Raw genomic sequence first — 115,343 nt, 5'->3', positions numbered from 1 at the left:
CAATAAGGTGGCCAGCAGGAATAATTTACCAGTTAAAAAAAATCTTTTCATAGTTCATGATCTTACATGAAATTCAATCGAATGTTTATGTAAAGTAGGCCCGTTAGAAATTCAAAGATAATATTAATTCTAATTATATTATAATTTTATATTGCTTTATTATTATTATGTTGGTACTTTTATCTCTTATCTTTTGGGAGCTTCCCGTAAACCTTACATTATTTTAGGATGATTTTTTTAATGAAACTGCTCTTTTGGATTGCACTTTTCATAGTTGTTTACACTTTCGTTGGATATGGTGTGGTACTATTTGTGTTGACAAGATTAAAACGTCTCTTTTCAGGCAAAAGACAGGAAGTCAATATAATGGACAAAGCTGATTGGCCAGATATAACAGTATTAATTGCTGCCTACAACGAAAAAGATGATATCCTTGAAAAATTGGATAATACATTAGGGTTAGATTACCCAAAAAATAAACTCCATATTCTTTTTGTTACAGACGGATCTGATGATGGAACGCCTGAAATTCTTCAGTCTAGAGCAACCGAACAAATAATAATTGAGCACAGTCCGGAACGAAAAGGGAAAATTGCTGCTGTAGATAGAGTAATGTCTATTGTTCAAACTCCTATCGTTATTTATACAGATGCTAATACTTTTCTTAATAAAGATGCACTCAAAAATATGGTAAGGCATTTTGATGATGAAAATGTAGGTGCAGTAGCAGGAGAAAAAAGAATTGAACAGAATGATAGTGATCATGCCGCTGGTGCTGGCGAAGGCTTTTATTGGAAATATGAATCTCTTTTGAAAAAATGGGATGATGAGCTGGTCTCTGTTGTTGGTGCAGCTGGTGAATTATTTGCAATACGAACAAATCTATATAAACCAGTATCTCCTGATACCATAATTGAAGATTTTGTGATGACGGTTGGAATTTCATTAGCTGGAAACAGAGTAGCATATGAACCAAATGCCTACGCTACCGAAAGAAGTTCAGCAAATACAAAAGAAGAAAAGAAAAGAAAAGTAAGAATTGCTGCAGGAGGGATACAAGCAATAAGCCGAATGCCTGGCGCGTTTAATTTCTTTAAACACTTTTGGCTATCATTTGCATTTATCTCCCACCGAGTATTAAGATGGACTATAACACCTTTTGCATTGATCTTTGTGTTTTTTGCCAACCTCTATTTATGGTTTAATACTGATTCAACAATATATAGCCTATTAATGTACGGACAATTTGCTTTCTATCTATTAGCCTTAGTGGGCTGGGTATTTGAAAGCAGACAGATGAGAATTAAGATCTTTTTTGTACCCTATTATTTTTGTATGATGAACATTTCTGTTATCCAAGGAATCTTCAGACACTTAAAAGGATCTCAGTCTGTTGTTTGGGAAAGAGCTAAAAGAGCAGAAAAAGCAGTTTAATGGTCATACCATTGTTGATCAAATGTCTTTTTTACTTTGCATGGAGCTTTTAGGACAACAATAACCATATATATAATTCCTATATGGAGTAATAAAAAGACCAGATAAACAATTGGAAACGGAACATTAAATGCAATTAATCCTAAATAAAAGATCACTAACCCTGTGACACTACCAACTACATTATACATATACTTCATACTTATTTAACAAAATATGAAGAGTTATTGTTATTGCGATTTAACTATTACAGAGAAGATTCGAGTCCGATATTAATTAATAGAAGTAAACCGCCTCCAATAGTTTGACCAACCTTAGCTGCCCGTAACCTACTATTTTGATCTTCAAAATGCTTATGGGCTAACGAAACAAAAGAGGTGTCATATTTTTTATATTCTTGTTCGTCTTTCATAAAAGCCTCAAAGTCTTTAACCCTTAATACGGGAAGACTGAATTGCTCCGTTGTTTTTGTATTATCAAATTTACTACTTGTAAGGTGCTCTGGCATCCCACCAATTGCTACACCACAATTATTCCAGGCTTCATATTGAATAACAGATCTCGTAGTTGCAGATCTCGATTGAATGGTTTCAACATGAATATAACCTATTGTATCTGCCTCAAAAGGTATATTTTCATTTTGATTAAACACATAAACCAAATTAGGCTTTATAATGCATTTTTCATTATTAATAGGTTCATATGATGTAAAAACAAGGTCATTACTTACCGAGCATGACATCATCAGTGTGCAAAAAGATAGGGTAAATAGAAATCGAAACATGGTTTTGGTAATTTGGTGATAATATTATCTCAAATATTATGCCTAAATCGTTTCTTCCCCAGGCTCTAATTTTATAATAAACTGATCACCAGGTTTGAGTTGTGCACAAAGATCAAGGTCATTATCAACCACATTTGCAAAGCGAAGATACCCTCCAGTTGTTTGTGCATCAGCCAATAGTAATATCGGTATTCCTGTTTCTGTAATTTGAATTGTTCCTGGAACTACTCCGGATGAAATCATATTCTTTATTTCCCCAGGATTAAAATGAGCTTTTAGCCTAAGCCCCATCCTATTTGATTCATTAGAAACCTCATGTTCCATTTTAAAAAAATCATGAACCTGTTTTTTCTTAAACAAATGAAACTCCGGGCCGGGAGTTACATGAATTTCTATAGGGAATTTATATACCAAATTCTGCTTAATATTAGATTCATTTATTTTTAAGCGATCTGTATGACAAATCCTTAATAATGTGTCCTGTTTAATGATTGCCCAAGGAGTTACGATAGGTGCTATCAATGGAGCTGCAGAACTACTCCCCAGCCATTTCGGAATATCGAGCTTTCCTCCGAAAGCCAAATAAGCTCTACATCCGTATTTAACTTTCCCAATTTTTACGATATCTCCTGCTTTAAGGCTATTAATTTTTGCCATTTCAGCAGGCTCACCATTTATTAAAAACTCAGTTTCCGGTCCAGTCAAAACAATGTTTATTTCTCCCACCACAACGACAAACTCAGGCCCAATTAATGTAATTTCAATTAATGGGCTATCAATTTCCTTACCCAGAATTTTGTTTGCTAAATGAGCTGATCTTCTATCAAGAAACCCTCCTATTGGCACTCCGAATTTACGAAACCCCTCTCTTCCTCCATCCTGGATGGTTGAATACATTCCCCCTTTAGAAAATTTCAGACAACAATCACTCATTTTTATTCGCCCTTTTAAGAGTTAACACCATATTCAAACTCCTCTCTGGAAATGGGGACAAATTTTACTTTATCGCCACCATGAAATGGAAACTGATCTTTATGTGTAAGTTGTAAAGTCTGAACGGGAGTTCGCCCAATAATCTGCCACCCTCCAGGCGATTCAAACGGATAAATCCCTGTTTGAGAACCTGCCAACCCAACAGAACCGGTCATAACCTTTGTAGCCGGCACTTCCTTCCTTTTACATTTTAATTCTGATGGTAATTTCCCCAAATAAACAAACCCAGGTAAAAACCCTGTCATTAAAATAGTATATTCAACTGAGGTATGTAAATCAATAATTTCCTTTTGAGTCAACCCTGTTTGTTTAAGTACTTCCTTAATATCCGGAGCAAATTCTTCATCATAACAAACAGGTACTGAATGGACAACTACTGAATTCATCTCTTTTTCAATGGCATCAATGTTATTTTTAGCTAAAGCCTTTATAAATTCAGACAGAACAAAGTATGATATTTGGTTAGGATCAAACCCAACAGTAAGTGATGCAAAAGCAGGAATAAAAAATTTTATTCCATTCACATTTTTCTCTTTGATTAAGGTTTCAAGTAAGTAAACCTTCTTATTAGTTTTCAAGTCGATTTGTTGTCTGAACTCTACAACTAGTGCACTATTTCCTAACTGCTTAATTTTAAGCATGACTAAATGGTCTTACATTAACATCATTATTCTGAAATGATTCTTTCACATGAATCAAGATTTCTTTTGCAGCTGGATTATCTCCATGTATACAAAGTGTATCACATTCTATTTGGATAACCTCTTTATCCTGTATATCAACTTTACCATTCAACACGATTTCAAGAGCTTGTTTCGCAGCAATTTCCGGGTTTGTATGAACCGCCCCCGAAACATTTCTTGATAACAATTTACCTCCTTTATCATATGCCCGGTCGATAAATGCTTCAGAAATAAATTTTATATTTAATTCCTCTGCAATTTCCTGCATTTGACTTCCATACAGTCCAACCAGAATTAAAGAAGAATCGAGTTCTAACATAGCTTTACCAATTGTCCAAGCAATATTTCTATCAGATGCAGCAGCATTATACAAAGCACCATGTGGCTTTACATGTTTCAGTTTTGCCCCCAAACTATTACACATACCTGCAAGAGCAGAAATTTGATATTTTACTATTGCTTTTAGCTCCTCGGAATCAATTATCATTTTTCTCCTACCAAATCCTGATAAGTCAGGATAAGATGGGTGTGCTCCTATAGCTAATCCAAATTCCTTTGCTCTCAAAATTGTGTTTTCGATTGTTAGAGGGTCTCCACCATGAAAACCACATGCAACATTACAAGAAGAAATAAATGGCATTAACTCTAGGTCATTCCCTATTTTGAAATTGCCATAACTTTCACCCATGTCACAGTTTATATCGATACTTTTCATTATTGCAATTGTTGAAATACTCCGGATAATGAATTATAACCTAAATACAGAGAAATCAAAAACACTAGTCCTCCTAAAAGATTAGACCAAATGCCATTTTTAAAATCCCCTAAAATCTTACTACTATTCATAACCCAGAGTAAAAATCCTACAACTATAGGTAACAACAATCCATTTGCTGCTTGGGCAAAAAGGATCAAGCCTATTGAATCTATTCCTGAAATTGATAGCAGACAACCTATCACAAATACCATAATCCAAATTAGCCTGAACCTGGAAGAACGATTGTCATTGGGGAAATTGAAAATTTCACTGCCTGTATATGCTGCTGCCAATGGCGCGGTTACTGCAGAGGATAATCCAGCAAAAAAAAGTCCCAACCCTATGAAAGTTGATGAATATGATCCCAATAATGGCTCTAACTGAAGCCCAAGATCAATTGAAGACTTATCTAACAACTGATGCCCGGAAGCCTCATAAGCTACAGATGAAGTAATCACAATGGCAAAAGTTATAAGTCCACCGATCAATATCGATATCAGAGAATCCTTTCTTGCAGCAGAAAGATCCTCAGCGTTTTGCCATTTATTTTTTGATGAATTAGCATGTAAAAAGATGTTGTAAGGAACTACTGTTGTACCAATTAAGCCAACTACTATAGCCGTCGAACCTTCTTTAGCCTCTGGCATAAACATTCCTTTTAGTACTTGACCCCAATCCGGAGAAATAAAAATTGCAGTAGAAATAAATATTAGCCCCATCAACCCGACAAAAACTGTCATTACTTTTTCGATATATGAAATTCTACCAAAAAAGAGAAAGGAAAAGCCTATTACAACAGCCAATAAAAAGAAAAAATTTATTGTTAAACCTCCAATAGAGAAATTCCATGTACTAAACCCGATTGTGGCTCCTCTAAGGTTTCCGCCTTCATAGGCAGTATTCCCAACAATAATTGCTGAAAATATTAATGCTGAAGCAAGAACCTTGATAATCTTTCCACCTGATTTTTTTCTTATGGCTTGCCCTACGCCCAACTTGCCTACAATTCCTAGTCGGATAGCCATCTCCTGAACAGTTAAGGTTGCTATGATTGAAAAAACCAACGCCCACAAAAGAGTATATCCAAATGAGGCTCCGGCTACAGAAGCTGTAGTAACAGTACCAGGCCCAATAAAGGCTGCTGCAACTAAAGCTCCAGGTCCTGATCTCTTAAACCATTCTGATAAATAAGACATATCTATCCATAAATTAGAGAAAAGAACTATGAATAGAAAGGTCTGAGACTTATTTAACTATTTAGTTATTTAGCAAAAAGCTTAGATGGGTCCTTAAAAGCTTTAAACTCCAGTGCATTTCCTGCAGGATCATAAAAAAACATAGTAGCTTGTTCACCAGGCTTACCTTCAAACCGGATATAAGGTTCGATAACAAACTTAATATCATGAGATTTCAGTTTTGAAACCAGATTATGCCAATCATCCCATTCTAAGATAACCCCAAAATGAGGGACTGGAACATCATGACCATCTACTGAGTTTGAATGGTCGGTTTTTTCAGAGGTCGTTGGTGGCTTGTAATGTATAACTAGTTGATGACCAAAAAAATCAAAATCCACCCAATGCTCGTCACTTCGACCTTCATTACATCCCAATATTTCACCATAAAATTTCCTGTTCTTTTCTACATTATCTACAGGAATTGCCAAATGAAAAGGTGTCAATTTACTCATATGTTTATGTCGTTTTAAATAAATACCAGCCATCACCGAGGTCTTTGATCATAATAAATTCAGAAGGACTCATGATTGGAATATCAGTTTGACTTTTAACATACAAATATCCGACCGAATTACCTTCATTTCCACCTATAACGAAGAACATGCATGTTTCACAAAGATACCCACCGATAGTTAGGGAACTTATCCTCAATTTTGTTAAGTCTTTCCTGTATTGATCAGAAATATCCCTGGTTTTATCAACTGAATAAGAATTACTTCCAAAGCCACTAACAACAGAATCCCTAATCATCATAAATGAACTCTTATTTTCTTGGAAATACCTTTTTAAAACTTCATCAGAAGAAAGAATTAATTTACTGTTATCAATGTCAAAGTAAATATCATCAATTGTAATTTTATCTTGTTCACTCTTATTCAAATTAGCCTCTGTTACTAAACTATCTAACTGAGAATCATTTAACCCTTCGACCTGATCCAGAAATTCATAGTAAACTCCGGTTCCAGCCAGGGTTCTGAAAGCTTCCATCTTCCAGTAATCATCATACCTAAAATGTAAATAGGCATCAATCAGGAATTTCCCAGTGGAATCAGTCAAGTTCATTACCACAACAGCTGTTAATTCATTTTGATTCAAAAGTTCAAATTGTTTAACTACCCCTTTTGCAAGGTGAGTACCATTAGGCTTCCCTTTATATTCTCCATAAGTATATCTATCAATCCCATACACTCTATCCTCTCCAAAAATCTCCTTAGCTAAATCCAAAGGTGTATTTCTCTGAGCGCTTAGATCAATAAAAAGGCCAGCCAAAAACAGAGTGATTAAAAATACTTTTTTCATTTAGGATGGTTTTTGATTTTTGAATTCGCGGGGAGTCATTCCTGTATATTTCTTGAAGATTGCATTAAAACTGGATTTTGAATTAAACCCGGACTCAAGAGCTATCCCTAATATTGTTAAATGAGAATGGTTAGAATCATTAATTTTTCGTTTTACCTCCTCTACTCTGGCAGTATTGATAAAATCATAAAAGCTTGTATTCATTTTTTGATTCAATATTGTTGATAGCTTCTTACTGTGGATTCCTACCATTTCTGAAAGGCTGTCTAAAGTTAAATTTGGATCAAGGTAAGGCTTTTCTGTAACCATTATTTCTTCAAGCTTTTCAATCTCAACCTTTGCGTCATCTCTTTCCTCCTCAATTTCTTCAGTATTATCATTAACTGTGGTATTGATCTGCTCTAAAGGCCTTAAGATTGGGAAATGAGTCATTGTTAATTTCCTCAAGCCAAAATAATGAATGATTATGCCAATATAAATAAACACAAAATAATACGCTGACTGAGGCAAGGTAAACCCATAAATGATTAAATCAATTAGAGTCATAAAAAGAATCAGTAACCATCCCAGAAATAAAGCTATTAGCAGATTTATGAGCCATTGTAAGGTGATGTACTCAATATTTGAGTAATAATCTGTGATTGCTTTTTGATACCGGATTACTTTTTTCAAGCTTAGAATGCCATAAACTACTAAAGAAATCAACCCAAGTCCTTGTTCACAAAGTTGAAAAAATGATATAATACTTTGGTGAACTACGGAGTTACTAATCCAGGTATTGATAAAGATTACAATCTGGATAATGAGAAAAATTAATCCCGGTAATAAGTGAAGAAATAAGTTTTTCCCTGGAATTATTTTCTTACCTAATGTGGTCTTCACATAAAAATAAAGAAAAGGCCCCATCAAGAGGAAACAGGAAACTGGCAATATCAAAGCATGTCCCCATTCATTTTCTTTATATAAATCAATTATTAAATGTTTTCCTATCGAAAGAGATAAACTAAAAATAAGGCATGATAGAAATATTGTATTCATGTCTCCTTTTTTACGAAGAGAAAGCAATACAACTCCCAGGATTATCCCCTGGAACACTCCAAAAAAGATAAGTAAATTAAATAAGTTAAAATACACGGGTCATGCCTTTTGGTTATAAAGATAACAACCAAAATAGAAAAAGAAACGGACTAACCTTATTAGTCCATTTCTTTTATCCAGGCCTTAATCAATTCAACTCCTTCCTGGTGAATTAATGATCGGCCAAGCTCCGGCATCATAATTTCTGGCTTATCAGAATTCATTCTGAACAATACTATTGATTGCTCAGGTTTCCCTTTAACAATGTCATATAAAAGATTACCTGATGCCTTTCCTGCAGCAACAGGTTTTTTATCAATACCAAGTTTATGCGGATCCTTTTCAGTTAGAGTCAGATTTAATCCGGATGTTTTTGCCGAACCCCCAGGATTATGACAATGACCACAATTAATATCCAGATAGGCTCTTGCTCGCTCGCTTATTGAATATTCTGGGCTATCCCATTTTGCAATAACCGAAACATGCTCAAGACTTGGCATATCCTTTAAATTTCCATTTGATGCAAAGGCCACCAGTTGATTAACTTTTTCGCCCTTAATATTTACAATTTTATTTAGCTGTGCAGCAGTCGGACCAATAGGAGTTAAAACTTCATTTTTATTATGGCAATTTTGGCATTGATTAAGATCAGGAATCGAATACTTAATATCTAATTTCTTCCCTTCAGGTGAATAAAAACTAACTTGCTTTTTAGCTCCTACAATTTCAAGATATGCATCAGTCTGATCATTCTTCCAGATATATGTTAAAGGCTTCCAGTCATCCTCATTTCTAATCAAAAGCCTTGTTTCAATAATCTTATTGCCTTTGCTATTTAATTCTTCATAATAAAAATTTTTAATCAGAACTGTCCCTACAGGAAAATTCAATACATCATTTGAAACAAAATGCATTGAACTTCCTTCAGGGAGATAAATAAACCGCCTCTTTATAGCATAGTCAGAAAACAGTGGCGTGTTTATTTCATAAGAATATACATTCTCAGCAGGAATCAGCTCTTTTAAATCCCCACTAAAGAATCCATATTCAGACAACCAGGCATTACCCAACCCATACGTCTCTATTAGTTCAGGTTCAGGACTGAAATCCTCGGTTTTGGATCTATCGACAGCTTTCTTATCAGAACAGCCCCAAAAAAGAAAAATAGAGGTTAATATTATAGCAACGAAGTTTCGCATTGATACGAATTTATATCTTCATGAATTCCTTCAAAATCATTTTCTGCATCCAGATATAGAAATTTCACTTTCTCATTTTCATCCAGGCAAATTTTATAAAGATCATTGACCTGCCCATTATCAGCCAGATAGTTATCAGGTAAAATACCATCAATTACAATGTCAGGAGTTTTAAATCCTTTTTTGAAAAGCAATAATTTCCCGATATCTGAATTTAAATCCGGGATCCACTTATCATTATCATAATTATTGTTGTGTAAATAGATTCTGCCAGGATAAGGATCATAATTAACATCACTTGCATAATCCGAATTGAATGAAGCTACCCCTGCAGGTAAATCAGCATCTTCTGGCTTTTCACTATCCATCTCATCCATGGCCTTTATTAGTTCATAGCTTACTATCGAAATTCCGGCAGTTTTGTGATCAGTAATTGAATTGTTATAAACTTCAACATTACTTGTCGCCAGGATAATCATTCCGGTTCCAGCAGGCACGTATCCTACTATTGCTCCTGGTACACTAAAATTATTTCTATTGTTTGAGTAGACATTGTTATCATAAACTTTGATGTTTCGACCATATCTACTTAAGCCTGGTAGGTTAAAAACAAGTATTCCTCCAGTGTTATCATAAACCTCATTTCCGTAGATTTCAACATTATCAGAGTTTTCACTTTCAATGCCAGCGACATTTTGATAAACCTTATTATTTCTGATGACAACATTCTCAGATTGCCCTACGTACAACCCCGCATCACTAGAGCCCATTGATTCGCACTCTTCAATCAAAACACCACTACACATAACAGGGTAGAATCCATAAGCTCCATTATCTTCATCTATGGCACCTGTCCAGGCTACTTTCATTCTTCTGAATGCAATATTTTTGGTATCCATTACCTTGATATTATCCCCTGCAGCATCTTCAACAGTAAAGTCTTCAAGAGTAATATTTTCACAATTGGTAATTCTCAACCCTTCTGCACCATCAGTCTGGCCTTTAAAACTTAGTATGGTTTTATCAATACCTTTACCTTTGATTGTGATATGCTTTTTCCCCTCCATACTTAAGCTCTTATCAAAAAGAAAATGGCCTTCTGGCAGCTCTATTACTGAGCTATCTTTTGCAAGAATAAATTTCGCTGTAAGGTCTTTTTGTATATCACTATAACTTCTCTCCGGATCATAACTGGTGTCGGTTGAACACCCCCAAATAAAAATTAGGGTAGCAAAAAGTATCGAATAAGGTTTTTTCATAGTTAAGATTTTATTTCAACTTAACCCTATTTTATTTCTGAAACGTCTGAACTCTGGAATTCGGACATCAAAAAGAGCAAAAAAAAAGCGGCTTGAAAATTCAAACCGCTTAATCTATTAAAATTTTACTTTTACTTTCCCTTTATTACCTTTTCCCTTGTGGCCATTTCCTTTTCCACCGTGGCTTTTAATATGAACTTTACCACCTTTCCCTGACTTAAACTTTATAGAGTTGTTTCCTCTACCATTATTTCCTTTAATCCACTTTCTATGTCCCTTGCCAGGGTGAAATCCTTTAATCTTTAGGTCAACAACAAGTAAATCTAACCATGAGTTGTGTCTATGCTTAGCTCTAGAAATTGTTATCCCTTTATTTCCCGGGTGGAAAAAACCATGCTGCCCAGCTCTTAGTTTATGCTTATGTCCGTGACTATGTAAATGAACAATTCCGGTAACAACTTCTACATTAATATCCGTTTTTATTGAAACGACATTAAAAGATGTACCCTCAACTTCAACTTCACCATTTTCAGTTACCACTTTAAATCTAGTGTCGCCAGGAACAACATCAAAAAATGCTTCACCTTCAAGGTTGACAATTCTTTCTTCAAAGTCTTCATCATAGCTGATTTTACTATTGTGATTCAAATAAACTACTGAACTATCAGGAAGGGTTACAGCCTCAAAATTATCACCTGTTTCTACTGTTTCATCTCCACATGAAACTAAAAAAATCAAAAATGGTATTAGTATAAAAAATCTTTTCATAGAGCTGAATATTTATGAGGTTGCAAGATGATATTATTATAAATTCTAAAAAAATCAATATCCTTTCATTTCTAACATAAGGCATAAAAAAATAGGCCGCCTGGTAGGGCAACCTATTCTTAGTATTATTAAATATATTAATTAAAAGATATTCTCTGGAACTGCACTTAAAGCTAAATATTTAGGTGAACCTGCACTTTCAGTTAAGTTACTGATATATAATATTTCATTTGTAGCCATATCTATTTCTACAAAATACTGAAGTTTACTAATAAAGCTATATCCAATACCATACATTGTATCATTATATTTTACCATTGACATTAAAGTAAACTCAGATTCATCTATACCTGTAAATCCAACTAAAGACATATTGATAGATTCTGAAATTTCTCCATTCAGATTTGATACATGAATAATAGCATCATAATCACCTATCCAAAGCTCATTATTTGTATCACCAAACGAAACACCTATTCCACAGCAAGGGTCACCATTTGTAAAAGGAATAGTGTCATTTACAATTCCATCCTTACCCATTTTTACAATTGATTGAGTTGAGAATGGTGAATTAAAGTATCCAACAGCTAATAAGTCACTTCCATTTAAAAGAATTGATGCCATTGCATCCCAGGCGTTTTCACTATTACTATTTATAACAGAAACTTTTAGATCTGAAGAATTAGCTTTAAAAATTAATCCATCTGTAGGATTAGTTGTAGTAGTACCATAGAATTGGTTATTGCTTTTATCCAATACTATACTTCTTACACTTTTTAAAGTATCCCCTGATGTATAGGTAAATACTTTATCAGACATTGTCATTGTTCCATCCTCTGGATTAACACTATAGAATGCCCCAGTAGTTTTATCAACTATTACTAGTTCATCATTTACTTTTACCTCATCATCTCCACAAGCACTTAATAACATTGTAAGCATTAGGATAAACATCCCAGATAAAAAATTAGAATTCATTTTCATATTTGATTTTTTTAAAATAAAAAAGTAAGTCGCAATGTTAAGTATTAGGACTTAATTTATTTACAAAATACGATGAAAATCATTACATAGGTCGTCAATATTTTCAAGTCCCACAGATATCCTCAAAAGATTTTCCGGAGTTGAGCTATCAGGCCCTTCAACCGACTTCCTATGTTCAATTAAACTTTCAACTCCACCCAATGAAGTAGCAGTAGAAAACAGCTCAAGTTCATTTGAAAGCGCAATGGCCTCTTTACTTCCTCCTTTAACCAGGATCGAGAGCATTGCTCCGAAACCATTTGGCATTTGTTTTTTTGCTATTTCGTGTCCGGAATGCTCTTTTAGTCCCGGATAAAACACCTTGTCGATTGCACGGTGCCCGGATAAGAACTTAGCTAATTCAAAAGCAGAATCACATTGCTTTGTAACTCTTAGATGCATCGTTTGAATTCCTCGTGCTGTCAGCCATGAATCAAAAGGTGATAATACACCCCCTCCTAAATTTTGAATATTATGCAGTAATTCAGATAATTCTTTTTCTTCATTTATAATCACTACTCCTCCCAAAACATCTGAATGCCCTCCAAAGTATTTAGTAGTTGAATGAATGACTATATCTGCACCTAATTTTAATGGATTTTGTAATACCGGAGTAGGCCAGGTATTATCAACGGCAACCCAAATACCCTTTCCTTTAGCAATCTTAGCAATTTCACTGATATCCGAGATCTTTAATAGTGGGTTGGAAGGAGATTCCAGCCAAATCATTTTAGTATTCTTCTTGAGTGCACTCCGCACTTGATTTAAATCAGACATGTCAACCTGAGTAAACTCAAGTCCCCAACGAGAAAACACTTCCTTTAAGAGTTTAAATACTGCAAAATATGCATCATCAGGAATAATAACATGATCACCTGACTTCAGGCACTTAAACACAGCTTCAATTGCTGCCATCCCTGAAGAGAAGGCAAACCCCTCTTTACCACCTTCAAGTAAAGCGCATGCTTCTTCAAGCTTATTTCTGTTTGGGTTAGATGTCCTGCTATAAACAAAATCAGAGTTATAAGAGCCATCCTCATTTCTAAGGTAGGTTGTAGATAAATAGATTGGAGATGCAACTGGTGTAACCTTCTCACCTGAAGGTTCAACTGACTTTATCGCTCTTGTTTCAAAGGCATATTTATTATCTGACATGAAATGAAATACTATTTAGTAGTGAAGGTGTCCTTGAATTTAATAATCGTATCATTTTCACCTAAAACAATAAGTACATCGCCTTCTCCGACTATTTTTTCAGAGTGTGGATTAAAAATAAATCCTTCTTTATCATCTTTGAAAGCCAATATAGTTGTGCCACTTTTATTTCTAACATCTAATTCCCGAAGAGATTTATTCTGATATTGAGGCTTAAGCTGATCATGACTTACCTCTTCCAGCTTATACTTACTTTTATTAGATCCATTTAGTATAGTCAGAAACTCTATTACAAATGGCTTGGTTACTAGAGCTGCCATATAAGACCCACCAACCATATCAGGCATTACTACATGTGATGCACCTGCACGGATTAGCTTTTTCTCTGTATTTAGTTCAGTTGCCTTTGCAATAATATTTATCCTCGGATTGAGCTCCCTTGCAGTTAAGGTGATAAATACATTATCCGAATCACCAGGAAGAGCACAAATTATTGCTGAAGCTCGTTTAATACCGGCTTTAATTAAAGTGTCATCCATCGTAGCATCTTCGTTTAGAAATTTGAAGTTGTATCCTTCAGCAGACGAATCAATAACATGCTGATCTTTTTCTACAACAATAAATTCCTGCTCAGAATCAGCTAGTTCTCGGGCGGCCATTTCGCCATTCTTTCCAAATCCACAAACAATTACATGATTAGTCAACATTTTCAATGCCCTGTTATCTATATATTTCTGAAATACTTTTTTTAATTCACCCTCAAATATGAAAGAAGATAATACTGATACGCTATATGCAAAAACACCAAGGTTGAAAGCTATATAAATTGATGCGAATATCTTTCCATTTTCGCTTAAGGGATTTACTTCGTGAAAACCAACAGTCGAAAACGTCAAGACCGACATATATACTGCATCAATTGTAGAGTAATTTTCAATATAAATAAACCCGGCAGTTCCGACCATCATACTGATCAGAAATAAAATTGAAGCAAAAATCAACCTCCTAAGCGCTCTCTGCATGCTTAAACCTTCTTTTAATGATTAGCCCGATAATTAACAATGAATAAAGTTAAATAGCTAATTATTATTTTTTCTATTAACTTAAATAAAAAACATATCATGAAAAAACTATTACTCCCACTATTAATGGTTATTCCTGCATTACTCTTTTCACAAAGCTCTTTTCAAAAGGACCTTGCCGGAATGATTAAAGCCAACTCTGATAAAGTAATTTCACTTGCCGAAGCTATCCCTGCTCAAGATTATGGATGGAGACCTGCGGATGATATCAGATCTGTAAATGATGTTGTGTTGCATATTACCGGGGCAAATTATTTCTTCCCAACCTTTGCAGGAGTAGAGATACCGGCTGGAATTGATCCAAGAAACATGAACATAGTTGGAAAGGAAGCAAGTATAGAAGCTCTTAAAAAATCTTATGATCACATGATTAATAGTGTGATGTCAATACCTGAAGATAAACTGGATAATATGGTAGATGTTTTTGGAAGCCAAATGACTCTTAGGTCTGTTTTACTAATTGCTTTTGGTCATTGTGAAGAACATATGGGGCAGTTAATAGCTTATGCAAGATCAAATAATATTGCGCCACCATGGAGTGAAGGAAAATAAACAGAATCAAAAAAACCACATCTTCAGGATGTGGTTTTTTTTAACATGTTATTTATAATTAAGACTTAGTAAAAACATATGTTAAAGCGAGCTTAAAAATGTTCTGAGTTTTCATCTGATAGCCACTTGTTTTTTGGTACAATGGTAGCTTACTTTCAACTGAAAATCTAATACCCTTCATTCTACCTCCAGGGTTAATATTAAAACCCAAACCACCCAAAACTGTGGTTCCGCCCATATTATCAGGATTTGCAGTATAAACCATCATAGGGTTTAAATCAGGATCTTTCCCACTAATTTTAGATTGATTAGCAAAGTCAACTCTAAACGTAGTTATAAATACTTCACTCCAAATTCTTGAATACCAAGCTGTTGCTTTAAATAAATTACCGAAATTATAATCATTTGAATTATCATATAGTCGAAATTTATTCCTCATATCAAAACCCCAACCATACTTTTCATTTGTTACAAAATATGTTGTAGAAATTGTTGGATCAACAGTTCCACTTCCTATCTGCATTGGATATGGTAATTTCTGACCTTCTACATTCATTGGGGTTGCATCCGTTTCATCAATTGATCCGATAGGAATACTTAAACCTAAACTTCCTACTAACCTACCAGAGTTCTTTTCAAGGAGAGTGTACAGACCAGAGATTTGAAGGTCACCAAACCCCTTACTTTCGGTTGTGAATTTCATTCCATTCATCATTACCAGGTCCATTTCATTTTTATTGTAAGAAAACATGGACATCAAGGTAAACCGATCAGATGGTGCATACATTAAATGAAACATATGCATATCCATTTTCATTTGCTCCGGAGAAACCATATAATTCTCTAATACCGTTTCAGTGGTAACATCATCCATTCCACTGCGTGTATCTTTCATATTCATTTGCATATAATGATATGATAACATTACCTCTCCTTTAGAATGTGTATGGGGTACATCTAATAAGGCAACTTGCTTTATTCTGATTTTCATAAGTTCAGATAAACTAAGTATTTTAACTTCTTCTTCTGAATTTTTCTCCTGAGAAAATACATTGCCCACAAAGGAGACAGCAAATAATAAATAAAGAATATACTTCATGGTTATATATGTTAAAAAAATTCCTTTTCAGGTTAAACCCTTAATTAAGGGTATAAAAAGTCTAAAGTGGGATTAAGCTATATGAAGACTTTATTGTATGGGATCGTAAATAATCGATTTCTAAAAAAATGAAATCTAACCAATATAAAAAAAATCCTAGTAATTATAAATAATCATCAAAAAAAATATCCCAGCTCTAAAATAAAGCCACAATTATAATACATTCGATTCAATATTATTGATAAATATTTATTCCATGACAGTTTTTTTTTTAAAAAGCGAGAAAGTCATTTGCTTTTCATGTAAGACCTTTATGATTTGTTTTTAATAGACACAAGAGCTCATTTTCATCTCCCGTATGACCTATATAGTACTTATCTAGTATTCTGGAATAAAGAATGTAACAATGATATTTCATGGTGGTTTTGATTGATTTTGGTCAAAAAAAAAGCAACCTCTATTGAGATTGCTTTTGTGGGCATCTATCCCTGACATTTATCGTCATGGGCCTACTGGATTACTTGAAGTTATCCAGATACCCGGTCCTGCAAATAAAACCCAAAACTCAATAGCTTGGGTTTATATTTGATCCGGGTCTACTGGATTCGAACCAGTGACCCTCCCGACTTATTGGTCGGGATGCTATTAACCAACTAAGCTAAGAGCTTCTATCTTCTTACGGCTCTTCCATCCTTTTATTTCTCGCTCTCGGGCATAGGCATCTGTCTTAGTTTCGAACTCTTCGTGATATACTAATTCCCAATCCGACGCTCGCCCGGTAAATCCCTTGTGATTTGAATTGTGTTTTCGCAAATGCTCTGATAACTTATCCCCCGTATGGCCTACATAATACTTATCTAGTATTCTGGAATAAAGAATGTAACAATGATATTTCATGGTGGTTTTGGTTGATTTTGGTCAAAAAAACAGCAACCTCTATTGAGATTGCTTTTTGTGGGCCCTACTGGATTACTAGAAGTGATCCAGAAACCCGGTCCTGCAAATAAAACCCAAAGCTTAATAGCTTAGGTTTATATTTGATCCGGGTCTACTGGATTCGAACCAGTGACCCTCCCGACTTATTGGTCGGGATGCTATTAACCAACTGAGCTAAGAGCTTCTATCTTCTTACGACTCTTCCATCCTTTTATTTCTCGCTCAAGGGCATAGGCATCTGTCTTCGTTTCGAACTCTTCGTGATATACTAATTCCCAATCCAACGCTCACCCGGTAAATCCCTTGTGATTTGAATTGTGTTTCCTCAATCTTTCTGTTAATAGATCTCCAGTATGGCCTACATAGTACTTATCTAGTATTCTGGAATAAAGAATGTAACTATGATATTTCATGGTGGTTTTGGTTGATTTTGGTCAAAAAAAAAGCAACCTCTATTGAGATTGCTTTTTGTGGGCCCTACTGGATTCGAACCAGTGACCCTCCCGACTTATTGGTCGGGATGCTCTGAACCAACTGAGCTAAGAGCTTCTATCTTCTTACGACTCTTCCATCCTTTTATTTCTCGCTCTCGGGCATAGGCATCTGTCTTAGTTTCGAACTCTTCGTGATATACTAATTCCCAATCCAACGCTCGCCCGGTAAATCCCTTGTGATTTGAATTGTGTTTCTTCAATCTTTCTGTTAATAGATCTCCAGTATGGCCTACATAGTACTTATCTAGTATTCTGGAATAAAGAATGTAACAATGATATTTCATGGTGGTTTCGGTAGATTTTGGTCAAAAAAAAAAGCAACCTCTATTGAGATTGCTTTTTGTGGGCCCTACTGGATTCGAACCAGTGACCCCCTGCTTGTAAGGCAGGTGCTCTGAACCAACTGAGCTAAGAGCCCTTATTTTGTGTCCCTGTTTCGTGTAACAGGAGTGCAAATGTAGCCCACAATTTTATATTTGCAAACACTGATTAAAATTTTTTTTAAAAAATATTATTACCCAATTTTACGTATATATTTTTATCAGGGCGTATTATTAAGAAAATCAGAAACTTGAATATAAACTTGACCAGCGGTATTATTAAAAAATTTTTTTTCTGGCTAGCATCAATCTTTGTCGGGCTTACACTTATTTTATTTCTAGTCATCCAAATTTTTAAAGATGATATAATAAATGAATTTGTAACCACTGTCAACAAGAAGCTTGAAGTCCCGGTAAACACAGACAACATAGATGTTACCATCTTTGGGCATTTCCCTTCGGTTTCCATTTCACTCTCTAATGTGCAATGCCAAGGGAAAACAAATTTTAGCAGTACTCTTATTGATGTTGATAGAATCCTTGTAAACATTGGCTTGTTCGAATTAATTACCGGAGAGGTATCTGTTAAAAGTATTATCATTCAGGAAGGAGAAATAAATATCGAGAGAAATCCCGATAACACTTATAATTACCAAATCTGGGCACAGGACTCAACGGTTGACTCAAATACATCTCTTGAGTTAGAAAAGATCTTTCTGGACCATGTGATATTAACTTATTACGATAACTCAAGATCGTCCATATACCAAACTAATTCACTATTTACGCAGGTAGATGTTGAACTAAAACCGGATCTCAAAATTTTTATTGATGGGAATTTTATTTGGGAAAAAATTATTGAACCTAACTACACTCTTGAAAAATCTATCCCTATAAATATTGAAACAGAAATCACCTATTTAAATAATAACAAAAAGGTACTATGGGAAAAAGGTCTTATTCAAATGGATAATTTTGAATACAGATCAAATGGTTTTTATGATTGGTCTGGAAAAGAAGACATTACCAAGGTAATTGTATCTTCTGATGACACAAACATAAATCACCTGCTTCAATTTATACCCGGTGATCAGGCAGAGCCGTGGCTTGCCTATCAATCATCTGGTAACTTGAAATTCGTAGCCACTATAAATGGAACAGGAAATCTTTTTGGTGTGGGAATCGACTTTAGCGGTAACAAATTTAACATCACCTACCCTGAAACTAATTCAAAATTTGAAAACGCACAGCTTCAAGGTCATTTTGAAACTGAAAATATTGACTTAAAAAGCACTTACAAATTAAACATTAAGTCAGTCTCAGGAGAGTTTGGAGGTGAAAAAATTCATGGATATATTGATGTCGTAAATTTCAATTCACCTCTAATTGATTGTTCTTTTAAGGGTGCTGCCAACCTAAAAGCCCTTACAGCCTTTATTCCGGACAATAATATCAGTGCCAAAAACGGAAAAGTTCATTTTGACTTTTCTTTAAAAGGGCGAGTTGAAGAAATGAAATCCCAGCTTTTCCAAAGGGCAAATGCCACTGGAGAGATTCAAATCGAAAAAACTAGTTTTAATGTTAAGGGCTTTGAATATGGGTTTAATGATTTTGAAGGAAATTTCAGATTAAAAAACAACCAACTGGCTATTTCTGATCTTAAAGGAAAAATAGGTAACAGTGACTTCAGGCTTAATGGATTTGCAAACTATATTTTCTCTCTTTTTACTGAAAAAGGAAATCAAATAATCACCATTGAGTCTGATCTACATTCTAACAATATAGACCTTGATGAATTATTAGGCGGAAACATCAATACTGCTGAAGGTCAGCAATATAGTCTTCGTCTACCTGAAAAGTTCAACCTTGATTTTGACTGTAATATTGAAAATATAAAATTCCGAAAATTTAAAGCTACAAACCTTACCAGCAATCTTATTATGAAAGATAAAGTAGCTCAAATCAAAAATCTGAGGCTAAATAGTTTTGGTGGATTTTTGGAACTTGATGCGCAAATTGACGACCGCTTCGAATCAGGTATCATAATTGACAACAGAGGACGAGTAAATAATATTAAAATTGATGAAGTGTTTTATGTTTTCGAAAATTTCGGTCAAGACTGGCTGCAAGATAAACACCTAAAAGGTAATGTTACTGCCTATGTCTCAAGCCATATTGTATTAGATTCGCAGCTTAAGTTTAAATCAGACAGGTTTACATGTACAGCTGATATTGAAATCAAAGATGGTGAACTGAATAATTTTGAACCATTACAGGCACTTTCAAAATTTGTAAAAGAAGAGTCGCTTGCTCGCCTGCGATTTGATGATATGCAAAACCAGCTTATTGTTAAAAACAAACAAATTACACTGCCAAAAATGACAGTTGGTACAAACATTACCTCTCTTGAAGTTTCAGGAATTCACAATTTTGACCAGGTAATCAACTATCAAGTAATAGTTCCACTTTCACGAGCCAGAGAAGATAAAGACGAAGTATTTGGAGCTGTTGAAGATGACGGAACAGGAAGTCCTAAACTGCATTTGCGAATACTTGGTACTACAGATGATTATGAAATTGTTTATGACTCAAAAGCTGTCACCAAAAAAATAGCTACAGATATCAAAGGTGAAAAGAAGGAACTTATTGATGCTTTTAAAAACAAAGGCGTCGATCAGGACAGAACGGTAGAATTGTCTGAAGAATATTTTGATTTTCCAGAAGACACAACAGATCAACAATGAATCAGGCTATTCTGATTCATTGTCTTTTATATCAAAAACAAATGATGCTCTTCTGTTTTTACTTCTCCCTTCGTCTGTTGAATTATCACCCAAAGGATTGCTCTCCCCTCTTCCTTCTACATTAATTCTATCCTTAGCTATACCAAAAGCTTCAAGAATTTTTGCTACCTGATCAGCTCGTTTTACGGAAAGGAGCTGATTTGCTGATTCGGAACCTACATCATCAGTATATCCCACGATTGTAACAGTAGAACTCGCATTTTCATTCATGAAATAACTAACCTTCTTGATCTCTGACATTGACGAATCTACAGGTTGAATATCATTAAAAGCAAAATAAACATACCCAATATTCTCAGTCTTCTTCCTAACCCGGCTATTTGTTGCAGTCATCGCTGCAAGAGAAACAACTTCACCATCATTAATAATCAATGAATCTTTTAATATCTCATCACCAGAAGCATCATAAAGAATACTAAGATCTTCAAGCATTGGAACTCCCATTACTATCTGAAAAAGATCTGGCCTTTGATCAACTTCAAATTTTTCATACAAGGTATAATATCCCTCCGCCTGAACGGTCAGCGCATATTTTTCATTGAAAGTAAGAGGTATTTCGTATGTCTGACCAAAAACATCCTTAGACCTGTATACTGCAATAACATCTTCACCCGGATCTGTAACCATTATGCTTCCCGGAACAGTTTTTTGGGATACTCTATCACTAAACTTTAACTTCATCATGAACTTATCCATTTCCTGATTTGGTCTGCTCAGTACATAAATATCCTTCTCGCCATAGCCATCTTTTCTGAAACTTGAAAAATACCCTCTCGCTCCACCTGCTGCCAGATTAAAATATATGTCGTCATCAGGAGTATTCACCGGAAAGCCAATATTTCTAGGTGGAGACCAGGTATCAGCTTCAGGGTCATAAGTAGTACTGTAAATGTCAAAGCCTCCCATTCCAGTATGCCCTTTTGAACTGAAAAACAATGTTTCATTATCAACATACATGTAAGGAGCATCTTCATCAAGACTTGAATTGATCATCGGTCCGAGGTTTTGAATATTACCCCACTTACCATTGCTTAATCTTCTGGCTCGATAAATATCACTTCCACCAAACCCTCCCGGACGATCAGAACTAAAATAGATATATTCACCATTTTTAGTGAAACAGGCACTGGCTTCCCAATGCGAAGAATTTATCCCCTCTAATGGAACTGGTTCAGACCACTGATCTTCTCCAAGTTTTTCACAATAAAATAAATCACCACCATTTTCAGGCTTATAAATTATCAGTTTCTTTCCATCAAAACTTAAACCAACATTAGCATCATGTCCTTTTGTATTAACTGGCGATGGTAACTGTTTGGCCTGTGACCAGGGCTCATTAACTGATCTTCGACTAACTACATAAATATCTTCGAAAAACCTTCCGTCAACATCTCTTTTTCCTCCTGATGCACCTTCACGACGAGAGGTAAAGTACATTTCTAATTCATCAGCAGTAGGCACAGGTACATATTCAGCAAACTCAGAATTGATTGCACTACCTGCATTTTCAATATCCAGAGTCAACTTATTTTCATAAAGATCTTTTGCTACCAAACTCTCCCTGATAAATTTTTGAACACCTCCTTCAACGAGGTCTTCATTATATCCAGGAGATCCAGGGCTAGATGCCAGATTTATGTATTGATTGTAATAATATATCGCTGTATCAAAATTGTAATTGAAATGATTTATTCTCCCCAGATAAAAATTCACTTCGGCATTATAGTTTTCAGGGACACCCATTTCCACTAACTCAGTAAATGCCTTATTCGCTTTTTGCCTTTTTTCATCCAGAAAATAACTTTTTCCCAGATAAAACTTTATATCAGCATTAGGTTCTGCAACCGAATCAGCATAACTCAACAAATCTGAAGCAAGATCATAACTTCCTCCATCCATATATCTTTTGGCGTCTTTCAAGACACTATTTACTGAGTTTTGAGCTTCAATAGAAGGCAAGGTTAATAAAAACGATGCCACACCTACCAACATAAACTTGTATATACCTTCTTTCAATATCATATAGATTAGCAATTGTGCATTTTAGAAAAACATATAACTTGCCAACAATAACAAATTTAATTGGTTGTAACTCGTATGCAAATCATATCATAAAATGTGAGCATACAATGAGCTATATTTATATTTTTTCAGGCTAAAATCATATTATAAGTTAACAAAAAATTCCTTTTTAGAAATTTAAAAGATGAATTCAGCATTTCAGAGAGCTCAAAACTGGTTCGACAACAATGGATGGCAAGTATTTGACTTCCAACGAAATGCATGGAATGCAATTTATTCTGGTAAATCCGGAATTATTAATGCCCCAACTGGGTCTGGAAAAACTTATTCTGCAGCAGTACCCATTTTATCTCTCTGGAAGGAACAAAAGAATAAAAAACAGAAAGGTGTATTTGCTATATGGATTACTCCAATTAGGGCCCTGACTGTCGAAATCAAACAAGCAGTTGAAAGACTGGCAACTGGAATGGATATAAATGATTTCAATGTTGCAATAAGATCAGGAGATACCTCTACAAAAGAAAGGCAGGCTATAAACAGAAAACCTCCTCAACTTTTAATTACTACTCCCGAAAGCTTACACCTTCTACTTTCTCAAAAAAACAATCATAAATTCTTCTCAACATTAAGAGTATTCATCGCTGATGAGTGGCATGAGCTATTAGGATCTAAAAGAGCAGTGCTAACAGAACTGGCCTTATCACGGTTTAAATACTTAACAGATGAAAAACTAAGTATCTGGGGTATATCGGCAACTATAGGTAATATGGATCAGGCAATGGATGTTCTTTTAGGACCAGATTTCCCTTCAGAAGAAAAAACATTGATAAGATCAAATCTGAAAAAAAACATCATTGTTGAAACTATTCTTCCTGATAATGTTGAGGAGCTTCCTTGGTCCGGACATCTGGGAATTAAAATGCTCGAAAAAGTACTTCCTGTAATCCGGAATAGTCGGAGTACATTGATTTTTACAAATACCAGGGCTCAATCAGAAATATGGTATCAAAAAATAATTTCAGCTGCGCCTGATTTACTTGGGCTGGTGGCTATGCACCACGGTTCAATTGACAGGGATCTCAGAACATGGGTTGAAGAAGCAATACATAACGAAAAGCTTAAAGCGGTGGTTTGTACTTCAAGCCTTGACCTTGGCGTTGATTTCAGGCCTGTGGAAACCGTTATCCAGATCGGAGGACCAAAAGGTGTTGCAAGGTTTATTCAACGAGCCGGAAGAAGTGGCCATCGACCAGGAGAAACTGCCAAAATTTATTTTGTTCCTACTCATAGTCTTGAACTACTTGAAGCTGCCGCATTAAGAACAGCAATTAAAAATGAAATTGTCGAAGACCGGCTTCCATATATCCGGTCATTTGATGTTCTGGTTCAATATCTGGTTACCCTTGCCGTTGGTGGTGGCTTTAACCAGAATGAAGTTTTCCAACAGGTATTATCTACCTATAGTTTTACAGATATAACCAAAGATGAATGGCTATGGGCTCTTTCATTTATTACTACCGGCGGAAATTCTCTTACTGCATATGATGACTATAAAAAGGTTGAAGTAGAAGATGGTTTGTATGTCGTGAAAAGCAGAAGGGTAGCAATGCGACATCGAATGTCTATAGGAACGATTGTAAGTGATAGTTCCATGACCATAAAATATAATTCTGGAAAAAGAATAGGTTCAATCGAAGAGTGGTTTATTGCCAGCCTGAATCCTGGAGATACTTTCTGGTTTGCAGGAAATTCACTTGAACTAATCAGGGTGAAATATATGATTGCCTACGTTCGAAAGTCAAATAAGAAAAGTGGAAAAGTTCCTAGCTGGCAAGGTGGAAGAATCCCGCTTTCCTCACAGGTTTCAGGGCTTTTAAGAGAAAAAGTAAGCCAATATCCTGAGTTCAAGGAAAAATTTAGCGAAACGACCAGAATCAAACCGCTTTTAGATATTCAAAATGAAAGGTCAATTGTGCCTGAATGTAACCAATTACTTATGGAGTATTTCAGGAGCAAGGAAGGCTATCATCTGTTTGTATACCCCTTTGAAGGGCGGCTTGTTCACGAAGGAATTGCCGGACTATTTGCGTACAGGATGAGTCTTCTTGAGCCTATTTCATTTAGTATTGCAATGAATGATTATGGCTTTGAACTACTTTCTGATAAGCCTATCCCGGTAAATGAAGCCCTGGATAATGATTTCTTATCAACACACCGGCTTATAGAAGATATTCAGGCAGGAGTTAATGCTAATGAAATGGCACGAAGAAAATTCAGGGACATTGCTAGCATTGCCGGGTTAGTATTTAAAGGATTTCCAGGGCAAAACATCTCCGGAAAACATCTTCAGTCTTCATCACAATTAGTATTTGATGTATTCAAAGAATATGACCCTGATAATCTATTGCTGAACCAATCATATAATGAAGTTTTAGAGTTTCAATTAGAAGAATACAGGCTTAGACAAGCGTTGGAAAGAATCGAAAAACAAGAAATCATCGTTAAAAACATTCAAAAAATAACTCCATTTGCATTTCCGATTATGGTTGATCGTACAAGAGAAAAAGTAAGCTCTGAAAAACTTGAAGACCGGATAGCCAAAATGAAGATTGAGCTGGAAAAAGACTAGTATTGTGAAAAAAATTAATTGTGAATAAAGTGAAGATCGATATTCGAGGAGAAAAATTAACTCTTCTACCTGAAAAAGGAATATTCTGGGAAAAGGAGTCCGCATTGTTAATTGCAGACCTGCACCTTGGTAAAATTACTCATTTCAGAAAACATGGTGTTGCCTTGCCTGCAGGTGGAGTGATGAACAACTGGAGCCGGCTTGCCGAACTTATTGATGAATACCAACCAAAAGATGTTTACTTTTTAGGTGATCTTTTTCACAGTGATTACAACCATGAGTGGACAATTTTTGAAGAGTTAAGTACCGAATTTGAAAGGACAAATTTTCATCTGATAGCAGGAAATCACGACATTTTACCTTCATTCCTGTATGATAAATATCAGATAAAAGTTTATAAAGAACCTCTGATAGTTGAACCTTTTATCTTTTCTCATCATCCATTAGAAGAAGAAAATGAATTCTACAATCTGGCTGGGCATATACATCCCGGGGTTGTTATGAGAGGACCCGGGCGGCAATCGATCAGGTTAAAATGTTTCTACTTTTCAAAGTCAAATGGAGTACTCCCTTCATATGGGGATTTCACCGGGATTTATAATATGAAGGTGAAAGAAGATGATCAGGTTTATGTAATAACAAATGATACCGTTATTAAGGTATAAAAAAAGCCGGACATCTATGTTAGATGCCCGGCTTCTGTCTCGGGGAATTTATTGTAAAATTAAAGTAGATCTTCAGCTTCAGCAATAAGTTCAGCAATATCTTTTACTTCTACAGAAGATTCTTTTTCCTTGGCTTTAACACCGTCTGTAAGCATTGTCATACAGAAAGGACACCCTGAAGCAATTACACTTGCTCCGGTTTCCAAAGCTTCCTCTGTTCTTTCTACGTTTATTTCTTTTTTACCCTGTTCGGCATCTTTGAACATTTGAGCTCCCCCGGCACCACAGCATAATCCTTTGGTACGGCATCTTTTCATTTCTACCAGCTCGGCATCAAGTGATTCCAAAACTTTACGTGGAGCTTCATAAATATTATTTGCTCTACCAAGAAAACAAGAATCATGGAAAGTGATTTTTCTCCCTTTAAATCCTCCTCCGTCTTTAACTCTTACCTTACCTGCATCTATAAGTTCTTGCAAATATTCAGAATGGTGAACTACCTCATAATTACCTCCCAATGCCGGGTATTCATTTTTAAGAGTATTGAAGCAATGAGGACAAGCTGTTACAATTCTTTTCACACCATAGCCATCTAATACCTGAATATTAGACATTGCCTGCATTTGAAACAGGAATTCATTTCCAGCTCTTCTTGCAGGGTCGCCTGTACAAGTTTCTTCTTCACCTAAGACTGCAAACTTCACCCCTACCTTGTTAAGGATCTTTACAAAAGCCTTAGTTACTTTTTTATATCGGTCATCAAACGAACCTGCACATCCTACCCAAAATAACACCTCAGCCTGCTCGCCTTTAGATGCTAATTCTGCCATAGTTGGTACTTGTATATTTTCGTTATTCATGATTATTTGATTCTTTTAATGTTGTTATTCTTTTTCTGATTTTAGATCATCTGCCCACTTAAAACGATCAGATGGAGGGAACTTCCATGGAGCAAAGTTAGTTTCGATGTTACTGAACATCGAGTTCCATGATTGAGGTGCTCCAGACTCTTCCATTACTACATATCTCCTCAATTGTAAAATAATTGAAAGTGGATCTATATTCACCGGACAAGCCTCTACACAAGCATTACAACTGGTACATGCGTTGATCTCTTCTTTTGTGATATAATCTCCAAGAAGTGATTTACCATCATCTGCACCTGTTTTCCCAATTTCTTCAATACGATCTCGGGTATCCATCATAATCTTTCTAGGAGAAAGCTTCTTTCCTGTCATATTTGCCGGGCATTGTTGAGTACAACGACCACACTCCGTACAAGAATAGCTGTTCATCAAGTTAACCCAATTAAGGTCTGTAGCATCTTTCGCACCAAACCTGCTTATTTCAGCAGGTGGTTCCGAAGCAGCGCCTCCAACACCTAGCATAGCTTTAACTTCATTAGTAACCTCATCCATATTTTGCATTTCACCTTTAGGGTTTAGGTTAGCATAATATGTATTAGGGAAAGCAAGGAAAATATGAAGGTGCTTTGAATAAGTAACATAAACAGCAAAAGCAAATATTCCGATTATATGAAACCACCATGCAGCTCGTTCAAGGAAAATCAATGAAGAAGTAGACATTCCATCAAACAAAGGAATCAGGCCAGCAGAAAACACCATTGTACCTGTTTGAGTATAACCTGCATCAGGACGTGTTTGCAATATTTGATCCGTAGCATTCATTGTAAGAATGGCAAACATCAATATTGTTTCAATAACAAGAATAAGGTTTGCATCAAGCTTTGGCCAGCTAGTCATTTCTATTCCACTAAACCTTCCAACTTTAAGAACATTTCTTCTAATTAGAAAAACTACGCACGAAAAGATTACTGCTACCGCCAGGAATTCAAAAATATTGAGCGCAACGGTATAAGCTCCTCCAAGTGGTTCGGCAAATATTCTGTGTGTGCCTGCCAGTCCATCAATAATAAACTCTAATACCTCGATGTTGATTACCAAAAAACCAACATAGATCAGTAAGTGTAAAAATGCAGGAATAATTTTTTTGAACATTTTCTTTTGCCCAAAAGCAACAAGAAGCATGTTATTCAGTCGATCACCTTTCCTGTCACTACGATCAACATCCTTCCCAAGCAGTATATTACCGCGGATTTGCTTTACCCTCTTTGCCAGAAAATATCCGGCAACTGCCAATACAAGGACAAAAGCGATTTGAGACAAATAATTCATTTCCAGGGTGTTTTAAGTTTAGGTTAAAAATAAGTTGTTTTTTTTCTTTAAAACTGTTTGCGAGGTTAACAATTTTGCATAGTTTTGTGCCACAATTGAGACGGTGATGTAGCTCAGTTGGTAGAGCATCGGACTGAAAATCCGTGAGTCGGTGGTTCGAGCCCACTCATCACCACGTCTGACAAACCTCTCGCTTTGCGAGGGGTTTCTTTTTTTATATGCCTTGTGGTTGTTATTTAGTCCTTTCATCATTTCTCAAATTTCACTCAATCTAATCAAATTGTTTTTCCATTTGCTAAGCTAAATTAAAAAAAAACAATGAATTTAGTATGCAAGCATACTAAATTTAGGTAATTCGGAATCGTTTTAAATAATATTTTACCCAATTATTAATTAACTGACCTTTCATACCTTCATTAAATCAATAAATTTCATATATTGATAAAAAAAGCTGGCTTTGATAGAACTATTTTTTTCTCATTTACCCCAGATCTTTTTAGCGTTACTTTTCCCTTTTATAATGATTGGGTTTAGCATCCGCTTTAACAAAACATTTTTGTCTTTTCATGCCTATGCATGGCTGGTATATGCAATACACCTGGTAATTTGCCTGACGATATCATTATTGCTCAAATCAGAAATTACAGAAATAGGAATAGACATTCTTCTCTTTGTATTCCAATTCACAACATATCTATTCATTTTCTTGTTTTCTGCCGGAATGTATGTCTTGTTTACAAAAAAAAGCATAGCGAAAATATACACTTGGTTATGGATTGGTGGTGGATTGATATATGCTGCCTTGGTAACCTACTTTACATTCCTGTTTAAATATGACCCAGAGCATTCGTTTTATTTTCACTTTATGATTCAGTCAATTGTATTAGCTGTGATATTTATATATTATGGCCAATATATACGACCAGTTAAAAAAGAAGATAAGAAAATCAGTTCATATATTATTGTCTCCGGATTAACAGGTCATGGGGTCCTTCAATTTTATTATTTCATAACACTTCTATTGATCTTCTCAGATTACAATACATCCAAAATATTCTATTCTACTTATGGGTATATTGATTCTGTCACAATATCATTAATGGGGCTAGGTTTTTTCCTGTGGTTACTTGAAAGAGAGTCTGCTAATTTTATGCGAACCGGTAATGAATTAGATCAATTTCTATACCGTACATCCCATGACATAAGGTCTCCAATAACTACTTTAAAAGGATTGATATATCTGGCAAAGCATGAGACAAATGTCGATGACTTACGCATGTATTTTGAGAAAATTGACATCAGTGCTAACAGACTTCAGTATATCGTTGATGATATTTCTTCCTTTAGTCAGATAAAAAAATATAAACCGGTCATTAAAAGACTGAACTTTAAGAAATATGTTGAAGAAAATATTCTTAATGAACTTGAATTCAAGAAAAATGATCGAGATATCGAAATAATTGTTCAGACTGAAACTGAGAATAATGAAATCCTGACCGACCCGCTTTTTCTAAAGATTATACTAAAAAACCTTGTATCAAATGCTATAACATATCACAAGCCCTCACGTGAAGATATGTTTATTAAAATATTTCTTGAGGAAAATAAATACCACTGGATACTATCAGTGATTGACAATGGTTCAGGTATTGATAAATCTATTAAAGATAAAATCTTTGATATGTTTTTTAGAGGAACTAATGAGTCTACAGGAACAGGCCTGGGGCTTTTCATTGTTAGTATTGCCGTTAAGAAATTAAGAGGGGAAATAAAGGTAGATTCAACCACCAAAAACGGAAGTACATTTAAAATATTAATTCCAAAATCCCCCGCTTATTGATCGTCCTTTTTTTTATCAAGCCAGGAAGCTGTGATATCATTAAGCTGATTTACTTTATATTCAAAATCTCCTTTTAGCTGTTGCCTGATATCAACCAGTTTATTAATAAGGTCATCAATATCTTCGGGAATTGTCTCCTCCAGATATTGCCTCATCCTTTTACTTAAAGTAGGCGATTTTCCATTTGTCGAGATTCCGATTTTCAAACTCCCCTTTGTAACAGTTGATCCCAGATAGAAATCACACAGATCAGGAGTGTCAGCTACATTTACAAGCAGATTCTTTTGCCGTGCGAGGTTTCTAATCTCAATGTGAAGCTCCCTACTATCTGTAGCCATCATCACAATCTCTGCACCCTGTAAATCATCAGGTTCAAAAGATTTTTCTTTTAAACTAATTGCAGGGTTGTTATTAACAATGTCAATAATTTCTTTCCTTTTAACCTCTTTGGCAATAATATTTATATTAGCTGATGGTGAGTTCCTTAATATTGCCTCTAATTTTTCAAGGGCAACATTTCCACCTCCAACTAATAAAAATTTAAGTTGTTCAGCCTTTAAGAAAATCGGAAAAAGATTATTTTTTTCTGACATTATTTAAGTTTCATGATTTTTAATCTGGCTACTTCCTTCTGATTTAGAAATCTCCATTTTCCTCTGGCAAGATCCTTCTTTGTAAGTCCGGCATAGAGTGTTCTATCCAGTTTCACAACATCGTAACCAAGATGTTCAAAGATCCTTCTAACAATTCTGTTTCTACCTATGTGAATTTCGATTCCCAAAGTCATTCCATCAGGTGTAATTACAGAAAGTCCATCAACAGGAGCAGGACCATCTTCCAGTTTTAACCCAGAATTTATCGCATTAAAATCATCTTCTGTTATTGGCTTATCTAATGTTACTTGATAAACCTTTTTAATATTGTTAGATGGATGCATGAGTTTATCAGCCAGGTCTCCGTCATTGGTAAGCAACAACAGACCAGTTGTATTTCTATCTAACCTGCCAACCGGAAATATCCTCTCTTCACATGCATTAGAAACCAGGTCCATGACAGTTTTTCTTTCTTCCGGATCCTTGGTGGTAGTTAAAAATGACTTTGGCTTATTTAATAATAGATAAATCAGTTTTTCAGGTTTTACAAGTTTCCCTTTGTATTCAACCTGATCGCCAATTTGAACTTTATATCCAAGCTCTGTCACTTTTTTTCCATTGACCTTAACAAGTCCTTGTTCGATCAGTTTATCTGCTTCTCTTCTGGAGCAAATCCCTGCATGAGCCAGGTATTTATTTAATCTCTGCGGACCAACCTCTTTACCTTTATCCTTTTCAACTTTTTTTACATAGCTGAAATCATATTTTGGCGCATCCGGCTTGCGCTTGTTTACGCGGAAACCTCCTTTTTTGCCTTTCATATTGTATATTTAATTTAAGATCTAATTCTCTTGATCTTCAGAATTTTCATCTTTGTTTTTGAGATGATCCTGAATTGTATCAGGATCAAAATCAGGATCATTTTCACTTCCAATCGAATTCTCTTCCTGAACGAAGTCCTTAGGGGTTGGTAGTTCGCTCAAACTGTTAATTCCAAAATAATCCATGAAATTTTCTGAGGTGCCATATAATAAAGGTTTACCTATTGTATCTGCTTTACCTTTAATTATAACAAGTTCTTTTTCCAGAAGTTTATTAACTGCATAATCACAGTTAACCCCTCTAATTTGTTCAACCTCTGATTTAGTAATAGGTTGTTTATAGGCAATAATACTTAAGGTTTCTAATGCGGAAGTTGACAACCTCCTCTTAGATTTTTGCTTGAGCATTATTCCGATACTAGCCTGGTATGCAGGCTTTGTTAAAAACTGATAACCACCGCCTGATTTGACAAGTTCAAACGAATAATCTTCTGAACTATATTTTTCACTAAGCTTTTCGATTGCACCGTCAATATGCTCTTGAGGCACATCAGCATCGAACATCTCAGTTAGACATTTTAAAATCTCCTCAACCTTTAAAGGCTGAGGAGAACAAAATATTAATGCTTCAATATGTTTTGCTAAAACATCCAATTCAATACTAATAATTAATTTTGCTGCAATTTAGCCTCAATAGATAATGTTGTATGAGGTACAGCTCTCAATCTGTCTTTACTGATTAACTTACCAGTAACAGAACAAATTCCATAAGTACCGTTTTTAATTCTGATCATTGCATTTTCAAGGTTATTGATGAATTTCTGCTGCCTTGAAGCAAGCTGGCTTAGCTGCTCTTTTTCTATAGTATCAGCTCCATCCTCTAAAACCTTTACATTCCCAGAAGTGTTGTCAGTACCCTGATCATCACGTTTACTTAAAGAACCTTTTAACATTTCCAGTTCTTTTTTTGCTTTATCCAGTTTTTCCTGGATCAACTCTTCGAACTCTTGAAGTTCCTCCGTTGAGTATCGTGTTCTTTCTTCAGTACTCATTTTCGTGGCGGTTATGTTTAAAAATGGCAAAAATAAGGGTTAATAATTAAAATAAAAATCTGTTTTATTTATTATTAATAATATTATTTTTTGCCTCCTTAGTATTTTCTTATCTTATACTTTTTGAAAACGTTAATTAAAAAACTAAAGTTTTAATAATGAAGCGATATTTTATTTTTCTATTATCAGTCATTTTTATTATTTCTTGTAATAATAGACCTGATACAACCACGGAATCCCCCGACACGGTAAGCTCAAATATTCCGCAACAAGTTGATATTGAAAAAGATACACTACCCGGACCAATCACTTTGATCATCCATGGAGGAGCTGGTTTTGTTGACCCTGAATACCTTAAAGGTGACGTTAGAAAAAACTACAATGATAAACTTAGTGAAGCACTAAATGAAGGTTATGCTGTATTAATGAATGGAGGAACTTCCGAAGAGGCCGTGATGACCGCTATCCAGATTCTCGAAGAGTCTCCACTTTTCAATGCCGGAGTAGGTGCAGTACTTAATAGTGACGGAATACCTGAGCTTGATGCTTCGATTATGAGAGGAAGTGACCTGAATGCTGGGGCAGTTGCAGGTGTTTCACACGTGAAATCACCAATTGCTGCTGCCTATGCTGTAATGGAAATGAGTGAACATGTGATGATGGCAGGCCAGGGAGCTGAAAAATTCATTAGAGATCAAGGTCTTGAAATGGTTGACCCGGAATATTTCATTACCGATAGAAGGCGTGAAAGCTTAAAAAAAGCAAAGAAAAAAGAAGCTGGAAATGATAAGTTTTCACAGGCTTATTCAGACTTTATGAATCAAAAATTTGGTACTGTTGGAGCTGTAGCTCTTGATAAATATGGTGTTATCTCTGCAGGAACTTCAACCGGCGGTATGACTAACAAAAAATATGGTAGAATTGGTGACTCTCCAATTATAGGTGCGGGTACCTATGCTGATAATTCAACTTGCGGAGTAAGTGCCACCGGACATGGAGAATATTTTATTAGAAATGTTGTGGCTTATGACATTGCTGCAAGAATGAAGTATCAAGGAACACCTCTAGCTGATGCAGCTGATGAGGTTGTAATGAAAAAACTTGTTGAAATGAATGGATCTGGAGGTATAATTGCCCTGGATAGAAAAGGAAATATTGCAATGCCGTTCAATTCAAAATCAATGTTTAGAGGTTACATTAATAAAAAAGATGAACCTCATGTATACATTTATAAAGATGAGGAAAAATAAAACTTAAAAAGGAGGGCAATGCCCTCCTTTTTGGTATTATGAATTAATCTGTGACAACCTTTGAATCCTTAATTTTAAGCATTCTTTATCTATGTTTACCTTATACTTGTTTTTAAGGTAAAGTCTTATACTTTCTAGCTTTTCTCCCTTCAGCTTTAAGCGGGTAATTGCTTTACTTATAATATCTTCCATCACTTAACCCTCCATTAATTAAAACGAAAAATTCTTTAAAAAGTTATAATATACCTACTGATAAAGTTCTGTATAACAATTGCTTATCACTACTTTCTGTTAATTTGATTAATCTAAGCAAATAATGCCCCGGGCTTATTATTTTCCCTTTATCATCTAATCCTTCCCACCTTAACACTCCTTCTCCGGACACAAAACAATCAATACAAAAGGTTTTAACTAATTCACCTGATAAACTGAATAGTTCCATAGTTATTAACTGCCCGGCTTCATTAACTTCAAAATAAATTGATTGTGCTCCAAAATTTAAATCTCCAGGTATTAATAATTCAGGTTGTAGATCTATATCTACACTATTATTTTTTTCATTAGAAGATAATTTCCCCGGACTCCGGTAGCCATCGATCTCGGAAGCACTTCTCCAAACCACGCCTTGCAACGGATCTGAATTAAAATCATATCTTTCTAATGATACTCCTTCTGTGTTATTTAACCATTTTGAGTGCCAACTTTCGAAATAACCACTTTTTTCATTTTCAAATATAAGAGAATCATAGCTACGCTGAATGTGTAGGTGACCTCCCGAATTTCTTAAATTTGGAAAATCATCAGCCTGTATAAAAACAGGATAATCATATATATTATAACTCTCTTTTAAGAAATCACTGTCTTCAGAAATCAAAACCACCTGCCTCCCACCGATAAAATATTCATCAAACACAGAAGTAAATCTTATTGTATCGTCAATTTCATTTTCCTCATTAGCAAAAATCAACTCATATTTATCCAGTTCAATGGCTGAATTACAAACATTCACTAACTCAACAAAATCGGGTAATTCTCCCTCCGGATTAAACATGAATTCAGATACTTTGAGACAATCTGATTCTTTTGATTCTAATATTTCAAAATTTTCGAACTGAAATGATTCTCTCTCATTAGTTAAACAATTCAGTACATTATCAATTTCAATATTTGTCTGACTTAATTTCAATGTTTCAGAAATTATAAATTTATGGATAGAGTAATTACTATAGATTACAGGGGTGACATCTAATATTTCCGTTTTAATATTATCAACCATTAATGACACATCGTCGATCTGGTGGTAATTATCCAGCTTTAACTTTAACCCTTTATTATAGTCGGTTAAGATAATTTGAGGGTCAACCGCATTATCACCGACATCTTCAAATTCAACAATTCCAGGATCGGGAATTTCATTTTTTAGATTTCTAACCTTATCACAATAATAATTCCTGAATCTTCTTTTAATCGAAACTCCAAATTCTGACTTATAATACCCAAGCTCATCAACTTGCTTCTGATTGAGTTTCAAAACGATATCGTCATTATCATTATTTAGTGAAGGCAGGTTATCAACTTTAATAGCATTTGAAATATCAGAGTTCAAAGGTGTTAATACAATTACCTCATTTGCCCCAATCTGCATTTCGGGAAGTGTAACACATTTTGACCTGTCACATAACTGATAATTACCGAGGTTCAGTATTTGATCACCTAAATTATAAAGTTCAATAAACTCAGAAGGATATTCTGACAGTCTATCGGGAGAAGGAAGTAATTCTGTAATCATTAACCCCTTACTATCAGGATCTAAATATTGATGAATTATCCTGAGCTCACTAATAGAATTCCCCTGAACATCCTTCAAGCCATTAATTGTTAATTCAGCATTAAACATAGGTTTTAATATTTCCTGAAACTCAACCGTTATCCTATTCCCAATACATTTTATGCTAGATTCAATAGAAGTATCATCAATCAATAAAACAATTTCAACATCTGAACACTCTATTTCTTTCGAAAATTCTATCTCAATTGAAGATGATGTTGACACCACATTAGTAACTGAAGGGCCTATTTCACTATTTTCAAGCTGCTCCACATTCCAGTAATCAAATTTGAACTTATCTATTCTGGTACTTGTATACATAAACCGCATCCCTGACATTGCATTCACCTTATCGGGTAAGTATTGCCACTCCCCGACCAAAATTTCACTCTCTGCTGTTACTTCAAAAAGTTGCCATGCTGAAGCACCATCATATAATACTATTAATTGTTTTGAAGGATTATTACTATAGTCACCAATGCTCCATTTTGCCAATTCTTCCCTGGTTCCGCTAGAATATTCCACCAAGTTAATTCCATCATCCGAGCCACTTTCACCTATTTCCAGAACTATCCCAGATGATATTTCCACATCATTAAACTCACCAAACAATACAATCTGTAATTTATTAGAACCGGAAGGAGAAAAACCCAAATCAAACTGGAATTCATACTTCAAAGGCTTTTCCGAATTGAGCTCATAAAACAAATAACTGGAAGTTTTATCTGTTGAGAATTGAGAAATCAGGTATCCGTTTTCCTGCCTGAATTCATGAGTATTACCCTTCCAATGACCAGATTTATTAAACTCCTGATCATCAAAATGATCTGTAATCTGACCCATAATAATATTAGGCAGACAACAGATAATTAGAATTATCCGAAACATGTGTTATAAAATTTTTCTGTATGGTTGAATTTTTTGCTGAATTCTCAAATCAGCGACGATAAATTATTATTAATTCAAAAGTTGATATCCTACCTGAAATATAGGGATTTATTAAACAAAATATACAATTCAGTTGTATTTTTGCACTTCAAAATTTAACTATTATTAAAAAATGAAACTAGCAATTGTTGGCGCAACTGGCCTCGTAGGAACAGAGATGTTAACTGTTCTGGAGGAGAGAAACTTCAAGTACGATGAATTGATCCTGGCAGCTTCACCTAGGTCTGCAGGTAAAGAGATCAAGGTAGCGGGTAAACCTGTAAAGGTAATTACCATTGATGAAGCCATCAGTAAGAAGCCGGACATTGCTATTTTTTCAGCTGGTAGCGGTCCTTCTTTGGAATATGCTCCAAAATTTGCAGAGGTAGGAACTTTTGTTATCGATAACTCTTCTGCCTGGAGAATGGATCCTGATAAAAAACTTGTTGTGCCTGAAATTAACGCAAAAGAATTAACTCAGGACACTAAAATTATTGCAAATCCAAACTGCTCTACTATTCAAATGGTTTTAGTTTTGGCTCCTCTTCATGAGAAATTCAAAATTAACCGGGTGGTGGTTTCTACTTATCAAAGTGTAACAGGAACAGGTAAGGCTGCTGTTGACCAGCTGATGGCTGAAAGAGCAGGGAACAAGGATGTTGAAAAAGTTTACCCACATACCATTGATATGAATGTACTTCCTCATATCGATGTGTTTATGGATAATGGATACACTAAGGAAGAAATGAAAATGGTAAATGAAACCAAAAAAATCCTTAGTGATGACTCTGTTAAAGTAACAGCTACTGCAGTAAGACTTCCTGTTATGGGCGGTCACTCTGAGTCTGTAAACATTGAATTCGATAATGAATTTGATATAGAAGAAATCAAGGAAATTCTTTCTAATACTCCAGGAGTAATTGTTAAAGATGATCCCGCAAATAATGTTTACCCAATGCCACTTGATACTCATAGAAAAGATGATGTATTAGTTGGAAGAATAAGAAGAGATGAGACTCAGGAAAAATCACTAAACCTGTGGATCGTAGCAGATAACCTTAGAAAAGGGGCAGCTACAAATGCTGTTCAGATTGCAGAATATCTGGTTTCTTCGGGACTAGTATAATTATAATGTCATTATTAGCAGACATAAAAGTGCAGGAGTTCCTCAGAGATAATCTGAATACGGAACCTGCACTTATTGCTTTAAAACCTTCTCCCTTTGATGGGATTACCCCTGCTGAATTAAGCCAGCAATTAAAAGGGCTTCAAGTCTCCTCTCAAAAATTACCTGAGTTTTTCAACAACAAGGAAATCATATTTCCAGCGAAAATATCTCTTGAACAATGTAGTTCTGAATTAACTGCAAAATATAAAGCAACCTTGGTAGCCGGTGGATCAAATATGATAGACCTTTCGGGTGGCTTTGGTATAGATTTTTACTACCTGGGAAAAAATTACACCCAGGCAACCTATCTGGATCCTGATACAGAGCTAGCCGAGATTGTTAAGGCTAACTTAATATCACTTGGAGAAAAAAATCGAAAGATAATTAGCACGACAGCTGAGCAACACTTAAGTACATCAAACGAAATTTTTGATCTTGTTTTTGTTGACCCCAGCAGAAGATCAGAGTCTAATCAAAAAGTGTTTTTATGGGAAGACCTTAGGCCCGATATCATTTCATTATATCCTGAATTAAAAAGCAAAACCAAAATCTTGATGATAAAAGGATCCCCGATGATCGATATCTCAAGTTGTTTTAAAACTTTCCCTGATATAAAAGAAATTCATATTGTCGCTTCAGGAAGAGAAGTAAAAGAAGTACTTATCATTATTGATTTTTTAACATTAACAAAAACGCCACTTATCTCTTGTGTTATACTCGATAATGAAGAACAATCAGTTTTCAAATATTCTCCTGAAGACATAAAAACACATGCCACGCTATCAAATGAAGTTTTTCAATATATTTATGACCCACATCCAGTATTCTTGAAAGCAGGTGTTGAAGACTCTCTTTCTCAGGAATTTGACCTTAAAAAAGTTGAAAAAAACACACATTTTTATACATGTGATGTTTTGAAGCTAGATTATCCGGGTAGAATCTTCAAAATAACCGAACAGTCAGTAGGAAGCTTAAAAAACATATCAAATAGCCTTAAAACAAATAAATTGAATGTTTTAACTAAAAACTTCCCAATTAAACCTGAGGAGATTTTAAAGAAACTAAAGAAAAAATCAGGTGGAAATGACTGGTTATTAGCGTTCAGAGGTAATAAAAACACTAAATCTTATTATTTGTGCGAGAGAGTTAAGTGAATTTTAGACTAACTTGCAATACTTTTTAAATAATAAGTATAAAAATACCCAGACCCAATTCAGAATAAATTTTCTAAGGTTTTATGCCTGCTTTTTTAAAGTATACTATAATATTATTTTTTGTGAACTTTATTGTTTTCGGACAAGAAGATTTTCTTGGACTAACTTCCAATAAAGATTCAAAAGTTCTTGTCAATGAAATTGACAGCCTGAATAAACTCGCCTTTAAAACCGTAATATCAGACCCTAAAAAAGGCAGGGAAATTGCCTATAAAGCAAACGAACTATCATTAGCTATTTATTATCCAAAAGGACTTGCCAGAAGCTATAGTATTATTGGAAATTCTTATTGGTCTGTTGGTGTTTACGATGTTGCTTTAAAAAATTATTATGAATCAATTAAAATCTACGATTCAATAAATGACATAATTGGTGTAGCCAACAGCTACAATAATATTGGAGAAGTATTTAGGCAACAGGAAAAGTATGACAAAGCCCTTGAATACTTAACATTGGCTCTTGACACCTATAACAAATCTGAAAGAAAGACTCCTCCTATTATCTTGTTTAACAATCTTGGTGAGTCTCTAATTGAATTAGGGCAATATGACTCTGCGGAATTCTATTTTCGGAAAATTATTAATCTGGAAGGAACCGATAACGAAACAAAAAGAAAGATAGCCTATGGTTATCATAATATGGCCCGAACCAATTTTCATAAACAAAATTATCATACAGGACTAAACTGCATTAAAAAAGCTATTGATATCCGTACCGAAATTAATGATGTAAGAGGTCTATCCACATCATATTCATTACAAGGAGATCTTTATGCCTCTATTTATCATTTCAATACTGTAAATTCTTATCACAAATCCTTATCAATAGCGAGTAAAATAAATGCTCTTGATCTACAAAAAGATGTTTACAAGAAATTATCATCTTTTTATGAAAAGCACGAAGAGTATGATTCTTCTCTCATCTACTATAAAAAATTAATGGATATTAATGCTCGGCTGTTTGATATAGAAAAAAGTAACAAGGTAACAGAGCTTACTGCTAAATATCAAAGCGAGAAGAAAGATCAGGAGTTTTTACTACTAAAAAAACAAAATGCAATGGTCGCTGATACAAACAAGTCCCAGCGACAATTTATTCTGATAATTGGAAGTATTGGTTTAATAATGCTGATTTCCTTGATCAAGCTATTCTTCAATCATAAAAAAATAAGAAAGTATAACGAGGAGTTAAGCGAAAAAAATAAAGAGATCAAGATTCAACACGAAGAAATTGAAGTACAAGCAGAAGAACTAAAATCTCTTAACGAGATGCAGTCAATGTTGAATTATGACCTTGAAAAAAAGATTAATGACAGGACGTCAGAATTAAGAGAAATGAACCGTACTTTGGCTAAATATGCATTTTACAATGCACATAAATTACGGGCTCCTGTTGCTAGTATTCTTGGGTTAGTTGATTTAATACTTAGAAGTGACCTAACCTCAAAAGAATATGAATTGGTAATTAACTTAAAAAAATCAGCAGACAATCTCGATGCTACTGTTCATGAGATAAAAGATATTCTGGAAGATGAAGAACGAAAAAAACAAATAAAAGAAAATGAACTTGAATAAACTTATTTTATTACGTCGTTTCCTTTTTTCATCCAGAATATTGTAGGTTTGCATAACAAATAAACCATCAAACAAATGACAACGGAAGGCACATCAGACCTTCGTATTACGGTCATACAATCCTCTCTTCACTGGCATCAGCCAGATGCTAATCGAGCTATGTTCGAAGAAAAAATCTGGCAGGCTAATTCCAAAACTGACATTATCGTTCTTCCTGAAATGTTTACCACAGGCTTTAGTATGGATGCTATTGACTTAGCAGAAACCATGAATGGGCCTACACATAAATGGATGAAACAAATTGCCAGTCAAATGGATTGTTGTATTACCGGAAGTATCATTTGTAAGGAAAATGGAAATGTATACAATCGACTTTTGTGGGTGATGCCTGATGGAAAAACTCAACATTACGATAAAAAGCATTTATTTTCGATGGTAGGGGAAGATGAAAAATTTTCTTCAGGTAATGACCTTTTGATAGTAACATACAAAGGTTGGAGAATATGTCCTTTAATATGTTATGATTTAAGATTTCCTGTATGGAGCAGAAATGTCCATGATAATCAACTGGTATATGATCTGTTGATATATGTGGCAAACTGGCCAAATGCAAGAATTGAGGCATGGGAGACATTGCTTAAAGCAAGAGCGATTGAAAACCTCTCATATTGTGTTGGCGTAAATCGTATTGGAGAGGATGGAAATAATATTCTTTATTCGGGTAGCTCTATGGTAGTTTCTCCGAAAGGAAAGAATATTTGGTATAATAATGAATCTGAAGAAATTTTTGAGACAGAGTTGTCTTATGAATCCCTCATAAATTTCAGGAAAAAGTTTCCTGCTCAATTAGATGCTGATAAATTTACAATAATAAAATAACGACCCGAATAGAGCCAGATAATGAGTGAATACAGAAAACTAACTACCAAAGAAAAGGCATTAAAGATTAATCTTGACCCTTATATATATGGTTCATTTGCTGAAATTGGAGCCGGACAGGAGGTTGCTGCCCATTTTTTTAAAGCCGGTGGCTCTAGTGGTACAGTTGCTAAAACTATGTCAGCATATGACATGCAATTTAGTGATGCCATCTATGGAAAGTGTAAAAGGTATGTCTGTGAAGACCGACTCATGCAGATGCTTAATAAAGAGTATGGACTATTGGCAAAAAGGTTAACTCAAAGAGTTCCTAACACTAAATTCTTTGCTTTTGCAAACACTGTTGAAACTCTTAATTATAAAAAAACGAATGAAGGTCATGGCTGGATTGGGTTCAGATTTCAGCTTTCTCCTGAAAGTCAGCCAAATGACTGCATAATTCATATTAGATTAAATGATAATGACCTTCAAAGGCAACAACAAGCTCTAGGTGTGATCGGAGTAAACCTGATTTATAGTTGTCTGTTTACCGATGTAGAAGAAGATCCGGAAAGATTTTTGGAATCCCTTGTTGATAATCTTTCACGGGAAAGAGTCGAAATCGATATGTTCAAATTAACCGGACCCGACTTTGAACATGTTGATAATAGGTTAATGAGTTTAAAACTTGTAAAAATTGGCCTTTCCGAATTGGCAATGTTTGGTCCTGATGGAAAAACAATGCAACCTTCTGAAACACTTTATAAGAAAAATATTCATGTGTTAAGAGGAAGATTCAGACCTGTTACTTATGTGAATATCGATATGTTTATCAAAGGGAGAACTCAATTCCTTAACGAACCAGATGTTCAACATGATAAACTAATGACTGTTGCGGAACTTACCCTAAATGACCTGACAGCTGATGGTACCATAGATGATAAAGACTTCCTTGATAGAGTGGATATTCTTTGTAGTCTTGGGACCACCGTGCTAATATCAAACTATCAAAAATATTTCAGACTGGTATCCAGATTATCGAAGCTTAACAAAAGAAGAAAAATAGGGATTACTCTTGGAATATATAACCTTGAACGAGTATTTGATGAAAGCTATTATGAAGATCTCGATGGAGGAATTCTGGAATCTTTCGGCAGATTGTTCGGAAACAATGTTAAGCTATATGTTTATCCGGCGATAAAAAAGGACAATGGGGAGATTTATTCATTAGAAAACTTTAAAGTTCCTCAAAATCTTACTGGACTGTTTAATTATTTGGTGGAAAACAATAAATTAGAGGCCATAAGTTCTGTCAGAGAAGATCTGCAGGAATACTCTGAAAATGATCATGTCTTAGAGATGATCAAAAAAGGAGAGCCAGGATGGGAAAAAATGGTACCCGGAAAAGTAGAAAGAGCTATAAAAGACAATTGCCTTTTTGACTATCCATGTGTAGTTATTGATAAAAAAGCTGAAGTAAAGAAATAAGCCAACCCTTGATATCAGGACATTGAGCCAAAGTCAAAATCAGGGGATTTTCTGAACTCGCATTTTTTTATATTTATCTGTTGGAACAATTTTTGTTTTACGACTATTACCAAGTCGTATTTTAAGTGTGTGTGTGTAATAAAAGAAAAAAATGGGAACCGTTGACAAAGATTATTGGAATGAAGAATGGAAAAAACTAACATTCGACGATATCCATCCTGATGAACATTATGAAATCTCTAATTATGGCAGGGTTAAGAGCTATAAGACTAAAAAAGAAGGGGCTATAATAAAAGGCTCTAAAATTAAAGGCTATCGTACTATTACGGTAAAAAGAGATTCTGGGAAATTAATCTCAAAATATATTCATAAGCTCGTTGCAGAGCACTTCATTAAAAATGAGGATCCTTCTAAGATAAATGTTATTCATTTAGACTATAACAAGGAAAACAATTATATCAATAACCTGAAGTGGGCTTCAAGGGAAGAAACTGGTATGCACCAAAGGGAGAACCCTACTTTTAGAAAAGTGATTAAAAACCACCGCCCTTATGCCAAGCTATCTGAAACTGAAGTAATCAGGATCAAAAAGATGCTTAAAAGAGGAAATACAAGACTAAAAATGATTGCAAAGCAGTTCGGCATCACTCATACTCAGCTTAATAGAATTAGAAGTGGAGAGAACTGGAGTCATGTTAAACTAGAGGACGAATAAGTCATCCTGTTTTTTTAACATTCGCACAAAACTTTTTGATATATACTTCAGAGTCTGAAGATAAATTAGCGTGTGTAATCTCAATAATATTTTTTCTGAATGACGAAATTGATCTGAGAAAAACAATAAGCTCTTTTAATTCTGGTTCTGAAGTTTTCTTGTTTTCTATAATTAACTGAATTTCAGTTTCCTTCTCAAGTAGCTTTTTAAGATGATATGAAAGTTCACTTCCCGAAAAATTATCAATTGTAATACCTTCAATATCATCACTATTAACAGACCCTAAAATATCCATAGGGTTTTCATAAATATAATACCGGACCTTAAGCATTTTTTACTCCTGAATTATCATTCTTCCTGAAAATACCTTCCCAGATTCTGTTATTGCCCTAATGATATAAATACCATTCACCAAGTTTTGATCTTTTCCAATTTCCCAGCTTTTTAGATAATTATCACTTGAATAAAGTACTTGACCACTTAAGCTTATTATTGAAATTTTAATCGGATTATAATAACTAATAGTAACAGAGTTATTGGATGGTACCGGATAAACATTTAAATCATTTTGCAGTTCCTGATCCGGATCAATTCCTAATATAGTCAGGTCAATTTCACTAAAAATTAAACCTCCTTCAACTGTTCCTAATGCTAACAAATCTAAATCACTACCAACCGATGAAACAGAACTAACACCCTGTACCGTTCCGGTTAACAATTCAGGCAAAGATTCTTCACTTCTAACATTCTCGATAAAACTAAAATTTCCACTTTTATCTGCAATGAGTAAATCAAGACTGCCATTTTGGTTCCAATCTTTAAATGAGAATTTCCTTTGCCCTTTTAATGCGTCTATTCCCATTTCTTTAAATACATCCTTTTCTAAAGTATAAGTTAGATTGTCTCCATTTGAAGATGCTTCATATAAGGATACTTTACCACTTGTGCTAGTTTTCCATAACTCAGCTAGCCCATCATTATCCCAATCATAAAAATGTACTCTTTCAGATGTCAGAAATGAAATTCCGTTTATTTCAATTTTAGTAGCAGCCTCTAATACATCACTTATATAAGCAATTTCATTAGTATTATCTGTTAGCCTGTAACCAAAGAAAACGTCTAGGTTTCCATCATTATCAAAATCAGAAATTTGTGAAATAAATGTCCTGATGGTAGCATTTGAAATTTCATAACGATATACCTCCTCACTTACCAATTGATTACCAGACTCAGTGACTTTATAAACAATTCCATCATTTTCCGGACCTCTGGTTGAAACATAAGCCTCAAATGATTCAGTTGAAGAAGAAACCAGGCTCCAAAATGAATTATCGCCAAGATCAATGCTTGTATTCTGTATAAACTTATCATTTAAAAGTATGTGATCTCCACTACCATTTCGTGCATATAAATTCACGCTTCTACTGAAGTCATAAACATAGCCATCATTGCCAAAAACATTTGGAACCAATATGAGTGAGTCTGATGATTCACCATCCCATAAATATGGAGCTTGAAATCCACCAGAAGGTTCATTTGGCCATGGATACGAAGAAATCGAAAACTCCGGAGCTTCATTAGTGCCCTGATTTATTAAATAAGCTACAGATTCACAAAACTCGTCACCATATAAGAGATCAAACTTATCATCACCATTAATATCAGCTATCAAAATTGACTTCCCTCCTGCATGTAGCTCTCTACCATTTGTAAGACATTGTTCATCCAAAGGAATCAATTGTCCACATCCACAGTCTTGAATATTCCCCCATGACCTTGACTCCCTTACAAAAGCTAGTGTATCAGTACGCCCATAGTTTTCAACAGCCATATTCCGGTGAAATTCAATCGTTCCTGTCCCTGCAAAATAAAAAGCAAATAGATCAACATCACCATCGCCATCTATATCTGTTAATGAAGGAATATCAGTTGAATTTATTTGAATATTAATCGATCCTGAGGTTCCTTCGGTTAAAAGCACCTCGGAATATATTTCAAAAGAGAGTTCGTCAATAGATGTATTCTTAAAAACTATTACACCAAATGGAGACTTGGCAAACAGGTCGTTTTTACCATCTCCGTCAAAATCATAAGACACCATCCAGCTTCTGAATTCTTCAGGAAAGTTATCTATATATTGAGGTGAATAAATATAACTATCACCATCCTTTATATATGGATATATTTTTTCTGTTGTTTTTTCAAAAAACACAACATCTTTAATGCCGTCAAGGTTCAAATCTATTCTATTGAAAAGCGGTGAATTTAATCCACCTGAAAACACATTTTCATAGTTGCTAATGAGATTATACGGATGATTCTCCTCACTTATTGGTTTAATGTTTTGTGCTTTGATCCCCTGAACGCTAAAAAATGTTATAAGGCATAAAACAATAAAAGAATACTTCATCAGAGAGTTTATGTTTTAGTAAATTTCCGATAAATTAATAAATAAGCAGCAAACACTTATAGTTTAACAATGGTAACTACACAAAAGCTTTATGAATTGTTTTTAAATTGTCCTAACGGAGTAGGAACTGATACAAGGAAGGACCTTTCCGGACAAATGTTTTTTGCACTTAAAGGTCCAAACTTTAATGCAAACAAATTAGCATTAGAAGCAATAAAGAAAGGAGCAAGCTTTGCTGTTGTTGACGATGAGAAGTATGCAGACAATGATAAAATCTTTTTAGTTGAGGATGGTCTATTGGCTCTGCAAGATCTTGCAAGGTACCATCGCAAGACCTGGGATTTTCCCGTGCTCGGAATAACAGGTAGTAATGGAAAAACTACATCCAAAGAACTTATCAGAGAGGCCCTATCTGCAAAGTTTAATGTCTGGGCAACACAGGGAAATTTGAATAATCATATAGGAGTGCCACTTACAATTTTGAATTGCCCAAAAGAAACGGATTTTGCGATCATCGAAATGGGAGCAAATAAAATCGGTGACATTTCAGAATTAACTTCAATAGCTTTACCCGATTATGGACTGATAACTAATATTGGCAAGGCACATACAGAGGGTTTCGGTGGATTTGAAGGCGTTATACGAGGTAAGTCAGAATTATATCAACACCTTATTGAAACTAATGGTGTGGTCTTTATTAATAGTACAGATGAGATTCTATCTAACATGGCCAAAAGGTTTGTAAACCCGATAATGTATCCGGCAAAAGGCGATTATTTCGAGTGTAATTTTATTGAGGCCAACCCATTTGTTGAGTATCAACCAGAAAATATGGAGATACAAACCAGCAAAATGTTGGGTAGTTATAACTTTATCAACATTTCGGCGGCTTTATGCATTGCCAGGTATTTTAAAGTTGAACTAAGTGAGGCTTGTACAAAAATAAATAACTACGAACCCAAGAATAACCGATCTCAAATTATCAAGGGGAAAACAAATACTGTAATTATGGATGCATATAATGCTAATCCATCCTCTATGGCTGCAGCACTGGAAAACCTTAAGGCAATGCCTGCAAAATCTAAAGCAGCAATTCTCGGTGATATGAATGAGCTTGGAGAGACTTCACAGAATGAACATTTGAAAATCGGTGAATGGCTGAACAATAACGGAATCCAAAATGTGTTTTTTGTAGGAGAAAAAATGAGTGAGGCTAAGGCAACAATGCAATCTGCAGGTTCATATAAAACTGTAGATGATTTGATTCAATATCTCCAGGATAATCCCATTAGCAATTCTCTTATACTGGTTAAAGCTTCTCGGAGTATTGGACTTGAGAAATTAGAAGTAACATTAAAATCAAATTAATGAAGGTACATTTTATAGTAGCCATATTGTTATTCAGCATTTCCATTTCTTATGGGCAAACATGGACTAATAATCAGGAGAAACTGTTTATAAATTCATGTAAATCAAAGTGGGAAGAAGTTCTTGGGAAGGAAACCGATAAGTTTTGTTCATGTTCTTTAGAAAAGGCTCAGATTGTTTTTTCCTCCTTCGAAGCTTCTGTCAGGGCAGATGCATCACAAGCCTCATTGGTATACAAAGGGTGCCTTGATGGCCACCCCTGGCCTGAAGAAGATCAAAAGCAATTTTTGAATGATTGCATTACCAACAATGATGGAGACACTACTTTCTGCTCTTGTATCCTTGAGAAACTGGGCAACTTATATCCAACACCTGAAATTGCAGGTCAGATTTCTGATGCAGAAGTTAATGATATTGCCGAATCATGTGAGTTCTCAGCAGATTGGTCTGAAGAAAATAAAAACGCATTTCTTGAACAGTGCGCTGCAACATACTCTCAAGTGTACAGTGATGAAAAAACTGGTAAATACTGTAACTGTGTCCTAAACGAAATGCAGTCATTGTTTGAAACATTCGATGACATGAATAAGAACCTAACCGAACAAGGGTTAACTTCAATCAAAGCAAAATGTCTGGAACCAGATTTTTCAAAATGGACTCCCGAAGTTGAGAGCCTATTGATTCAGGATTGCCAAAAGGATGTAAATAATGAACTGGGAGACCGAAAAGCCCTTGAATATTGCAGGTGCTTTGTTGAAGAGGCAAAAAATAGATTTGAAACACCTGAAAAGTTCCAGGAAGCAACCCCAAAGGAATTCCTAGCACTAAGAAAATACTGTTTCCCCGATTAGATTATAATCTATTATGAAAAAGCTATTTGAGTTTAATCATCAGTTAAATGAGGATGTGTGCAATCACCTTGTCTCAAACAAGGTCTATGATGGCAAATTCAGAAGATTGCTTTCTCACATAATTAATGCTCAGGATATTTGGCTTTCAAGAATACAAAATACATCTTCAGAATTCGAAATTTGGCAAGAACATGATCCGGAAGATTTAAAAAAACACAACGATCAACATCTAAAATCATTTCTTGATCTAATTCAAAATCAAGACCTTAATAAGGTACTGTCTTATAACAGTCTTGCAGGTAAAGGCTACACGACTGCCATTGAAGATATCTTAATGCATATTGTTAATCACGGAACTCATCATAGAGCTCAAATATCACAATTGCTCTCTCAAAACAATATAAATCCCATTCCTACAGATTATATTTATTATATCCGTAAGGCCAAAAGCAAGTAATATGAAAAAGACACTACGTTTTCTATCTGACCTTGAAAACAACAATAATAAAGACTGGTTTGAAGAAAACAGATCTCGATATAAAGAAGCAAGACAAGAATTTATCCAATTTATAACTGAAGTTATTACAGGATTAGCCGAAAAAGATCCTTCACTTCAACAAATTGTCGACCCAAAAAAGTGCGTATTCAGAATTAACCGGGACATAAGGTTTTCTAAAGATAAAACTCCATACAAAACTAATTTTGCTGCTGCTTTTTCTGAGGAAGGTAAAGCGGTACATCAACCTGGGTTCTATATTAGTATAAAGCCAGGAAACTCCATGGTTGGTGGAGGAATATGGTTGCCAGAACCTCAAAGGTTACAGGCTATCAGACAAGAAATTGATTATAATGGAGATGAATTAAAAAAAATCATTAATAATCCGGATTTCAAAAATACATTTGGTCAAATGGAAGGGGAAAGACTAAAAAATCCACCAAAAGGATATGACAAAGAAAATCCTCAAATAGAGCTTCTGAAGTACAAAAGCTTTGTTGCATCTACAACCTTAGATGATAAAGATCTGACTAGTGATGATATTAAAAATAAAACAATCAGCGTCTTGGAAAAATTAATCCCTTTCAAAAAGTATTTTGATGTTGCATTGGACTAATTTTTGCTTATTTACAACTGTATTTAACATTTGAATTTAATTTTTCGTTATTCTATAAAAGGAATAAATTATGGTAGTATCTTTTAATGAACTTCCCGACCATTCAAGGTTATGGGTTTATCAGGCAGACAGAAATTTAACAGATGACGAGCAGGAAGAGTTAAGACCTGTCTTATATACATTTCTAGATCAGTGGGCTGCTCACGGAAAAGCATTGTCAGCAGCTGGAGATTTTGCCTTTAACAGATTTATAGTAATTGCGGTTAATGAAGATGTTCATGGCGCTTCAGGATGTTCCATCGATTCTTCGGTAAATTTCATCAAAGAATTAGGCAATAAGCTTAATATTAACTTCTTTGATAGAACAAAAGTGTTATATTTAGATAATAATGATTTGATTAATTCTAAAACGATCGGCGAAATAAAAAAATCAGTTTCAGAAGGATCATTACAACCAACTACTAAAATTTTTAATACAGCGGTGACTTCCAAAAAAGATTTTGATGAGGCATTCGTTATTAGTATTAAAGATTCATGGTTAAATAAATGGTTGCCTTCAACTGTTTAAAATAATTGATTTAAGGTTATGATCAACAGGCTATTCATTTTCACATTGATATCTTTATTTTGCCTGCCTTACACAGTGGTAGGACAAAGAGCAAAAGACCTACATAAAAATGCAACAAAGCTTTATAAAAGGGGCTTTTATGAAGAGGCCATACCCATTTATGAAAAGTATGCCAAAAAAAATGTATTACCTGCAGAAGCTAACTTTAGAATTGCTGAATCATACCGATTAAGTAACAGGCTAAAGCAGTCTGAACCATATTATAAAAAGGCTCTTGATCAAGGTATAAAAAATGATACAGCAGAGTTTTATTATGGATTGGCATTATTGGATAACCAAAAATATGATCTAGCCGAGAATCAGTTAAAGTCTTTTATTAATCAGACTGACTCAATAACCCCTGATTACTTTACTACCTACGCAAATACTGAGATAAAAAACCTTGAAAAAATAAGAGAAATCAAGGAGAAAAAAAGTTATTACGAGGTCGTTCCGGTAAGAGAGCTAAATACTTCCGGAGCTGATTATGCGCCATTTTATCACGATGGATACGTGTATTTCACAAGTACACGAAGTAGTAATAAAGTTTATAAGGCCACAGGACAAGGCTTTAGTAATATTTATAAAGCTCCTTTCACAGACCGTGGTATTGATTACAATAATATAGAAGAGGTTCCAAATATCAACGACCCAAATGTAAACGATGGGACTATTGCCATTAATGATGATGGGACTACAATTATCTATGCTAAAGGAAATACCGGTAAGAAAAAGGGACGTGAAGAGGTTAATCTTTTTATTACACGCTATAATAAAAGAACTGAGTCCTGGTCTGAACCTCGTATGATGAAGATCAATGAAAGAGGATACTGGACCAGCAGCCCTGTGTTTAGTGCTAATGGTCGTACATTATATTTTGCTTCTAACAGACCTGGTGGATACGGTGGTGTTGACCTTTATTCTGCACAAATGGATGCCTATGGAAATTTTAGGGCAATAAAAAATTTGGGTGCCGAAATAAACTCACCAGGAAATGAGATGTTCCCATATGTTCATGAAAACGGAACTTTATATTTCTCTTCTGACGGGCTACCAGGGTTTGGTGGACTAGATTTATTCAGGGCAACAAGAAATGATGGAGTTATTGAAGTTGAAAATTTAGGTGAAGGAATTAACTCTGCTTATGATGACTTTGCAATTACTTATACATATCCGTTAGGAGGTCTTTTTTCTTCAAACAGACCATCAGGTGTTGGTGACGATGATATTTATGTATTCGTAAACAATGATCCGGAATATAAAGTAGTAGATTACTTCTTAACTGTTCAAACTCTAAGTAATGACCAGGGTAAAATTGAACCGTTAGAAAATACAAGGGTACAGGTATTTAACGAAACCGGTAAGCTTCTTGAGCGATTCTTTACTGATGGTGATGGTAAGTTTAAGATGAAAGTCACCCCTGAGTCTAACTACTTAATTGTTGGTGAAAAACCTGAATACTTTACAACAAGATTAAGATATTCTACAAATGATAAAGGTGTCGATAAGTCTCAGCTGGAAAAATATCGAACCGTTGTCAATCTGGATACCAGCTTAACCCTACTTCAAGTCAATACCAAAACAGTATTTGAGCTTGAAAACATTTATTACGACCTTGATAAAGCTGACATCAGGCCTGACGCAGCAAGAGAATTGGATAAACTGGTAACCATACTTAGAGATAATCCTGATATAAGTATTGAGTTAAGCTCACATACCGATAGTCGTGCAGCAGATGCTTATAACCTGGACTTGAGTCAAAGAAGGGCTCAGAGTGCCGTAGACTATATCATTAGCCAGGGAATTGATGAAAACCGATTAATTCCTATAGGGTATGGTGAAACACAGCTTAAAAATGAATGTGCTAATGGTGTGGAATGTTCTGAAGATAAACACCAGGAAAACAGGCGTACTGAATTTAGAGTTACGGGATATAATCTGGAGGCTGTTCAAGCCAGGGAGCAAATGATCAGACAACGAATAGAAGAAGAAGAAAGAAAAGCTGAAGAAGAAAGAATTAAAAAAGAGCAGGAACGCAGACAGCAACTCCTGCTTGAACAACAACAGCAGCAAGAAGAAGGGCAACAACCAAAAGAAGGAGAAAAGAAAGTTGAGGAAAAGAAAAAGGTTGATGATGGTGACAGCCTATATAAAGACGACGGTGATGGTGATGGCCTTTATTAATTCATAAGTTATTTTGATTTGAAAGCCTCTTTTATAAGAGGCTTTCTTATTTTTGTAAAAATTTACAATACCATGCAAGACAGATATATGCAGCGCGGTGTATCCGCATCAAAAGAAGATGTACATAAAGCAATCGAGAACATTGACAAAGGACTGTTCCCTAAAGCGTTTTGTAAGATCATCCCTGACTATCTGGGAGGAGATGATGAATGGTGTACAGTAATGCATGCAGATGGTGCAGGAACGAAGTCTTCGCTCGCATATTTATACTGGAAAGAAACCGGTGATATCTCTGTTTGGAAAGGAATTGCACAAGATGCTGTAATTATGAATACCGACGATCTGCTTTGTGTCGGTGCAACAGGTCCAATTTTATTGTCTTCAACAATTGGAAGAAATAAAAACCTTATTCCCGGCGAAGTCATTGCTGAAATAATTAATGGAACTGAAGAAGTTCTGCAGATGCTTCGTGATAATGGGCTTGAAATCAGGTCTACTGGTGGAGAAACTGCTGATGTAGGTGACCTTGTAAGAACTATTATTGTTGACAGTACGGTAACAGCCCGAATGAAGCGATCGGATGTTATTGATAATAAAAATATCAAACCTGGAAATGTAGTCGTTGGTTTAGCCAGTTATGGTCAGGCAACCTATGAAAATGAATATAATGGCGGCATGGGAAGTAATGGTCTGACATCGGCTAGACATGATGTATTTGCTAATTACCTGGCTCAAAAATACCCTGAAAGTTTCGATCCTTCGGTTCCATCTGATCTGGTATACAGCGGAAGGATGAAGCTTAATGATAAAGTTGATGGCGTAACTGTTGATGCTGGTAAATTAGTTCTAGCCCCAACAAGAACCTATGCTCCGGTAATAATTGAAATATTAAAATCCTTCAGAGACAAAATTGATGGTATGGTCCATTGTTCAGGAGGAGCCCAAACTAAAGTATTGCATTTCATAAATAATGTTCATGTCATTAAAAACAAGATGTTTGAAATACCTCCTTTATTTAAGTTGATTCAGGAACAAAGTAAAACTGATTGGAAAGAAATGTACAAGGTTTTCAATATGGGTCACAGGATGGAAATCTATACAGATGGAGAAACTGCAGAAGAAATTATTAAAATAAGTAAATCATTTAATATTGATGCTCAGATTATTGGTCATGTAGAAGAAAATGATTCAGCAAAAGTAACTGTGCACTCAGAGTATGGAACTTTTGAGTATTCTAATTAAAAAATATTTATATTAATTAAAAGGCTTATCGGTAACCTGATAAGCCTTTTTTGTTTTGCTATGGTGGCAAAATATAAAATAATAATAAGTGAAAATGTCTATTTATTAATAAAACACTATCTTTTTACTCTCGTTAATAAATTGGTAAATCAATTTATGAAATTGAAAAAACAGACTAATGGTAACTGAATCATACGATGTAGCAATTATCGGAGCCGGACCAATCGGAATGGCATGTGCAATAGAGGCAAAAAATAATGGACTTTCACACACAGTAATTGACAAAGGTTGTCTCGTAAATAGCATCTACCATTATCCGTATAACATGACATTCTTTTCAACAAGCGATAGACTTGAAATTGGTAATATTCCTTTTGTAAGCCATGGAAATAAACCTACCAGAGCTGAAGCACTTGAATACTACCGACGAGTTGCCCAATATTTTGACCTAAACACCAAGCTCTATGAGTCTGTAAAATCTATAAATGAATCCTCTAATAAATATATAATTTCTACTTCTAAAGGAAGTTACGAAGCTAAATACATTATCATCGCTACAGGGTTTTATGATTTGCCTTATATGTTAAATGTCCCAGGAGAAGAGCTTTCCAAGGTAAAACATTATTATGATGAGCCACACCCTTATTATAAACAGGAAATAATAGTAGTAGGTGCTGCAAATAGCGCCGTAGATGTTGCACTCGAAACCTATAGAAAAGGAGCCAAAGTAACTATGGTTATCCGTGAAAGTGAAATTAGCCCTTCGGTTAAATATTGGGTAAAACCTGATATAGAAAACAGGATTAAAGAAGGTTCAATTAAAGCTTACTTCAATAGTGAAATAACTTCAATATCTGAACATACTGTTGAAATACAATCAGAAAATCAGCAGAAGATCACAATTGATAATGACTATGTATTAGCAATGACTGGCTATCAACCTGATTTTTCATTCCTGATAGAAACAGGTGTCCAAATTGGTAATGATGATAATAAGACACCGGCTTATGATGAAAATACAATGGAAACAAATGTCAATAACATTTATCTGGCAGGAGTAATTTGTGGTGGATTAAAAACCAATAAATGGTTTATCGAAAATAGCCGGGTTCATGCCTCAATGATTCTTAAAAATATCATTGAAAAGGAAGGAAAAGAGATTAAAGAGCTGCTTTATATTTAGTCAATATTACTGAGAACGCTTTGTACATCCTTTTCTACTAAAGAGTTGCCAAATACATCATGGGCCACATCATTATACGTGAATCTTTTGACTCTTGTACCTGGTATTTCTGTTAATTGTAAAGATTGATCAGGAAGAATTAATCTATCATTTAATCCATGAAAAATATATACCGGACAATTAATCTCTCTCATGTAATTAGCCGTTTCAATATTGTAGCGCATTATATTGCCCGGAAAAAAGGGCATAGCATCTATAGCAGTCTTTCTTAAAGAATAATACGGAGCAAATAACATTAATGCCTTAACATCTCGTTCAGAAGCTACATAACTAGCTATACCCGAACCTAAGGAATACCCGGAAATTATCGGATTACTAACATTGGTAACATCGGTAATACTATCATATACTACAAGAGCATCAATAAGCAGATGATTAGTGTTTTCAATTTCTCCTTCGCTTTTTCCATACCCGCGATAATCATAAACAAAGAAGTCATAGCCATTTTGAAGATAAAATGTTGAATATTGTCCCCATTTATCTATCGCTCCAGCATTGCCGTGAAAAAAAATTACCAGTCCCTTAGAATTTTCTGCTCGAAACCATAATCCATTTAGATAAATATCATTGGCTACAGGAATTTCAACTTCTTCAAACTCTCCATCAAATTGATATATATAGTCTTCATTTAGTTTGACAGGATGGAATAAAAATCGTTCCTGATCAAAATAAATATACCCTAATGCAAAAACATAAAGGATTGCTCCCGCAGAAAGGATCCACATAAATAATTTAATGATTTTCTTCATTGACCAGTATTAGTATTTTCAAATTCTATATCGATAACCTGTGACCCGACCTGAATGTTAAAAACATTCTCCATTCCATTTTTAACTTGACCAAAGACAGTATAATTTCCATCCAGATGAGGGGAAAACCTATGAGTGATAAACCACTGGCTACTTTCTGTATCTCTTCCTGAACTAGCCATTGCCAATACTCCTTTGTCAAAACCTAAAGAGTTAAATTCGGATATAATTTTATATGAAGGATGTCCGTAGCCATCGCCTCTTGCACAGCCATCCTGAATAACAAAATTATTCTCAACTCTATGAAAATGGTTATTGACTAAATACCCAGACCTGGTTAAACTAATAAAGTTTAAAACTGTAATTGGAGCTTCTAGTGGGTAAAGATCAAGGTCTATAACTCCTTGATCAGTAACAATTCTTGCACTAATAGTATCTGGATAAGCAGCCAACTCACTCACGTCGAATGCAGATGTTGTATAAAGTTCTGCATTATCCGGTTTTTTACCAGTTGATAAAAAGAATTTAAAGCTTTTAAGATAGTTAGTAGTATCTATTCTTGCTTTTACACTTTCATCGATTGATTCTGAAAGCCCAAGATCATTACTCATAAATAACCCTGAAGTTTGCTTAGAAATTACCGTATCATTTGAAAATAGAAGCTGAGCAAATAATTTGTAATAAGTTCCTGTTGATGATTTATCTTCCTTATAATCAGCTAATAAACGATCTTTCAATTTATTGAATGCTGTAGTTCTAATTACAGCATGTTCTCCATTCTTTGCCAAATCGGATAGGAATTCATTCCCTTTCTCATCAAATGCTAAAAGTGGTATTAGTACTGCTTTACTGTATGGATCTGAGTTATTTAAAAATGATTTTTTAGTAAATGGCATTACTTTATCTAAAATAGCTTTATCTCCAAATTTGCAGGCAGCCTCTAGCAATTTGGCTGATGAATAAAGGTTATTTTGTTCGGCTCCTAAACTTAGATACTTTACAGCATCATTAGAATTTCCGAGGTTAAGAAGGTAGTTTCCTGCTTCGCTAGCAACTTTGATGTTTTCAGATTTTGCCGCTTTAAATATTGCATCCCTACCCTCAATATAGGGGAAATACTTTAATGATTGTACGGCCAAAACCCGAAATCGAAAATCTTCATCAACCGAAGAAGATATTTCTTTGAGTATATTTAGCACTTTGACATCTCTGTTACAATGGCCGAAAGCTATGAGGAGATGTTGCTTAACTTCAATATCATCAGAGACACTAAAAGCCTCTCTCAACTCACCAGCAAAACTATTTAAATCAAACCCTGCAGGTAAGCGCCCCAAAAAACCGGCAGCATATCGCCTTGTATTGATGGATAAAGCTTTATTTCCAACATAAGCTACCATTATTCTTACGGCACCGCTTGTCAGATTATTATTTAACAAACAATGAAACAGACCCTTTGCATGTCCTTCAAACTCTAATTCTGATGTGGGTTTATAATCAGACAAAAATGAAATCGGCTCCTTTCCAGCAAACTTCCCTATAGCTGTAAGCAATTCTCTTTTCAGTTGTTCATCTTTTATTTCTCCACTTAATTTTATCAATTCTTCTAATAGCTCAGGTGATCTAATTTGTCCGCAAGCATAGATAGCATCCTTTTTAACCTGAAAATTATCTGACTCTAATAGCTTAATTAATACATCATTAAATTCTTCAGAAGGAATACTGGAAATTATGTTTAGGGAATGCAATACTGTATTCAAATTATTACCGGAAAGATATTTCTTGATTTTATCTATATCTCTGGATTGTGATGCATAGTATAAATCCACAATTTCAGGATCAGACCATGAAAACTGCCCTGATTTTAAATCAGTACTTTCTGATGAACAAGAGACACATAGAAGAATAATGAAAAACAATAAAATTTGCCTTGACATATCAATTTTTAAACATGAACTTATGTAATAATAATAGTGTCAGGCTACACTTACAAGGTTTCGAATATCATCTGCCTTTTTATTCATTATTTTAAACCATATTGGAGGAAATAATGCCATTATCATCATCCCTGGGTAACCAGTTGGCATTTGCGGAGAATTATCATGGTGCATTAATATTTGATATGGACGTGAAGCTATATAATGATGATCAGAATGTCTGCTTAATTCAAAAAGCATCAAGCGACCTACAACATGGTCAGAATTCCAGCTATGCAATGGCAAAACTCGTTCATACCTGCCTTCAGATACTTGTTTACGTTGCAAACCATAATGCTCAATATAGTTTACTGTTTCTAATAACAAAATACCAATTAATGCTGCCCCTAAAAATGCCAATAGCCCTTCAATACCAAAAAGAAAATATACACCAATTGAAAATAATATCTGAATTAACTGATATTGAAGCATTTCATTCTTAAGAGAAAAAACAGCGCTCCTATTTTTACGTTGCTGGTCATTGGCAATTTTCCAGGCTGACATATATGAATTATAAATTGATCTAAAATAAAAACCATATACTGTTTCATTATATCGCGCACTTGCCGGGTCTTCGGGAGTTGAAACATTCTTATGATGTCCACGATTGTGCTCAATATAAAAATGCATGTACAACGAAGTGAGCAATAGCATTCTGGCCATTACTTTCTCATAATCCTTTTTTCTATGTCCTAACTCATGAGCCACATTAATTCCAATCACACCACACATCATACCCATCCCAAGTACCATTCCTATTTTCTCATATAATACCAGGTCTAGTCTGGTAAAATTGAAAAGAAACATAAATAGTACAAAATATTGAACTGGAACCATAAGGTATACAACTAAGTCATATCTCAGATCCTTTTTCCTCAACTCCTCTTCAACTGAGGATATATTTGTTGGGTCAGGTTTAAAAATTAATTCCAATAAAGGGATGATCCCAAAAGCATAAATTATTGGAAAATAAGTGGATATTCCCTTTTGATAAAAACTCAGAACTACCAAAACAGGTAATATTAGGACTAATGAATATTTTAAAATTTTCATTTTTATAAGTTGGTTGACCTACAAAATTTACGAAGAAAACAATTGGTAACAAAAGAAATTATTGTGCAGAAGTATATATAACTGTTTTAATAAACCTGTTATAATAATATTCTATGCTTTTTGACCTGTTTTTGAAAACAAAGTCACCTGCATCAAATATGTCCGGAATGGAAGTTTGCTTCAACCCCGTTGTCAACTTGAAAAATGAAATCATCAACTTTTCGATAACTTTTTGCCTAAAGGTCCGGGGTATGTTAAAATCGATTATGCAAATATCAGATTTACTAATTAAGGGGTCATTACTTAATCTAGATAGATAATCAGAAATAAATTCTTCTGAAAATTGATCAAGAAAAAAGGGGAAAATGATAAGAGAGTATTTGCCTCCGTGATTAAAATGAAAGACATCCTCAAGTTGAAATTGAACATTAGAATTACTGCTTACTTCCTGTTTCATAAATTCATTTTTCATGCCTTCACTTATATCAACAAGAGTAATTTTTGAATCAGGATGTATTTTTATATAATTTAATGCCCTGCCAGATCCAGCTCCTAGAATTAAAATATTCTTACCATAATATTTATTTAATACATCAATTTGTGATTGCATGATTTCACCTTTAAACACCAGGTCTCCCAGATAATCGTAAAACGATGAAATTCTATTATAGGATGGTCTTACTTTATCCATATTACTAAAAATGGATAAAGAAATATCAAATCGCCAATAGTTCTATAAATTTCATTCTTTCTGAAGTCATTTGGATAGGTAAAAATCCATGATAAGGTAAGCCCCATTAGAAGAAATACGATTTGAAATAAACTAAACCCAGTAAGACCAGGCTTTACAAAGAATAAAATAACAACATTAAGGACGAAAAATATTCCTAATAAAACATTAGTAACTCTTACTGTAAGCTTTAGCCCTTTAGTTAGAATTACAGAATTTTGATTTTGGTAATTGTCCTTTCTGGCATCAAACCAGGCAAGAATTAAGATATTGCAATAGGCAAGAAGAAATATCTGAATATGAAAGAGTAAAAGGTAAAAGTGATATTCTTCAATTCTAACCCATGGAATTAATACGATTCCGGTAGAATAAACTAAAGCTGCTGCAAATTCTTTTATTATAAAATACCTTCCTTTTATAAAATGAACGATACCAAAATACAATAGAACCAACCCACATAACCAAAGGCCACCTTTAAGAATATCATCATCAAGCAGGGTTATACAATATAATGAACATATTATAATCAGTATGGCAAAAGTAATTATCGGTATTTTGAACTGCTGATGAATGGAATGTCTCAAGGCTATTGCATGTGCATCAATCTTATGAGCATCAAGCAAATGATCTATGGTATATATTAACCAGACTGCTGAAGTTAGCAGAAATTGCTCGTGCCATTTAACTTCAATATCAAGCACTGTAGATATCGCCATAAGGCAACACCATGCACCAGAAGTGATGTCCAGGCTTAAAGCTTGAATTAAGCGATATGTCTCTTTTAGATTCACTAATATAAAATAACAAAAAAAAGCCTGTCCAAACTGAACAGGCTTTTAAAATTTATCTTAGTAAGAAATTACTTTCCTAGGGCTTCAGCACCTGAAACGATCTCAAGGATTTCAGTAGTAATTGCTGCCTGACGAGATCTGTTATAAGTTAATCTCAAGTCTTTCAACAACTCTCCTGCATTATCAGTTGCCTTATCCATTGCAGTCATACGAGCACCATGCTCAGAAGCATTTGACTCAAGAACAGCCTTGTAAAGCTGAATCTTAAGGCTCTTAGGAATAAGCTCAGTGATAATATATGATTCATCAGGTTCGAATATATATTCGATATTGCTCATTTCTTCATCTTCCTTTTTCTCGGATGGAACCAAAGGAAGTAATTGCTCAACTCTTAATACTTGAGTAGCAACATTTTTGAATTCATTATAAGCTATCTCAACTTTATCATATTTTCCATCAACGAATCCTTTCATGGCGAATTCTGCAGCATCTCTTACTGCAGCAAAGCTAAGATCCAGGAAAATCTCTGCAAATTGAGATTCAACATTAAAACCACGCTTGCGAAAGTGATCATTTGCTCTTTTACCAATTGGTAAAATAGTCACTTTACCCTGTTTTAATTGCTCGGAATAGTTCTCTTCAATATGATTTGAAGCTGTTCTTATAACATTAGTGTTAAAAGATCCACATAAACCTTTATCCGAACTTATAACGATAAGCAAAACGTTTTCAACCACTCTCTCTTCAGCATAAGGACTAGATACATCACTATCCTCTGAAAGACCTGATGAAACCTTTCCTAAAATTGCAGAAAGCTTATCAGCATAAGGTCTCATCTGGATGATGCTATCTTGTGCTCTTCGAAGTTTAGCAGCCGACACCATTTTCATCGCTTTGGTGATCTGCTGGGTTGAAACTACCGAATTAATTCTGCTTTTTATTTCCTTTAAATTCGCCATTCGTTAAAGCTTGTTAAGCAGGTTAACAGGCAACGTTATGTTGCCTGTTTAATGTTTATTAATTAGAATATTTTTTAGCTAAATTTTCAGCAACAGTACCTAATGTTGAGGTAATCTCGTCATCAAATTTTCCAGCTTTAAGGCTTTCAAGTACATTGCTGTGTTGAGCTTTAAGTAGGTCAAGATATTCGTACTCGAATTCCTTAACTCTATCTAAAGGTACTTTATCAAGTTTACCTTTAGTTGAAGCATAAATAATAGCTACTTGCTCTTCAACTGACTGTGGAGAAAATTGAGGCTGCTTAAGAATCTCTTGGTTTCTTCTACCTCTGTCAATTGTTAATTTAGTTGCAGCATCAAGGTCAGAACCAAACTTAGCAAATGCTTCAAGTTCACGGAACTGAGCCTGATCAAGCTTAAGCGTACCTGCTACTTTTTTCATAGACTTAATCTGAGCAGAACCTCCTACACGAGATACAGAGATACCAACGTTAATTGCAGGTCTGATACCAGATAAGAATAGGTTAGTTTCTAGGAAGATCTGACCATCAGTAATCGAAATTACGTTTGTCGGGATATAAGCAGAAACGTCACCAGCTTGAGTTTCGATAATTGGAAGAGCCGTTAATGAACCACCACCTTTAACTTTACCTACTAATGAAGGAGGAAGGTCGTTCATATTAGCAGCGATTTCGTCATTGTTAATAACTTTCGCAGCTCTTTCAAGTAATCTTGAGTGAAGATAGAATACGTCACCAGGGTATGCTTCACGTCCCGGAGGTCTTCTAAGAAGTAGAGATACCTCACGGTAAGCAACAGCCTGCTTAGACAAGTCATCATAAACAACAAGTGCAGGACGACCAGTATCTCTGAAGTATTCACCGATAGCAGCAGCAGCAAATGGAGCATAGAATTGCTCTGGAGCTGAATCAGAAGCAGCAGCAGATACAACAACAGTGTAATCCATTGCGCCAGCTTTTTCAAGGGCAGCTACCACCTGTGCAACAGTAGAAGCTTTCTGTCCAACTGCACAATAGATACAGTAAACAGGCTCTCCTCTGTCATAAAATTCTTTTTGATTTATAATAGTATCAATCGCAACGGCAGTTTTACCAGTCTGACGGTCACCGATAATCAACTCACGCTGACCTCTACCGATTGGAATCATCGCATCGATTGACTTGATACCAGTTTGAAGTGGCTCATTTACCGGCTGACGATAAATTACACCTGGAGCTTTACGCTCTAGTGGCATTTCGAAAGTTTCACCTTCGATTGCACCTTTACCGTCGATCGGATTACCTAACATGTTAACAACACGTCCAAGCATTCCCTCACCAACTTTGATTGATGAAATTTTACCAGTACGCTTTACTGAGTCTCCTTCTTTGATACCTTCAGCATCTCCAAGGATTACAGCACCGACATTGTCCTCTTCAAGGTTCAATACCATCGCTTTAGTTCCGTTATCGAATTCTAATAATTCTCCAGACTGAGCTTTAGTCAAACCGTATATACGGGCAACACCGTCACCAATAGTTAATACTGTACCTACTTCTTGAAGTTCGGCTTCAGATCTTACTCCTGAGAGCTCTTCCCTCAGTATTGCTGAAACTTCGTCAGGTCTTACGTCCGCCATTTTCTTTTAATTAAAGTTTATAATTAAGGTCAGTGCCTTTATTTCGTAATTGCTTGTTTTATTTTATTTAATTTACCCTTAACAGATTGATCCAATCTTTTGTCTCCGATAGTAAGGATAAAACCACCGATTAATGATGGATCAACTTTGGTAGAAATGTTTGGAGTTTTATCAGAGAACTTTCTGCTCAATGATTCAAACTCTTTCATTAATGTTGAATCAACTTCCACTGCAGATACTACAGAAACATCAACAATACCTTTAATTTCATTGTAACGCTGATTAAACTGCTCAGGAATTAGAATCATAAATTCTTCACGATCCTTTTTAGAAAGCAGTTCGAAAAATCTTAAAGTCAGGTCAGAAACTTTACCCTTAAAGAGTTTAGAAATAACCTGCGCTTTTTTATCTTCTGTAATAATCGGATTTTTCAAGAACATAGTAAACTCACGACTGCCTTTACACAATTCGTCAAGCATATCCATATCTTTCTTCACTTCCTCAAGTACACCCTTTTCTTGTGCTAATTCAAGAAGTGACTTCGCATATACCGATGCAACCCGAATTTCTGACATAATTTGTATTAATTAAGGTTGATGTCTTTAACATACTCCTCAACAAGATCCTTTTGTTTCTTGTCGTCGGAAAGTTGATTTTTAATAACTTTTTCAGCTATCTCTAATGAAAGCTCAGCTACTTGATTTTTAACTTCTTTCAATGCAGATTTTTTCTCAGCATCGATTGAAGCTTTAGCATCAGCGATCATCTTTTCAGTAGTTTTGGAAGCATCTTCCTTAGCTTTATCAAGCATTTTCGCCGAAGCTTCTTTCGCTTCTTTTAAAATCTTATCTCGCTCTAATCTAGCTTCGTCTAATAACTTGTTATTTTCAGCTTGCAATTTTGCCATATCTTCTCTGGCTTTTTCTGCAGCTTCTAATGCTTGGTCAATTGACTGTTCTCTGATTTTAAGAGCGTTTAATATCGGGCCCCAGGCAAATTTTCCTAAGAAAATCAAAAGGATAATGAAGCCTAATGCTTGCCAGAATATCAATCCAACACCCGGTAATAATAATTCCATTTCTTTTTCCGCTTAAGGGTTACTGTATAACAATAAAATGGGGTTGCGGCAAACCCGCAACCCATAATTCTTTTAAGCTGTAGCGATGATGAAACATACAACCACACCGAAAAGAGATACTACCTCGATAAGAGCAGCGATAATAAGCATAGCAGTCTGAACTTTACCTGCAGCTTCTGGCTGACGAGCCATAGCTTCCATTGCAGAACTACCAATTTTACCGATACCGACACCAGCGCCAACCGCAACTAGTCCAGCACCTAAAGCTGCACCTAATAAACCAAGGTTCTCCGCTAAAATTTGTAACAACATGATGTTAAGCGTTTATTGTTAAAACTAATTAAAATTCTTTATTAATGATGATCATCATGCTCTTCTACTGCCATACCGATGTACATTGAAGAGAATAATGTGAATACATATGCCTGGATCGTTGCAACCAACAACTCTATCAAGTTAATGAAGATTGTCAGAATTGTTGCCCCGATACCTACAGATGCACTTTGAAATATAAATGTAAGACCGATAATACTAAGAATTACAATGTGTCCTGCAGTAATTGCCACGAACAAACGTATTAATAATGAAATCGGCTTTGTAAAAATTCCAATGAATTCTACCACTGGCATAATTGGTAATGGGAACTTTAACCACCAAGGCACTCCAGGAGTATTGAAAATGTGACCCCAGTAATGTTTGTTACCACTAAAGGTAGTCAATAAGAATGTACCAAATGCTAGAGTCATTGTCACTGCAATGTTACCAGTAAGGTTTGCAGCACCTGGTAATAAACCTAATAAGTTACCAAACCAGATAAAGAAGAATAAGGTAAGCATATAAGGCAAATACTTCTCATACTTCTTTTCTCCAATAGCCATCTTTACAATCTCATCTCTTACGAAAATGATAATTGGCTCAAATAATGACTGAATACCTTTAGGAGATTTACCCGGACGCTTCTTATATCCTCTTGCTACTGCTGTAAAGACTAATATCATTACTAACATTGTAAGGAATAAGAAAGCTACGTTCTTGGTTATAGAAAAATCCCAAACCTTAGTGTGACCTTCAGTTCTATGAATTTTACCATGATGAATTTCATAACCATTGTATGGAACAACCTCATGATCTTCATTGTAAAAATTAGAAGATGAGAACACCTCTAAACCTCTATCCTCAGAATAAAGGATTACCGGTAAATAAAGGGTACCATAATGACCATCAGCAAAGTGCCAGATGTAATCATCCTGGATGTGGTGCATGATCATCGTTCCTGGATTAAAACTCTCTCCCTCTCCTGAGGCCTGCTCTGAAGCAGTCGCACTAAGCGGTGAGATAAACATCATTGAAATAACGATCGATAATGCTATCGATTTCAGGATAAAAAGGAGGCTTTTTGTACGTTGCATCTATCGTTTTAGTTCAAGGACTCTAAATTTGACTGCAAAGGTAGATATTATCGAATCAATAAAAAATAATTGATTAGATTTTTGTTCACTTTTTTGTCAATTATTTGTTTAATACTTTGATCAGACTGGTTACCTCATACAGTGTATATAGTAAGTATAACACCGAAAGCAGGGCTAATTTGTTTGCAAAATGGGCCGGATCGAGAAATTTTATTATCAACATCAGCATAATTGTAAAAATTAATTTCACCACTACTCCGCCAATAAATATCAACCCAACTTGTTTCTCATCACCAAGTTTTACTATTAATGAATGAATAGAAAAGGTTATAAATGCAAAGAATATAACAAGATAGCTCTGACTTAGATTAAGCCCGGTCTGCGGGTATAAGATGCTCATAACAAAAAGCATAACTATACTAACCACCGATATTCCGGCTAATCCTATAAGGTAATTTCGCATTTGATCAGGATCAATTATTCTTGATTTGATTATAAAGCTGAATTAATACTCCTACTGTCCCAAGCATGGCACCTGTTAAGGTTAACCAGGGAGTATCAAACCCAAACTTTTTATCAGCCCAATGCCCCGCAGCTGTTAGCAATCCAATGATTACTACCATTTGAAGGGCTAGCTGACTATATTTTAAATAAGAATTATCAGGTTGTTGGGGCTTTTTCTTTTCCTGATACTGTTCCGTTTTGTCTTGTGGCTTCTCCAATCTTTATTTCTCCCATTGAAACGCCCATTTTACAACCACCGTTGAATTTGGCGCCAGATTCTACAACGAGTTTATTAGTAATTATATCACCATGAATAACTGCCGATGGCTTTAACACAAGCACTTCGTTAACTTCAATTCTTCCCTTCACCTCACCTGCGATTTCCGCATTCTGAGCTGTGATATTACCATCAACTAAAGAAGATTGACCAACAGCTATTTTTGACTTTGTCTTAATATTTCCAACTACTTTCCCTTCAATACCAAGATTTCCAAATGTCTCAAGGTCTCCTGTTAACGTTGTCCCTTTACCAATGATGTTGTGGGCTGTTGTCGCTTTGTCAGCGTCTCTCTTTTCGTCTTTTCTTAACATTATATAGTATGCTTAAAATGATACAAATTCTTCAGGGTTAACACTATTTCCATTATACCATAATTCAAAATGAAGATGTGGTCCATCAGTTAGTTCCCCTGAATTTCCAACTAATGCAATAACGTCTCCACCACGAATGAAATTACCAGTTTGCTTTAGTAATGCTGAATTATGCTTATAAACAGAAATTAAGTTTCCAACATGTTGTACTGCAACCGTATACCCTCCATCTTGTGACCAATCAGAAAAGATAACCGTTCCATCTGCCACACATTTTACAGGGTCATTACTTACAGCTACGACATCTATGCCATAATGGTTATCTATTGGGTTGTACTTTGAAGAAACCAATCCCTTTAAAGGAGGGAAAAAAACAATCTCCTGTAATTCACTTCCTTCACCATCGTCAACCATTGAAGTTAAAATAGCATTATTTACCGACGAGAATTTTTTCCTGAAAGCACTGTCAATTGATGCCATTTCAGTCTCATCTAAATCGCGATCTTTCTTTTCACTTTTATCTGTAGATGATCTTTCACTAAGTTCAGTCTGGGTTTCAAGTGTATCTCCAGCTAACAATTTTTGAAATCTTGATATCAAAAGATCCTTTTTGTTCATCTCCTGCTCAATACTATCAAGTTTCAAGTCGAATTCGACCATTTGACTTTTAACCTGCTGTTGTGCATGACGTGGATCAAACCACTGTGATAAAACAGTTGTGACAAGAAAAAATGACAAAGCAGTTATTACTATAAATAATCCAAATCCAACAACTATAAGTTTTGCATAATTAAAACTCACAGTTGTTTTTTCTGCGAAATTTTCTTCATTTCGTATAATTAACAGATACCTGTTAGTCAACCAGTTAGAAAGTGTCTTTCTGCTTTTCAATGCGTTTTTGTTTTAATGCACCGCAAAATTATATATTTATTTACGAAAATATACCTGATTAATGTATAATTACGCCTTCTTTTCTTACGTTTACTACATAAATCGATTTATCTGCATCAAATGCAATTTATTAAAAACTTAATATTTTTATTTTTATTGTTGATCTCAGTTTCATGTGCCGTAAATAAAAGTAACCCGGTAAGTATGGCATGGCATGATACTAATGCAAAATATAATGCCTACTGGATTGCACGTGAACACCTCAAAGCAATCGAAGAAGACCGAAGAGGTCAGTTTGAAGATAACTTTGAAAAGGTACTTTATATTTACCCCCCTCTCGACACAGCCCAAACTAATGTTTATGATGACCAGTTAGAAGATGTCATAAAAAAGGCCTCAATATCTATTCAACGCCATGAAGGTTCAAACTGGAATGATAATGCATATGTTGCTGTTGGAGCTGCTCGTTATTACAGAGGTGAATTCGAAGAAGCTATAAACACCTATAAATATGTGAATGTTAAGGGTGAAGACGACAACACCAGACATGAAGCTCTTATTGGACTAATGTATACGTTTATTTTCCGTGGGGAAAGAAACAATACAATAGCTGTTATTGACTTCCTTGAAAAGGAAGAGCTTAATAAGGAGAATCAAAAAAACTTTCACTTAGCAAAAGCATATTTTTATCAACTTCAAACTGATTGGGAAAAAGTTATTGCCAACCTTGAACCGGCAGTTGAACTTGAAAGTAATCATAAAAAGAGAGCACGGTATTTTTTCATTCTGGGCCAAGTATATCAAGACCTTGGATTTGATGCTCTTGCATACGAAAACTACAATAAATGTGTAAAAAATAACCCGAACTATGAGCTGTTCTTTTATTCGAGGTTAAATATGGCTCAAGTGTATGATCTCGCTAAAGAATCTGACACAAAAAAAATAAAAAAATACTTTGACAAGCTTCTAAAGGATAGGAAAAACAAGGAATATAAGGATAAGATCTATCATGAAATGGGAGCTTTTGCCTATAAACTTGGTGAAGAAGATAATGCAATAAAATACTTTAAGGAATCGGTTAGACAAGAAGGTGCACGTCCTGTGATAAAAGCAGCTTCTTATAGAAGATTAGCTGAGATTTATTACAACGATCAACGTAATTACAGGCTTGCTAAAAATTATTATGATAGTACAGTTCAGTTTTATCCACAATCAGAACCAGACTTTGAAAGCCTGAAACAGCGTCAGGAAATCCTGAATACATTTGTTGGTCATATTGAAACTGTTGAGAGAAATGACTCATTACTTGCTTTGGCAGCAATGGATAGTGCCTCGGTTAATGCAATTATTGAAAAACAAATGGCTATCCGCAAGCAAGAAATTGATGCTGAGATAGAAAAAAAGGAGAAAGAAGAAAAAAGAAGGGAACAGGCATTAGCAAGAGCAGGTAAAACAAACTTTAATAATTTGAATTCAGCTCAGCAAGAAAGGTCTTCTCCAGGATGGTATTTTGATGAGCCATCAGCTATTGCGAGAGGTATAAATGAGTTTAAGGCTATATGGGGAGATCGGAAATTAGAAGATAATTGGAGAAGATCTAATAAAATCAGACTTGCTGTGGATACACCGGGACAACAACCTTTTGAAGACGCAAATGATGTTGCTAATAATGAAGGTGAAGATCTGGAAACAAATGACCCATATGCAAACGACCCTCTATTAAATACAAAGACATACTGGGCTAATATTCCTTCTACTGACGAAGAGAAACAAAAGCTGATAGATGAAATTGAATTGTCTTTATTCCAAGTTGGTAAAATATATCACTTTGATCTCAAGGAAGACAGGTATTCATATGAAACATTAAATGAATTTATTTCACGCTTTAATCAAGCTGAGACAGTACCTGAGGCATTATTTATATTAAAAGTTGTTGCTGAAGCTATTGGTGAAGATCCTTCCAGATATGAAAACATGCTTATAAACGATTACCCAAATAGTTTATATGCAAAAATTCTTAAGAACCCTAATTATCTACAGGAGAGTGAGCAGGCAGCTCGAGATCTTATGAAAATATATAAGGAAGCATATACATTGTATGAAAATGGCTCATATGGCAAGTCTGATTCCTTAATTTTCTCAGCAATAAAAACAATTCAACCTAATGAATTTACAGATAATGCAGTTTTCTTACGAATTCTAATAAAGGGTAAAACTGAACCATTAGCTTCATATCAATATGGTTTGCAAAGTTTCATTAGAAATTATCCAGACAGTGATTTAACAGCTTTTGCTGAGAAATTACTTGAAGAAGTTCAAAAGGAACAGCAAAAATATGAAAGCTTATCAGAGATTCGATACAGTACAAATAAATCAGGAGAGCATTATTGGGTGATGGTTGTTCCTAACTCGGGCAATTACATTAATGAAACTACTAATGCTGTAAACAGCTTCCTTGAGAAACTAAATGATAATGAACTTAAATATAATTTGTTATCATTTAATAATGATTTTGCTTTGGTAATGATTCAAAACATAGCTGATTTTCAGAAAGCTATGGAGATTTTTAACAATTTTTTACCAATACTTAGTCAAGACCTTGCGTATGACAACTCAGAATTTTATAATTTCGTAATTTCAAAGGGTAACTTTGACACTTTTTATAAGCGAAAAGATTTAACCGGCTATAACAGTTTTTTTAAAAATCAATACTTGAATTAGAATGAGCAATAAATTAAAGACCATAAATGACAGGTTCGGTGGGTTGTTTCAGAAGATGGTGAAGATTTTATGGATCATATTTGCCGCTGGAATAATATCACTTCTTATTCTTTTTATCGCAGTATTTCAAGATTGGGGTGGATGGTTTGGTGGAATGCCAGAACTAGCAACACTTGAGAATGCATATGAAGAAAATAGCCTTGCTTCAGAATTATATTCTGAAGACGGAGAGCTTCTAGGTAAATACTTTTTACAAAACAGATCGCCTGTAACTTACGATGAGTTATCACCTAATCTTGTTAATGCATTAAAAGCTATTGAGGATATCAGGTTTGAAGACCATGCGGGTATTGATCTTAAAGGAACACTTTCAATTCCTTTCTATACACTTATGGGTAGAAATAGAGGTGCTAGTACAATAACCCAACAGCTAGCAAAAAACCTTTTTAAAACTAATGATTATGAGGGCTCTTTAACTAAAAATAATGCTACATTAAGACGAGGTATTGCTAAAATTAAAGAATGGATAATCTCTGTTAAGCTTGAAAGAACCTTTACTAAAGAAGAAATTCTTGCCTTATACTTGAATACCATTGAATACGCTAATAACACTTATGGTATTCGCACTGCAGCAAGGTTTTATTTTGACCAGGAAACTGATAGCCTTACTATTCCTGAAGCGGCTTTATTTGCAGGGATATTGAATGCCCCAAGTAGATATAATCCAACTCGTCATCCAGAAGAAGCATTAGAAAGAAGGAATGTAGTAATGAGCCAGATGGAGAAATATGGCTTTATTACAGAAGAAGAATATGATAGTCTAAAGCTAACAGACTTAAACCTCGATGTTGTTGAACAGTCACACAATGCTGGTCTTGCACAATATTTTAGGGAAGATGCAAGACAATATTTGAGACAATGGGCTAAAGACAATGGTTATGATTTATACCGTGATGGCCTTAAAATATACACAACCATTAACGCCAAAATGCAGCGATATGCTGAAGAGGCAGTTAATGAACATATGGCTCAACTTCAGAAAAAGTTTATTGAAACTCTTAGAGGAAGAGAGCCATGGGTAGATTCAGACTTTAGAGTAATACCTGACTTCCTTGAAACCAGAGCAAAAAATACTGCTCAATATCGAGCTTTTGTTAACCAGTATGGAGCCGGTGACGATTCAGTAGATATAATGATGAACACAAAGGTTCCTCTTACAATATTTACTTGGGAAGGAGAAAAAGATACATTAATGAGTCCAATGGATTCATTAAGCTACTATAAACATATGCTTCAAGCTGGTTTCGTAGCTATTGATCCTAAAAATGGTGCTGTTAAAGCCTGGGTAGGTGGAAATGACTATAAATACTTCCAGTATGATCACGTTGCACAAAGTAAACGTCAGCCAGGTTCTACTTTTAAACCATTTGTTTATACTGCTGCGATAGAACAAGGATTTTCACCTTGTTTTGAAGTAATGGACTCACCGTATACTTTCCATATTCCTGGCGGTGATCCTCCGACATGGACACCAGCTAATGCTGAAGGAAAATATACTAATGAGGATATGACTCTTCGCCAGGCAATGGCAAGATCTGTGAATAGTATCACTGCTAATATTATGGACAGAGTAACTCCTGAAAGAGTAGTTAACCTGGCTCATCAAATGGGTATTCAAAGTGATATACAAGCAGTGCCAGCACTTTGTTTAGGGGTTTCTGAGGTAACCTTATTAGAACTAATTGGTGCCTACGGTACCTTCGCTAACCTTGGATTCTGGAATAAGCCACAATATATCACGCGAATTGAAGATAAGAATGGAAATTTGATTCACGATTTTTCAACTAAATCGGTTCAAGCACTTAGTGAAGAAACTGCTTATGTAATGCTTCACATGCTTAAAGGTGGTGTTGAAGAACAAGGTGGTACAGCTCTAGGCCTGAGCCGTGAAGTAAGAGTTGATAATGAGATTGGTGGTAAAACAGGAACTACTAACAATGCATCTGACGGTTGGTTTGTAGGTGTAACTGCAGATATAGTCGGAGGAGCATGGGTTGGAGGTGATGAGCCTGTTATCCACTTCCGTAGTTGGTATTATGGTCAGGGAGGTAAAACTGCACTACCTATTTTCGATAAATTCATGAAAAAAGTTTATGCAGATGAAAGTCTTGATGTAAACAAAAGACCGTTCCCAAGACCAACAAAACCGATAACAATTAATCTAGATTGTGGTTCTTCTGTTAATGATGATGAAGCAGATAGTACAGCAGTTGAAGATGATGTTGAAATACCTGATGCTCAGGATTTCTAGTATGATAACAAATGGATGAATTCAGATATAGTCCTGAAGAGATAAAAAGACTCCCGGACAAACCGGGGGTCTATAAATATTATAATAAAGAAGATCATCTGATATACATAGGTAAAGCCAAAAACCTAAAAAAAAGAGTTAGCTCTTATTTCAATAAAAGCACCGGGGTAAGCAGAAAGACCCGAAAAATGGTTTCCGAAATTATCTCTATTGAAGTAACCATAGTAAACACTGAATTTGATGCCCTTCTGCTGGAAAACAATCTTATAAAAAGCCACCAGCCTAAATACAACATCCTTCTTCGTGATGACAAAACATATCCTCATGTAGTTGTTACAAATGAAAGGTTTCCCAGAATTCATTCCACAAGAAAAGTTGAAAAAGGCTATGGTACTTATTACGGTCCTTATGCCAGTGTAAGGGCAATGAAGAATATTATTGAACTTCTTCATAAGCTATTCCAAATACGAACCTGTAAATACAACCTATCTGAAAATAATATACAGAAACATAAATTCAAGGTATGCCTGGAATATCATATAGGAAATTGCCAGGGTCCATGCGAAGGATTACAAACGGAAGAAGACTATAATTCCAAAATCAAGCAAGCTCAAAACATACTGAAAGGTGAATTAAGTATTCCAAAGCAGTTTTTTAAATCACAAATGCAAGAGGCAGCAGCAAATCTGGCATTTGAAAAAGCACAGGAATACAAAGAAAAGCTATTGTTACTTGAAGATTTCCAAACACGAACTACAATTGTCAATACAAAACTTGATGATGTAGATGTGATAACAATTACTTCAGATGAAAAGAGAGCTTATATAAATTACCTGAAAATCAATCAAGGGCAAATAACAGCTACCAAAACCACTGAAATCAAAAAGAAAATCGAGGAGTCAGATAGTGAGATTTTAGCATCTGCAATTATTGAGATAAGAGATGTGTATCAAAGTAATGCTAAAGAAGTATATACAAACATTGAAATTGATTATGTTATCCCAGATTTTACTGTCATCGTACCGAAAATAGGTGACAAAAAGAAACTCATAGACCTTTCATTAAAAAACGCTCTACTTTATAAAAAAGAAAGGATTAAGAATGTGGAGTCAAAAGCTCCGCCACATATGGCAGTGCTTACTGAATTAAAGGAAGCACTTCAATTAAATTCAGTTCCATTTCATATCGAATGTTTTGACAACTCAAATCTGGGAGGCACTAACCCGGTAGCGTCAATGGTTTGCTTTAAAAATGCAAAGCCAAGTAAAAAAGATTATCGTCATTTTCATATTAAAACTGTTGAAGGGCCTGATGATTTTGCTTCAATGTATGAAGTTGTCACAAGAAGGTATTCAAGGCTCATGAGAGAACGACAGCAGTTACCTGACCTAGTACTTATAGATGGAGGAAAAGGCCAGTTAAGCAGCGCGGTATCAGCTTTAAAAGACATGAATCTTTATGGCAAAGTAGCTATAGCCGGAATAGCTAAAAGACTTGAGGAAATTTATGTTCCGGAAGATAGCTACCCTATATTAATCAGCAAAAAATCTCCTGCATTAAAACTACTTCAACATTTAAGAGATGAAGCTCATAGATTTGCCATCACTTTTCACAGGAAAGTAAGAAGCAAAAACACAATCAAAACTTCATTATCTGATATCCCAGGTCTTGGAGATAAAAGTATTGACAAGTTATTACAGCACTTTGGAAGTGTAAAGAATATTAAAGGAGCCGATAAGGAAGAATTAGCAAAAATTGTAGGGGACAGTAAGGCAACAGAAATTATTTCATATTTCAGCAAATAAAAAAAGGGCTTCTTTCGAAGCCCTTTAATTTTATGTACTATCCTAAGGATTAGAATGACCAAAGGTCGTGTTCCATTTCCATTAGTTTTTGTTCCATATTTACAGACTCGATAAGAGCTCTTTTACGGTCAGAGTAAATATCTTCTAACTGTAGATCCTCAGGGTTATCAACCTTGATTATACGAGCATCAAAAAGTCTAAGTTTAAATGCATCTGCAAGATTTCTGTGTTCTGCAGAGTTTTGACGGTTAAACCATAGAGACTGATCTGGATTTTCTCTCCAAAGTTCTACAAGATCTTCATATTTAAAAGCACCAACTCTTCTGTATACCCCTGTTTCAAATTCCTTAGCAGGAATAATTAAAGAGATAGATTGAATTGTCCAGTAAAGACGAGATCTTTTTCTGTCGAAGATCATATCTTCCATTATCTCAAGAATTGTTACCTGAGAAGGGAAGAAAAGATCATCTCCACCTACAGCAGAAGCTTGTTCAGCACCACCAGTATCAGCAGTACCTTCAGCACCAGAGTCAGCAGGAGTTCCCCAGTCACCCCAGTCATCACCACCGCCACTAGTTTCTTCAGTGAATCCCATAGCTTTTTCTTCTTCAGTCAAAGCTGCTGTAAACACTTCACGCTTCATGTTCTCAGTGAACTGCTCAACCGTCATTTTAGTAGTAAGACTATCATTTTCATAGATATCAATCTCACCAGCTAATGCTTTATCAATGATCAGTTTTGTGATCTCATTATTAAAAGCGAAAAACGGTCTGTTCATTTTCTCTGTCAAATCCATTCTGCGCCATACTCGCTTTCTAAAGAAGATATCATCTTTATAGATGGTATTCCCTTCTGCCGATGTGAATACAGCATCATCAGCTGTTTCCATCGAGTTTATCTGCGCGTTACCAGAGAATGACAACGCAAAGCCTGAAATGATAATCAGTAAAAATGATAGTTTTCTCATATCAGAAAAAAATTCTGTTAGTTAATAGGTATTGTTATAATTGAAGAACCAGATCCCATTGGCACATCAAGAACCGCATTTCTAAAGTTCATTCTTTGTACTTTAGTTACCTCGATTACAAGTCTGTCTCCAGCTCTTGCTTTCTGAGCTATTCCTGATAAGCTAGCGTTAGAACCTCTAACAACTTGCTGGTCAACTGGTCTGCTACCTCGAGCAAGAGTGATTCTCCATTCAGAAACTCTATATCTTGCATCTTTAGGAAGCATTGCTCTGAAATCTTCATCAGCAATCGCATCAAGCTCTAGTGAAGTTGGACCTGGAGCAGGAACACCTTGCTTCAAGTTAACAGCTCTACCTCTTGATTTTGCTACGATTTCAGGTTTAGGTACACGCTTAACTTTGAATGTTCTTGATCCAATTGCGTCACCACCACTACTTACACTAAGAGTTACTTCAGCAGCTGTAGGTACAACGGTCACAAGACCAGGTTTATTGCCTGCAATTGCAGTACCACCTCTAGCTGAGAATTGTGGATTATATTCAGCTCCTAAAGCAGGTACCTGAACATCTAGTTCGTTACCGCACTGAAGATATAATGCTTGAACAGCTTGAGCAGTAACCTGAATTACAGGTTGTGCTACGAAGTATTCGATTGTATCTACAAATGCAGAGTCATTCATTTCGATTTTACCAATGTAAGTCTTTCTAGCTAAACCAGTTTTCTTATCATAATTACCAGGCTTAGCACGGAATTTAACTTTACCGTTTGATCCTTCTACTGGAATCTCATTACCATCAACATACATAGATGCATTTCCAGCTGATGAAGAAGCAGCTAAGAATAAGTCAGCTTCATAAACAGCACCAGCAGCTACGATAGAAGATTTAGGCACAACTCTTACACTAACCAAGTCAAATTTAAGGTCACCAGCACCAACTTGCTGAGCAAGTGCTTCTAGTGCACGGTTAGCTCTTGACATTACCTCAGTTTGAAACTGAGTGATAGTTGCAAGACCTGCTACAGTAGGAGATTGATCGAAATTAAGAGTTGCAAAATCTTTCTTTGCATGCTCTTCAACATCTTTGAAAGTAGGGTGATCCTTACCGTCAAATGCGATATCTTCAAAATCCATTCCGGTTAAAGACTCAAGGTCAGCAACGAACTTATTTAAATTCGATTTTAACTCTTCACCTTTACCTTTATTGATCATCAGGTTAGCCATTTTTTCGGTGTCTTTCTTACCTTTTAGATCACCATCTGCATCATATCCGCCAGTAGCATCAATGATTTCCTTTTTAATGCTTTCGGTATATTCGATAGCACCGGCTGCCAGTTCACGAACTTTCTTCGCTTTATCTAGTACAGCCATATCTTTTTCTCTACTTCCTGCTTCTTCAACGGCACTTTGAATCCTTTGAACAGTATTACTGTTTATATCTTTCGTCTGTTTAACAGAAGATTCAAGGCTGTCATTCAGGAATATAAATTTATCCAATACAGCAGATGATACGTTGAGGGCAAGCATTGCCATCAACACCAGGTACATAAGACCAATCATCTTTTGTCTTGGGGTTTCTTTAGCTCCAGCCATAAACTTTTAATTTAATTTTAAAAATTAATGATTACGATACTAACAAATTACTTACCACCACGCATTGCAGTCAACATGCTGCCGTAAACGTTGTTAAGTGAAGTAAGGTTAGTAGTTAATTTACCAAGCTCATTCTTGAAAGTCTCAGTTTCTTTAGCAGCGCCAGCCATGCTATCCATAGCAGTAGCAACGTTACCGTAGAATTTCTTCATTGCTTTCAAGTGGCTGTTAGCATCCTGAAGCTCCATTTCGTATACTGCATTAAGTGCAGAAAGATTCTTAGTTACAGATTGTACTTGAGAATGATATTCTTTTGCATCTTTAGCTGCGTTAGCCATTTCAGACATAGCAGTCATAGTAGTACCGTATGACTTGTTCATGTCAGAAAGAGACTTAGAAGCCTGCTTTACATTAGAAGCATACTCATTAGTAGCTACTGCAGCGTTGCTAAGATCAGCCATTTTAGACGCTGACTCAGAAAGATTCTTAAGTCCGTCACCAAGGCTTTTTACTAGATCGCCACCAACTTTGTTAGACTCAAGCATTTTGTCAAGTTGCTTAGAAACAGAATCACCGCTTCCACCAGTTGATTTTGTGCTTATTCCAAGAGGTCCGTCATAGTCATCCGCTAATTCTGGATATACTCTTGCCCAGTCCACCTCATGACTTGGTTCAAACGCACTAAGGAAGAAAATTAACGCCTCAGTACCAAGACCAACGATCAACATTATATCAGCTCCTTCTAAGTGAAGAATTTTAAAAAGAGCACCGATAATTACGATTGCACCACCAATACCGTATATCTTCGGCATAAGAGTACCATACAATAGATTAGAGAATCCACCTTTTTTGCTCATCTTACTAGATTTTTAGGTTGTGAAAAAAATTGATATTAAAAATTACAGATTAATTCTAATTTAGTTAAACTCAGCTCCGCTTGAACGACCTAGATTAGTCAATGCACAACGGAAACCAATGTAAGCTCTTGTTGAATCTTTGTGTTCGAAAGCTCTAGTACCAGTTTCTAGGTAGTAAGCAATGTCTTTCCAAGATCCACCACGAATTACTTTTCTTGGCTCAGCCTCGTCATAGTATGTTGGGTTAAGGTCCCAAACTACAGGATAAGAAGCCGGGTGGAAAGCATCTTCGCACCACTCTGCCACGTTTCCAGACATGTCCCAAAGCCCCCAGTCATTAGGGAAATATTGTGCTACCGGAGCAGTGTACTGGAATCCATCATCATAATAGTTACCTCTACCAGGCTTGAAGTTTGCCAACATACATCCTTTTGAGTTACGGATGTAAGGGTTACCCCAAGGATATTTAGCCATATCGCGACCACCTCTTGATGCATATTCCCACTCAGCTTCAGACGGAAGTCTGAATGCAGGCATAGCCCAAAGACCTTGTGATGCTCTATAACTGTTTAAGAAGTCAGTTCTCCACTTACAGAAATACTTTGCTGCTTCCCAAGACACACCAACAACCGGATAGTCGTCAAATGCAGGATGCCAGAAATAGTATTCCATCATTGGGTCACCCATGTGGTGAGCAAAGTCTTTTACCCAAACTGTTGTGTCAGGATAGTAAACACTTAATTCGCCACTTTCACCTTCAGCCATTGCTGAATCTTGCTGGATAGACTCAATAAATTGTCTATACTCATTGTTAGTGATTTCGGTGTCATCCATGTAGAACGGACCAATTGTGATCTGTTTGTTCAGGTTGATCATTGAGGCGGCCACGTTTTGGTCGGCTTGCCCCATGTGGAAAGTACCGGCAGGTATAGCCACCATCCCGTAAGGAACGTTCATCACCCATCCTGGTGGACGTCCTTGAGCCCCTAAAAGCTCTCCTTTATAGTCTCCACCTGAATTACCACCGCCACCGAATAATCCACAGCTTTGAAAAAATACAGCCATTGCTGTCACGGCAAGCAATAGGGATTTTCTAAAGAAACCTTTGTTCATAATATACTGTTTTAAGCTTTTTTCCGCAAAAAATCTATGATACCAAATTAATAACTAAAAAAGGATATTAATTATTGTATTCATTTTCAATTTTCGGTAAAGTAAAAAAATCTATTCCAAAAATTGAAGGTCGAAAACACTCAATTTCTTACAAGTACATAAAAATACTCCTAATGTCTAAATCTTGGGGTACGTATTACTTTTTTAGCAGCGGGAGGTAGTACTGGCAATGTATAACTCAACATTATTTCATGTGAGGTTGCCTGTTTTGCACTTTGCTCTGATACTATGTAGTCAAACGCATACCCTACTTTCATAGCGTTTTCTTTCAAAAAACTATAGCCTAACATGGCTATTATGGCTTCTTCCTGCCTATATGACAGTCCCGCATACATTTTTTCTTTATATGTACCGAGTACCGCCAAATCAAAAGAATACTGAACCAAATCTGTTCTCACTAAGATTGAAGGAGTGACAGTAAAATCATAATTAAGATCATAATCATACCCCCCCATCAAATACAAATGAGTTTTGATTGGATTTCGTAAACTTTCCACGTTGAAGTCGAATTCTGCTTCAGTTATGTGGGCAGAACTTACACCAATATAAAAATCCTCGTGCTGAAACCACGCGCCGATTGAAAGGTCCGGGCGGATTTGTGTCTCCTTTCCACTACCCAATAAAGGGTCGTCGGGATTCACCGCACGATATTGATCAAAGTCTATCGTTTGTGAAAATGCTCCGGCTCGTACGCCAAAACTTAATTTCGAATCACCTACCCTGAGGTGATAAGCAAAAGAACCCTGAATCTCAAGATTACTTTGAGGACCTAGCCTGTCATTGACAACATAGAATCCCACCCCGCTGCTCATTTTCAAGAGCGCGGTATTCATTGTTAACATTTGAGTCACCGGGTTTCCGCCGTTTCCGTCAAAAGTAGTATTATAGCCAGCCCACTGTGTTCTATGTAAAGCAGTAAACTTTGTCAACCCCTCAACCCCTGAATACGCCGGATTATAATATACTTTATTGAACATGAATTGACTCAAAGGGACATCCTGTTGAGCCAAACTGACATTAGCTAACAATAAAAAACTTGATATACAGGTAAAAAAGTATCGCAACTTCATGCTGTTCTTTAAACTATAAATTTAAATATAGCAATTTTTTTATAATTGCAACCTGACTATAACTAACTTTTTCAGTCCAGACCAACAAGATGTACAAAAATTAACCGAATAACTTATTAATCGAGCTTATTTGCCTTCTTAATATAGTACTCAATTGCACCAGTCATACTTGGTGCATTTGGCAATGGAGCCTCAATGTCAAGTATTAAATCATGGTCTCTTACTGCCTTGGCAGTTGTCGGACCAAATGCTGCAATTCTTGTTTCATTTTGTTTGAATTCAGGAAAGTTAACAAATAAACTATTTATTCCTGAAGGACTAAAAAATGCTATTATATCATAAGTTACATCATCAAGATCGGAAAGATCACTAGCAACTGTTTTATACATTGTTGCTTCAGTCCAGTTATATCCGTTCTCATCCAGAAATGTTGGAATGTCTTCCTTCCTGATATCTGAACAAGGGAATAAAAATCTCTCCTTCTTGTGTTTCTTAAGTATTTCAATTAGGTCTTCAGCTGTACGAAGGCCTGTAAATATTTTTCTTTTTCTAATCACTATATATTTCTGAAGATAGTTAGCCGTCTGCTCAGAAATACAGAAATACTTCATATCTGAAGGCACTTCTAACTTTAATTCTTCACAAATTCTAAAGAAATTATCAACTGCATTTCTACTAGTTAAGATGATAGCGGTATGATCAAGAATTTCAATCTTTTGCTTCCTGAATTCCTTAAAAGGTACAGGGTCAACTTGTATGAACGGACGGAAATCAATAGTAAGATTGTATTTTTCCGCTAGCGCTCTGTACGGATTATTGGTACTCGCTGGTTCAGGTTGGGATACCAAAATCGTCTTAACCTCCTTAAGTCTAGACTCAACTTCCTTAGACATGGGTTTAATATCACTCATAAATTCACCGAAAAATAGTTATATAATCAACAGAACTTTTACTGCTATTAGTAAGGGTACAAATTCCGTTCCGCAAAGGTAGGAAATAATATGCATTTTCCTATAGCCTGTGTAAGCTATTGCCTTTAGATAAAGTAATATTTCAGATAGAACAAGTAAAAATAATACTGTAAATAGTACTATATCATAATTACTACTTGTCACTCCTAAAAAGGAATAATCTACAATCAAAACTAATGCCAATGACACCCAGGCAATAACTGTAAAATGCCTCATCTGAAATAAAAAGTGCTCAGAACTAAAGGAATCAATCTGATACATACTTGCAAAAAACTGTATTATCAGCATCCTTATAAAAAAGATCATAAAAAAGACACCTGAAAGCGCCAACCACATCATGTAATTATTTCTTGGTAACCAGGCAGTTAAGCCAGCAGGATTGACAATATCAGAATTATTTAAAAGCGTTAAGAAGATGTAACTGTATGTTAAAGAGATTAGTGTTATATTAACAAAAGTGGCAAGCTCTGTAGTCGCAAGCCCTGAATCCTCCTCTTTTCTTCTTATTGAAAACAAACGGTCTAGCCTGTTGATCTCGTGGAATTTTTTTTGATTTGCAGTTTTAAAAATAATCAGGAAAACAGATATAAAAATTACCGCAATAATTTTATGATCCATGTTTTGTTTTGTCCGACTGAAATATGTTAAGATTTTTACGTCAGATGTAATATTCTCATCATCAATATAACTTTTCATTGATAAATCATTTTCAGGGATAAGGCCCGGAGAAAAAACTGAAATAAACAATGAGTCTGAGTTGTATTCTTCAAATGTCCGACTTATCGGAACAGTTAATGAATCTTGTTTAAATGTATAAACGACCTTCTGATTTATTAAAAAGGCAGATTCGACCGGAGCCTTGATAACCAGACCATCACCAGACCAATGCTGTTTTGTGATTAATATATGTATAGCATCATGCTTATCATAACTGCCATAAGTATAAGGAAGGTACAATCTTTGAGTCTGATCAAAATACATCAGATCATGCTTATAGTCTCTGATAAGCGTCTGCCCCGAAACTTGATAGAATCCTGAAAGAATAAAAATAAATATTAATACCCCTCTCATCCCTTTGGCAAATATGGTTTTGTTTTAACCTCCAATATCATTGAAAAAATAAATGCTGCTATACCTACAACAGCAAACACGACGTCACTTCCATATTCTTTCAAATACAAAGCAAAAGTCACAAATATAATATTTATTGCTGCCAGGGTAAGTACAACGCGGCTATGGTTAAGATTAAGCCCTAAAAGTCTGTGATGAATATGATTTCTGTCCGGATCAAATGGGTTTACTCCTTTAAGTATTCTTATTACAAACACTCTTGTTGTGTCTAGTACAGGAATAATAAGAATAGCTATTGCCAATCCTGCAGTACCTGGTTCGTTATTTGAAACCACATATTCCAAAGCCATAACACCGACGGTAAAACCACATACAAGAGAACCGGTATCACCCATAAATATTTTAGCATCCTTGTAATTGTGTCTTAAAAACCCAAAGACTGCCCCAGCCATGCTGAAACCAACAAAAGAATACAAACTTCCCTGTAGAAAAAATAATACTCCGAAGGTTATGCTTATTATAAAAACTATTGTCCCGGCTAAACCATCAAGTCCATCAATCAGGTTAATGGCGTTTGTAAGTCCTATCAAAATAATAAATGAAAGGAAATATGAAATGCTATCCGGTATTTCATAAATTCCAAATAGCCCATCAAGATTAGTTAATCTGATATCCGCCAGAAAAATAATTACACCAGCAGCAAGTATTTGAACCAACAGTTTTTTTATTGCTGTTACTTCGATTATATCATCTTTTATACCAATAAAAAAGATAAGTAAAACTCCTGCCAATAGATACTGAACTGACCCTTCGATTATTCCGAATATTGATAAAGCAGATACAAACCCGGCAAAAATTGCTAACCCTCCTAACCGGGGTATATTTTTATCATGGATAGTTCGATGATTAGGTCTATCAAACAACTTCTTTTTTGTAGCTACCCTTACGATTGAAGGAATAGCATACAAAGACACTAAAGCTGCCCATAAAAAAGATAGAAAAACATTTACTTCACTCATCGTCAGTAGTTCTGCCAGAAAAATAATCTTCCAAAGTTATAAATTTGCCCGATAACCTACTTGCATTAAAGGCACATTTGATGAAAATGCGTAAGGTTCATTCAATAAAAAAGTAAAAGCTAGGTCTAAAGTACCCGAATTAAACTTGATTGACATACCCGGACCTGCACTAACAGGGTAGCTTGTGCCAAGACCATACTCTCTAAATACACCTCCATCAAGATGCATAAATAAAAAACTGTTTCTTTCAAGAAGTAATCTTAACTCCGACTGGAAAGATGCTCCCTGTTCCAGACTTAAAGCCTTCTGCGGAATACCCCTAAACTCATTAATTCCTCCAAAACGAAAGGCTTCATTAACCTTTTGTCCTTTTAACGGAGCATATAAACCAGTTAAGCCAAGTTTAACTTCTAGCCTATTATTTATCTTTTCTTTAAAAGAAATATTAGAGTATGCTTTTATCCAACTTCCTGACTCGCTAAACACCGAATCTTTAACAACTCTTCTTCCAAAAACAAAATCAAGATAAAATGAAACTTTCTCTCCTTCTGGAATAGAATACCTGCTGTTATAATCAGCTGACAATAATATTCCATTTATATTAACCTTATCTGACGGACGAATTCCATTTTCTGTTGCTTTATTACTAATTGCCGAATTATCCTCATAATAATACCCAACTCCATACATTACCTTACCACCAGCATTACCAAAAACTTTCAATTCAGTCCTTACTCTATTATAAGTACTGTCAGCTTTAATTATTTCGAGCTTTGCTTCACCTGAGAATAATGGGCTAAATAAATAGGGGTGATAATAATCGGCCAATAAATATTGGGAACCAGCCCTTACTCTTTGCCATTCCAATTGAAGTACTCTCCCTGTTTTAAACAAATTGAACAAGCCCAACGATGCCTGTCCGGTAAAAACTGTACCGGAATTATTATTAGTTAACCCTACAAAAAAATCCAGATAATCTTTATTCTTTCTTTTAATTGAAATGTAGGGCTCAGCATTTCCCAACCTGAAGATCATAGTATCTATTGACTGAATGTCCCAACCGGTAAGTCTGCTCATACGATTGTTAATTTCTTCAATCTTTGACTGATCAAACTCAGAACCAGGCTTAATTTGTAGATACTTACTTAAGAAAAGATTATTTAACTGATTGGAATTATTGATTCTTAATGTATCAAAATAAATCCTTCTTCCTTTATTAAGCAGATAACTAAATGTATTCTTATGAATATCATTTGATGAAAATCTTAGTTGACAAAAAGGATATCCATTATTTAAGTAATTATTTAATATTTTCAGTCGCAATTCAGAAAATTGGTTCCAATTATGAACTTCAGAAAATTCTAAGGTATCTCCAGATACATAATCTTTTACTAAAATATACTTTGGATTAATTATTAGTGGTGAATTAATTGAATAAACTACCGAATTACCTAAATATAAGGTGTCAATATCTATACTTGAGTAGCCGGCTTTTTTATATTTTTTGATTATTGTGCTTAGATCTGCCGAATCAGAACCAACAATTTCATAGTGAAGGTCAGTATTTTGAACTTTAATGGAATAATTTTGACCAAAAGCAAAAGAATAAGTCAAACAAAATAACACCCCTAGCACTTGAGCGGTATTTATATACATATTCCATTTTGTAAACAAGCTTGTCATTATTGTGACTTTCACTTCAGCACTAATCTGAAAAATATTGATGCATTAGTTGATGCAATGTTAACAGAAATAAATTTAAGAAAAGATTTTTTTAAAGATGCGGAGATTAAAACTCTCTATTTTGGAGGCGGTACTCCCTCAACATTAAATCAAAAAAATATTGATGCCATAATAAATGAACTGAATAGTTCTTTTACTTTACCATCAAACTTAAGTGAATTTACATTTGAAGCTAACCCTGATGATATAACCAAACAAAAATTACTAAAATGGAAAATTTCAGGCGTTGACAGGTTAAGCATTGGAATTCAAAGTTTTAATGAAGAAATATTAAAGTTCCTTAATCGAGCACATAATGCTGAAATGGCAGTTAAAGCTTTAGAAGACTGTAAAAACACCGGATTTAATAGATTCAGCCTTGATCTCATTTATGGAATTCCCGGTAGAAATCTAAATGAGTGGAGAAAAGACGTTGAGAAGGCATTGTCATATAATCCAGAACATATATCTGCATATTCATTAACCATTGAAGAAAAAACCGTTTTCGGAAATTGGTTAAAAAAAGGAAGAATCAAGCCAATGGAAGACAATGATGTTATTGATCAATATTTACTATTGGTGCAAATCCTTGAAGATCATGGATATGAACATTATGAAGTCTCAAATTTTGCTAAACCAGGTTGTCGGGCGGTACACAATACTTCATATTGGAATGCAATCCCATATTTAGGAATTGGCCCTTCTGCTCATTCATTTAAAAATGATCAGCGATTTTGGAATGTTTCAAACAATGCGAAATATATAAGCTCATTAAAAAGTGGCATTCTCCCTATCGAAAATGAAGTTCTAAGCATAAAAGATCAAATGAATGAATATTTGATGACCAAGCTTAGATTAATAGAAGGAATAGATACAATTGAATTTAAAAATCGATTTGGGTCTGATATAATGAAAGATCACGAAAATTATTTTCAAGAAATTTCATCTGCCGGATTAGGCGAGTTTAGGAATAATTTTTATAAATTGACTACTAGAGGTAAACTATTCGCAGATGAAATAGCCTCTAACCTATTTTATTAAGTACAACCATTCAAAATATTTTTTCTTTTTATCGACTTTTAAAAGATTAATATATATTTGTAGAAAGTAATTTTTCGTAATGACGCAAGAGGAAAAGAAAGCCTACATTTTATTAAAGTCAGTAATTTTTCATTATCACGGACTTGACGAAGACGAGGAAAAGATGCTGGGTGATACAGCTGATGAACTTGATGCACATGAGGAACTTGAGTGGGCAAACAATTTCATTGCGGAAGATTATTATACCGCCTTTCAACGAGCACGAAGCCTTCTGAATGATGTAATTGGCAAGCTAGATAAAGAAAAGAAGCTTAATTACATCAAACTTGTATGGGAAGCAAATAATCAAAAAGGATACATTACTGAAATGGAAGCTACAGCAATGCTGAAGCTTGCTAAAGACTGGGATGTTGAAAGAGAGCTGATAGAAATGATTAGAAAATAATCTCTTTCTATCAACCCTTTTGAAACTTTCCGGAAGGCAACCTTAAAGACTCATCATGTCTTTAAACTTAGCTGCTTGCCTTCTGGATACTTCAATCTTTTCACCACCTTTTAACTTTACGAGTAATCCACCATTAAACCATGGCTCGATACCTTCAATCCAGTTTAGGTTAATAATGTGTTTTCTACTTGCTCTAAAAAAAGCTTTTTCATCTAATTTTTCATCTAGTGCATTTAGGCTCTTATGGATCATTGGTTTATTGTTTTCAAAATAAACCTTAATGTAATTGCCATCAGATTCAAAAAGCCTAATGTCAGATAATTTTACAAACCAACACCTTTCACCATCTTTTACAAACACCTGATCTTCCTGTGACAACTTTGAAGCTGACTTTTCAACAGTATCAGGCTCCTTTGAAATACTTTCTTCTGCCTTTTGCAGTTTATGTAAAGTTTCTTTAAGTCGCTCCGGCTGAATTGGTTTTAGTAAATAATCAAGTGCATTCACTTCAAATGCTTTAAGAGCATATTCATCATACGCTGTAGTAAATATCACTTTAGGTACGATTTCTAACATTTCGAGCAATTCAAATCCAGTCTTTCCAGGCATTTGTATATCCAGAAAAAGAAGATCAGGTTGGTGTTTATTTATTTTTTCATAAGCGTCATCCGCATTAACAGCTTCATCAATGACCTCTATTTCATCAAAGTTTTTTAACAAAGAAGATAACTCTACTCTTGCTAACCTCTCATCATCAACAATTATTGCTCTCATGATTTCTAATTTATTCAGTAAATCTTTAAAGTGGTAATTTTATACTGGTTATAACTTTATCTTCGCCATAATTGGCAATTTTAAATGTTGCCTTACCAGAATAAAGTAAATCTAACCTTTCTCTGGTATTAGCAAGGCCATGACCTTTTGCTCTTGTAACAGGATATTTTGGTAATTGCCCACTATTAATTATCTCTAAAATTAAATGTGTATTCTTTTTAAAAGCTTTGATTGAAATACACCCTCCGTTAATCAAATTACTTATCCCATGTTTGATTCCATTTTCAACCAGTGTTTGTACCATCATTGGTGGTACAGGAATGTTTTCTGCTTCCTTTTCTATTTCAATATTAAAATTTAAACGTTCCTCATACCTGATCTTTTCAAGGTAGAGGTAATCAGTTACCGTTTTGATTTCTTCTCTGAGGTCAATAAGTTTCTTACTATCAAAAATTAATGACTTTCGAAGAATGTTACTGAGTTTGGTTAAAGCCAATTTACTTTTATCAGGTTCGATATCAATTAATGCCCTAATACTGTTTAAACCATTAAAAATAAAATGTGGGTTTAATTGTGATTTGAGTTGATTTAATCTCACTTCGTTAATATAGGCCTGATACTTTAAATTGGCTCTATAGTTACTTATATAGTGATATGAAAAATATATAAGGGACCAAATCAAAAACAAAAATTCATTTACGAGAATATTTGCGATAAAAGTTGGTATGGTAACATCATTAGAAGCATCATAGATACTAGCAATATGAACAGTACCTAACCCCCAGAGATATCCCACAACACTCATAATAAAAGTTGATAAGAATACCCTTGGTAAAATTTTAGAAATAGGAAGATTTAGCCAACCATATTTGATAATTATAAATCGATAGATGTGGGTAACTATAATGCCATAAACAGCAAATGAAATATAACTAAAAGCCGCAGGTAAAGTAATATCGTTTAGGGTAAGATAATACCCGATGATTTGAAAAAATGCAAATACAATCCAGATGGATTGACATAACCAATAAATTAATGTTTTCTTCATCAAGACAAATTATCAAGCAACTTCAATTATCATTGAAAGTACTTTAAAAAAAATGTTATTGTCAAGAAATACATTCCCATCAAGATTGGAAACATTTTCTACCTTATCAATACCTTGAGCAACTAAGCTGTCTAAACCAATCTCAAATCCTTGAATAATGAGAGCGTTTAAAAGTATTGCAAGAATAACAATTAATAACGGTTTAAGCTTTTTAGATTTTTTGTATTTACGTATAGAACTGAATTGTTCAAGAATAGTGATTCCAAAAACTAAAGTCATAGCCGAGTCTGCAACAAACCCATCTATCAGCCCTAACTTACCAGCTAAGAATATGAATAAAGCAAGAATGATATAGTAGCGAGCCATAACTATTATTTTTAATCAAATTACCATAAACTTCCTTTTAATAGTACTATAATTTAATTTTACGGTGTAAAAAAATGTTAAACGGTAAATAAATCATTTTACTGCATTTGAGATTTTGCCAAGAATCAGTAATTTTACAGTCTCTTTATTCATAGTTGATAAATTCCTAATGTTTTGGTTGAAAGATAGCTGCTCTCCCCGGGCAGCTTTTTCTTTTTTTTGTCTATTGAACAGAGTCTAATAGTTTTAAGGCATTTGGGCCTAAATGTTTTGCAAGTGTGCTTCTATATTGGCCAGACTGTAAATATTGATCTGATAAAAATTCAGAAAAGACAGGTCCCCAACTAGATCCTAATGGCATTATAAACCCAAAGTATTCATTTGCTTCATCCATTACAGGTTGTCTTTTTATAGTTCTATGGTCTTTCAACGAAGAAAGATAATATGTGAAATCAAGCACACTGAAATATTTAGGATCCATAGAAACCTTTTTACTCACATCAATATTACTGTTCAGATATTCAATCTTCATCTCTTTAAAATATTTTGACTTTATTTGACGAAGGTATTTTTCATTAGTAGAACCTTTAACAGTAACTGCAGTCATGTTTTTGAAAGCTGTTCCGATATCGTTTGGATTGGAAAGAGTCTTAATGGAGTTATGGCTTACTAAAATTGAAATATTATTAATAAACGGAGAGCTAAATGTGTATTGAGTTTCTCTTTCAGGTGTAATAGTAATATTAGCTACACCAACGGTACCGTCATTTGCTGATTTTACTTTCTGCATAAAGGAAGTGAAGCTATTGTCTGGAGTCTCAACCCAATTTCCTTTAATTGAAATGCCATGGTTTATTTTCAGCCATGTTTCAAAGTGCTTTATTATATCATAGCATAGACCATTCATACTTCCTGATCGTTTTTCAATAAAGCCTGGAGTATTAAGATAAACATATTCGATAGTGGCACTACCAGTTTCCTTCGCTTTAGAAAAAGATGTTGTTTGAGAAAAAGCATTATTCCCAATAAAGGCAATAAGCATCAATAAAATAGATGCATTAAAAATAAATGATTTCATAGCATTCCGAATTTTGGTTAAAAACGGAAAATAATAATTTGGTTTTGTCAATCAAAACAAAATACTATTTGGATTAGGCGCTATGTAATAAAATTTACAATTTTTATTATTATATGAATGGCTTGTTTTAAAATTCATATATTTTCCAACGTTAATAAGCAAGCTTATAGCTGTATTAACTATTTAGGCATAAAAAAGCCCCAGTCCAAAATCATGAACTGAGGCTTCCAATCATTGGATTTATTAATTTCCTACTGAATCTAACAATCTTAAAGCTGACGGACCCAAATGTGTGGCTATTGACTGTCTTTTATTTGAGCTGTTATGATATACTTCTTTTATATATTGAGACAATATTGGAGCCCAATCAGAGTCTTTTGGCATAATAAAGCCAAGCAATTCATTTGATTGATTTAAGGCAGGCTGCCATTTAATTGTTCGATATTGCTTCATTGATGAAAGAAAATATCCCAAATCAACAATTGAATAATATTTAGGGTTCTCAGCTATTTTGCTATTTAAGTCTGAAAAGCTTTTTAAGTACTCAATCTTCATATTTGGGTAATGCTCAGCCTTCAATTTTAATAGTGCTTTTTCACTACTTGTCCCCTTTATTGCTAATGCTATCATACCATTAAAGGTAGATGGCATTTCCTTTCCAGATTTAAGAGTTGGTACATTAGCATGGGTAGTCAAAATAGATACACTAGTAATAAAAGGATGACTAAAAGAATAATTTTCTTTTCTTTTTTCAGTAATTGTTGCTCCTTCAGCTCCAATTACCCCTGGACCACCAGACTTTACACCTTCCATAAACCCAGAAAAGCTATCGCCAGGTATATGAGTATATTTTGTCGTTAGAGTAATGCCATATTTAGTTTTAACCCAACTTTCAAACCCTTTCAAAATATCAACACAAATACCTGAAACATCTCCTCCTTTCTTATTTATAAACCCAGGAGAAAAGCAATATAAGTATTCAAGAGATCCTGATTTAGTTTGATTAGCTATTTCAAATGATGTGGTTTGACCAAATGATGAAAAATTAAATACCGTAATTATGAATAACCAGAGGGATTTTTTAAGAAATCTCATTTCAATAAATAGGTTAATTTGATGTATTATAAGTGTACTACCTAAAAGCGCTTTAAAAACAATAGCTTACCAAAGAAGCTCCTTAATACCGTGACTACTTTAGTTGCTGAAATTGTTAAAATGGCCATTAGTAGATGAGATATAATGATATTGTAAGAGAAAAAAACCTCAACTTCTTATAAGTTGAGGTTAACAAATATATTATTATTCGATTACTGACCAACAGAATCTAATAATCGTAATGCAGATGGTCCTAAGTGAGCAGCAATTGATTTTCTTCTTTCAGGGCTATTATTGTAAACTGTTCTTATATATTCAGATAAAACAGGAGCCCAATCTGAACCCTTTGGCATAATAAAACCAAGTAGTTCATTTGACATATCCATTGCAGGTTGTCTCTTAATTGTACGATGTTGTTTCATTGAAGACAAATAATAACCCAAATCCATAATTGAGAAATACTTTTGATTCTCTGCTATTTTCTGGCTAAGGTCTTTGATACTTGGAAGGTACTCAATTGTCATATTCTTGAAGTGCTTCGCTTTCAATTCTAACAAAGCTTTCTCATTGGTAGTACCTTTTACGGCAAGCGCCGTCATACCACTAAATGCAGTTGACATATCAGCAGCAGAAGAAAGAGTTGGCGCATTTGCATGAGTTGCCAGGATTGATACATTCGTCATAAATTCATGGCTGAAAGTATATGCTTCCTTTCTTTTCTCTGTAATTGTAACTCCACCAGCACCGATAACACCAGGTCCTCCGGTCTTAATATCCGTCAAAAACTTAACAAAACTATCCCCAGCAGAATGAATATACCTTGTTTTCAAGGTAATGCCATATTTTGATTTTACCCAGGTCTCAAAACCATTGAGGATATCAACACAAATACCTGTTTCTTTTCCTCCAACATTATCTGCAAACGCTGGAGATGAAATATAATAGTACTCAAGAGTACCTGATTTCTTTTGCATTGCAGACTTAAATGATGTGGTTTGAGCAAAAGAAGAAAAAGTAGAAAATGCTATTAAACATAGCAAAAGTGATCGTTTAAAAAATGTCATATCAAAAAATTTAGGTTCATATCAGAACTGAAAAATAGCTTCCCCACCAAAGAAACACAAGCAATTTTTATAGATATGCCAATAAAAATTTTTTTGTATAATTATTCCTATTTTTAATTTTGTGTTGCCTAGTTTTTGGTCCCTCTGCCATCAAATCAAAATCCCAAAAACCGCTGTTCAAATGACAAAACATGACATTTTTGGTTTAAAATCAAGAAATAAAAAAACCTCAACTTAGATAAATTGAGGTCATAATTTTTTTTACTTGAGATTAATTTGCATAAGAGTCTAGTAGTTTTAATGCCGGTGCACCCAAGTTACTAGCAATTGATTTTCTATAATCAGAACTATTCAGATATACTTCTTTTATAAATTTTGACAATATAGGTGCCCAGTCTGAATCTTTAGGCATAATAAATCCAAACTTGTCATTTGATTCGTTCAATGCAGGTTGAGGTTTAACTGATCTGTATTCTTTTAATGACACTAAAAAGAATCCAAGGTCTACAATTGAAAAATACTTTGGATCTTTAGAAATTTTCTCTCCTAATAAGTTTGAACTAGGCATATATTCAATTCTCATAGATGGAAAATATTTTTTCTTTAATTCCAACAAAGTTTTTTCATTAGTAGTACCTCTAACCGATAACGCTATCATATTTGAAAATTTGCTAGCCATTTCTTCAGGCGAACGCAACGAAGGCACTGATGAATGTGTAACCATAATGGAAATATTATTTATATAAGGATGGCTAAAGCTATATGACTTCTTTCTCTCTTCAGTGATTGTAACTCCTCCTACTCCAATTATTCCTGCTCCACCATTTTTTACCTTTTCTAGGAAAATAGAAAAACTTTCATTTTTAGTTGGGACATAGTTTGTAACCAGGGTAATTCCATATTCTGCTTTAACCCACTTTTCAAACTCAGTAAGGATATCTGCACAGATACCACTTTGTGTGCCGGAGCTTACATTTATAAATCCGGGGTTAGTGTCATAATAATAATTGAGCTGTCCTTTTTCTTTTACTTTTGCCTCCGCAAATGATGTGGTTTGACCAAAAGAATAAAAAGTAGATATAGCTATAAAAAATAGCCACAGTGATCGTTTAAAAAATGTCATATCAAAAAATTTAGGTTAGTATCAGAACTGAAAATTAGTTCCAAGACCAAAAAAACACAAACAATTTTTACAGTTACGTTAGCAAAATTTATTTTGTGTAATTATTCCAATTTTTAATTTGGCAATCCCGTGTTTTTGGAGTCTCAGTCTTCAAATGAAAATATCAAAAATCGCCCTTCAGATGACAGAACTTGACATTTTTGATTGAAAGTTATGAAATAAAAAACCTCAACTTAGATAAATTGAGGTCTTAAAAATATATTTTTATTTCAGCTTAATTAGCGAATGAATCAAGGAGTTTCAGAGCTGAAGGGCCCAAATGTGTCGCGATAGATTTTCTGTGTTCCGGACTATTTAAATATACACTTTTTAAATACTCAGACAAGACAGGAGCCCAATCAGAATTCTTAGGCATAATAAACCCAAACCTTTCGTTAGACTCATCCATAGCAGGCTGTCTTTTAATAGTACGATACTTTTTTAATGATGCCAGAAAATACCCAAGATCAACAATAGAAAAATACTTTGGATCTTCTGCAATTTTTTGGCTTACATACATATTGCTAGGCAAATACTCTATTTTCATATTAGGAAAATGCTTCCTTTTTAATTCCAATAAAGCTTTCTCATTTGTTGTACCTTTTACTGAAAGTGCTGTCATATTAGCAAAAGCAGTTGCAATTTGGTCTGGAGAAGATATTGCTGGAACACTTGAGTGTGTTGCTAAAATTGATATGTTATTAATAAATGGATAGCTAAATGAATATGAAGCTTTTCTTTGTTCGGTAATTGTAATGCCTCCGACACCAATTACACCGGCCCCTCCTGCTTTTACTTTACCCAAAAAGGTGGGGAAGCTTTCATTCGCAGTTGGAACATACTTGGTTTGAAGTGTGATTCCATATTGCGATTGCACCCATTTTTCAAAGCCTGATAAGATATCAACACAAATCCCTGAATATTTTCCATTTTCATTTTCCATAAACCCTGGAGTAGCAACGTACATGTACTCCAATGTTCCGGAACCTTGTTGTTTAGCCTTTTCAAAAGATGTTGATTGACTAAAAGAATTGAGTGTAGATATGGCTAGTAGAAAAAGCCATAGAGATTGTCTAAAAAATTTCATAACAAGTGGATTTAGGTAAAAAAATAGTTTGGTAATTTACCAAAACCCAAAAACAATATCAAGATCTACTCTAATTCAAGAGCCAAATATTTTGCAGTATAGTTCTTCTTCTTCTTAATTAATTCTTCAGGAGTACCCTCAAACATTATCTGCCCTCCGGCATCACCGCCCTCCGGACCAAGGTCTATAATATGGTCAGAAACCTTTATAACATCGAGATTATGTTCAATAATTAATACGGTATTACCCTTATCAACAAGCTTATTTAGTACATCAAGTAAATGACTAATATCCTGAAAATGTAAACCGGTAGTTGGCTCATCAAGAATATAAATTGTCTTTCCGGTATCTTTTTTAGTCAGTTCGGTAGCAAGCTTAACTCGTTGAGCTTCCCCTCCTGATAAGGTCGTTGCATGTTGACCAAGACTAATATAACCCAAACCAACCTCCTCTAAAGTTTTTACTTTTCGAACAATCTTTGGTAAATGCTCAAAGAACTCAACTGCCTGCTCAACAGTCATGTCCAACACATCTGCGATTGACTTTCCTTTATATCTAACTTCAAGAGTCTCCCGATTATATCTCTTACCTTTACATGTTTCACACTCAACATATACATCCGGAAGAAAGTCCATTTCAATCACTCTCATTCCTCCACCTTCACAAGTTTCGCACCTTCCGCCTTTTACGTTAAATGAAAAACGCCCTGGCTTATAACCTCTGATTTTCGACTCAGGTAAATCAGAAAAAAGAGCTCTGATATCACTAAATACACCAGTATAAGTTGCCGGGTTTGATCTTGGTGTACGACCTATAGGAGACTGATCTACTTCTATTACCTTATCTATATTTTTCAACCCTTCAATTGCCTTGTGTGGCATTGCTTTTCTTGAAGAACGATAAACATAATTATTTAACAATGGATATAGAGTCTCATGAATAAGCGTTGACTTTCCACTACCAGACACCCCGGTTATACAGATCATTTTTCCTAATGGAAGATCGAGAGTTACATTTTTGAGATTATTTCCTGAAGCTCCCTTCAAAATTAAATGGTCTCCACTACCTTCCCTCCTTTTTTCAGGAACTTCAATAGCTTTTAGCCCATTAAGATATGCAGCTGTTTTGGTGCTTGTTGCGGTAAACTCTTTTGGGGTACCTGCAGCAACGACTTTCCCTCCATGTCTTCCTGCGCCTGGTCCGATATCAATTATATAATCAGATTCGAGCATCATATCCTTATCATGCTCGACAACCATAACAGTATTTCCAAGATCACGAAGGTCTTGTAATGCTTTAATAAGTTTTACATTATCCCTTTGATGCAATCCGATGCTTGGTTCATCAAGTATATATAATACACCAGTTAATTGGGTTCCGATTTGTGTGGCTAGTCTGATTCTCTGAGCTTCCCCACCAGAAAGAGTTCTCAAAGGTCTATTAAGATGAAGATAACTTAACCCAACATCCAATAAAAAGCCTATTCTTTTTCTTACTTCTTTAAGGATTTCCTTTCCAACAACTTTTTGTTTGTCAGTCATACGGTCCTCAATTCCTTCAAGCCACTCACCTAACTTAACAATGCTAAACATTGCCAGTTCAGCAATATTCTTATCATCGATTTTAAAATGAAGAGACTCTTTCTTCAATCGTTGCCCATGACACTCCGGACAAGTAGAGATCACCATATAATCCTTTATCCAGTCTTGAATTTTGCTGTTACCACTTTCAAGCTGACTTTCAAGAAAAGGAATAATTCCTTCAAATGTTGTATTCCATTTAGTGCCGGGATACTTTTTTGAATCAACTGATACCAAAGAGTCATCACCATTCAGAAGTACTTCTTTTACTTCATCATTCAAATCTTTAAATGGAGTGGTAATACCTTGCTTGTAGCGTTTGAGAATTGCACTGATCTTTTTGAAGATCCAGATATCGCGATAATCTCCTAAAGGAGCGATTGCGCCTTGTCGAATGCTTAATGATGGATCCGGAATAATACTTTCAATGGAGATTTTTTCGATCTGCCCCAGACCATTACATGTCGGGCATGCCCCATATGGACTATTAAATGAGAAATTATTCGGTGCGGGTTCATCATACGAAAGTCCGGTTTTTGGGTCCATCAAAGCTTTGGAAAAGTGATGAACCTCTCCCGATTCGTCCTGAATCATCAAGACATCTTTTCCTTGCTGCAATGCTACTTTTACCGAGTCAATAGTCCTTCTATCAGCTTCTCCGGAAGGTTTTAACTTATCAATAACAATTTCGATATCGTGAACCTTATATCGATCCACCTGCATTTTAGGTGTCACCTCCATAAGTTCACCATCAACCCTAACAGAAGTGAACCCTGATTTTCTTATCTGTTGAAATAACTCACGGTAGTGACCTTTACGACCTTTGACCACCGGAGCAAGTAAGTATATTTTTTGATCTTTAAACTTGGAGACAATTTGCTTTACAATTTGATCTTCAGTTTGACGAACCATTTTTTCGCCACTCAGATATGAAAAAGCCTCTCCGGTTCTGGCATACAATAATCTAAGAAAGTCATAAATCTCGGTTGTAGTACCTACTGTCGATCGCGGATTTTTAGAAGTTGTTTTCTGCTCAATAGAAATTACTGGGGAAAGACCACTGATTTTATCAACATCAGGTCTCTCCATGCTACCGATAAAAGATCTGGCATAAGCTGAAAAGCTTTCCATATATCTTCGCTGGCCTTCAGCATAAATAGTATCAAAAGCTAATGATGATTTTCCACTACCACTAATACCGGTTAAAACAACCAGTTTATTTCGCGGAATCTTAACATCGATATTTTTCAGATTATGTTCTCTGGCGCCAAAAACCTCAATATTTTCATGGCCAGTAAGATCAAGAGCTTCGTTTTCTTCTTTCACAAAATTCTTCTTTATTTCCGCACCGGAATCCATATATCGTATTCTTCTCCTTCTTTTACAGTCAGTTTATCATCTCTCAGCCATTGATTATAAGCCTTCAATAGCTTGTAATTGATTCCCTGATTAAGAGCAAACTCAACAAGGTCAGGAATAGTTTCTTTAACAGTAACTTTCTTTGTTTCGATAACACTGTAAAGATCTTCTTCTTTGATTTCAAATCCATAATCAGACGGACTTTGAAGTAGTTCCTTACAAGCCAGAATACGAAAAACATACCTTGATGTTTCCTCATTTAACATCAAGTCATAATAGTTATCAACTTTTTGATTTTCCAGCGCACGTTTTACTCCGGAAAGACCACGATTATAGCTGGCAGCAACCAGTGTCCAGTTTCCAAGATCTTCATGTGCATTTAGCAAATAATCGCATGCAGCATATGTTGCCTTAATTGGGTCATACCGCTCGTCAACCTGCTTATCAACCTCTAAACCATATTCTTTACCTGTTTCTTTAAGAAACTGCCAGAACCCTACGGCACCCGCAGGTGAAACTACATTCTGAAAACCGGATTCAATTGCGCAAAGGTACTTAAAATCATCAGGAACACCCTTTTCTTTTAAGATCTCTTCAATCTGTGGCAACCATCTATTTGCTCTCTTAAATAAAAAAATTGAGTTGTTATGCCAATAAGTGTTAATGTGTATTTCACGATCGAGCCTTTCACGAACATCAGGGATGTCCATCGGGACCTTTTCACCTGCAAAAGTCAAAGAATCTGGCAGGTCAATCATCACGGTCTTACTTGAATAAACTACTGGTTCACCCGGGTTTGCATTAAACACCGATGGAGAAGAAGTCCTATCGACATTTTCGATAACCACAGGTGATTTGCCGAATTCTGAATAAACGATATAAAATAATAAGGTGAATACTGTAAAAATATTCAGCGTTAGTAGAAGCTTGTTTGTATTCATTAAAAGTTTGGAGACAATAGGTATTTTGAATAAAATTCATCAATTACTTTAACAGCATCATCAACAGTATCAACAATATGGAAAAGCTCAAGGTCTTCTTCACTAATATTGTTTTCTGCTTTTAATAATGTGTCCTGTATCCAGTTTGCTAAACCCGACCAAAATGATTTTCCAACGAGAACAATCGGGAATGCTCCAATTTTCTTTGTTTGAATCAGCGTTAGTGCTTCAAAAAATTCATCAAGAGTACCAAAACCACCCGGCATTACAATAAAACCTTGTGAATATCTGACAAACATCACTTTTCTAACAAAGAAATAATCAAAATTGATCAGCTTGTCTCTGTCAATATAAATATTATTGAATTGTTCAAAAGGAAGATGAATATTTAGACCAACCGAACGTCCTCCTTCAGAATTTGCACCTCTGTTACCAGCTTCCATAATACCAGGGCCACCACCGGTAATAACTCCATAACCATGTCTAACTAATTTGGCTGCAATATCATGAGCCATCTGGTAATAATCATGGTCGTCTTTTGTTCTTGCAGAACCAAAAATCGATACACACGGCCCTATCTTGGCTAACTTTTCAAAACCTTCGACAAACTCAGACATCACCTTAAATATTACCCAAGAGTCTGTACTTTTTATCTCATTCCAATTTTTTTCTTTGAAGGCTTTAACAATTCTGTGTTCTTCTTCTTTATTTATATTTTGTTCTTCCATCATTTCAATCGATTTGTAATAAAAGCAACCTTTAAATTAGCACTTTATTTTGTAAATGGCTGCCCATGTAGTAAAATTCAATTATTTAATAAATCCTTTATTGCTGCTTCAGCTTCTTCAAATCTAAAACGAAAGCCTGTTTTCTGCATCTTTTCTGCGGAAATTCTCTGGCCTCCTATCAAAACTTCAGCTCTATCGCCAAGCATCATACGCAAAACGAAAGCGGGTACATTCGGAAGTATTAACGGCTTACCAAGAGCTTTGGCAGATAGCTCTGTGATTTTCTTATTTGTTTCCGGGTTAGGAGCCACTCCATTATATACTCCAGAAAGGTTTTCATTTTCAAGTAGATAAATAAACATGTCTACCAGATCATCAATATGGATCCAACTCATAAATTGATTTCCTGAACCAAGGGGAGCTCCACCCCAAAATCTAATAGGTTGAACTAATTGAGGTAACGCGCCTCCTTCTTTGGCAAAAACAATTCCGATTCTAACTTGTGCTAACCGAACATTTTCTACAGCCATGGATTGCTCTGCCTTTTCCCAATCTACTGTAACACGAGCAAGAAAATCATCACCAGGCTTAGCCTCCTCGATTATCCATTTATCACCGGTATCTTTACCATAGTAACCGATAGCCGATGCTCCAATAACAGTTTTGATATTGGGTAATGACGGTAACTGTTCTGCCAGTAGCTTTGAGCTTTCTGTACGACTTTTAATTATAACCTCTTTTCGCTTTTCTGTCCAGGCTTCATCAAACACTCCTGCCCCGGCAAGATGAATAATGACATCTGCAGTTTGCAATGGCGTCGTATCTATTTCTTTTTTAGCCGGAGACCAGTAATATTGCGGAGGGTTACTATCTTTGTTTGCTGAGCGGCTATAAATCGACACCTGATACCCGTTTTTCAGTAATTTTTTTGCGAGGGAAGAGCCAACCAGGCCGGTGCCGCCAGTAATTACAACGTGTTTATTCATAAAAATCCTGTATATGTTTTTAAGATACACATTTATGACTCTTTTTGGTATTCTTTGTTTTATATCATCAGGTCAAAATAATTTTTATACTTCAAAAACAGTAGAAATCGATGGAATCAAGTATAAAGGAGGGTCGATTACTATTGAAGGTGACAAAGATCTCATCTCAGAATCTGTTGATATTATTATTGAGAACAATGGAAAGACAAACCGCTCTGGAGGATATAAACTAACCTATTTTGAAAAAGAAGGGTACAAATATACCGGACATATTATTGTAAGCTCCATAAATAAAATTGCTTCAGAAAAATATGAAGTTTTTGTCTCTTTCCAGGAGAGCATGGATGATAAAATTCTTGAGCAGTTACTTTACTCCATATTAAATCAATTTGAAGCATTAAAATTTGAAAAAAGAATTAAAGATGCTGAAGATGCTTCAGAGTTTGTAAGTAAAAAATATTCCAAAGCACTAAATAAAATTGAGACTCTTGAAGAGAAAAAAGAGACAAATCAAAAAGAAATCGAAGAGCTTCAAGCTATGATTGATCGTCTTAAAACCGAGAATGTTGAGATTGACTCTTTATTACAGCTTAAACATCAGGAGTCTGACAGTCTTTATCATGAAACAGAAACCATGAAAAAAGCTATCGAGCTAATTAAAGAAGAGTATTTGGGAAAGCAATAAAAAAGGGCAGCTCCACTCCTGGATGCTGCCCCAAAATGAACCCTCAAAAGGTTTCTTTTCCCGATTTATAAAGTTTCATTTTTACAAATGATTGATTAATTAATCAGGATTAAAATTTATATGATACTCCTACATTGATGTCTGTACCAACCTGGTAGGTTTCGTAATCGTATTCAGTATCTTGAAATTTCTTCTCGTATGTCATATTCAGTATGTTCATTGCTTTGAACGAAACTGACCAATGTTCACCAACACTCTTTCTTGACACAAAATTCAAAGATGGTCTCGGTTGCTCATAAACATCCGGATCAATTGCGCCAGTAACATATGACAATCTTTCACCCCAGATATTAAAACTTAATGTATTATCCCAATCAAGTTTCGGACTGTAATGATTTAGTGCTACGTTTACAATATATGGCGATTGTCCAGGAAGTGGTCTCCATTCATCTAGGTCTAAGCCTTGTGCTCTGAAAGCAGCTATTTCTTCATCACTCTTGTCAATTCGAGAATAGATATAGCTAAAATTAGCACTTAACTTAAAGTTTTGGAATGTTTCACCAAGGAAATCTAATCTTTTTCTAAATTCAACCTCAGCGCCATATACGGTAGCTGTACCTACGTTAATTGGACGAATTTCAGGTGAAGAAGCTTTAGGAGTCAACTGCAATACAATCGGATCATTAAAGCTCTTATAGTAAGCAGAAAATGCAATTAATTCACCAGCCTTCGGGAACAATTCATATCTTAAATCAAAGTTCTGAATTTTTGTTCGTAATAAATCTGGATTTCCTAAGAAGTTTGGTCTACCAACCATACTAATTGAGAAAATAGGTGCGATTTCCCTAAGATTTGGTCTGGCTAAAGTCTGTGAATAAGCAAGTCTCAAGTTTGCATTTTCAGTGATGGCATATTTTGTATTTACTGAAGGAAGAAAGTCAACCTGATCTATAATACCAGGAGCAGCATTTTTATCAAGACTCAATGTCTCAATATCTGTAGTCTCAACTCTACCACCTGCAACTACCTGGAATTTATCAGTTACCCTAAAATCTGCCATTGCATATCCTGCAATGATTGTTTCATTACCACTATAAAAATTTTGCAGTCTTGAAAGATCTTGATAAAAATTACCAAACCCGTATCGCCCAGTTCCATTTGAAGTTGGTGTATCAACAATTCCAGAATTTGCATCTGAAAAGAATCTATCAAAATCACCAGCTGCTTCACTAAAAGTTACATATGAAGGATTATACTGGTTCACAGGTACCTGAACCTGGCTATAGAAAAATTCTTCATAATCTCTTTCCTTAGTAGAATACCACCCTCCAAACTTTAAAGTATGCTCAGCATCTTTTAGCAATTTAAAAGAGATATCTAGTTTAGCATTATATTGAACATCATTTAAATATCTGTATAAATGAGTTGGAAGAATTCCTACCTCAGATTGATTCATTATATAATCAGTTTGACCATTTGAAGTTGTGGTGTTATATGCAAATAGCTTCATATCAGGTTCATCCTGCGAAACATTTACACGGCCTGCTGACCAATCAATTTTTAATTCATTAAGATTCATGAAATAATGCTTACCTCTTAATTGAAGATCCACTAATTCTCTTTCCTTGAATCCATTAACTCTTGTGTTAAAATTTGGATAAGCGGTATTTCTCCAGTAACCATCATTTACCTGAGCATAAGATTCTCCACTATGATTATAGATCGCATCAAAATTTATCTCATTTGTTGGGCTGAACTGATATGATAATCCAAATAAACCTCCAACTGTTGCCTTTTCAGATCCCGACATCGTAGTAAATTCTTGCTCTCTTACTAAATCAGAAGTTCCACTTAAACTTCTAGAATAATACCCTTCCATACCAGAAGGCACCATTTCATAAGATCTGTCATATAAGAGACCGACATTATATCCTAACTTTTTATCACCATATTGATGCTGGTTACCAAAAGCGATATTAAGTCCATAGTTCATTGCAGAACTTTTTCTTCTTTCTAAAAATGAGCTATTGAATGCTTTTGAAGATTCATCAATTAAATTTCTTTCAAAATCATTTTCAGGAACTCTACCAATAATAGCCGTTTGATTCGCTGCTGAACCCTGAAGGTATTGCTTATTAGCATCAAATACTGTTGGTCTGTCTCTTGTTCCATCATCATAACCTAACCAATCCATCCCGCCAGAATTTGAATCAGTGATAAAATCGTCTCTAAAACTGCTTTGTGTATTATAACCAAAGCTCATTCCAGCGTTGAAGTAAAATTCTTCCGGCATTGATTTAGTAGTGATATCAACAGCTCCTCCAGTGAAGTTGCCCGGCATGTCAGGAGTAAATGTTTTCTGTGTAACAATATTCATTACCATGTCTGCAGGAATCATATCCATACTTGTAGAGTTTCTGTATGGATCTGCAGAGGGTAAAGGAATACCATTTAGAAGTGATATTGAGTATCTATCACCTAAACCCCTCATTACAACATACTTACCATCTTCAATTGAAGCTCCTGTAACTTGCTTCATAGATTCTGCGGCATTAGAAGCTCCAAGGTTTTTGATTTCCTGTGAAGAAATACCATCCTGAACTCCAACAGCTTTTCTTTGCATTGAAAGAAGCGCAACTTCGTTGTTTTTGATTTGTTTCGCAACGACAACAACTTCATCTAGTTGCTGTTCAGCAGTAGAAAGCGCCACACTGATTTCTGTATTTTGACCATCCTTGATCTCAACACCTTCTATTGTGTTTTTCTGGTATGTAACATAAGAAACCTCAACCTTATAAGTCCCTGCAGGGATTCCTTTGATCGAGTAGTTTCCATAAATGTCTGTAACTGCTCCTTTCGCTATTGAAGGAATGTAAACAGTTGCACCGATAAGCTCTTCACCTGTTTCACCATCGGTAATCATACCACTTAAACTACCATTCTGAGCCTGGGCAGTATATACCCCTGCTACGAACAATAAGAAAAATAATACCTTTGAGTAATTCATTTCATTTTTTATTTTATGCTGCAAAGATATGCTTACAAACAAGCGTGGTGTTTACGTGGTTTTTATCAATTTGTTAACGCAATAAGAAACATTAAGACACTGCATTAACAATTAGTTAACATAAGATGTAACCTAAGTAAATGTGCTATAAAATAAGAGTTAACCAATAGTTGAAAATTCCTGACCTAATCCAGCTCACAACCTCTAATTTGGTATAACCCCCAAATACCAAATTATATTTTGATATGTGAGGGTTTTCCAAATAAGTAACATTTAAGTAACATGAAAAATGTTTTTGCATCCCTTATTTTATGGGTTGGGTATGAAAAAAAGACTGATAATAAAAAAGGCCATCTCACTTTGAGATGGCCTAATATTTTGATTAGTGAGTTAAAATTACTCAGTTACATATCCAAATTTAGATAATGCAGACCATCCAGCTAACCAAGTAGCTTCACCAGCGGCAAAAGCACCTCTATAGTTAACTTGTTCCATTCCTGAAGGTACTGTAGCAACTTCATCATCATTAGATGTTGGTCGTGGATCAACAGTTACATCAGAAACACCGCTACCTCTTGTAATTGAAACAATTGGACTTGAAGAAATTTTATTGTTATTATCAGTTAATTCAGCAACAACATCTGAAATTTCTGTATCATCTGAAGGTTCTACGACTGAAGCCACTGTACTTCCATCATATTTTTTAATTGCAGACCAAGTATTATTAAGGATCTCAAGCTGGTATCCATCAACTGGAGTAGTTATTTTTCCATAAGAATCCTGATTAGTACCTGTTAGGTTTTGAATTTCCATAGCATAACCAGGGAAGTCAACGATAACAGAGTTACCTAATTTTCCAGCAAAGTTTTCTCTCATTAAGAACGCTCTTTGACGACCAGTTGCATTTTGACCAGGTCCTATAGCTGTATAGTTAAATACATTTGGAGCAGAAAATAAAGGAGCATCATCTGGATCAGCACCATCCCACTCACCTGCATGATCATAACCTTCAACATCATTTCTCATTAATGTAAATAAGAATTGAGCATTTCCTCTCCAACCTAAGTCAAAGTCAAAATCATCGTCAGTAGAGAAAGCTACTGCAATGTGCTTGATATTAACAGTACCACCAAAAATTTCAATACCATCATCAGCTGTTGAGAAAATATCAATATAATCAATTACTGTACCAGCTCCAACACCACCTAATGTAAGTCCTTGGATCTCATCACCTGCAGCAAGACCAATTCCAGTATATCTTATAGAAACATACTTTAATACACCTGAATTATCATTTGCATCATTTCCACCATATTGACCTCTAACTTCTTCAGAGTCGATACCTTCAATTGCAATTCCATCTGTTATACCGTCTTTATAAGCAGGAGCATTTCCAAGCATAATAAGACCTCCCCATTGAGCATTATCAGAAGGAGTTAATACACCTTCGTTATCATCATCAAGTTCCGCAGTGAAAACAATTGGGTTACTAGAAGTACCCTCAGCCATAATCATAGCATCTCTAGCGATGATTAATGAAGAAGTGTTGTCACCAGTTGTAGGAGCATTTTTAAATTTAACAGTTGTACCTGCAGGAACATTTAAAGTAGCTCCGGCTTCGATAAATACAAGTCCGTCGAATAAGTAGTCTTCACCAGCAACAAGATTATATGTAATACCTGCTATGAAATCATCATCTGTGTAAGTTCCTCCCATGTAAGTAACTTCAGATGCTTCAGAAACAGTAACAGTGTAGCTTTTAGTAGATCCATCTTCAGCTTTCACCGTATAAGTCACTGGAGAAGTAAAGTCTTGAGCAACTCCTGAAGCCGGGTCAACAGAAGCTCCTGAAGAAACAGCGATAGTTGGAACTAATGCAGTAACATCAGTGCCAGGAAAAACTGAAGCTGTAATAGATGTTCCACTGATTTGTCCATCAACCTGAGGATTTAAACCAGCAAATACAAATGAAGTTATGTCTTTTGCTGAGCTTTGAGTCTCATCATCGTCGCATGACTGTAGCGTTAAAAATCCCGCGATTAGGGCGAACGCTAAAATAGAATTAATTAATTTTTTCATTTCGTTAGTCCGATTTTCGTTTTTGGTTTCTAAAATCTGGAAGCAAACTTCGATATATAATGTTAAGTCATTGGGTTGCGTTGTTTAACAGTTTATTAAATGGTCAAAGCCAATGTTAACTTAAGTTTATGAGCTGTGATTAAATTGTTGATATGGAGGAGTGTATATTGGGTAGGTTGATAACTTAATACATGAGGCTTTTCAAGATTTGCAGAATGAATCATGATAAGGCATTACAAATGCCAACCTCAACCATCCTCGTTCCAAACGATGACGATTGACTCACGGTACTATTCATCGCCCTTGATTAGCGAAGCATGGCAAGGGTGATAGAGAACTCTCGTAAATTTAAGTCGGATCACAGATCCTACGATAATGACTCAACATTGCAAATGTCGAGAAACATCTATGTGCAAATTTTAATGGCTGATTGTAGGGGCGTAGCATGCTACGCCCCTACAAAGAATTGAAAATCAAAATTCATCAATTACCACCCACCAATCACCTCGTCATATTGAACGGTTCTCCTTCAGCTAACAATGACTTATTTATAAATATAACTACTCATGTGTGACATAGACACAACCTAACAATAAGTGAAATATCTGAATGTTCATGGCAGCAAAACCAAAATCTAAGTAATAAAAAAAGCCTTCAGAAATAATCTGAAGGCTTTTTTTATAATCTTGGTAATCTTTTTTAATCCGTTAAATCCTGGTTCACAATTACTTCTTTACTTCTAAAGAAAAGCTTGTTGCCTGAAGTAATGGGGTGCGTTTATCAAAAGTAAAATCAGAATAATTAGCTTCATCTTTCTCAATTTTTATTTCTTGAGTACTTCTACCAATTTCTTTGCCATCTGCATCAAATGCCTTTAGCATTACTTTCCCTTCAAAATTATTCTTGGCAATTAAGTAAACTGATACTTTCTTTTCATCTTCTTCACCAGAGAAATCCTTGTGAGATCTACCTATTTCAAAGTATTCGCTTGTTGCGGAGTCTATTGCTATATCAACTCCACTAAGGCTTTTGTCAAAACCAGAGTTCACGCCTTTAATTACTTCACCAACACCTTCACTAGCTGATTCGGCTGCTTCCTTTCCATCGCTTTTTAATGCATCACCAGCTCCTTTCAAAAGTTTGGATTTAATAGCTACAAGTGCGTTACCCTCTTCTTCTGCTTTTTGCTTTTTTTCTTCCGTACTCATGCATGAAGCAAACAAAATGGTAAGGGTCAATGTAAGTGTTAAAATTCTCATCATAGTTAATTTAATTTTTAAAAATGCTAAGTGAATCTTTGGTAAGATCCACAAAATTAAAAAGTTATAATCCTAATATATTTTAGTTATTATGATGCTTTTTAACTGTAAAAAAGAACATCCATAATACAATCTTAAAGATAATACTCTCAAAAAAAATAAGAAAGCAGTATTATATTTTTATACATTTTAATAACTAAAGTCTGTAGGTTATTGCATATTATTTGAATTGAATAATACTTTGTTTTTATTATGCTTATCGATAATGGTAATTAACTTGCGATTTTTATCAACTACCTCACTATGAAAAGACAATTTTTATTCATCCTTTTCTTTAGTATAACTTCATTATGTTTTGGTCAGCATCAGTTATCAGAATCATATCCCGATTCGATAGACAAAAAGAAGCTAATTAAAACAATAGGGATCGAAACCGGAACTTATTTGGCAGGTATTTCCTTTTTACAATTTATCTGGTACAAAGATCACGACCGAGTACCCTTCCATTATTACGATGACTCTAAGGGATACTTGCAAATGGATAAAGCCGGGCATGCATTCGGAGCTTACCGATATAGTTATTCCGCCTATTATGCTCTTCGAGCTGCCGGTGTAAGCAAGAAAAAAGCCCTTATCTATGGTGGACCAACAGGCTTGATATTTCAAACACCAATCGAAATCTTTGATGGCATGTACGAAGGCTGGGGATTTTCATGGTATGACATGATTGCCAACACTGCAGGATCAGCAATATTTACTATTCAGGAAGCGGTATTCGATGAGCAGATCTTTTTGATGAAATTCTCATATTCACCAAGTATCTACCCGGATTATCATGATCACCTTGGAGAAAATCATATCCAAAGATTTTTCCTGGATTATAATGCCCATACCTATTGGCTATCCGGAAACATCAAAAAATTAACAGGAATTCAAAAGGTACCAGACTGGCTTAATATTTCCTTTGGATATAGCGCTAATGGTATGATTTATGAATTTGACAACCCAACATACTATCAAGGAGAGCCTTTTCCTCATTTTGAAAGGTACAGACAATACCTAATTTCACTAGATGTAGACTTTTCTCGAATCAGGACTAATAAAAAATGGGTTCGCGGAATGCTGAAAGCCTTAAATCTGATAAAAATCCCATTTCCTGCAGTTGAGTTTAACCGGGTTGATGGGGTAAAGTTTAATCCGGTGTATTTTTAAGACAATACTCTCTTTGCTCTCGAATATCCACATTACAAATAAGGACAATTTAATCGCACTTGTTTAGCGAAGCATATCAAGGGTTTTAGAGACCTGCGTTTGTAACGCAGATTTATTAAAAAAACCAATATAAAAAATATATGTAGAAATTTTAATAGCTGATTGTAGGGGCGTAGCTTGCTACGCCCCTACAATCAGCCATTAAAATCAAAAACCATCACACACCACCCACCACTCTCCCCGTCATGTTGAACAATGAAACTCCAGTTTACAATGAATCAATGATAAAAATGACCACTCATGTGGCATATTGACACAACTTAACAGTAAGTGAAATATCTGTCTGTAAAAGGCAGTAAAGTCAAAACCAGAGTAATCAAAAAAGCCTCCAGAAATAATCTAAAGGCTTTCTTTTTATTTTTTACTCATCCTGTAAATCCTTGAATCTTGAAAATCTTGATTCTGACAATTAATGCCCGAGATAAAATCCCTACTTTTCATCAAAAGTTTGAAGTTGTCCTGCGGAACACTCCAAACAGCAGGGGATATTAACTTTAATATTTGACTCAATAACTATAGATTATAAACATTGAATATTAACTTTGCAAGCATTTTGATTAACAATGAGCTAACTATTTTTAATAGTGGTAAAGAGCAAAATTCAACACATTGTTTATCAGTTTTATTATTAATTTTTAGGTTAAACCTTCATTATAAAAGGATTTATCACTTTTTACTTATGAAAACAATTTATTTATTATTACTTTTTTTAGTTTGTCTTGGAAAAATTCAGGCACAAGACTCCACAAATGTAAATCAGTCAAGAATGGCTGTAAATGAACCTTCAACAATAGACTTAGTTGTTGATAAGTATTCCGAAAAACTCAATTTAGATTCAAAACAACAAAATCAACTAAGGCAATTGCTAACAGAGCGAAATGAAAAAATTGCAAATCTACCTAATCATGCGTCTTATAAAAGAAAAAATGATTTTGAAACTCCTTATTATGCTCGATTTCGAAGATTTTTAAATGTAGATCAAATAACAATTCTAAATCAATATTTAGAAGATAAAAATGAACGAGTAAATAAGTTTTTAAGAATTAATCCTGGGTTTAGATTCTCTGATGACGATTATAAATTAGATTTTTAAACCACTATACTTTATTAACTATGAAGAATTTATTCTTTAATTTTTCAACCATCATATCCTTAGTAATTGCTTTTTCTTGTGATTCTAATGAATCGGCAAGAATTAAAACTGAAAACTCAATAGGTGGATGGCCTCAAAAGCCAACATATAGCTCTGAAGATGGGATGTATTATGGTGTGACAGGCGATGGAGATGGTACTATTTATAAATACAATCCTGAAAATGATGATTTACAAACCATTTATATTTTTGGTGATTCAATACGCTCAGGGACTTCTCCCAATGGTAAATTACTCGAAACTTTTAATGGAAAATTATTAGGGACTACAACAGAAGGTGGCACAAAAGGAGGAGGGACTATATTTGAACTATCACCTCTATCAAACGAAGTTAATTTCCTTGCAAGCTTTGATGCAAATTCTAACATGAAAAATCCATATTATGGATTCGTAGAATATAATTCGGGATTAGATATTAGCTGGTATAGTTTTGCAAATAGTGGATATATTTTTAGTATTGCCAACGGTCAAACAGCAATTCAGCAAGAAAGTTCATTGCAAAATGAATTAATGGGTGATATCATAAATGCCATTGATAATAACTTATATGTTGCAGACTGGTGGGACGGAGCCATTTTACAATTTTCACCAAAAAATTCCACTTTAACAGAATACATAAAATTTGGTGATTATTTTGAGGGTTCCAGGCCATCTTTAACAATGAGTCTAATTTGTCCTGATGGTGAAAATGCATACACAGCTGTTAGATCAAATGGATCTTATATACTTACAAAAGTAAATTTATTAACAAAAGAAGTTACAAAACTGGCAACCTTACCTCCTGATATTGTTTTTGCAAGGGAGTTTTTTGAGGTAGGAGAAGATGGTAATTTATATTTTGTTGGTCATAATGCCAATTTCGATAATCAAACCCCGAATGAATTATATATTTATCAATTCAATACTGAAACTGAAGAATTAAAGCTTGCTTTTAAATACGAGGATAACCGTATATACCATTACCCAACAAGCTCATTGGAAGAAATAGAACCTGGTGTTTTTGTTGGTGGGTTTGATTTAATTAGTGACTCTTATCCACCTAAGGGAGGCCTTTATAAAGTAGATTTAAATGATTCTACAATCAAATTAATTTATTAGTACTCTTTTAAAGAATTGATTAAACATATTAAAGGGTTAAAGGTCAAACTTTAACCCTTCTTTATTTTGTGATTTCCCCTCTCTTCAAGAAGCTCCATGTTGTCATTATTACACCCAGACAGAATAACAAACTGAAACTATGTTAATGTTTCACAAATCTTGAGATAACACTATATTATAAAGATTAACCCCCCCTGGCGCGTAGCGAAGCAATACGCGTGACTATAATAACAACTCCACATTTAAAATATTCTCTTGCTGAACTGTACTAGGAATTTTCAGCCTCGTCTACTATTTCTGAATTTACCGGATTATTATGGGTATAATCAAGTCTTTGCTCAATCATTATATTATAATCCTTTAAACTGTCAACTTAGTTTAGGATGATACATTCTGACAATTCATCGGCACGCGTTATGCTGAAAAAAGCAACTCGTGACGGGATATATCAACTACCCCCTAAAAAAAAACAAGACCGACTTACAAAAGTAAGCCGGCCATTGCTTGAGTAGAATTTGGGTTGTTGTTAATTGATCGGGCTAAATTAGCACCACTAAAGAACATGAGGGATGATAACTTTATTTGAGAATCTCAACCTTAAATACAACATCGCATCAGCCCCATGTCTCTAGTATTTTTAATGGTTATTTAATGATTAACCTGGTTACATTATCTTCAAAATGAACCGTGTATAATCCTGGTTGTAAAGATGGCAGTTCTATCGGAACGATATTCTGTCCTTTATTTATTGAAATACTTTGCTCCAATGTCATTCTTCCTGAAGCATCAAATATTCTTACAATTGAGTTTGATTGAGCTTCTTCAGCAAAAAACTGTAACGAAACTCTTTCTCTGGTAGGGTTAGGGAATAACTTAACCCCTCTTTCTCTATCATCAATTGCAAAAGATGTAGCTGAGCTTCCACATGGGCCAATGTATGTCCACCAGCCATATGCAGGCGACCAGTAGATGTAATCAGCTTGTGACTCATACACATTACCCTGGTACACCACTCTGTCACCACGGAAATAGTATTTTCCACTTTCATACTCTGGAACTCCATTACAAGATCCTGAACCACCTGATGTAGTAAATGTAACTGTTGAGTAAGGCGAATCCTGACCGTTTGAACATCTGTATTTAACTCTGATTGTATACGATGTATTTGGTGATAACCCTGTATAAGGCTCTGAAGTTCCATTGATTTGAGCCGATTGGAAACTGGCATCTGACGTAGCTTTATATTCTAGTGTGTAAGTACTTACTCCGCTAACACCATTCCATGAAATCTGTGCTGAATTATTAGTAACTGAAGAAACTGACAAGCCTGTTACAGCTGAACATGTGGTAGTTCCTCCTTCTGTAGTAAATGTTATACTAGAATAAGCTGCCTGCTGACCATTAGAGCATGTATATTTAACTCGTACGTTGTAAGAAGTATTTGCAGCTAATCCAGTTAAGCTAACACTACTTGATGATACATTTTGAGATGAATAACTTCCATCTGAAGCCTTTTTGTATTCAAGTACATAGCTACTTACTCCTGAAACTGCATTCCAGCTAATGCTAGCGCTATTTTGGGTTACATTAGATGAGCTTAGTCCTGATACAGCATCACAAGTAGGATTAGTCGAACCACAATCAGATACATATTTCCAGTATCGGGTATCTGTTGGAGGGTAATAGTAAATGAAGTATAGGGCTTCATAAACCTTGTTATTGTAAACTACTCTATCACCGGCATCATAATAACCTGCTGATGACCATGCCTCTATTCCGTCGCAACCTCCACCTGTTGAGCCTGAAGTAGAGAATGTAGTTGAAGCATACGCTGCAGTTTGACCGTTACTACATGTATAATTTACTCGTACATCATAGGCCGTTTCACTTGAAAGTCCACTAAGTGTTACTGAACTACTATTAGCAGTTACCGAAGTATATGAGCTTGATGATTGAGGCTTATACTGCACATTATATGATGACACACCTGAAACAGCATTCCAGCTCACCTGAGCACCTGATGTTGTTACATTACTTACAGAAAGTCCGGTAAGTGCATTACATGAAGTTTGACCTGATTGGGTTGTAAATGAAATGGAAGCATAATCTGCAACTGTACCGTTTGCACAAGTGTATTTCACTCGAACATTATATGTTGTTGAAGCACTAAGTCCTGTTAGGTTTCTAGATGAAGAACTAACATTTACAGAAGTATAGTTTGAAGCTGTTGAAGCCTTGTACTCTAATACGTAACTACTTACTCCTGAAACAGCATTCCAACTTACTGTAGCACTACTACTAGTAACATTGCTAGCAGATAATCCAGTTAACGGATCGCATGATTGTCCACCACAATTTCCACTAAAGGCACTACCCACGCCAACTGCGTGCATAGCATTTGTAGCAGCGGCCTCCTCACAAGATCCTGAGCCATATAAATCTCGTGCGGAGTTAATTACTGCTGTTCTTGCCGCGCTATATCCTGATGAAGAAGTCAAATAGCGAGTTAATGCACGGTAAGCTATTTGAGAAGCCTTTTCAATTCCAATACCATTTACTGAAAATGAATTTCCGTTATCATTTGATCCGCTACCACCTTCTGACACCAGGTAAAACCAATAGTTCATCACACCGCTGTTGGTATGTACACCTCCATTATCTGCACCTGAAGTACTTGCCCAATACGTTCCTCTGTAAGTATCTGGTTGTCTATGTTGATTTGGGTTGTTCATTGAACGCTGGAAAGAAATATATTCTCCCATAGTCCATTTTTGTCCTACACCGGCATAATGCTCTGCATAGGCACCGAATATATCAGAAAATGCTTCATTTAGAGCGCCAGATTCTCCCTGGTAAATAAGGTTTGCTGAATTTTGTGTTACTCCATGAGTAATTTCATGAGAGACAACATCTAATGAAGTAAAAGGGGTGCCACTTGTAGAGTTTCCAAAGTAAGCAAAGCTACCGTACCAAAACGCATTATTACTAGCCCCTTGTCCGGAACCATTTACAAAGATGTCAACCTTGCCTCCGGAGTTGTTATAGCTATTGCGGTTAAACTTCTCTTTGAAAAAATCTATAGTAACTTCGGCACCCCAATATGCATCCAGATAATATTTCTTGTTGCCTGAATAATTAAATGTTGATGATGAGCTAGACATCGTAGTCCCGGATGGCCTTGAGCCATTTTGTGGAACTGTAGCACCGTTCATGTCATACACTTCGATGCTACGGGCTCCACTCTGGCGGGTGTAGTAGTAACTCCCACTCCGATCAGCTGTAATTGACCTTTGGCCATAATATCCTGTGTTAGCTGTTGCCGAGGCATTGGCAAGTAAGAAAGGAGATTTTACCACTGGGCTATTGGCAGGGTGTGGATCAGACTTTTCGCCAGTGATAAAATTCTTGTGGATTTGTGACACAGAAAATATGACCTCTCCAATATTTGCGTCGACATATACATTTTCAATTTCAAATGGGTCGACAGCGAAAATATTGAATTTATAAGCCAATCTCAGCGACTTTGCGTCTAGCTCATTATCCGCATTCATGTAAACTAATTCCGCTTTAGGAATCTCGAAGCTAACATCTCCGTCAGTAACTCTCATCTGAGCTCTGGCTTTGGCTTCTTCAGTTTGCCAGATGTACGTTTTAGCTCCAACTTTATCTAAAGCAGCACTTAAAGCGCTCTCTTCTCTAATAGATGGATTTTTAGTTTCTGAAATGGGTAGCTGCTTAAACCACTCACCATTTACTGATACTACTTTTCCATCTTTGACATGGACCAACATCATTGATTTTTCAATAGGGATTCCGTTTAAAGTTTGCTTTAAACGATAATGGGTAAATCCTAAATCATCAGTCTCTTCGTTGATTATTTCAACTCCATAATCTGAAGTTGCAGGAAACTGACTCAATACAAATGATTCTACCCCATTGAAAACCGGTTGGTTACCCACCTCATATTGTTTGGTGTGAGGAAATAATCCTCGCTGTGTATAGGTGGAGATATCTTGAGCAATACTCATATTACTCAACATAACTAGCACCCATATAAGAGTGAATAATCTTTTCATCTTCTTTGGGTTTTGTTAATAATAAATTTTACAGTTCCCAATTTGATGATGAAAAGATTATTCTGGGTTTTGATTGTTCATAGCATTAGGACTCGTTTATCAATGAAGGGCTCATTTGTCCAGAAAGGGTTCTATTTGTCCATTAAAACTGTATTTTTTTTAATTCCCGGGAAATATTTAATTAACAACCGGGAAATAATAACTTTTATTCTCGGCTGGTAGTGCTGTGAAATAATGGTTAGTGAAGTATAATAAGGAATGGGAATATGGAAAGTATTGAGGAAGTTTTAATATGAAATTAATATTCACTAAGAGATTAAATGATCTTTAAATGTTAAGAAAAGGTGTTTGTAAACTAACTGTTGTTTTTTAAATAATCTGTAGGGGTAACACCAAAGTAATTTTTAAAATACTTTCTGAAATTTTTCTGGGTATTATAACCAACCTCATCAGAAACTTCATTAACTCTAAACCTACCTGTTCGAAGATATTTTGCAGCCCTTCTTACTCGCATTACATGAATAAAGTCCTTTGGAGAATAATTAGTCAATGAAGGTATCTTATTATATAACAAAGAGCGACTGACTTTTAATCCTGAAGCCAATGCTGTAACATCAAAGTCAGGATCATCCATATGCTTATCAATAAGTGTAATGGTGCGTTTTAACAGATCAGTGTCAGGTGATTGATTTACAAGGTCATTAAAGTTTGCACTCCCATCAGAAAACATATCTTTTAATTGCTGTCTGGATAACAAAAGATTATTAATTCTTGCAATAAGAACTTCCTGATCAAATGGTTTTCTGATGAATGCATCAACACCTTCATTTAAAACAGCAACTCTCCGTTCATCATCAGCATAGGAAGTAAGTACAATTATAGGGATATGTGAAAGCAACGGATTACTTTTCAATTCTTTAATAACCACCATACCATTCTTTCCTGGCATGGAGATATCAGTAACTACCAAATCCGGAATTAAAGCTTTCGCCTTTTCCAGACCTTCCACCCCGTTTTTGGCTGACTTATGTTTATATATAGGAGATAATATGTTTTGAAGCATAATATTTATGTCCTCATTATCTTCAATAGTCAATACAATTTTATTTGAAAGATCAAGTATCGGAGTTTCTGTCTTAACAACACCCTTTAATCCGGAGGCTGCTAATTTATTTTTATTTAGTTCAAGCTGATCCCTGTCATAATGATAGTTACCTTCAGGAATTCTTACTAAAAATGAAGCCCCACCTTCTAACAGGTTTTCAGCTTTGATATCACCAAAATGCAGATCAACAATTTTACGACATAGGTACAACCCAATTCCTGAGCTATCAAAGTGAGTAGGTTCAGAAGGTACATTTGAATAATCAGGGCTAAATATACTTTCCAGATCTTTAACACTTATTCCAGGCCCTGAATCTTTGACTTCAATGGTTATACAGTTGTTTAATCCCAAAAGCCTTTTATGCTCAAAGGCACAATTTTCAACCTTATTAATCTCAA

Annotated in this window: 102 protein-coding genes and 3 tRNA genes (2 of these 105 running past the window's edge); 31 read left to right on the top strand and 74 right to left on the bottom strand. The window is 35.1% G+C overall.

Annotation, left to right across the window (positions count from 1 at the left end; genetic code table 11):
• A protein-coding gene (locus HH304_RS02340; protein WP_169677829.1) for a putative Ig domain-containing protein crosses the window boundary here: on the bottom strand, window positions 1–51 show its beginning. The gene continues 3,345 nt to the left of window position 1, outside the view; the window shows 51 of its 3,396 coding nt (coding positions 1–51); the start codon lies at window positions 49–51; its stop codon lies off the left edge, out of view.
• Between the two features lie 189 nt (window positions 52–240).
• On the opposite strand from HH304_RS02340, the gene HH304_RS02335 reads away from it, so the two are divergent.
• Window positions 241–1,434 carry a glycosyltransferase family 2 protein gene (locus HH304_RS02335; RefSeq protein WP_169677828.1) on the top strand — a complete coding sequence of 398 codons (1,194 nt, stop codon included), beginning with the start codon at window positions 241–243 and terminating at the stop codon, window positions 1,432–1,434.
• On the opposite strand, the gene HH304_RS02330 is transcribed toward HH304_RS02335, so the two are convergent.
• The 15 genes from HH304_RS02330 to HH304_RS02260 form a co-directional block, all read right to left on the bottom strand.
• Window positions 1,431–1,634: a hypothetical protein gene (locus tag HH304_RS02330; protein ID WP_169677827.1), complete on the bottom strand. Its 204-nt coding sequence runs from the start codon at window positions 1,632–1,634 to the stop codon at window positions 1,431–1,433. The two genes, HH304_RS02335 and HH304_RS02330, sit on opposite strands and share 4 nt — an antisense overlap.
• Before the next feature lie 47 nt (window positions 1,635–1,681).
• Complete coding sequence (locus HH304_RS02325) at window positions 1,682–2,218, bottom strand: hypothetical protein (RefSeq protein WP_169677826.1); 537 nt, start codon at window positions 2,216–2,218, stop codon at window positions 1,682–1,684.
• A 42-nt stretch (window positions 2,219–2,260) separates the two neighbouring features.
• Entirely contained in the window at window positions 2,261–3,151 is an 891-nt protein-coding gene (locus HH304_RS02320) for a 5-oxoprolinase subunit C family protein (protein WP_169677825.1), read from the bottom strand.
• A gap of 14 nt (window positions 3,152–3,165) precedes the next feature.
• On the bottom strand, window positions 3,166–3,852 hold the full coding sequence (pxpB, locus tag HH304_RS02315; protein ID WP_169677824.1) for a 5-oxoprolinase subunit PxpB: 687 nt from the start codon (window positions 3,850–3,852) through the stop codon (window positions 3,166–3,168).
• The gene (locus tag HH304_RS02310; RefSeq protein ID WP_169677823.1) at window positions 3,845–4,609 is read right to left on the bottom strand and encodes a LamB/YcsF family protein; all 765 of its coding nucleotides are present in this window, start codon (window positions 4,607–4,609) and stop codon (window positions 3,845–3,847) included. The genes pxpB and HH304_RS02310 overlap by 8 nt, the downstream gene beginning before the upstream one ends.
• Window positions 4,609–5,847 carry an Nramp family divalent metal transporter gene (locus tag HH304_RS02305; protein WP_169677822.1) on the bottom strand — a complete coding sequence of 413 codons (1,239 nt, stop codon included), beginning with the start codon at window positions 5,845–5,847 and terminating at the stop codon, window positions 4,609–4,611. Before HH304_RS02305 ends, HH304_RS02310 begins: the two co-directional genes overlap by 1 nt.
• Before the next feature lie 65 nt (window positions 5,848–5,912).
• On the bottom strand, window positions 5,913–6,341 hold the full coding sequence (locus tag HH304_RS02300; protein ID WP_169677821.1) for a VOC family protein: 429 nt from the start codon (window positions 6,339–6,341) through the stop codon (window positions 5,913–5,915).
• Window positions 6,342–6,345: 4 nt separating this feature from the next.
• Window positions 6,346–7,188 (bottom strand): hypothetical protein, encoded by an 843-nt coding sequence (locus HH304_RS02295; protein WP_169677820.1) that lies wholly within the window; start codon window positions 7,186–7,188, stop codon window positions 6,346–6,348.
• A complete protein-coding gene (locus HH304_RS21375) occupies window positions 7,189–8,322 on the bottom strand; it encodes a helix-turn-helix domain-containing protein (protein WP_169677819.1) in 1,134 nt (377 codons plus the stop codon).
• A 62-nt stretch (window positions 8,323–8,384) separates the two neighbouring features.
• Window positions 8,385–9,464 carry an SO2930 family diheme c-type cytochrome gene (locus HH304_RS02285; protein WP_169677818.1) on the bottom strand — a complete coding sequence of 360 codons (1,080 nt, stop codon included), beginning with the start codon at window positions 9,462–9,464 and terminating at the stop codon, window positions 8,385–8,387.
• Window positions 9,443–10,723 carry a parallel beta-helix domain-containing protein gene (locus tag HH304_RS02280; protein ID WP_169677817.1) on the bottom strand — a complete coding sequence of 427 codons (1,281 nt, stop codon included), beginning with the start codon at window positions 10,721–10,723 and terminating at the stop codon, window positions 9,443–9,445. The genes HH304_RS02285 and HH304_RS02280 overlap by 22 nt, the downstream gene beginning before the upstream one ends.
• 117 nt (window positions 10,724–10,840) lie before the next feature.
• Complete coding sequence (locus tag HH304_RS02275) at window positions 10,841–11,491, bottom strand: FecR family protein (protein WP_169677816.1); 651 nt, start codon at window positions 11,489–11,491, stop codon at window positions 10,841–10,843.
• 141 nt (window positions 11,492–11,632) lie between these two features.
• Window positions 11,633–12,469: a hypothetical protein gene (locus tag HH304_RS02270; protein ID WP_169677815.1), complete on the bottom strand. Its 837-nt coding sequence runs from the start codon at window positions 12,467–12,469 to the stop codon at window positions 11,633–11,635.
• Window positions 12,470–12,535: 66 nt separating this feature from the next.
• Window positions 12,536–13,669: a trans-sulfuration enzyme family protein gene (locus HH304_RS02265; RefSeq protein WP_169677814.1), complete on the bottom strand. Its 1,134-nt coding sequence runs from the start codon at window positions 13,667–13,669 to the stop codon at window positions 12,536–12,538.
• A gap of 11 nt (window positions 13,670–13,680) precedes the next feature.
• Window positions 13,681–14,691 carry a potassium channel family protein gene (locus tag HH304_RS02260; protein WP_169677813.1) on the bottom strand — a complete coding sequence of 337 codons (1,011 nt, stop codon included), beginning with the start codon at window positions 14,689–14,691 and terminating at the stop codon, window positions 13,681–13,683.
• A gap of 99 nt (window positions 14,692–14,790) precedes the next feature.
• On the opposite strand from HH304_RS02260, the gene HH304_RS02255 reads away from it, so the two are divergent.
• The gene (locus HH304_RS02255; RefSeq protein ID WP_169677812.1) at window positions 14,791–15,303 is read left to right on the top strand and encodes a DinB family protein; all 513 of its coding nucleotides are present in this window, start codon (window positions 14,791–14,793) and stop codon (window positions 15,301–15,303) included.
• Window positions 15,304–15,361: 58 nt separating this feature from the next.
• Here HH304_RS02255 and HH304_RS02250 read toward each other — a convergent pair whose 3' ends face one another.
• The 7 genes from HH304_RS02250 to HH304_RS02225 form a co-directional block, all read right to left on the bottom strand.
• Window positions 15,362–16,402, bottom strand: coding sequence for a transporter family protein (locus HH304_RS02250; RefSeq protein ID WP_169677811.1), 1,041 nt, complete (start codon window positions 16,400–16,402; stop codon window positions 15,362–15,364).
• A gap of 645 nt (window positions 16,403–17,047) precedes the next feature.
• The gene (locus HH304_RS02245) at window positions 17,048–17,299 is read right to left on the bottom strand and encodes a GIY-YIG nuclease family protein (RefSeq protein ID WP_169677810.1); all 252 of its coding nucleotides are present in this window, start codon (window positions 17,297–17,299) and stop codon (window positions 17,048–17,050) included.
• Between the two features lie 200 nt (window positions 17,300–17,499).
• A complete protein-coding gene (locus HH304_RS21370) occupies window positions 17,500–17,622 on the bottom strand; it encodes a hypothetical protein (RefSeq protein WP_333908729.1) in 123 nt (40 codons plus the stop codon).
• A 3-nt stretch (window positions 17,623–17,625) separates the two neighbouring features.
• Entirely contained in the window at window positions 17,626–17,751 is a 126-nt protein-coding gene (locus HH304_RS21365) for a GIY-YIG nuclease family protein (protein ID WP_333908728.1), read from the bottom strand.
• Between the two features lie 58 nt (window positions 17,752–17,809).
• Window positions 17,810–17,887 (bottom strand) — tRNA-Trp (locus HH304_RS02235).
• Window positions 17,847–18,116: a GIY-YIG nuclease family protein gene (locus tag HH304_RS02230; protein ID WP_169677894.1), complete on the bottom strand. Its 270-nt coding sequence runs from the start codon at window positions 18,114–18,116 to the stop codon at window positions 17,847–17,849. Before HH304_RS02230 ends, HH304_RS02235 begins: the two co-directional genes overlap by 41 nt.
• Before the next feature lie 59 nt (window positions 18,117–18,175).
• Window positions 18,176–18,250: transfer RNA gene (locus HH304_RS02225), tRNA-Val, on the bottom strand.
• 165 nt (window positions 18,251–18,415) lie between these two features.
• Here HH304_RS02225 and HH304_RS02220 point away from each other — a divergent pair.
• Window positions 18,416–20,896 (top strand): AsmA family protein, encoded by a 2,481-nt coding sequence (locus tag HH304_RS02220; protein ID WP_169677809.1) that lies wholly within the window; start codon window positions 18,416–18,418, stop codon window positions 20,894–20,896.
• Window positions 20,897–20,902: 6 nt separating this feature from the next.
• Here the strand turns inward: HH304_RS02220 and HH304_RS02215 are convergent, their stop codons facing one another.
• A complete protein-coding gene (locus HH304_RS02215) occupies window positions 20,903–22,978 on the bottom strand; it encodes an OmpA family protein (RefSeq protein ID WP_169677808.1) in 2,076 nt (691 codons plus the stop codon).
• A 184-nt stretch (window positions 22,979–23,162) separates the two neighbouring features.
• On the opposite strand from HH304_RS02215, the gene HH304_RS02210 reads away from it, so the two are divergent.
• Entirely contained in the window at window positions 23,163–25,607 is a 2,445-nt protein-coding gene (locus HH304_RS02210) for a ligase-associated DNA damage response DEXH box helicase (protein ID WP_169677807.1), read from the top strand.
• A gap of 20 nt (window positions 25,608–25,627) precedes the next feature.
• Window positions 25,628–26,272, top strand: coding sequence for a ligase-associated DNA damage response endonuclease PdeM (gene pdeM, locus HH304_RS02205; RefSeq protein WP_169677806.1), 645 nt, complete (start codon window positions 25,628–25,630; stop codon window positions 26,270–26,272).
• Window positions 26,273–26,331: 59 nt separating this feature from the next.
• Here pdeM and HH304_RS02200 read toward each other — a convergent pair whose 3' ends face one another.
• Window positions 26,332–27,132 (bottom strand): (Fe-S)-binding protein, encoded by an 801-nt coding sequence (locus HH304_RS02200; protein ID WP_169677805.1) that lies wholly within the window; start codon window positions 27,130–27,132, stop codon window positions 26,332–26,334.
• Between the two features lie 24 nt (window positions 27,133–27,156).
• Complete coding sequence (locus HH304_RS02195) at window positions 27,157–28,467, bottom strand: 4Fe-4S dicluster domain-containing protein (protein WP_169677804.1); 1,311 nt, start codon at window positions 28,465–28,467, stop codon at window positions 27,157–27,159.
• A 102-nt stretch (window positions 28,468–28,569) separates the two neighbouring features.
• Here HH304_RS02195 and HH304_RS02190 point away from each other — a divergent pair.
• Window positions 28,570–28,642, top strand: a tRNA-Phe gene (locus HH304_RS02190).
• A 345-nt stretch (window positions 28,643–28,987) separates the two neighbouring features.
• Window positions 28,988–30,307, top strand: a complete 1,320-nt coding sequence (locus tag HH304_RS02185) for a sensor histidine kinase (protein WP_169677803.1) — start codon at window positions 28,988–28,990, stop codon at window positions 30,305–30,307.
• Here the strand turns inward: HH304_RS02185 and HH304_RS02180 are convergent.
• The 4 genes from HH304_RS02180 to HH304_RS02165 are packed head-to-tail and all read right to left on the bottom strand — an operon-like array spanning window position 30,301 to window position 32,773.
• Entirely contained in the window at window positions 30,301–30,900 is a 600-nt protein-coding gene (locus tag HH304_RS02180) for a precorrin-2 dehydrogenase/sirohydrochlorin ferrochelatase family protein (RefSeq protein ID WP_169677802.1), read from the bottom strand. The genes HH304_RS02185 and HH304_RS02180 overlap by 7 nt on opposite strands.
• Window positions 30,900–31,721, bottom strand: coding sequence for a pseudouridine synthase (locus HH304_RS02175; protein WP_169677801.1), 822 nt, complete (start codon window positions 31,719–31,721; stop codon window positions 30,900–30,902). The genes HH304_RS02180 and HH304_RS02175 overlap by 1 nt, the downstream gene beginning before the upstream one ends.
• Window positions 31,722–31,742: 21 nt before the next feature.
• Complete coding sequence (gene scpB, locus HH304_RS02170; RefSeq protein WP_169677800.1) at window positions 31,743–32,375, bottom strand: SMC-Scp complex subunit ScpB; 633 nt, start codon at window positions 32,373–32,375, stop codon at window positions 31,743–31,745.
• A 14-nt stretch (window positions 32,376–32,389) separates the two neighbouring features.
• The gene (locus HH304_RS02165; RefSeq protein WP_169677799.1) at window positions 32,390–32,773 is read right to left on the bottom strand and encodes a TraR/DksA family transcriptional regulator; all 384 of its coding nucleotides are present in this window, start codon (window positions 32,771–32,773) and stop codon (window positions 32,390–32,392) included.
• Window positions 32,774–32,931: 158 nt separating this feature from the next.
• On the opposite strand from HH304_RS02165, the gene HH304_RS02160 reads away from it, so the two are divergent.
• On the top strand, window positions 32,932–34,023 hold the full coding sequence (locus HH304_RS02160; protein WP_169677798.1) for an isoaspartyl peptidase/L-asparaginase family protein: 1,092 nt from the start codon (window positions 32,932–32,934) through the stop codon (window positions 34,021–34,023).
• A 235-nt stretch (window positions 34,024–34,258) separates the two neighbouring features.
• Here HH304_RS02160 and HH304_RS02155 read toward each other — a convergent pair whose 3' ends face one another.
• A complete protein-coding gene (locus tag HH304_RS02155; RefSeq protein WP_169677797.1) occupies window positions 34,259–36,739 on the bottom strand; it encodes a lamin tail domain-containing protein in 2,481 nt (826 codons plus the stop codon).
• 172 nt (window positions 36,740–36,911) lie between these two features.
• Here HH304_RS02155 and HH304_RS02150 point away from each other — a divergent pair, with 172 nt between their 5' ends.
• The 6 genes from HH304_RS02150 (at window position 36,912) to HH304_RS02125 (ending at window position 43,795) form a co-directional block, all read left to right on the top strand.
• Window positions 36,912–37,904, top strand: coding sequence for an aspartate-semialdehyde dehydrogenase (locus HH304_RS02150; RefSeq protein WP_169677796.1), 993 nt, complete (start codon window positions 36,912–36,914; stop codon window positions 37,902–37,904).
• Window positions 37,905–37,909: 5 nt separating this feature from the next.
• A complete protein-coding gene (locus HH304_RS02145; protein WP_169677795.1) occupies window positions 37,910–39,100 on the top strand; it encodes a THUMP-like domain-containing protein in 1,191 nt (396 codons plus the stop codon).
• Between the two features lie 122 nt (window positions 39,101–39,222).
• Window positions 39,223–40,734 (top strand): tetratricopeptide repeat protein, encoded by a 1,512-nt coding sequence (locus tag HH304_RS02140; RefSeq protein WP_169677794.1) that lies wholly within the window; start codon window positions 39,223–39,225, stop codon window positions 40,732–40,734.
• Between the two features lie 75 nt (window positions 40,735–40,809).
• The gene (locus tag HH304_RS02135) at window positions 40,810–41,613 is read left to right on the top strand and encodes an amidohydrolase (protein WP_169677793.1); all 804 of its coding nucleotides are present in this window, start codon (window positions 40,810–40,812) and stop codon (window positions 41,611–41,613) included.
• A gap of 21 nt (window positions 41,614–41,634) precedes the next feature.
• Window positions 41,635–43,080 (top strand): TonB-dependent receptor, encoded by a 1,446-nt coding sequence (locus tag HH304_RS02130; protein WP_169677792.1) that lies wholly within the window; start codon window positions 41,635–41,637, stop codon window positions 43,078–43,080.
• A 151-nt stretch (window positions 43,081–43,231) separates the two neighbouring features.
• The gene (locus HH304_RS02125) at window positions 43,232–43,795 is read left to right on the top strand and encodes an NUMOD4 domain-containing protein (RefSeq protein ID WP_169677791.1); all 564 of its coding nucleotides are present in this window, start codon (window positions 43,232–43,234) and stop codon (window positions 43,793–43,795) included.
• Window position 43,796: 1 nt separating this feature from the next.
• On the opposite strand, the gene HH304_RS02120 is transcribed toward HH304_RS02125, so the two are convergent.
• Window positions 43,797–44,126, bottom strand: coding sequence for a hypothetical protein (locus tag HH304_RS02120; protein WP_169677790.1), 330 nt, complete (start codon window positions 44,124–44,126; stop codon window positions 43,797–43,799).
• Window positions 44,127–44,129: 3 nt separating this feature from the next.
• Window positions 44,130–46,205, bottom strand: a complete 2,076-nt coding sequence (locus HH304_RS02115) for a T9SS type A sorting domain-containing protein (RefSeq protein WP_169677789.1) — start codon at window positions 46,203–46,205, stop codon at window positions 44,130–44,132.
• Window positions 46,206–46,274: 69 nt separating this feature from the next.
• On the opposite strand from HH304_RS02115, the gene HH304_RS02110 reads away from it, so the two are divergent.
• The 8 genes from HH304_RS02110 (at window position 46,275) to HH304_RS02075 (ending at window position 54,752) form a co-directional block, all read left to right on the top strand.
• Window positions 46,275–47,573 (top strand): UDP-N-acetylmuramoyl-tripeptide--D-alanyl-D-alanine ligase, encoded by a 1,299-nt coding sequence (locus HH304_RS02110; RefSeq protein ID WP_169677788.1) that lies wholly within the window; start codon window positions 46,275–46,277, stop codon window positions 47,571–47,573.
• Window positions 47,573–48,424 carry a hypothetical protein gene (locus tag HH304_RS02105; protein WP_169677787.1) on the top strand — a complete coding sequence of 284 codons (852 nt, stop codon included), beginning with the start codon at window positions 47,573–47,575 and terminating at the stop codon, window positions 48,422–48,424. Before HH304_RS02110 ends, HH304_RS02105 begins: the two co-directional genes overlap by 1 nt.
• 13 nt (window positions 48,425–48,437) lie before the next feature.
• The gene (locus tag HH304_RS02100) at window positions 48,438–48,881 is read left to right on the top strand and encodes a DinB family protein (protein ID WP_169677786.1); all 444 of its coding nucleotides are present in this window, start codon (window positions 48,438–48,440) and stop codon (window positions 48,879–48,881) included.
• 1 nt (window position 48,882) lies between these two features.
• Window positions 48,883–49,536: a DUF2461 domain-containing protein gene (locus HH304_RS02095; protein ID WP_169677785.1), complete on the top strand. Its 654-nt coding sequence runs from the start codon at window positions 48,883–48,885 to the stop codon at window positions 49,534–49,536.
• Window positions 49,537–49,606: 70 nt separating this feature from the next.
• Window positions 49,607–50,104, top strand: coding sequence for a hypothetical protein (locus HH304_RS02090; protein WP_169677784.1), 498 nt, complete (start codon window positions 49,607–49,609; stop codon window positions 50,102–50,104).
• 18 nt (window positions 50,105–50,122) lie between these two features.
• Window positions 50,123–52,327: an OmpA family protein gene (locus HH304_RS02085; RefSeq protein WP_169677783.1), complete on the top strand. Its 2,205-nt coding sequence runs from the start codon at window positions 50,123–50,125 to the stop codon at window positions 52,325–52,327.
• A gap of 72 nt (window positions 52,328–52,399) precedes the next feature.
• A complete protein-coding gene (locus HH304_RS02080; protein ID WP_169677782.1) occupies window positions 52,400–53,569 on the top strand; it encodes an AIR synthase related protein in 1,170 nt (389 codons plus the stop codon).
• 178 nt (window positions 53,570–53,747) lie between these two features.
• Entirely contained in the window at window positions 53,748–54,752 is a 1,005-nt protein-coding gene (locus HH304_RS02075; RefSeq protein WP_169677781.1) for a YpdA family putative bacillithiol disulfide reductase, read from the top strand.
• On the opposite strand, the gene HH304_RS02070 is transcribed toward HH304_RS02075, so the two are convergent.
• The 15 genes from HH304_RS02070 to HH304_RS02000 form a co-directional block, all read right to left on the bottom strand.
• Entirely contained in the window at window positions 54,749–55,561 is an 813-nt protein-coding gene (locus HH304_RS02070) for an alpha/beta hydrolase (RefSeq protein WP_169677780.1), read from the bottom strand. The genes HH304_RS02075 and HH304_RS02070 overlap by 4 nt on opposite strands.
• Window positions 55,558–57,495 (bottom strand): peptidylprolyl isomerase, encoded by a 1,938-nt coding sequence (locus HH304_RS02065; protein WP_169677779.1) that lies wholly within the window; start codon window positions 57,493–57,495, stop codon window positions 55,558–55,560. Before HH304_RS02065 ends, HH304_RS02070 begins: the two co-directional genes overlap by 4 nt.
• Before the next feature lie 39 nt (window positions 57,496–57,534).
• The gene (locus HH304_RS02060) at window positions 57,535–58,587 is read right to left on the bottom strand and encodes an alkane 1-monooxygenase (RefSeq protein ID WP_169677778.1); all 1,053 of its coding nucleotides are present in this window, start codon (window positions 58,585–58,587) and stop codon (window positions 57,535–57,537) included.
• Between the two features lie 58 nt (window positions 58,588–58,645).
• A complete protein-coding gene (locus HH304_RS02055; protein WP_169677777.1) occupies window positions 58,646–59,278 on the bottom strand; it encodes a methyltransferase domain-containing protein in 633 nt (210 codons plus the stop codon).
• Window positions 59,266–60,108 (bottom strand): hypothetical protein, encoded by an 843-nt coding sequence (locus HH304_RS02050; protein WP_169677776.1) that lies wholly within the window; start codon window positions 60,106–60,108, stop codon window positions 59,266–59,268. Before HH304_RS02050 ends, HH304_RS02055 begins: the two co-directional genes overlap by 13 nt.
• A gap of 68 nt (window positions 60,109–60,176) precedes the next feature.
• A complete protein-coding gene (gene atpG, locus HH304_RS02045; protein WP_169677775.1) occupies window positions 60,177–61,067 on the bottom strand; it encodes an ATP synthase F1 subunit gamma in 891 nt (296 codons plus the stop codon).
• Window positions 61,068–61,125: 58 nt separating this feature from the next.
• Window positions 61,126–62,706, bottom strand: a complete 1,581-nt coding sequence (gene atpA, locus HH304_RS02040) for a F0F1 ATP synthase subunit alpha (RefSeq protein WP_169677774.1) — start codon at window positions 62,704–62,706, stop codon at window positions 61,126–61,128.
• A gap of 38 nt (window positions 62,707–62,744) precedes the next feature.
• Window positions 62,745–63,281, bottom strand: a complete 537-nt coding sequence (gene atpH, locus HH304_RS02035; RefSeq protein WP_169677773.1) for an ATP synthase F1 subunit delta — start codon at window positions 63,279–63,281, stop codon at window positions 62,745–62,747.
• A gap of 8 nt (window positions 63,282–63,289) precedes the next feature.
• Window positions 63,290–63,784, bottom strand: coding sequence for a F0F1 ATP synthase subunit B (locus tag HH304_RS02030; protein WP_169677772.1), 495 nt, complete (start codon window positions 63,782–63,784; stop codon window positions 63,290–63,292).
• A 72-nt stretch (window positions 63,785–63,856) separates the two neighbouring features.
• Entirely contained in the window at window positions 63,857–64,096 is a 240-nt protein-coding gene (gene atpE, locus HH304_RS02025) for an ATP synthase F0 subunit C (protein WP_137089406.1), read from the bottom strand.
• Window positions 64,097–64,137: 41 nt separating this feature from the next.
• Window positions 64,138–65,193: a F0F1 ATP synthase subunit A gene (atpB, locus tag HH304_RS02020; protein ID WP_169677771.1), complete on the bottom strand. Its 1,056-nt coding sequence runs from the start codon at window positions 65,191–65,193 to the stop codon at window positions 64,138–64,140.
• A gap of 100 nt (window positions 65,194–65,293) precedes the next feature.
• Entirely contained in the window at window positions 65,294–65,656 is a 363-nt protein-coding gene (locus HH304_RS02015; RefSeq protein ID WP_169677770.1) for a hypothetical protein, read from the bottom strand.
• Between the two features lie 10 nt (window positions 65,657–65,666).
• The gene (locus tag HH304_RS21430) at window positions 65,667–65,816 is read right to left on the bottom strand and encodes an AtpZ/AtpI family protein (RefSeq protein WP_169677769.1); all 150 of its coding nucleotides are present in this window, start codon (window positions 65,814–65,816) and stop codon (window positions 65,667–65,669) included.
• Between the two features lie 37 nt (window positions 65,817–65,853).
• Window positions 65,854–66,288 carry a bactofilin family protein gene (locus tag HH304_RS02005; RefSeq protein ID WP_169677768.1) on the bottom strand — a complete coding sequence of 145 codons (435 nt, stop codon included), beginning with the start codon at window positions 66,286–66,288 and terminating at the stop codon, window positions 65,854–65,856.
• A gap of 12 nt (window positions 66,289–66,300) precedes the next feature.
• A complete protein-coding gene (locus tag HH304_RS02000) occupies window positions 66,301–67,179 on the bottom strand; it encodes a M23 family metallopeptidase (protein WP_271711466.1) in 879 nt (292 codons plus the stop codon).
• A 120-nt stretch (window positions 67,180–67,299) separates the two neighbouring features.
• On the opposite strand from HH304_RS02000, the gene porW reads away from it, so the two are divergent.
• Genes porW through uvrC form a run of 3 tightly spaced genes read left to right on the top strand, consistent with a single transcriptional unit; the run spans window position 67,300 to window position 74,016 of the window.
• Complete coding sequence (gene porW, locus HH304_RS01995) at window positions 67,300–69,900, top strand: type IX secretion system periplasmic lipoprotein PorW/SprE (RefSeq protein WP_169677767.1); 2,601 nt, start codon at window positions 67,300–67,302, stop codon at window positions 69,898–69,900.
• 1 nt (window position 69,901) lies between these two features.
• Entirely contained in the window at window positions 69,902–72,211 is a 2,310-nt protein-coding gene (locus HH304_RS01990; protein ID WP_169677766.1) for a penicillin-binding protein 1A, read from the top strand.
• Between the two features lie 11 nt (window positions 72,212–72,222).
• Window positions 72,223–74,016 (top strand): excinuclease ABC subunit UvrC, encoded by a 1,794-nt coding sequence (gene uvrC / locus HH304_RS01985; protein ID WP_169677765.1) that lies wholly within the window; start codon window positions 72,223–72,225, stop codon window positions 74,014–74,016.
• Between the two features lie 49 nt (window positions 74,017–74,065).
• Here the strand turns inward: uvrC and porN are convergent, their stop codons facing one another.
• The 9 genes from porN to HH304_RS01940 all read right to left on the bottom strand — a co-directional run bounded on the left by porN (window position 74,066) and on the right by HH304_RS01940 (window position 84,392).
• A complete protein-coding gene (porN, locus tag HH304_RS01980; protein ID WP_169677764.1) occupies window positions 74,066–74,983 on the bottom strand; it encodes a type IX secretion system ring subunit PorN/GldN in 918 nt (305 codons plus the stop codon).
• A 17-nt stretch (window positions 74,984–75,000) separates the two neighbouring features.
• Window positions 75,001–76,575 (bottom strand): type IX secretion system motor protein PorM/GldM, encoded by a 1,575-nt coding sequence (gene porM, locus HH304_RS01975; RefSeq protein ID WP_169677763.1) that lies wholly within the window; start codon window positions 76,573–76,575, stop codon window positions 75,001–75,003.
• Between the two features lie 47 nt (window positions 76,576–76,622).
• Window positions 76,623–77,432, bottom strand: coding sequence for a type IX secretion system motor protein PorL/GldL (gene porL, locus HH304_RS01970; protein ID WP_169677762.1), 810 nt, complete (start codon window positions 77,430–77,432; stop codon window positions 76,623–76,625).
• Window positions 77,433–77,492: 60 nt separating this feature from the next.
• The gene (gene porK / locus HH304_RS01965) at window positions 77,493–78,545 is read right to left on the bottom strand and encodes a T9SS ring complex lipoprotein PorK/GldK (protein ID WP_169677761.1); all 1,053 of its coding nucleotides are present in this window, start codon (window positions 78,543–78,545) and stop codon (window positions 77,493–77,495) included.
• Between the two features lie 170 nt (window positions 78,546–78,715).
• Window positions 78,716–79,675, bottom strand: coding sequence for a PorP/SprF family type IX secretion system membrane protein (locus HH304_RS01960; protein WP_169677760.1), 960 nt, complete (start codon window positions 79,673–79,675; stop codon window positions 78,716–78,718).
• Between the two features lie 116 nt (window positions 79,676–79,791).
• Window positions 79,792–80,568, bottom strand: coding sequence for a uroporphyrinogen-III synthase (locus HH304_RS01955; RefSeq protein WP_271711465.1), 777 nt, complete (start codon window positions 80,566–80,568; stop codon window positions 79,792–79,794).
• 36 nt (window positions 80,569–80,604) lie between these two features.
• A complete protein-coding gene (locus HH304_RS01950; RefSeq protein WP_169677758.1) occupies window positions 80,605–81,717 on the bottom strand; it encodes a DUF4271 domain-containing protein in 1,113 nt (370 codons plus the stop codon).
• The gene (locus HH304_RS01945) at window positions 81,714–82,736 is read right to left on the bottom strand and encodes an MraY family glycosyltransferase (protein ID WP_169677757.1); all 1,023 of its coding nucleotides are present in this window, start codon (window positions 82,734–82,736) and stop codon (window positions 81,714–81,716) included. The genes HH304_RS01950 and HH304_RS01945 overlap by 4 nt, the downstream gene beginning before the upstream one ends.
• 36 nt (window positions 82,737–82,772) lie before the next feature.
• Entirely contained in the window at window positions 82,773–84,392 is a 1,620-nt protein-coding gene (locus HH304_RS01940; protein ID WP_169677756.1) for a BamA/TamA family outer membrane protein, read from the bottom strand.
• On the opposite strand from HH304_RS01940, the gene hemW reads away from it, so the two are divergent.
• Both hemW and HH304_RS01930 read left to right on the top strand, forming a co-directional pair.
• A complete protein-coding gene (gene hemW, locus HH304_RS01935; protein ID WP_169677755.1) occupies window positions 84,372–85,499 on the top strand; it encodes a radical SAM family heme chaperone HemW in 1,128 nt (375 codons plus the stop codon). The genes HH304_RS01940 and hemW overlap by 21 nt on opposite strands.
• A gap of 79 nt (window positions 85,500–85,578) precedes the next feature.
• The gene (locus HH304_RS01930; RefSeq protein ID WP_169677754.1) at window positions 85,579–85,944 is read left to right on the top strand and encodes a hypothetical protein; all 366 of its coding nucleotides are present in this window, start codon (window positions 85,579–85,581) and stop codon (window positions 85,942–85,944) included.
• 42 nt (window positions 85,945–85,986) lie between these two features.
• Here HH304_RS01930 and HH304_RS01925 read toward each other — a convergent pair whose 3' ends face one another.
• The 12 genes from HH304_RS01925 to HH304_RS01870 all read right to left on the bottom strand — a co-directional run bounded on the left by HH304_RS01925 (window position 85,987) and on the right by HH304_RS01870 (window position 99,212).
• Window positions 85,987–86,718 (bottom strand): LytR/AlgR family response regulator transcription factor, encoded by a 732-nt coding sequence (locus HH304_RS01925; protein ID WP_169677753.1) that lies wholly within the window; start codon window positions 86,716–86,718, stop codon window positions 85,987–85,989.
• 25 nt (window positions 86,719–86,743) lie between these two features.
• A complete protein-coding gene (locus tag HH304_RS01920) occupies window positions 86,744–87,766 on the bottom strand; it encodes a sensor histidine kinase (protein ID WP_169677752.1) in 1,023 nt (340 codons plus the stop codon).
• 12 nt (window positions 87,767–87,778) lie between these two features.
• Window positions 87,779–88,132: a hypothetical protein gene (locus HH304_RS01915; RefSeq protein WP_169677751.1), complete on the bottom strand. Its 354-nt coding sequence runs from the start codon at window positions 88,130–88,132 to the stop codon at window positions 87,779–87,781.
• 223 nt (window positions 88,133–88,355) lie between these two features.
• Window positions 88,356–89,210: a substrate-binding periplasmic protein gene (locus HH304_RS01910; protein ID WP_169677750.1), complete on the bottom strand. Its 855-nt coding sequence runs from the start codon at window positions 89,208–89,210 to the stop codon at window positions 88,356–88,358.
• Between the two features lie 243 nt (window positions 89,211–89,453).
• On the bottom strand, window positions 89,454–90,305 hold the full coding sequence (locus HH304_RS01905) for a substrate-binding periplasmic protein (RefSeq protein WP_169677749.1): 852 nt from the start codon (window positions 90,303–90,305) through the stop codon (window positions 89,454–89,456).
• 212 nt (window positions 90,306–90,517) lie between these two features.
• Entirely contained in the window at window positions 90,518–91,369 is an 852-nt protein-coding gene (locus tag HH304_RS01900; protein ID WP_169677748.1) for a substrate-binding periplasmic protein, read from the bottom strand.
• Window positions 91,370–91,640: 271 nt separating this feature from the next.
• Window positions 91,641–92,492, bottom strand: a complete 852-nt coding sequence (locus HH304_RS01895; RefSeq protein ID WP_169677747.1) for a transporter substrate-binding domain-containing protein — start codon at window positions 92,490–92,492, stop codon at window positions 91,641–91,643.
• Window positions 92,493–92,766: 274 nt separating this feature from the next.
• Window positions 92,767–93,618 carry a substrate-binding periplasmic protein gene (locus HH304_RS01890; protein ID WP_169677746.1) on the bottom strand — a complete coding sequence of 284 codons (852 nt, stop codon included), beginning with the start codon at window positions 93,616–93,618 and terminating at the stop codon, window positions 92,767–92,769.
• Between the two features lie 65 nt (window positions 93,619–93,683).
• Window positions 93,684–96,557 (bottom strand): excinuclease ABC subunit UvrA, encoded by a 2,874-nt coding sequence (gene uvrA / locus HH304_RS01885; RefSeq protein WP_169677745.1) that lies wholly within the window; start codon window positions 96,555–96,557, stop codon window positions 93,684–93,686.
• Window positions 96,536–97,498 carry a lytic transglycosylase domain-containing protein gene (locus HH304_RS01880; RefSeq protein WP_169677744.1) on the bottom strand — a complete coding sequence of 321 codons (963 nt, stop codon included), beginning with the start codon at window positions 97,496–97,498 and terminating at the stop codon, window positions 96,536–96,538. Before HH304_RS01880 ends, uvrA begins: the two co-directional genes overlap by 22 nt.
• Entirely contained in the window at window positions 97,498–98,226 is a 729-nt protein-coding gene (locus HH304_RS01875; RefSeq protein WP_169677892.1) for an LOG family protein, read from the bottom strand. Before HH304_RS01875 ends, HH304_RS01880 begins: the two co-directional genes overlap by 1 nt.
• A gap of 77 nt (window positions 98,227–98,303) precedes the next feature.
• Window positions 98,304–99,212, bottom strand: coding sequence for a TIGR01777 family oxidoreductase (locus HH304_RS01870; protein ID WP_169677743.1), 909 nt, complete (start codon window positions 99,210–99,212; stop codon window positions 98,304–98,306).
• 13 nt (window positions 99,213–99,225) lie between these two features.
• Here HH304_RS01870 and HH304_RS01865 point away from each other — a divergent pair, with 13 nt between their 5' ends.
• Window positions 99,226–99,897, top strand: a complete 672-nt coding sequence (locus HH304_RS01865; protein ID WP_169677742.1) for a hypothetical protein — start codon at window positions 99,226–99,228, stop codon at window positions 99,895–99,897.
• Window positions 99,898–100,006: 109 nt separating this feature from the next.
• On the opposite strand, the gene HH304_RS01860 is transcribed toward HH304_RS01865, so the two are convergent.
• From HH304_RS01860 to HH304_RS01850, 3 genes are all read right to left on the bottom strand, one after another.
• Window positions 100,007–102,904: a TonB-dependent receptor gene (locus HH304_RS01860; protein WP_169677741.1), complete on the bottom strand. Its 2,898-nt coding sequence runs from the start codon at window positions 102,902–102,904 to the stop codon at window positions 100,007–100,009.
• Between the two features lie 396 nt (window positions 102,905–103,300).
• Complete coding sequence (locus HH304_RS01855) at window positions 103,301–104,983, bottom strand: DUF5018 domain-containing protein (protein ID WP_169677740.1); 1,683 nt, start codon at window positions 104,981–104,983, stop codon at window positions 103,301–103,303.
• 725 nt (window positions 104,984–105,708) lie between these two features.
• Window positions 105,709–106,245, bottom strand: a complete 537-nt coding sequence (locus HH304_RS01850) for a hypothetical protein (RefSeq protein WP_169677739.1) — start codon at window positions 106,243–106,245, stop codon at window positions 105,709–105,711.
• 300 nt (window positions 106,246–106,545) lie between these two features.
• On the opposite strand from HH304_RS01850, the gene HH304_RS01845 reads away from it, so the two are divergent.
• The 3 genes from HH304_RS01845 to HH304_RS01835 all read left to right on the top strand — a co-directional run bounded on the left by HH304_RS01845 (window position 106,546) and on the right by HH304_RS01835 (window position 109,764).
• Window positions 106,546–107,454: a DUF2279 domain-containing protein gene (locus HH304_RS01845; RefSeq protein ID WP_169677738.1), complete on the top strand. Its 909-nt coding sequence runs from the start codon at window positions 106,546–106,548 to the stop codon at window positions 107,452–107,454.
• Window positions 107,455–108,193: 739 nt separating this feature from the next.
• Window positions 108,194–108,607 (top strand): hypothetical protein, encoded by a 414-nt coding sequence (locus HH304_RS01840; RefSeq protein ID WP_169677737.1) that lies wholly within the window; start codon window positions 108,194–108,196, stop codon window positions 108,605–108,607.
• Between the two features lie 20 nt (window positions 108,608–108,627).
• On the top strand, window positions 108,628–109,764 hold the full coding sequence (locus tag HH304_RS01835; RefSeq protein WP_169677736.1) for a YncE family protein: 1,137 nt from the start codon (window positions 108,628–108,630) through the stop codon (window positions 109,762–109,764).
• Window positions 109,765–110,408: 644 nt separating this feature from the next.
• On the opposite strand, the gene HH304_RS01830 is transcribed toward HH304_RS01835, so the two are convergent.
• Both HH304_RS01830 and HH304_RS01825 read right to left on the bottom strand, forming a co-directional pair.
• The gene (locus HH304_RS01830) at window positions 110,409–113,840 is read right to left on the bottom strand and encodes a M4 family metallopeptidase (RefSeq protein WP_169677735.1); all 3,432 of its coding nucleotides are present in this window, start codon (window positions 113,838–113,840) and stop codon (window positions 110,409–110,411) included.
• 355 nt (window positions 113,841–114,195) lie between these two features.
• On the bottom strand, window positions 114,196–115,343 hold the 3' end of the coding sequence (locus HH304_RS01825) for a hybrid sensor histidine kinase/response regulator transcription factor (RefSeq protein ID WP_169677734.1). The gene runs 2,947 nt beyond the window's last position; only the last 1,148 of its 4,095 coding nucleotides appear in the window; its start codon lies off the right edge, out of view; it ends in the stop codon at window positions 114,196–114,198.

Source organism: Marinigracilibium pacificum, from assembly GCF_012926615.1.
In the GTDB taxonomy this organism is placed as follows: domain Bacteria; phylum Bacteroidota; class Bacteroidia; order Cytophagales; family Cyclobacteriaceae; genus Mangrovivirga; species Mangrovivirga pacifica.
This window is presented reverse-complemented; position numbering and strand designations above follow the sequence as displayed.

Bases quoted from the DNA above. Each gene is read 5' to 3' on its own strand.
- HH304_RS02335 (WP_169677828.1), top strand. From the start codon at position 241: ATGAAACTGCTCTTTTGGATTGCACTTTTCATAGTTGTTTACACTTTC.
- HH304_RS02330 (WP_169677827.1), bottom strand. From the start codon at position 1,634: ATGAAGTATATGTATAATGTAGTTGGTAGTGTCACAGGGTTAGTGATC.
- HH304_RS02325 (WP_169677826.1), bottom strand. From the start codon at position 2,218: ATGTTTCGATTTCTATTTACCCTATCTTTTTGCACACTGATGATGTCA.
- HH304_RS02320 (WP_169677825.1), bottom strand. From the start codon at position 3,151: ATGAGTGATTGTTGTCTGAAATTTTCTAAAGGGGGAATGTATTCAACC.
- pxpB (WP_169677824.1), bottom strand. From the start codon at position 3,852: ATGCTTAAAATTAAGCAGTTAGGAAATAGTGCACTAGTTGTAGAGTTC.
- HH304_RS02310 (WP_169677823.1), bottom strand. From the start codon at position 4,609: ATGAAAAGTATCGATATAAACTGTGACATGGGTGAAAGTTATGGCAAT.
- HH304_RS02305 (WP_169677822.1), bottom strand. From the start codon at position 5,847: ATGTCTTATTTATCAGAATGGTTTAAGAGATCAGGACCTGGAGCTTTA.
- HH304_RS02300 (WP_169677821.1), bottom strand. From the start codon at position 6,341: ATGAGTAAATTGACACCTTTTCATTTGGCAATTCCTGTAGATAATGTA.
- HH304_RS02295 (WP_169677820.1), bottom strand. From the start codon at position 7,188: ATGAAAAAAGTATTTTTAATCACTCTGTTTTTGGCTGGCCTTTTTATT.
- HH304_RS02285 (WP_169677818.1), bottom strand. From the start codon at position 9,464: ATGCGAAACTTCGTTGCTATAATATTAACCTCTATTTTTCTTTTTTGG.
- HH304_RS02280 (WP_169677817.1), bottom strand. From the start codon at position 10,723: ATGAAAAAACCTTATTCGATACTTTTTGCTACCCTAATTTTTATTTGG.
- HH304_RS02275 (WP_169677816.1), bottom strand. From the start codon at position 11,491: ATGAAAAGATTTTTTATACTAATACCATTTTTGATTTTTTTAGTTTCA.
- HH304_RS02270 (WP_169677815.1), bottom strand. From the start codon at position 12,469: ATGAATTCTAATTTTTTATCTGGGATGTTTATCCTAATGCTTACAATG.
- HH304_RS02265 (WP_169677814.1), bottom strand. From the start codon at position 13,669: ATGTCAGATAATAAATATGCCTTTGAAACAAGAGCGATAAAGTCAGTT.
- HH304_RS02260 (WP_169677813.1), bottom strand. From the start codon at position 14,691: ATGCAGAGAGCGCTTAGGAGGTTGATTTTTGCTTCAATTTTATTTCTG.
- HH304_RS02255 (WP_169677812.1), top strand. From the start codon at position 14,791: ATGAAAAAACTATTACTCCCACTATTAATGGTTATTCCTGCATTACTC.
- HH304_RS02250 (WP_169677811.1), bottom strand. From the start codon at position 16,402: ATGAAGTATATTCTTTATTTATTATTTGCTGTCTCCTTTGTGGGCAAT.
- HH304_RS02245 (WP_169677810.1), bottom strand. From the start codon at position 17,299: ATGAAATATCATTGTTACATTCTTTATTCCAGAATACTAGATAAGTAT.
- HH304_RS21365 (WP_333908728.1), bottom strand. From the start codon at position 17,751: ATGAAATATCATAGTTACATTCTTTATTCCAGAATACTAGATAAGTAC.
- HH304_RS02230 (WP_169677894.1), bottom strand. From the start codon at position 18,116: ATGAAATATCATTGTTACATTCTTTATTCCAGAATACTAGATAAGTAC.
- HH304_RS02215 (WP_169677808.1), bottom strand. From the start codon at position 22,978: ATGATATTGAAAGAAGGTATATACAAGTTTATGTTGGTAGGTGTGGCA.
- HH304_RS02210 (WP_169677807.1), top strand. From the start codon at position 23,163: ATGAATTCAGCATTTCAGAGAGCTCAAAACTGGTTCGACAACAATGGA.
- HH304_RS02200 (WP_169677805.1), bottom strand. From the start codon at position 27,132: ATGAATAACGAAAATATACAAGTACCAACTATGGCAGAATTAGCATCT.
- HH304_RS02195 (WP_169677804.1), bottom strand. From the start codon at position 28,467: ATGAATTATTTGTCTCAAATCGCTTTTGTCCTTGTATTGGCAGTTGCC.
- HH304_RS02185 (WP_169677803.1), top strand. From the start codon at position 28,988: ATGATTGGGTTTAGCATCCGCTTTAACAAAACATTTTTGTCTTTTCAT.
- HH304_RS02180 (WP_169677802.1), bottom strand. From the start codon at position 30,900: ATGTCAGAAAAAAATAATCTTTTTCCGATTTTCTTAAAGGCTGAACAA.
- HH304_RS02175 (WP_169677801.1), bottom strand. From the start codon at position 31,721: ATGAAAGGCAAAAAAGGAGGTTTCCGCGTAAACAAGCGCAAGCCGGAT.
- HH304_RS02165 (WP_169677799.1), bottom strand. From the start codon at position 32,773: ATGAGTACTGAAGAAAGAACACGATACTCAACGGAGGAACTTCAAGAG.
- HH304_RS02160 (WP_169677798.1), top strand. From the start codon at position 32,932: ATGAAGCGATATTTTATTTTTCTATTATCAGTCATTTTTATTATTTCT.
- HH304_RS02155 (WP_169677797.1), bottom strand. From the start codon at position 36,739: ATGTTTCGGATAATTCTAATTATCTGTTGTCTGCCTAATATTATTATG.
- HH304_RS02150 (WP_169677796.1), top strand. From the start codon at position 36,912: ATGAAACTAGCAATTGTTGGCGCAACTGGCCTCGTAGGAACAGAGATG.
- HH304_RS02145 (WP_169677795.1), top strand. From the start codon at position 37,910: ATGTCATTATTAGCAGACATAAAAGTGCAGGAGTTCCTCAGAGATAAT.
- HH304_RS02135 (WP_169677793.1), top strand. From the start codon at position 40,810: ATGACAACGGAAGGCACATCAGACCTTCGTATTACGGTCATACAATCC.
- HH304_RS02130 (WP_169677792.1), top strand. From the start codon at position 41,635: ATGAGTGAATACAGAAAACTAACTACCAAAGAAAAGGCATTAAAGATT.
- HH304_RS02125 (WP_169677791.1), top strand. From the start codon at position 43,232: ATGGGAACCGTTGACAAAGATTATTGGAATGAAGAATGGAAAAAACTA.
- HH304_RS02120 (WP_169677790.1), bottom strand. From the start codon at position 44,126: ATGCTTAAGGTCCGGTATTATATTTATGAAAACCCTATGGATATTTTA.
- HH304_RS02115 (WP_169677789.1), bottom strand. From the start codon at position 46,205: ATGAAGTATTCTTTTATTGTTTTATGCCTTATAACATTTTTTAGCGTT.
- HH304_RS02110 (WP_169677788.1), top strand. From the start codon at position 46,275: ATGGTAACTACACAAAAGCTTTATGAATTGTTTTTAAATTGTCCTAAC.
- HH304_RS02105 (WP_169677787.1), top strand. From the start codon at position 47,573: ATGAAGGTACATTTTATAGTAGCCATATTGTTATTCAGCATTTCCATT.
- HH304_RS02100 (WP_169677786.1), top strand. From the start codon at position 48,438: ATGAAAAAGCTATTTGAGTTTAATCATCAGTTAAATGAGGATGTGTGC.
- HH304_RS02095 (WP_169677785.1), top strand. From the start codon at position 48,883: ATGAAAAAGACACTACGTTTTCTATCTGACCTTGAAAACAACAATAAT.
- HH304_RS02090 (WP_169677784.1), top strand. From the start codon at position 49,607: ATGGTAGTATCTTTTAATGAACTTCCCGACCATTCAAGGTTATGGGTT.
- HH304_RS02085 (WP_169677783.1), top strand. From the start codon at position 50,123: ATGATCAACAGGCTATTCATTTTCACATTGATATCTTTATTTTGCCTG.
- HH304_RS02080 (WP_169677782.1), top strand. From the start codon at position 52,400: ATGCAAGACAGATATATGCAGCGCGGTGTATCCGCATCAAAAGAAGAT.
- HH304_RS02075 (WP_169677781.1), top strand. From the start codon at position 53,748: ATGGTAACTGAATCATACGATGTAGCAATTATCGGAGCCGGACCAATC.
- HH304_RS02070 (WP_169677780.1), bottom strand. From the start codon at position 55,561: ATGAAGAAAATCATTAAATTATTTATGTGGATCCTTTCTGCGGGAGCA.
- HH304_RS02065 (WP_169677779.1), bottom strand. From the start codon at position 57,495: ATGTCAAGGCAAATTTTATTGTTTTTCATTATTCTTCTATGTGTCTCT.
- HH304_RS02060 (WP_169677778.1), bottom strand. From the start codon at position 58,587: ATGAAAATTTTAAAATATTCATTAGTCCTAATATTACCTGTTTTGGTA.
- HH304_RS02055 (WP_169677777.1), bottom strand. From the start codon at position 59,278: ATGGATAAAGTAAGACCATCCTATAATAGAATTTCATCGTTTTACGAT.
- atpG (WP_169677775.1), bottom strand. From the start codon at position 61,067: ATGGCGAATTTAAAGGAAATAAAAAGCAGAATTAATTCGGTAGTTTCA.
- atpA (WP_169677774.1), bottom strand. From the start codon at position 62,706: ATGGCGGACGTAAGACCTGACGAAGTTTCAGCAATACTGAGGGAAGAG.
- atpH (WP_169677773.1), bottom strand. From the start codon at position 63,281: ATGTCAGAAATTCGGGTTGCATCGGTATATGCGAAGTCACTTCTTGAA.
- HH304_RS02030 (WP_169677772.1), bottom strand. From the start codon at position 63,784: ATGGAATTATTATTACCGGGTGTTGGATTGATATTCTGGCAAGCATTA.
- atpE (WP_137089406.1), bottom strand. From the start codon at position 64,096: ATGTTGTTACAAATTTTAGCGGAGAACCTTGGTTTATTAGGTGCAGCT.
- atpB (WP_169677771.1), bottom strand. From the start codon at position 65,193: ATGCAACGTACAAAAAGCCTCCTTTTTATCCTGAAATCGATAGCATTA.
- HH304_RS02015 (WP_169677770.1), bottom strand. From the start codon at position 65,656: ATGCGAAATTACCTTATAGGATTAGCCGGAATATCGGTGGTTAGTATA.
- HH304_RS21430 (WP_169677769.1), bottom strand. From the start codon at position 65,816: ATGGTAGTAATCATTGGATTGCTAACAGCTGCGGGGCATTGGGCTGAT.
- HH304_RS02005 (WP_169677768.1), bottom strand. From the start codon at position 66,288: ATGTTAAGAAAAGACGAAAAGAGAGACGCTGACAAAGCGACAACAGCC.
- porW (WP_169677767.1), top strand. From the start codon at position 67,300: ATGCAATTTATTAAAAACTTAATATTTTTATTTTTATTGTTGATCTCA.
- HH304_RS01990 (WP_169677766.1), top strand. From the start codon at position 69,902: ATGAGCAATAAATTAAAGACCATAAATGACAGGTTCGGTGGGTTGTTT.
- uvrC (WP_169677765.1), top strand. From the start codon at position 72,223: ATGGATGAATTCAGATATAGTCCTGAAGAGATAAAAAGACTCCCGGAC.
- porN (WP_169677764.1), bottom strand. From the start codon at position 74,983: ATGAGAAAACTATCATTTTTACTGATTATCATTTCAGGCTTTGCGTTG.
- porM (WP_169677763.1), bottom strand. From the start codon at position 76,575: ATGGCTGGAGCTAAAGAAACCCCAAGACAAAAGATGATTGGTCTTATG.
- porL (WP_169677762.1), bottom strand. From the start codon at position 77,432: ATGAGCAAAAAAGGTGGATTCTCTAATCTATTGTATGGTACTCTTATG.
- porK (WP_169677761.1), bottom strand. From the start codon at position 78,545: ATGAACAAAGGTTTCTTTAGAAAATCCCTATTGCTTGCCGTGACAGCA.
- HH304_RS01960 (WP_169677760.1), bottom strand. From the start codon at position 79,675: ATGAAGTTGCGATACTTTTTTACCTGTATATCAAGTTTTTTATTGTTA.
- HH304_RS01955 (WP_271711465.1), bottom strand. From the start codon at position 80,568: ATGTCTAAGGAAGTTGAGTCTAGACTTAAGGAGGTTAAGACGATTTTG.
- HH304_RS01950 (WP_169677758.1), bottom strand. From the start codon at position 81,717: ATGAGAGGGGTATTAATATTTATTTTTATTCTTTCAGGATTCTATCAA.
- HH304_RS01945 (WP_169677757.1), bottom strand. From the start codon at position 82,736: ATGAGTGAAGTAAATGTTTTTCTATCTTTTTTATGGGCAGCTTTAGTG.
- HH304_RS01940 (WP_169677756.1), bottom strand. From the start codon at position 84,392: ATGTATATAAATACCGCTCAAGTGCTAGGGGTGTTATTTTGTTTGACT.
- HH304_RS01930 (WP_169677754.1), top strand. From the start codon at position 85,579: ATGACGCAAGAGGAAAAGAAAGCCTACATTTTATTAAAGTCAGTAATT.
- HH304_RS01925 (WP_169677753.1), bottom strand. From the start codon at position 86,718: ATGAGAGCAATAATTGTTGATGATGAGAGGTTAGCAAGAGTAGAGTTA.
- HH304_RS01920 (WP_169677752.1), bottom strand. From the start codon at position 87,766: ATGAAGAAAACATTAATTTATTGGTTATGTCAATCCATCTGGATTGTA.
- HH304_RS01915 (WP_169677751.1), bottom strand. From the start codon at position 88,132: ATGGCTCGCTACTATATCATTCTTGCTTTATTCATATTCTTAGCTGGT.
- HH304_RS01910 (WP_169677750.1), bottom strand. From the start codon at position 89,210: ATGAAATCATTTATTTTTAATGCATCTATTTTATTGATGCTTATTGCC.
- HH304_RS01905 (WP_169677749.1), bottom strand. From the start codon at position 90,305: ATGAGATTTCTTAAAAAATCCCTCTGGTTATTCATAATTACGGTATTT.
- HH304_RS01900 (WP_169677748.1), bottom strand. From the start codon at position 91,369: ATGACATTTTTTAAACGATCACTTTTGCTATGTTTAATAGCATTTTCT.
- HH304_RS01895 (WP_169677747.1), bottom strand. From the start codon at position 92,492: ATGACATTTTTTAAACGATCACTGTGGCTATTTTTTATAGCTATATCT.
- HH304_RS01890 (WP_169677746.1), bottom strand. From the start codon at position 93,618: ATGAAATTTTTTAGACAATCTCTATGGCTTTTTCTACTAGCCATATCT.
- uvrA (WP_169677745.1), bottom strand. From the start codon at position 96,557: ATGGATTCCGGTGCGGAAATAAAGAAGAATTTTGTGAAAGAAGAAAAC.
- HH304_RS01880 (WP_169677744.1), bottom strand. From the start codon at position 97,498: ATGAATACAAACAAGCTTCTACTAACGCTGAATATTTTTACAGTATTC.
- HH304_RS01875 (WP_169677892.1), bottom strand. From the start codon at position 98,226: ATGGAAGAACAAAATATAAATAAAGAAGAAGAACACAGAATTGTTAAA.
- HH304_RS01870 (WP_169677743.1), bottom strand. From the start codon at position 99,212: ATGAATAAACACGTTGTAATTACTGGCGGCACCGGCCTGGTTGGCTCT.
- HH304_RS01865 (WP_169677742.1), top strand. From the start codon at position 99,226: ATGTTTTTAAGATACACATTTATGACTCTTTTTGGTATTCTTTGTTTT.
- HH304_RS01860 (WP_169677741.1), bottom strand. From the start codon at position 102,904: ATGAATTACTCAAAGGTATTATTTTTCTTATTGTTCGTAGCAGGGGTA.
- HH304_RS01855 (WP_169677740.1), bottom strand. From the start codon at position 104,983: ATGAAAAAATTAATTAATTCTATTTTAGCGTTCGCCCTAATCGCGGGA.
- HH304_RS01850 (WP_169677739.1), bottom strand. From the start codon at position 106,245: ATGATGAGAATTTTAACACTTACATTGACCCTTACCATTTTGTTTGCT.
- HH304_RS01845 (WP_169677738.1), top strand. From the start codon at position 106,546: ATGAAAAGACAATTTTTATTCATCCTTTTCTTTAGTATAACTTCATTA.
- HH304_RS01840 (WP_169677737.1), top strand. From the start codon at position 108,194: ATGAAAACAATTTATTTATTATTACTTTTTTTAGTTTGTCTTGGAAAA.
- HH304_RS01835 (WP_169677736.1), top strand. From the start codon at position 108,628: ATGAAGAATTTATTCTTTAATTTTTCAACCATCATATCCTTAGTAATT.
- HH304_RS01830 (WP_169677735.1), bottom strand. From the start codon at position 113,840: ATGAAAAGATTATTCACTCTTATATGGGTGCTAGTTATGTTGAGTAAT.